Raw genomic sequence first — 115343 nt, 5'->3', positions numbered from 1 at the left:
GGAACGATTGACAGTGAACTTTTTGGACATGAAAAAGGCGCTTTTACTGGAGCAACAGGAACTCGTGAAGGTTATTTTGAAGTGGCTGACGGCGGAACAATTTTTCTGGATGAAGTTGGTGAATTACCTCTTACCACTCAAGTTCGCTTATTACGTGTTCTTGAAAATGGCGAATTTATAAAAGTAGGTTCTTCACAGGTTCAAAAAACTGACGTCCGAATTGTGGCTGCTACCAATGTGAATTTATTTGATGCGATCGAAAAAGGGAAATTTCGTGAGGATTTGTATTATCGTTTAAGTACCGTGGATATTACTTTGCCGCCTTTGCGCGATCGAAAAGACGACATTCATTTATTGTTCCGGAAATTCGTTGCTGATTTTGCGCATAAATATAAAATGCCTCCTTTGAAACTAGATGATAATGCTGTACAATTATTACAGAAATTTCGTTGGAGCGGAAACATTAGACAATTGCGAAATGTTGCGGAACAAATCTCAGTTTTAGAAACTAATCGGGATATATCTGCTGTGACATTACAATCTTATTTACCAGTTCAGGGAAGCAATTTACCTTCTGTTATAAAAGACAAAAAAAGCGAAAGTGATTTCAGTACTGAAAGGGAAATTTTATACAAAGTACTTTTTGACATGAAAAGTGATTTGAATGATTTGAAAAAATTAACACTGGAACTGATTCAAAGCGGAAGTTCAAAAGTGCAGGAGACGAATCAGAATTTGATAAAAAAAATATACGGTTCAAAAGAAAATGACAGTGAAATAGATTTTGAAGAAGAACCTAGAGCATCATTAATAGCGGCTCAAAACAATGAGGATTTATACCAGGAACATGATGATAATTATCTTTTTGCAGAAACCGTTGAGGAAGAAGAAACTTTACGTTTAGAACAAAAAGAAATTGAAATGATTAAAAAATCATTAGAAAAAAATAAAGGAAAACGAAAAGCAGCCGCAGACGAATTAGGAATTTCTGAACGGACTTTATATAGAAAAATCAAGCAATTTGATTTGTAGTTTTTCTTTCGAGACCTAGATGTCTTTGATTGAAAATGAATATATTTGAACCAGACTTTAGCAAATTAGCGAGGCAATTTTTAAAATAAAAAATGAAACACATTAAACTTATTCTTTTTTCAATACTTATATTGAGCATCAATAGTTGCTCGGTTTATAACTTTACAGGAACCGGTAAAATTGACGCCGAAACATTTCAAGTGGGCTTTTTTCAGAATAATGCGGAGTTAATCGAACCCGGAATTGATCGTACATTTACATTAGAACTTCAAGATTTGATTCAGAACCAAACCAATTTGAACTTGGTTAAAAACGGTGCTGATTTGTCATACGAAGGAGAAATTGTAGATTACAGAATAAGCCCAATGACAGCTACCGCAGATCAGCGAGCAGCTCAAAACCGTCTGACGATTCGGGTGAATGTTCGTTTTACCAATAAGAAAAAAGAAGTGGATGATTTTGAAAAACCATTCACCTTTTTCTATGATTATCCTGCAGAACAACAATTGACAGGTGCAACCTTGAATAGTGCTTTGAAAGATATTTTTGAAAGAATAACACAAGATATTTTCAACGAGTCATTAGCTAAATGGTAAATGAAGTGTTGATTCGGAAATTTGATGATTCGGTTAATCGGAGAACAAATAAACGAATTACCAAATAAATGAATAACCTTTATGAACGTAACCGATTATACTTACTTGATTAACAAACCCGATGCTATCCATGAAAAGCAAACGGAAGCTTTGGAAAAAGTATTGGAAGAATTTCAATATTTTCAAAGTGCCAGAGCGATTCAATTAAAAGGACTTTACAATCAAAATAGTTTTAAATACAATGCTGCTTTAAAGATAACGGCAGCCTATTCAACGGACAGATCGGTTTTATTTGATTTCATTACATCAGACACGTTTACTTCTATTCATAAAAGTCTGTACGATAGAAAAGCACTCGAAATTTTAGACATACAAGTAATCGATAGTGAGATTATTATTGCTGAACAAAAGTCTGAACTTAAAATAACCACATTAGAACAATCGATTCTGACTTCTATAAAAGAAGCCTCTCCAATTGAAAAAGAAGGTACTTCAATTACCGTTGAAGAAAAACTAGCTATTGGAACACCGTTGGATTTCTCTAAAAAAGAACAACATTCCTTCCGAGAATGGCTACAGCTTTCGCGTACCGAACCTATCAAAAGAGAAAATGAGCAACCTAGAAATGAGCCTACTCCGATTATAGATGCCGACAAAAGAAAAAAAATAGAACTTATTGATAAATTTATTGAAACGAGTCCGAAGATTTCTCCAGTAAAACATGGCGTACCTTCTACCGTTAGTTTCGACCTAAATGCAGCGGACAATTCTTCGTTGATGACAGAGACTTTAGCCCGCGTTTATTTGGAACAAAAAAAATATCAAAAAGCGATTCAAGCTTATGAAATATTAATTTTGAAATATCCAGAAAAAAGTAGTTTCTTTGCAGACCGCATATCGGATATTAAGATTTTACAACATAATAATAATTAAACAATGAGCACATTTTCAATTTTTTTAGTTTTAATAACTATAGTTTGTTTTCTATTAATCGTAGTAATCATGGTTCAAAACCCTAAAGGTGGTGGATTATCATCTACAATAGGTGGTTCTCAAATGCTGGGTGGCGTACAAAAAACAACTGATTTTTTAGACAAAAGCACTTGGACATTAGCAACTATACTAATTGCACTTATTTTACTTTCTAGCTTAAGCTTTACAGGAACATTAAGTGATACCGATTCAAAAATTATTGAAAACACAGGAAGTACAGCGCCAGCAGCAAACACTCCAGTTGCTCCTGCTCAAAACACACCTGCTGCAACAAATCCAGCACAATAAATTATTACAACATATTCTAAATGCCAGCCTGTCAAAGCTGGCATTTTTTATAAGAAATTATGTCAGTTTGATTAGGATGGCATAATTTCTGAAATCTTTATAGACGTTAAAATAAATAATCTAAAAATATAAAATCATGGCTTTAAACATTAAACCACTTTCAGACAGAGTTCTTATCGAACCCGTTGCAGCTGAAACAAAAACTGCTTCAGGGATTTTTATTCCAGATACAGCAAAAGAAAAACCACAAAAAGGAACTGTTGTTGCTGTTGGTAACGGAACAAAAGAACATACAATGACTGTGAAAATTGGCGATTCTGTTCTTTACGGAAAATACGCTGGAACTGAATTAAAACTAGAAGGAAAAGATTATTTGATCATGCGTGAAGACGATATTTTAGCAATTATCTAAATAGTATTAAGTCCTAAGAATTAAGTATCAAGACAACTTGAAACTTTAAACAAATTAAACTAATAATGAGGATGCGATTGCTTCGTACCTCGCAATGACAACAAAAATGGCAAAAGATATAAAATTTGATATTGAAGCACGTGACGGATTAAAACGTGGTGTTGATGCATTGGCAAATGCAGTAAAAGTGACTCTTGGACCAAAAGGTCGTAACGTAATTATTGGAAAAGCTTTTGGTGGACCAAACGTTACTAAAGATGGTGTTACCGTTGCAAAAGAAATTGAATTGAAAGATCCATTGGAAAACATGGGCGCTCAAATGGTAAAAGAAGTAGCGTCAAAAACTAATGATCTAGCTGGAGACGGAACTACAACTGCAACTGTTTTGGCACAAGCAATTGTAAAAGAAGGTTTGAAAAACGTTGCTGCAGGAGCTAATCCTATGGATTTGAAACGCGGAATTGACAAAGCGGTTGAAGCAATTGTAGCTGATTTAGCAAAACAAGCAAAAGTAGTAGGAAGCGATTCTGAAAAAATCAAACAAATTGCTTCGATTTCTGCTAACAATGACGAAGTAATTGGTGAGTTAATCGCTACTGCTTTCGCAAAAGTTGGAAAAGAAGGCGTTATCACTGTTGAAGAAGCTAAAGGAACTGATACTTATGTTGATGTTGTAGAAGGAATGCAATTTGACAGAGGATATCTTTCTCCATATTTTGTGACTAATTCAGAAAAAATGGAAGTAGAATTGGAAAATCCTTACATCCTTTTGTATGATAAAAAAGTTTCTTCATTAAAAGAATTATTACCAGTTTTAGAACCAGTTGCTCAATCTGGAAAACCATTATTGATTATTGCTGAAGATGTTGATGGCGAAGCGTTATCTACATTGGTTGTAAATAAATTACGTGGAGCCTTGAAAATCGCTGCTGTAAAAGCTCCTGGTTTTGGAGACAGAAGAAAAGCTATGTTAGAAGATATCGCTATCTTAACTGGTGGAACTGTAATTTCTGAAGAAAGAGGATACACTTTAGAAAACACAACTATCGAAATGTTAGGAACTGCTAAAAAAGTGACTATCGATAAAGACAATACAACTATTGTAAGTGGTGCTGGCGACGCAGATATCATCAAAAATCGTGTCAACCAAATAAAAGGTCAAATGGAAGCTACAACTTCTGATTATGATAAAGAAAAGTTGCAAGAACGTTTGGCTAAATTAGCTGGTGGAGTTGCTGTACTTTATGTTGGTGCTGCTTCTGAAGTGGAAATGAAAGAGAAAAAAGACAGAGTTGACGATGCACTTCATGCAACTCGCGCTGCTGTTGAAGAAGGAATTGTTGCTGGTGGTGGTGTTGCTTTATTGAGAGCTAAAAATGCACTTAGCACAATTAAAGCTGATAATGCTGACGAAGCTACAGGAATCCAAATTGTATCTCGTGCCGTAGAATCTCCATTAAGAACTATTGTTGAAAACGCAGGCCTTGAAGGTTCAGTTGTTGTAGCAAAAGTTGCTGAAGGTTCAGGTGATTTTGGATACAATGCAAAAACCGACGAGTATGTTGACATGCTTAAAGCAGGTATCATTGATCCTAAAAAAGTAACGCGTGTAGCATTAGAAAACGCAGCTTCGGTTGCCGGAATGATATTGACTACTGAATGTGCTTTGATCGATATCAAAGAGGATAATGGAGGCGGAAACCCAATGGGTGGTGGTATGCCAGGAATGATGTAATAGCATCTCCCTTAAACTAAAAAACCGTCTCGATATTAATCGAGACGGTTTTTTTATGAGTTATAATTTTTGTTTATTCTTGAACTTTTGATTTTTTACTGAACTTGTAAATTACGGGTAAGACCGTTATTCCAACTAAAATCAAAACAATTAATTCAATGTGTTCCTTTAAATCTATTTGATAATTTTCAAGCAAGAAACCATATAAATAATGTCCGGCAAAAATTAATGTAAACGACCAGATAAATGAACTCAATACATTATAGAACATAAATTTTTGTTTATCCATAGACACAATTCCAGCTACAATAGGCGCAAAGGTTCTAAATATTGGAAGAAAACGGGCAAAGATGATTGCTTTTCCACCATATTTTTCAAAAAAATCTTTGGATTGAACCAAGTATTTTTTCTTAAACCAAAAACTATCTTCCTTGTTGTACAAATAGTATCCACTTTTTGACCCAAACCAGTATCCTACCACATTTCCTAAAATTCCTGATAATGCTACAAGAGTTGACAAAAGAACAACATTTATAAAATCGTTATCAATAAATAAAATATTCTCTATTAATTCCCGGCTATAAATTCCCGCCAAAAACAACAAACTATCTCCTGGTAAAAAGAAACCAGCAAAAAGGCCTGTTTCAGCAAATACAATAAATAAAACTATGTAAATACCCAATTTAATTCCATTAACATCAAAATGAATATAAAAAAGTGGGTCAATTAAATTCTTCCAATCAAAATCGTTCATTCTTAGGTTTTTTATGCTAAAATTATTCGTGCGTGAAAGTACGGATAATATATCTTAACAACAATTTATTGCTTTATTTTAAAGTTTTATTAACGGTTCATTATCTCACTTCATTTTGAATATAAATTAGATACCAAAGTTTCTAAAAAATGACACAAGAATTACCTCATTTTCTCACCGACTTAATCGCAGTACTAATGTGGAATTTCAATAAAAAAAGGCCTACAACTCAAATTCTTGACCCATCAAAGGAACTTTACAATCAAAACCATATTTTTCATGTACTTTTATACGGAGTTCATCGAGCGGCTCATTTTCACCATGAACTAAAAAAACTCTGGTTGGTTTATTTTCTAATTCTGACAACCAATTGAGTAAATCGTTTTGATCTCCATGCGCTGATAAACCTTGTATTTCTAAAATATTTGCTTTTACCGGATAATACTGCCCATGAATTTTAATTTCTTTGGCCCCTTCCAGCAATTTTCTTCCACGCGTTCCTTCTGCCTGATATCCTACAATAATCAAAGTAGTTTCCGGAAGACCAATATAATGTTCGAGATAACTCAACACCCTTCCTCCAGTTACCATTCCGCTGGCTGCTATCACCACTTTAGGTTGTTCATCAAAAATCGCCTCCATGGTTTCCTGATAATCTGAAACTAATGAAAACATTTCACTCATTTCGGCACATTCTTCTAAGGACAACTTATGCCATTTTTGGTTATTAGAAAAAATATTTAGCGCATTAATTCCCATTGGAGTATCAATGATATAAGGGATATTAGGAATTTTATCTTCTTTTCTGAGTTGCCACAATAAATACATGATGGTTTGGGCACGCTCTACGGCAAAACTCGGAATAATTATCGTTCCTCCTTTATTGACGGTATTATTGATGTACATTTCTAGTTCTAATTTGGTATCCGTTTTAGGATGAATACGATTTCCGTAGGTACTTTCCAGAAAAACATAATCGGCTTTTTTAGGTTTAGTTGGCGGATACATCAACACATCGTCATCCCGACCAATATCTCCCGAGAAAACTAAGGTCTTATTTTCAAGGGTTAAAGCAATACTGCAAGCGCCCAGAATATGTCCTGCATTGGTATAAACAGCTTCGATTTGAGCATCTAAGGCAACAGCCTCATTAGTTTCGATTACTCTAAATAGCGGAAAAACTTTCTCGGCTTGTTCTACAGTGTAAAGAGGTTCAGCAATTTCATGTTTGGAATATTTCCCTTCATTCGCATTTTTAGCCTCTTCTTCCTGAATTTTAGCACTATCTAAAAGAATTAGTTTGGTAATATCTTTTGTAGGCCTTGTACAATATATTTTCCCTGAAAAACCTTGATTGACTAATCTTGGCAACCAGCCACAATGATCTAAATGTCCATGAGTCAGCAAAACAAAGTCTATTGTGGATGCCAAAACAGGCAGAGGCTCCCAGTTAAGTTCGCGCAACGGCTTTAATCCTTGAAACAATCCACAATCAATCAAAATCCGAATTCCGTTACTTTCAATTAGCGTTTTAGAACCGGTTACAGTTCCCGCACCACCTATAAATCTTACTTTCATGGGATTTGATTTTTAAAATTAAACTGACAGTTCAAACTTACTACTTAAAAATACCTACATAATTCTGATGCCTCTTTCAGCACATTTTTCATTCGATTTTCACTTAATCCAATCCTATTGAGACAATCCGAATTGTTAATTATTTCCTTTACTAAAATGACATCTAGAATTAGCAACTTATCTTTTTCAGCGAGAGACAAAGTTGTCAAACAGGTAACTGGATAAAGATAATTATTATCATTTTTGGTTTTCAAATTATTGTCCGCTGGATAGTTCCAGCTCAGCAAACTCAATTCGGAACATTTAGAAAATGTAATTGCATCTGCAGTGAAACGGTTATTAGTAACAATCCAACATTTAGAAACCATGTCTTTTTGGTCAAAAATAGGATGCTTCCTTTCTTTTAAATCATTAAAACGTGACAAAATATACATTGGGACTTTCACATCAGAAGCAACATCTCTGCCCGCATGATACTTACATTCAACCATAGCTATAGTTTCATTTTTTTTGACCAAAACATCTATTTCATGCGAAACACATTTTCCTTGCAAAGTCAAATTGGTAATCGTTTTGTAGTTTTCCGCAACAAAAAGACGGGCTATATATTTCTCGAAAAAGAAACCTGCAGGACCTAAAAGCCGGATTGCTTCTCTTAAATTATAACGTGCTGCATGAGAATTAGCACTTTTTTTCAACAGCGAAAAAGCCATTTTATAGATTTCTTTCGTAGAAATACCTTCATACATCTGCTTTTTTATAGCATTCAGTATGGTATCAACCACAACAGTACTTGCACCCGATTTTAAAAGAGATTTTTTGAGTTTATCTGAGTTAAATTCGACAATATCTCCAGAATGTTTGATGATTTTCATATTCGTAATGTTTTGATAAACAAACCCTTAAATCACCACTAAAGATACGGAAAAAAGACTACTTATTTTGTTTTTGATAATAAAATCCCGGAACAAATAACAACACAAAAATAGGTTGGATTAAAAACCTGCGGACATAAAATAGAATCCAATTACTATTTTCATTTGCGTAGTAAACAATGTAGAAAAAAGCAGCCATTAAAATCATGAAGGAAAAATAATACAGTGCAAAAGCAAATTTCACCATTGTCACATCTTTGAAGAGGACATAGATAATACCCAATGAAATAGCTGTATTTAATGTATAACGAAAAAATAATCCTAAAAACAATTGGGTCGAATTAAAACTTGGCAATCGTAGCTTGGCAAAATCTTTTTTAAAAAAATCCAAAAAAGGATCATAGAATAACTCATTTTCAAAAGCACGAACCAGCACTAACAATGCCACCAAAAAAAGGAATTGCAGAACTCGAATTTTGTTATTTAGTATCTTTTGAAGCATATCTAGAAAAATTACGTACCCAAATTAACCACAACATAAAAACTACACCATAAATATACAAAGGAAAAAGGACTCCGTGTAGAAATGGTTCTTGTTTTGGAAAATAAAAAATCAGCGAACTTAATGCTGCAATTCTCAAAACATTCAACACATAAATAAGTAGGCTTCCGCCAAAGATAAATAACAATGTGGTTTTTAGTTTCCCTGAAAAAGCGACCACAAATGAAACAAACAAAATAATTACGCTGATTGCATTGCAGCCTTCCACAATTCGGGCAACATATTTACCATCATAAAACAACTTCATATAAGGATGTGTTGCACTTTCTTCAATGTAGGATTGGTTATTAAATAATTGCATAACCCATTGTGTATTATCACTCACCATTCTGGTAATAGAATCCATTTCATTTTCTTGAAAACCATTAAGATATTGCTGATACAAAAAAGTTAGTACTATATATGTCAAAAAAAAAGTGCCCAGAAAAAGCAAAAATGGTTTGTAGAGAATAAAATATTTTTTCAAAATCAATTTTTTAACAAATTTATGTAATTTTTGAAACAGGCTTTAAATACTTTTGCATAAATAAAAATTAAAAACATGACATTTCAAGAATTACAACCAAAAGTAACCGAAATCACATTAAATACAACGCTTTCAAGAGACGAAAAACTTTTATCTATTTGTCAATTGCTTAGCGACTCCATTTCCTATTACAATTGGGTTGGATTTTATTTTGCAAATCATGAATCTAAAACATTGCACTTAGGACCTTATGTAGGAGCAGAGACAGACCATACTGTAATCCCTTTCGGAAAAGGAATTTGCGGACAAGTAGCAGTTTCTAACGAAAACTTTGTAGTTCCAGACGTTTCGGCGCAAGACAATTACATCGCTTGTAGTTTTACCGTAAAATCAGAAATCGTGGTGCCGCTTTTTGTAAACGGAGAAAACATAGGTCAAATTGATATTGACAGCCATGTAATAGATCCTTTTACTGAAGAGGATGAAAAATTCTTAGAGTTTGTTAATCAAGAAATTGCGAAGTTATATTAAGATTTAAAACAATGCATCACTGGCAATTCATAAATGCTTCGCCAATTCACAAATAAAGAAAGGTTTATTTTGTTCTTGTCATAATTATTTTTACTTTTGCACCCGTCATATAATAGATATATGACATACATAAAAATCATTAAACAAATATTGGAATGTATTTAACTAAAGAGATTAAAGAAGAAATCTTCGCTCAACACGGAGAAAAAACAAACACAGGAAAAGCTGAAGCGCAGATTGCTTTATTCACTTTCAGAATTAGCCACTTGACTGAGCACTTGAAAAAAAATCGTCATGATTATAATACAGAGCGTTCATTAGTATTGCTTGTAGGTAAAAGAAGATCTTTGTTGGATTACTTGAAGAAAACAGAAATCAACAGATACCGTGAAATTATCAAAGTATTGAATATCAGAAAATAATCAATATAAAAGAGGTGCGAAAGTGCCTCTTTTTTTATTTTACAATTTAAAGTCTAAAGGTTCTATTTTGGTCCTGACACAAAAGGGATTAGAATCAAGACTACACCATAAAGTCTGTACTAAATTAGTACGGATGAATAAAAAAAGTTTGGTTTTTCATTGGGTTTTAGGCATTAACTACGCAAAACAACAACTACAACACAACTAGAACCCATGTTTAACTAATAAATTAAATTTATGATTCCACAATTATTTGTAGAAAGTATCGATTTAGGTGATGGCAGAAACATCACAATCGAGACAGGTCGTTTAGCCAAACAAGCTGATGGATCTGTAGTAGTAAGAATAGGAAAAACTGTTATTTTAGGAACAGTAGTATCTTCAAGAAAAGCAAGTCCAGGTATCGACTTTTTACCACTTACGGTAGATTATCGTGAAAAATTTGCTGCAGCAGGACGTTTTCCTGGTGGTTTCTTCAAAAGAGAAGCGCGTCCAAGTGATAACGAAGTGTTAACAATGCGTTTAGTAGACCGTGTTTTGCGTCCACTTTTCCCAGATGATTACCACGCAGAAGTACAAGTGATGATTCAATTAATGTCTTATGACGAAGATGTAATGCCAGATGCATTAGCTGGTTTAGCCGCTTCAGCAGCATTAGCTTTATCTGACATTCCTTTCGAAACTTTAATTTCTGAAGCTAGAGTTGGAAGAATTGATGGTAAATTCATCATCAATCCAAGTCGCGCTCAATTAGCATTATCTGACATTGATATGATGATTGGAGCTTCAATGGATTCTATCGCAATGGTAGAAGGTGAAATGAAAGAAATTTCAGAAGCAGAAATGTTAGAAGCAATTAAATTTGCACACGAACACATCAAAAATCAAATTGCTGCTCAACTACGTTTGCAAGCTGCTTTTGGGAAAAAAGAAGTTCGTACCTATGAAGGAGAAAGAGAAGATGAGACTATTTATGCAAAAGTAAAAGACGCATCTTACGATAAAATTTATGCTATTGCAAGCAAAGGTTCTTCAAAACAAGAACGTACAGCTTCATTTGCAGAAGTAAAAGAAGAAGTAAAAGCATTATTTACAGAAGAAGAATTAGCCGCAAATGGCGATTTAGTTTCTAAATATTTTTACAAAACAAACAAAGAAGCAGTTCGTAACGTAACCCTAGATTTAGGAACACGTTTAGACGGAAGAAAAACTACCGAAATCAGATCAATCTGGAGTGAAGTAGATTACTTACCATCTGTTCACGGATCAGCTTTATTTACCCGTGGAGAAACACAAGCATTGGCAACAGCAACTTTAGGAACCTCTAGAGAAGCAAACCAAATTGACTCTCCATCAGAACAAGGTGAAGAAAAATTCTACTTACATTATAACTTCCCCCCTTTCTCAACTGGTGAAGCTCGTCCTTTAAGAGGAACTTCAAGAAGAGAAGTAGGTCACGGAAACTTAGCTCAAAGAGCATTAAAAAACATGATTCCTGCTGATTGTCCTTATACAATTCGTGTAGTATCTGAAGTTTTAGAATCTAACGGTTCATCTTCTATGGCAACAGTTTGTGCTGGAACTTTAGCACTTATGGATGCTGGTATTCAAATGATTCGTCCAGTTTCTGGAATTGCGATGGGATTAATTACTGATGGAGAACGTTTTGCTGTATTATCTGACATTCTTGGTGATGAAGATCACTTAGGAGATATGGACTTTAAAGTAACTGGAACTTCTGTAGGAATTACAGCTTGTCAAATGGACATCAAGATTGACGGATTGAAATACGAGATTATGGAAGCAGCATTGGCGCAAGCTCGTGACGGTCGTTTGCATATTCTTGGAAAATTAATCGAAACTTTAGCTGAGCCAAAAGCAGATGTTAAAGCTTACGCTCCAAAAATCATTACAAGAAGAATTCCTAATGCGTTTATCGGAGCATTGATAGGACCTGGTGGAAAAGTAATTCAAGAATTACAAAAAACTACAGGAACTACAATTGTTATCAATGAAGATCCAACTACTGAAGAAGGAGTTATTGAAATTTTAGGAACAGATCCTGCTGGAATAGAAGCGGTATTAGCTAAAATTAAATCAATCACTTTCAAGCCTCAAATGAATGAGTCTTATGAAGTAAAAGTAATCAAAATGCTAGATTTTGGTGCAGTTGTAGAATATACAGCAGCTCCAGGAAACGAAGTTTTATTACACGTATCTGAATTGGCTTGGGAACGCACAGAAAATGTTTCTGATCTAGTAAAAATGGGTGATGTATTCGAAGTAAAATACTTAGGATTAGATCCAAAAACCAGAAAAGAAAAAGTGTCAAGAAAAGCACTTATGCCAAGACCTCCACGTGAGGAAAGAAAAGAGTAATCAGATCTTAAGTTTACTAAAGGTTTATTTATAGGAAATCCCGTTTCATGAATTTGAAACGGGATTTTTGTTTTTATTTAATTTATTTTAAAAACTATTGTAACTTTTCTGAAACTCCATACGTATAATCATTTGTACACTTAAAAATTGAGGAGACAAAAACATGAGACAACTTAAAATCACCAAGCAGGTAACAAATCGTGAAACTGCATCATTAGACAAGTATTTACAAGAAATTGGAAAAGTTGACCTTATTACCGCTGACGAAGAAGTAGAATTAGCACAAAAGATTAAAGCTGGTGACCAGAAAGCATTAGAGAAATTGACAAAAGCCAATTTACGTTTCGTGGTTTCGGTGGCAAAACAATACCAAAATCAAGGGTTAACGCTTCCCGATTTGATTAACGAAGGAAATTTAGGATTGATAAAAGCAGCACAACGTTTTGATGAAACACGTGGTTTCAAATTCATCTCGTATGCAGTTTGGTGGATTCGTCAATCTATATTACAAGCATTGGCAGAACAATCTCGTATCGTTCGTTTGCCTTTGAACAAAATTGGTTCTATCAATAAAATCAACAAAATGTACGCTTTATTAGAGCAATCTAACGAGCGTCCACCATCTGCTGAGGAAATTGCAAAAGAACTTGATATGACCGTAAATGACGTAAAAGAGAGTATGAAAAACTCTGGTCGACACTTATCAATGGATGCACCTCTTGTAGAAGGAGAAGATTCTAACCTTTACGATGTATTGCGTTCTGGTGAGTCACCAAATCCAGACAGAGAATTAATCCACGAATCATTGCGTACCGAAATCGAGCGTTCCTTAGAAACATTGACTCCAAGAGAAGCTGATGTAGTTCGTTTGTACTTTGGTCTTGGCGATCAACACCCAATGACATTAGAGGAAATCGGAGAAACTTTCGACCTAACTCGTGAGCGTGTGCGTCAAATCAAGGAAAAAGCAATCCGCAGATTAAAACACACTTCAAGAAGTAAAATATTAAAAACCTATTTAGGATAATACAGTCAAATGCTATAAAGTCAAAAATCATATCGTCCAACAACAGTATGATTTTTGACTTTCGGCTTTCGACTAATAAGTAACGACGGTCTGATTAACTGTTCGTTTTTTGATTGATGATTGAAACTCCGGCTGATTACCGGAGTTTTATTTTTTAATCTGAATTCATTTCAGATTCCCTTAAACCTTTCCCGTTTATAATGATTTGGACGTAACCCTCCGTAAAAACTTCGGGTCAGGCTTTCGGCTTTATCTCTCCGTTACACTTCGAGGATACCGCCTCTATCCTTTACGCAAATTGCTAAACAATTCACGAATTGAATCTATAAAAAACTTTCTCCAATTGCTGCAAAAAAACTACTTTTGCACAAACAACACAATCTGTAAAGATGCACTTCAGTGCGTCTCTACGTAACAACTACACAATGAAGAATACACTTATTGCACCATCTGTGCTTGCTGCCGATTTTGGTAATCTGCAACGCGACATCGAAATGATTAACAACAGCGAAGCCGATTGGTTTCATATCGACATCATGGATGGCGTTTTTGTTCCAAACATTTCTTATGGAATGCCAGTTTTGGAAGCCATTAACCGCCATGCCAAAAAAACAATTGACGTTCACTTGATGATTATCGATCCAGACCGTTACATTAAAACTTTTGCTGAATTAGGAGCAAATATTCTAAGCGTACACTATGAAGCTTGTACACACCTTCACAGAACGCTACAAGCCATCAAAGCAGAAGGAATGAAAGCTGGAGTTGCCATTAATCCACATACTAATATTGATTTGTTAGAGGACGTAATTAACGATATTGATTTAGTTTGTATCATGAGTGTGAATCCAGGTTTTGGAGGACAATCTTTTATTGAAAACACTTATGCAAAAGTTAAAAAGTTAAAAGATTTAATCAATAGAAAAGGGGCGACAACACTTATTGAAGTTGATGGCGGAGTAACCAATAAAAATGCAAAACAATTAGTGGAAGCCGGAGCCGATGTTCTGGTGGCCGGAAGCTTTGTTTTCAAAGCAGAAAATCCAACGCAAACGATACAAGATTTAAAGAAACTCACAAACTTCTAATAAAAAATGGCGCTTTAAGCGCCATTTTTTATTCAATTATTCGTCTTTGAAATTAATCATGGCCGCTACGTGGGCATACAATTCAGGATGCAAACTTTTAAAAACATGAGGCGTCTCAAAGAAATGCTCCAGAATTAGCGATAAAAATTCGAATTGATTTTCATACGCATACAATCTAAAATAATCTGTTCGAGTTAACTCCTTATTCAAAACTGGATCGCTATAATATTTTATAACTTCATTAAACGCATCAAAAAATACAGTGGCGCTTGGATCATTACTTTTTAAACAATGAAAATGCAACACATGAGAGAACTCATGTAAACCCAAATTTATATTATCGTTTGAAGTTGAATGTCCGATGATAAAATCTTCCCATGAAAACACCACAGCTTTCATTCTGGGATTAAATTCTCCTTTGTGATGCGCTTGATTTACGATAGAAAAATAATTGAAAGGATAAATAATTATTTTATCGAACAAATTCACAAGATAATTTCTCATCCCAAAGGTTAACATTACATAGGTTCCTGCAATCAATATTTGCATTTGCTCCGTAACATTAATGTCTTTACCAATGAACTGATATTTAGCTACAAACTCAATAATCCGATGTTCAAAATACATTTTCTTCTTAGCAGAAAGCCTGTTATAAAACGGAAAATCATTTATTAAAATTTGTCGTTGACTTAATTTCAATTTCTTGGAAAAAGGATACCAATGAATATATAGTGGCTTATTAAATATCAATACATAAGTTGGCTCAACAACTCTAAAAATTAAAAGCAGGAGAAATAATGTCCCAAAAAGTATTGAAATAAAAAGCTGTAGTGACATGTATTATAACTGCTTTAAAAGAAAAAAAATGCTTCAAAAGAATTCAAGCCAACTTGATTTTTCGAAGCATTTTTATATGTGTTTGTGGCCGCGACAGGGTTCGAACCTGCAACCCTCAGAGTCGAAATCTGATATTCTATCCAGTTGAACTACGCAGCCATTTGATTTAAGATTGCTGATTAACGATTTTAGATTTATGATCTAAAATCGTTAATCTTGAATCCAAAAAGTTATGTCAATAGTTTTTTCACAATTGTAGAAATAGTTTTTCCTTCGGCTGTTCCACCTAATTTTGCAGCTGCTAATCCCATTACTTTTCCCATTGATGCAATTCCTGAAGCTCCAGTTTCTGCAATGATTTTTGCTATCACTACTTCGACTTCTGCTTCGCTTAATTGTGCCGGTAAGAATTTTTCGATTACAGCAATTTGAGCTAATTCTGGTTCAGCTAAATCCAAACGATTTTGCTCCGTAAAAATCCTAGCACTTTCTTTACGAGTCTTCACTAGTCTTTGTAGCAATTTAACCTCGTCATCTTGCGTTATTTCTTCTTTTGATCCTGATGCTGTCTGAGCTAAAAGAATTTCGGATTTAATAGCTCTTAAAGCTTCTAATGCAACTGTATCTTTAGCTCTCATGGCGGTTTTCATTTCGTCCATGATTAGTACTGATAAACTCATAATCTATATTGTTAATTACGTTAATCCATTATTTGATTAACCGATTTATTGAAATGCTACTTTAAAAAAAAACGATTTTTGCCCTGATGACAGTAAAAATCAGTCCATATTTAAGGCAAGACTTGAAACGACTGCTCTTTTAAGGCTTGACAAACTTAAAGAATTTTACTCGGATTTACAACAACAGATTGTCTCCTGTAAGAGATAAGTCTTGTAACTTCTTATGGTGGAAAAAAGTAGCCCGAAAATTAAAAATAATTTTCGGGCTACTCATTTTTGTTTTGCTTTTATTAATCTACGTTATCGTGCAAATAAGAATTATTTGAACGCAACTGTAAATCATTATTACTGTCTGTTCCTACAGATATTCTTGAATTTGTATTATTCGCTTGATTGTTTGATATGTCTATTCCCAATCTTTTGTAAGCTGGTTCTTTTTCATACTCATCAATTTTAGAAACATTGTTGTGGAACTTGTAATTGAATTCCTTTAATTTTTTTCTTCTTTCATCTGCTCTCATTCGCAATGATTCTTCAATAGTCATTTCGGTAGCAGCAATATCTTCAAAATCAACTGGATTAATCACAGTTCTTTCCACTTGTTTCATAGTGATATTTAACTCCTCCGGAATAACAACTTCTGGAGTTTTTGCAACTGGCTTAGGCATGAAATCAGGCTCCGCTTCCATATATTCTTCTAGAGAATATTTGATAATTCCATTATCCGTTAATTCAGTAACTGGTACAAACTGAACTGCTTCATTTACTTTAATGTCACGTGTTTCATTCGTTAGCTCATACATAACTTTACTTTCTTCAACTTGAGCTACTGGCTCCGCTTTAAAAAGTGGTAGATCAAAAGAGAAAGTAGTTTGTTCTTGTCTTTCGATTGCTTTTGGCTGCACCGCTTTTACTTCAGCAACAGGAGAGGAAATTGTGAAATCAATATCTGTAATTGGAGAAACAATTTCGAAAGTCACATCTAAATTTTTAATAAATTCAGACATCACCATCAACTCTTCTTTATTGATTGTTGGCGAGGTAACCACTGGCTCAGGCACAACAACTGTATCTTCCACTAAATCAAAAACAATTCTTTCGTTAGAGTTTGTAACCGGTGATGACTCCGTGTTCAAATCAAATCCAGCAACAGTTTTATTACTTAAATTGTGTACACTTCTTTGTTCGTCCTCTAGTGTGTGAATTATTTTTTTAGGTTCCGTGTTTACGATTCCATTTTGTTGTTCAATATCAAAACCAGTAGCGATTATGGTTACAGCGATTGAATCTCCAAGTGATTCGTCTTCACCAACTCCCATGATAATATTAGCATTATGACCCGCTTCGATTTGAATATGATCATTAATTTCTCCTATTTCATCAATTGTAATTTCATTAGTTCCAGAAACGATAAGCAACAATACGTTTTTGGCACCAGTAATTTTGTTATCATTCAACAAAGGAGAATCTAAAGCAGCGATAATTGCTTCCTTAGCTCTGTTTTCACCAGAAGAAATAGAAGATCCCATAATAGCAGTTCCGCTGTTATACAAAACTGTTTTAGCATCTCTTAAATCGATATTTTGAGTGTAATGATGCGTTATTACTTCAGCAATTCCTCTTGAGGCAGTTGCTAAAACTTCATCCGCTTTTGAAAACCCAGCTTTGAAACCAAGATTACCGTAAACTTCTCTTAATTTATTATTGTTGATAACAATTAATGAGTCAACCTGTTTACGTAATTTTTCAATACCGATTAACGCTTGTTCCTGACGCACTTTCCCTTCAAACAAGAAAGGTAAAGTCACAATTCCTACCGTAAGAATATCTCTTTCTTTGGCCAATTGTGCGATAACTGGCGCAGCACCTGTTCCTGTACCACCACCCATTCCGGCAGTGATGAAGACCATTTTAGTATTGCGATCCAACATTTTTTCGATCTCAGAAATACTCTCGATAGCGGATTGTTGTCCCACATCAGGATTTGCTCCGGCACCAAGTCCTTCTGTCAAATGCACTCCCAACTGGATTTTATTAGGTACAGAACTACTCTGTAAAGCTTGAGAATCCGTATTACATACGATAAAATCTACGCCTTTGATCCCTTGCTTAAACATGTGATTTATGGCGTTACTTCCGCCTCCACCTACACCTATAACTTTTATCACATTTGATTGATTCTTTGGTAAATCAAATGAAATACTTCCAAATTCTGAGTCGCTCATCATTTTATTTGGTTTTTGAAATTGTTATATTATTAATTCTTATATTTTTATAGGGCTCTACCCTTATTCTGCGTTGTCCAAAAAGTCTTTAATCTTATCTACATAACGATCAAAGAAATTTCTTTGTATTCTGTTTACCGTAGAATTCTGCTTTTCATTCGCATTTTGATCTTCCGCCTCTTCTACCTTTTCAGGAGCCTCATAAACTGGTGTTTGAACCACTGTCGGTCTGTAAACAGGCGCCTTAGGTTGTTCTACAGCATCAATTCGCACAGCGCTTTGTGTTTTATTCTCAATGCTTTTCATTACTAATCCAACTGCAGTTGCATACAAGGGACTTGAAATCTCCTCATCTGAATTTCCAGCTAAATGTTCGTTTGGATATCCAATTCTAGTATCCATTCCCGTAATATATTCCACTAACTGTTTGATGTGTTTCAATTGAGCACCACCACCAGTAAGTACAATTCCTGCAATTAGTTTTTTTCTAGGATCTTCATGACCGTACGCTTTTACTTCTGTAAAAACCTGATCTACGATCTCAACAACACGAGCATGAATTATTTTAGAAAGATTTTTTAACGAAATCTCTTTAGGCTCTCTACCTCTCAATCCCGGAATAGAAACAATTTCATTGTCTTTATTTTCCCCTGGCCAAGCAGATCCAAATTTAACTTTCAATAACTCGGCTTGCTTTTCAATTATAGAGCATCCTTCTTTTATATCATCTGTAATCACGTTTCCTCCAAAAGGAATTACAGCCGTATGACGAATAATTCCATCTTTGAAAATTGCCAAATCAGTTGTACCACCACCGATATCGATAAGCGCAACTCCAGCTTCCTTTTCTTCCTGACTTAAAACAGCATCAGCAGAAGCCAACGGTTCTAATGTCAGACCTGACAATTCAATTCCAGAACTTTGAATACATCTTCCAACATTACGGATTGAAGAAGCCTGTCCTACTACAACGTGAAAACTAGATTCCAATCTTCCGCCGTACATTCCTATAGGTTCTTTAATCTCAGATTGCCCGTCAATTTTGAATTCTTGAGGCAAAACATGAATTATTTCTTCGCCTGGTAACATTGCTAATTTATTGACTTGATCAATCAAAAGCTGAATATCATTCCCGCCGATAACCTCTTCGGGATTATGTCTGCTGATGTAATCTGTATGTTGGATACTACGGATGTGCTGTCCTGCAATTCCAACTACTACGTCTTTTATTTTATAGCCTGAATTAATTTCGGCTTCTTGTATTGCTTGTTGTATTGATTGTATGGTTTGAGTAATGTTGTTCACAACGCCTCTTGCCACACCTAAGCTTTTAGACTTTCCAACACCTAAAATTTCTAGTTTGCCATATTCATTCTTCTTGCCTATCATGGCAACTATTTTAGTTGTCCCAATATCTAGACCTACTGCAATATTCTCTTTTTCCATTATCTATTATTTAGTGCAAACTACTTGATCCGTAAATCGGAGGTCAATTTTTTTATATTTATACAACGAACTATCTAAAACTGCTTTTTGAAAAAAAGCTTTATAATTTTTAAATTTACGCTCCACATTAATCAAAATACCAAAATCTATTTGATAATCAAAATTTCTGTTGTGCATTTTTAAGCTTCCGTTAGGCATAATTTCAATTCCAATGATGTTTTTTTTCAAAAATGCATCGTTATAAATTATGCGAAATAAGTCTGCTAAATTTTCGTTATTATCTTTATTAATTCCCCCTGAAACAAGTGGAACTCGGGCTGTAAAATTTGTTGACAAAGGCATTCTATTCCCTTCGTAATCAATATAAAAAGAACCTCCTCCGTCAAAAACTCTAGCAATAGGGGTTTTTTGTTTTACCACTGCTTTTAACACACCATCAATACTCACAAAAACATCTGATTTTTCAATCATTTCTTGTGAATCGAGATTTGTTTCCAGCTTATTCAAATCTAAATTAACTTTTTGAATGCTCGATGCCTCTCTATTATTTTCTATTAACAATTTATTAACCGTTTCTTGCTTTACAAAAGGAGCGTCATCTCCTACAAAAATAACGACAGATTTAGTCAATTTTCTATTTTCATTTCGTTTTGACGTGAAAGAAAAAAGAAAAACAACCAATCCAAACATCAGTAATAATCGAATATTTGTCCAATTAAAGAGTTTCATTTATCGCTTTTTTTATAGATGGCACTAATTCTCCAATATCTCCTGCACCAATTGTGACAATTACAGTTGCTGTACTCTCTAAAATTGTTACAACCAAATTATTTTTAGCCACAATTTTCTTATTATTATTTGTCATTTTATCCATCAGCCATTGTGAATTTACGCCGTCAATGGGTTGTTCACGAGCCGGATAAATATCTAATAAAATAATCTCATCAAATGCAGATAAACTTTTGGCAAAATCATCAGCAAAATCTCTTGTCCTGCTAAACAAATGCGGTTGAAAAGCAGCTAAAACCTTTTGGTTTGGATACAATTCCCTAACGGCTTGATGCACTGCATTTATTTCGGTAGGATGATGTGCGTAATCATCTATGTAAACTTTAGCTTCAGTTTTTATTTGATACGAAAATCTTCTTTTTATTCCTTTAAATGATGCTACGGCTTTTGCAATGGCATCGGTTGGGGTGCCGAATAAATTTGCCATTGCAATAGCCATCAATGCATTCATTAAATTATGTCTTCCCGGTAATCCAAAATGCAAATCTCTGATTATCTCGGTAGGTGTTTGCACATCAAAAATGTAACTCCCATCTCCTATTCTAATATTGAACGCTTTATAAGTTGCATCTTCATTAACCGCACAAATAACTCCTTCTATTGGTAATTCTTTGGTAATAAAAAGCTTGCTCTTGTCTTCAACTTTCGAAGCAAATTCTATAAAAGATTCTTCTATAGCCTCACTAGTTCCATAAATATCCAAGTGATCTGCGTCCATAGATGTAATACATGCAATATTGGGATGCAAGTGCAGAAATGAACGGTCAAATTCATCGGCTTCAACAACGGTAATCGTTTTTCCACTTCCTATTAAATTTGAATTATAATTTTCTACTATACCACCAATAAAGGCAGTGACATCTGCGCCACTTTCGTGCAAAATATGTCCTAATATCCCTGAAGTGGTCGTTTTTCCATGCGTACCGGCTACAGCAAAGCAAAAGGTATCTTTTGTGATTAATCCTAAAACTTCGGCTCTCTTTTTTATTTCAAAGTCTCTTTCTAAAAAATAATTCCATTCTGAATGCGAAACTGGAACTGCCGGAGTAATAATTACCAAAGTGTTTTCGATATAAAAATCCTTTGGAATCAAATCAATATTATCTTCAAAATGAATTGAAATGCCACTTTCTGCTAATTCATTCGTCAGCGTAGAAGGAGTTTTATCATAACCAGAAACTTGCTTTCCCAAGTTCTTGAAATAGCGGGCTAGATTACTCATCCCGATTCCTCCGATTCCTATAAAATAGACGTTATGTATTTGATTCAGGTTCATTTTCGTTTTCTTTTTTGTCTATTATCTTAATTCTTTCTATCTGATTAACTTCACAATTTCATCTACAATTTGTTTTGTAGCTTCTGGCAGAGCCAACTGTTTAATGTTTTTACCCAGCTGCTTTTGCTTTTCTGGATCTTTCACCAAGGATTCAAATACCACGCTGAATTGCGAATCGAGTTCAGATTCTTTTAATAACAAAGCTCCTTTTTTATCTACTATCGCTTGTGCATTTTTAGTTTGATGATCCTCTGCTACATTAGGAGATGGAATGAAAATCACGGGCTTACCTACGATACATAATTCCGAAACTGAGGAAGCTCCTGCACGCGAAATCACAATATCCGCAGCGGCGTAAACTAAATCCATTCGGTCAATAAAGGAATGAATCTGAATATTTTCATTCTCTTCAACACGTTTATATTCATCAAAATATAACTTCCCACATTGCCAAATCACTTGTATATTATGAGCAGCGAACGTTAAGATTTCTTTAGCTATTAACTGATTCACTCTTCTTGCTCCCAGACTGCCACCTAAAACCAAAAGAGTTTTTTTAGTAGGATCTAAATTAAAATACTGTAATGCTTCTTCTCTCTTACTGTCAATATCTATCAAATCCTGACGCACTGGATTTCCAGTCAAAATCATTTTATGCTTTGGAAAAAAGCGCTCTAGATTCTCGTAAGCAACACAAATTTTATTTGCATTCTTGCTCAACAATTTATTTGTAATTCCAGGGTATGAATTTTGTTCCTGAATAACGGTAGGAATACCGGCAAACTCGGCTACTTGTAACAAGGGCCCACTTGCAAATCCTCCGGTTCCAATAACCACATCTGGTTTAAAATTCCGAATTATTGTTCTGGATTGCAATAAACTTGAAAGAAGTTTTACAGGGAAAAGTGCATTATCAAATGTTAGTCTTCGTTGCAATCCTGCAATCCAAAGTCCAATGATTTTGTAACCCGCCTGTGGTACTTTTTGCATTTCCATTTTATCTTTGGCACCTACAAAAAGAAATTCAGCATCTGGAAAACGAGATTTTAATTCATTTGCAATAGCAATTGCAGGATAGATATGTCCACCTGTTCCACCACCACTTAATATGAATTTATACTGTTTCATTGTTCCTGATTTCTAATTTTCTAAAACGACTTACTTATTTAAAACTGCATGCATTGGGTTCTTCGCTTTATCTTCAATTGAATATGCTTCTGCTACAGCACCATCTTCCTCTAATTCTCTATCAATCAATTTTTGAAGTGCTTCTTCTCTTTTGGCTGCATCTTTCATTTCCTGTGCAATTTCTTCTTCCTTTTTGGTTACACTTATAATAATTCCAAGTGCAAAACAAGTCATCCAGATAGAGCTTCCCCCACTACTTATAAGCGGCAATGTTTGTCCCGTAACTGGCAATAATTCTACTGCTACGGCCATGTTTACCATCGCCTGAAATATCATGGGAAAACCCAAACCGACCACTACTAATTTTCCAAATAGCGAATTGGCTTTATGCGAAGCAATAACAAATCGAAACAACAATAATAAATACAACGACAGCACACCCAAACCTCCTATTAGTCCATATTCTTCAACGATTATGGCAAAAATAAAATCGGAAGAGGATTGCGGCAAAAAGTTCTTTTGTATACTTTTCCCTGGACCTAAACCATATATTTTTCCGGAAGCAATTGCAATTTTAGCTTTTTCTATTTGATAATCATCCTCGCCTGGTTTGTCACTTGTAAAATTGTCAACACGATTGATCCACGTATCAACCCTGTTTGGGAATGCATCTGGAAATGCTTTAGCGATAAGTATAAAAAAAGCCAGAAATACGATTCCTGAACCCACAACAATTCCGATGTAGCGCACTGGATATTTACCAATAAAAACCAACATTAATACCATCGAAAAAATTAATGCCGTTGTCGAGAAGTTAGCTGGCAAAATAAATAACAATGTAACAAAAACAGGAATCCAAAGCTCCAGCACTGAAGACTTAAAATCAATAGGCACTTCTCTTGCCTTAGATAAATACCGAGCAACAAAAATAAACAAAACCATTGAGGCTAATGTTGATGTTTGAAACGTAACACCTATGAACGGCACCTGTATCCATCGACTGGCATTGGCACCTGCAATTACTGTTCCTTTTATTAGAGTGTAGGCCAATAAAACCCAAACAATATACAGCGACCCTTTAGAAATAGCCTTAAAATAGTGATAAGGCACTTTATGCACCATAAAAATAATGGTAAAACCAATACCAATATGCATGATATGCTTCACTAAGTAACCTAAAGTATTTCCGTTTCCCTGACCAATGTAAGCCAAATTACTACTCGCACTAAAAACAGGCATAAACGAAAACAAGGCCAATAAGGCCACAAATGACCAAATTCCTTTATCTCCCTTTAAATTGTTTATTAGTTGTTTCATTTTAAGTTTGGTTTAAAGTTTCATTTGGTTTAAAGTTTAAAGTTGCTCAACCTTATACTTTAAAACTTAAACTTTTTTATAAATTTTTAACAGCTTGTTTGAACTGATTTCCTCTGTCTTCATAATTTTCAAATAAATCAAAACTAGCACAAGCAGGCGATAATAAAACCGTATCCCCTTTTTCTGATAATCGTTGTGCCATTCTTACTGCATCATCCATGTTAGAAACTTCAATCATCATATCAACAACATTACCAAAAACATCAATGATTTTCTTGTTATCTAATCCTAAGCAAATAATGGCTTTTACTTTTTCACGAACTAATGACATCAATTCGTTGTAATCATTTCCCTTATCAACACCACCAACAATCCAAACAGTAGGTGTATTCATGCTGTCTAAAGCAAAAAAAGTAGCGTTAACATTCGTTGCTTTTGAATCATTAATATATTGAACGTTCTGGATTTTCAAAACTTTCTCAAGACGGTGTTCTACTCCCTGAAAATTAGAAAGACTCTCACGAATTGTCGCCTTTCTTATTTGCATTAATTTTGCCACAGAGGTTGCTGCCATTGCGTTTTTCATATTATGTTTTCCTTCTAAAGCAATGTGTTCTGTGTCCATTGTAAATTCTTCTTGATTGATCTTTATTTCCATTTTGTTATTTTTTATATAAGCCCCTTCGCTGAAAATTTTAGTCAATGAAAAAGGAATTAATTTTGCTTTTGTTGTGTGCGTTTTGAACCATTCATTAATAGCTTCATCATCTGCATCGTATATGAGGTAATCTTCCTCCGTTTGATTCATCGTTATTCTGAACTTTGCATCAATATAATTTTCATACTTGTAATCGTAGCGATCTAAATGATCTGGACTGATATTCGTAATAATGGCAATATGCGGTTTAAAACCTACAATCCCATCGAGTTGAAAACTACTCAATTCCAGCACATAGGAATCGTATTTATTATCAGCAATTTGCCACGCAAAACTTTTCCCGATATTTCCTCCCAATCCTACATTTAACCCTGCTGACTTCAGCAAATGATGGGTTAACATTGTTGTAGTCGTCTTTCCATTACTTCCGGTAATCCCAATAATCGTAGCATCTGTAAAAGGTGCCGCAAACTCAATTTCTGAAATAACATGAATTCCTTTTTCCAAAAGCTTTTTTACTATTGGAGATTTATCAGGGATTCCAGGGCTTTTCATCACCACATCTGCATTCAAGATTAAATCTTCGGTATGTTTTTCCTCTTCCCAAGCTATTCCATTGATGATAAGAATCTCTTTGTAATTGCCTTTTATCTTTCCAAAATCAGATACAAAAACTTCATATCCTTTTTGCTTACCCAGAATAGCGGTTCCAACTCCACTTTCGCCTCCACCTAAGATTACTAGCCTCATACTATTTTAATTAAAAATTGAGAATTAAAAATTAAAAATTTTGCATGATGATTAACTGAATTTGAGTAGTTCTAATTACTCATTTTCAATTTTTTGTTTCGCAATTTTTAATTTTATATTTTTTCTACATTTTCCCTTTTAAGGTTATTATAATTTTTGCTAATATTTTACAAATTTCTTCAGCTTCAGCGTAAATACCTTCAAATTCACTAATTGAAATATAATCTGTTTCTTTTAGTAATTTTAACCAATAAATCGTTTCTCTAGCTTCCTTATATGAAATCTCCAGTTTAAATAAAAACTCTTTATCAGATCGCCCACCTATTGATTCTTCTATATTTGCTCCAATTGATGTCCCACTTCTTAAAATTTGTTTACTCAAAACAAATTCCTTTTTTTTAATGGTTAAATATTTATATAAATTAATTATCCTAACGGCAAAAAGAAATGATTTTTGTTGAATAATATTTTCTTTCATTCGAGAATTTTTAATTTTTAATTTTTAATTTCTGATTTTTAATTGAAACTTATCTTAATTTTAAGGTAACAATTGATAATATGGCCAGCATTATAGCAACAATCCAAAAACGGGTAACAATTTTACTTTCGTGATATCCTTTTTTCTGATAATGATGATGCAAAGGCGACATCAGAAATATTCTTCGGCCTTCGCCAAAGCGTTTCTTGGTATATTTAAAATAACTTACCTGAAGTACTACAGAGAAATTTTCGACTAAGAAAATTCCACATAATAACGGAATCAGCATTTCTTTGCGGACGGCTATTGCCAAAACCGCTATAATTCCACCTATCGTCAAACTTCCTGTATCTCCCATAAAAACCGAAGCCGGATACGAGTTATACCAAAGAAATCCAATCAATGACCCCACAAATGCCGCTATAAATACCGTCATTTCCCCTGAATTCGGGATATACATAATATTCAGATAATTAGAGAAAATAATATTTCCCGAAACAAACGTGAATATTCCTAGCGCAAGCACTGAAATTGCCGAAGTCCCTGCTGCCAGTCCGTCAATTCCATCCGTTAAATTAGCTCCGTTAGAAACGGCAGTAATAATAAAAATCACCACTGGAATAAAAATCAACCAAGCCCATTTTTCATATCCCTCACCCGTCCAAGCCAGTAATTCAGCGTAATCAAATTCATTATTTTTAAAAAAAGGAATTGTTGTCGCTGTAGATTTCTCCTCAACTGGCGCAGGCAGAATCACGGTTTCTGTTGGTGCTTTAAAAATATCTGAGCTAGAAGTATCAGTACGAACTGTTACACCAGCATGAAAATAAAGAACAATCCCTACAATTAAACCCAAACCTACTTGCCCTACAACTTTGAATATTCCTTTTAAACCTTCTTTATCTTTTTTGAAGATTTTAATATAGTCATCAATAAAACCAATTGTACCCATCCAAAGTGTGGTTACAATCAACAAAACAATGTAAATATTATGGAGTTTTGCAAAAAGAATTACTGGAACCAGCGTAGCAAAAATGATAATTAATCCACCCATCGTTGGTGTACCCGCTTTTTCGTTTTGACCTGCCAGTCCAAGCTCTCGAACAGTTTCTCCTACTTGCTGTCTTTGCAAAAAACGAATTATCATTTTTCCGTAAATTGTTGACAAAAGCAACGATAGCATTAAAGCTAATGCAGATCTAAAAGTAATGTACTGGAAAACCCCTGTTCCCGGGACATCTAGTGTTTTGTCTAAATATTCAAATAAATAATACAGCATATATTTTTGTTTATTTGGTTAATCGTTGATTCCTTATTCGTTAATTCCTAATCACATCTTTATTTGCGCAAACAAATAATTCAAACTCCCGACTAACTCTTATTTTCCTAATTGAGCTAATATCTCCTTAACTATTTTCATGTCGTCAAAATCATGACGGACGCCATTTATTTCCTGATATGTTTCATGCCCTTTTCCAGCAATTAAAATAATATCATTCGGCTGAGCCAATTGACATGCGGTTTTAATCGCTTGTTTTCTATCGGTTATGGTCAATGTTTTTTTATAATTCTGAGGGGCAACACCTACTTCCATTTCAGCAATAATAACTTCTGGATCTTCGTTTCTTGGATTATCCGAAGTAAAAATTGCTTTATCACTTAAATCAGATGCAATACCAGCCATGATTGGTCTCTTGGTTTTATCTCTATTACCGCCACAACCTACAACCGTAATTAGTTGTTCGTTTTTGGTACGAATATCATTAATAGTTTTCAGTACATTTTCTAATGCATCCGGTGTATGCGCATAATCCACAATTGCCGTAATATTTGAAGCAGAAACAATAAATTGGAAGCGCCCAGAAACACTTACTAAATCTGACAGTAAACGAAGTACTTCCAAACTTTCCATTCCAAGTTCAATAGCAGTTCCATATATAGCCAATAAATTATAGGCATTAAATGTTCCAATTAATTTTACCCAAACTTCATTTCCGTTTATTTTCAACAACAAACCTGACAATTGATTTTCCAGGATTTGTGCTTTATAATCGGCATACGATTTTAAGGCATAAGTCAATTTTTTTGCCACAGTATTCTGCAACATCACTTGCCCATTTTTATCATCAATATTGGATAATGCAAATGCCGTTTTTGGCAAATTATCGAAAAACGATTTTTTTACATCTCTGTATTCTGCAAAAGTTGGATGATAATCCAGATGGTCATGAGACAAATTGGTAAAAATTCCACCTACAAAATGCAAGGCTTCCGTTCTTTTTTGATGAATTCCATGCGAACTCACCTCCATAAAACAGTATTCGACCTCATTTTCGACCATCTCTTTTAGAAAATGATTTATCGTAATTGAATCCGGAGTTGTGTGAGTCGCTTTATATTCTACTTCGTCAACCATTATTTTAACGGTAGAAAGCAATCCAACTTTAAAACCTGCTTTTTTAAATAATTGATACAATAAAGAAGCTATGGTAGTTTTACCATTTGTACCTGTAATCCCAACTAATTTCAAGCTCTGAGAAGGATCACCAAAATAATTCGCAGCCATAAATGCTAGGGCCGAATTAGTATCTTTTACCTGAACATAGGTAATTCCTTTACCGATATTTTCTGGAAATGTATCGCATATAACTGCCACCGCACCTTGCAGAATTGCTTTTTCTATAAAATCATGACCATCAGAAATGGAACCACGAATCGCTACAAAAACATCATTGGCCTCGATTTTTCTAGAATCGAAATCAATTTTGCTGATAGTAATATCCGTCGAACCTTTTACCGCTTCGATAGCTACTTTGTACAATATGTCTTTTAGTATACTCATGATAATTCCAATAGTATAGTTGTGTTTTTTACTAAATTCTGCCCTGCTTCTAGAGATTGTTTTTTAACTTTTCCAACTCCTATTACCTTCACTTTCATACCCAAATTCCCTAATAAAGCAACGGCATCCATCCCTGACATCCCCTTTAAATTTGGAATTATTTGCTGTTTCTTTTGTGATTTAACAAAATAGGAATCATAATTATTTTCTTGTTTCGGAATTTTCCTGTCCAAATTTTTAATCTCATTTGTTGAGGGCGCATCGGTAAAAATCTTTTGTGCAATTCTTTTAAAAACTGGACCTGCCACATCCGCACCATAATAATTATTCAGTGCTGTACTTGGTTTGTGTACAACAACTATACATGAATATTTAGGTTCATCCGCTGGGAAGTAACCCACAAAAGACGAAGCATAATATTTCCCAACTCCTCCAGCTTTTCCGTAATTCACCGCCGCTGTTCCTGTTTTTCCTGCCATCGAAAAATCCTTAGAATATAATTTAGAGGCCGTTCCTTTTTTTACAACATTTGCCAGAACTGCTCTTAATTTCGAAATAGTTTGTGGTGAGCAAATTCTTGGATTCAAAACTTCTTTTTCATATTTTTTGATGGTCCTGTTCCATTCTTTAATTTCAGAAACAAACTGAGGCTTTACCATTTCACCATCATTTGCAACCGCATTATAAAAAGCTAATGTTTGCAATGGTGTAATATGAACTCCATATCCAAAAGCCATCCAAGGCAATGAAATATTCGACCAGTTTTTATCACTTGGTTGCGGAATATATGGTATTCCTTCCCCTTTGATGGAAAGTCCCAAAGTTTTATTTAATCCAAAATTATTAAGATGATTCACAAATCTTGAAGGCTCATCTTTATACGCATTATAAACTGCCTGCACCAGAACTGTATTAGACGAAAGTTCAAAACCCCTTCCTAATGAAATTTTCCCATAGCCACCTTCATGAGAATCGCGTACTTTTTTTCCTGAATATACTACTACTCCACCTTTACTGTCATAAACAGTACTGGTATCCGCTTTTTTATCTTCAAAAAGCGCCATCAAATCAGCTAATTTATAAGTCGAACCTGGCTCGTGCGATTCAGCTACTGCATAATTTGTGGTCTCATAATAGGTTCCGTCATTCGCTCTTCCTAGATTTGAAATTGCTTTTACATGACCCGTTTTTGTTTCCATAACCACCACACAACCATGATCCGCCTGATACAATTCCAACTGTTTTAGCAATGCGTGATGCGCTATATCCTGAACATAAACATCAATTGTGGATATTACATCATACCCATCCTGAGGATCTACTTCATTAATATCCCTTATCGGTTTCCACTGTCCTTTTGCAATTTTTTGTTTTAAAATTTTACCGTCTTTCCCATTTAGATATTTCCTGAAAGCCCACTCGATTCCTTTTCCATCCAATGATTCTCCATTAGAAGTTCGCTCGTAACCAACGGTACGTTCCGCAATTTTCCCTATCGGATGTTCTCTTACGGTTTCTTGTTCAATTATAATTCCCCCTTTATAAGCACCCAGATTAAATAATGGAAATCCTTTTATTTTAAAATATTGTGTGTAACTCAAATTTCGGGCTATCAAATAATATCTGTTTTTGTTTGCTCTGGCTTTCCGAAGTTCATTTTCGAAAAAGCTTGCAGGCTTGCCTAAAACTGTCGCTAATGAATCTGACAATGACTTCACGTTTTTTTCGAAAGATTCAACTTTTGGCGCTAAAGCATCAAAACGTATTTCATAGTTCGGAATTGATGTAGCCAAAAGACTTCCGTCAGCAGAATAAATATTCCCTTTATTAGCAGGAATTACAAAATTTCTAACTGTTCTCTCTTTAGCTAACTTCCTATAATAATCACCTTCAACCCACTGAATATTTGTCAATTTTACAGCAATTGCAATGGCCATCAAAAAAATGACAAAAGCTACCAGATAAATTCTGTAGGATATGTATTTATCTTCTACTGCCATATTTTTTCTAAAAAGTTTTTCTCTTTTTCTTTTTTAACTTTAATTTTAATTGGAGGAACTGTTGACGGAAAAATTTCTTTCTCAATCATTTTTTCAGAAACCGTAGACTCCATTTTCAATTTCATCAACTCAGAACGTCTGTCTACAAACTCAGAACGCAACTCCTTCACTTTATTTGTTAGTTCAGCTATCATGAATACTTTCTGTTCAAATCGCTGTGTATTTGCAATCATGATAATAGCCAAAAGAATTATAAAAACGATGAAACGCCAGTTTTTCACAGCATCATCATTAATAAGAAATCTTGCTTTTAATAGGCTGTAAACTCCGTTTTTCATTTTTATGACTACTTATCTTTTCTCAGCTATCCTTAATTTGGCACTTCTGGCTCTATTATTTTCCTTTATTTCGGCAGCGTCCGGAACAATCAATTTTCCAACGGTTTTGAATGGAACCGAAAAATTCCCAAAAAAATCACGTTCTGGTTCGCCTTCGAACATACCATTTTTCACAAACCTTTTTACTAATCTATCTTCTAGTGAATGGTAGGATATCACACTTAATCTTCCTCCAGTATTCAAAATTTCTAAGGATTGCTCCAAGAACTCTTTCAAAACATCCATTTCTTGATTTACTTCAATTCGAATGGCCTGATAGATTTGTGCCAGTATTTTATTTCTGACCCTTTCCGGTAGGAATCTTGCCAAAACTTCTTTTAGTTCATCTGTCGTTTTGATTGGCTTTAGCTCTCTTGCTTCGATAATTGTTCTTGCTAAAACTGGTGCATTTTTCAATTCTCCATAATCCAAAAACACTCTTTTCAAATTCGCCTCGTCGTATTCATTAACAACTCGGTACGCATTCAAATCATTTTTTTGACTCATTCGCATGTCCAAACCAGCATCAAAACGAGTAGAAAAACCTCTTTCCGGAACATCAAATTGATGCGAAGACACACCTAAATCAGCTAAAATTCCATCCACACTTTTCACTCCGTAAAAACGTAAAAAACGTTTTATGAATCTGAAATTCTCGTTTATCAGCGTAAATCTTTCGTCTGGCAAAGCATTCGCTAAAGCATCTTCATCTTGATCAAAAGCAAACAACTTTCCATCAGGACCAAGTCTTTTCAAAATTTCTTTTGAATGACCGCCTCCACCAAAAGTTACATCTACATAAATGCCGTCAGGCTTAATATTTAAACCATCTACTGATGCGTGAAGCAAAACCGGATTATGATATTCCATTGTCGTCGTCATTTAAATTCCCCATTACTTCTTCGGCTAAATCTGCAAAATCCATGTCTTCGCCGCTTATTGATTTTTCGTATAAATCTTTGTCCCAAATCTCAACAATATTCACCGCTGAGGAGAACACCACTTCTTTTGAAATACTAGCGAAAACCACTAAATCTTTCGGAACTAATAATCGTCCTAAAGCATCAATTTCAACTACTTTGACACCAGCAGTAAAGCGGCGGATAAAGTCATTGTTTTTCTTTACAAATCGATTTAGTTTATTGATTTTTTGCATCATCAAGTCCCATTCTTTCATCGGATATAATTCCAGACAAGGCTGAAAAACGGAACGCTTCAAAACGAATCCGTCTTGAAGTGAAGCTGCCAACTGCTTTTTTAAGGGCGCTGGCATAAGCAGCCTTCCTTTAGCATCGACTTTACACTCATATGTTCCGACAATTGTATCCAAGAAAAAAATATTAAATGATGTAGAGCAAAAATATAAAAAATATTACCACAATTTACCACTATATACCACTTTGTTAATAAGTTTAACCACTTTTAGACAAAAACCCTTAATTTATGCACAGTCAGAACATTAGCGGTATTTTGTTTTATTTGTAAGAAACATAATGTTATAAAAAAAAGGGTTTGAAACACAAGGAAAAGTGAATATTAAATAGTAAGAATAAAAGTGAAAAAACCAGAAAAAGTGCCTTTATTTTTAAAAAAAACTACGCTATTCTTTAAGCAATGCGGATAATTTTACAATTAAAAATTGTTGTAAAAATTCATTTTTATATATTAAATCCTATATTTGTCAAAATTGAAATCCGGATTCAAAAAAAATGGAAAAACACTATAAAAAAGAAGGTAGATACAGCTATTATGAGGCTGGCGAAGGAACTCCAATTGTCATCTTGCACGGACTTATGGGAGGACTTAGCAACTTTGACGCTGTTGCTAGTTACTTTTCTACAAGAGGATATAAAATAATCATTCCAGACTTACCTATATATACTCAGAATATTTTGAAAACGAATGTAAAAAGTTTTGCAAAATATGTTAAGGATTTTATCACATTCAAAGGTTTAGAACGCGTTATACTTTTAGGAAATTCATTAGGCGGACACATTGCTTTATACCACACTAAAATGTATCCTGAAAAAGTTGCAGGCCTAGTTATCACAGGAAGCTCAGGACTTTATGAAAGTGCCATGGGTGACAGTTACCCTAAAAGAGGTGATTATGAGTACATCAAGAAAAAAGCCGAAGATGTATTTTATGACCCGAAAGTCGCCACTAAAGAACTTATTGATGAAGTATACGAATCCGTAAATGACCGAATAAAATTGATAAAAACACTGACAATTGCGAAAAGTGCGATTCGTCATAACATGGCAAAAGATTTGCCAAAAATGCATGTTCAAACGTGCATCATTTGGGGAAAAAATGACAAAGTTACTCCTCCAGATGTAGCAGAAGAATTCCATAAATTATTACCTAATTCTACATTATACTGGATTGACAAATGTGGCCATGCCGCGATGATGGAACATCCAGATGAGTTTAACCGTTTGTTAGAAGAGTGGTTAACACAAACTCATTTAGCAGTACATTAATCCTAAAAGTAGAATTTTATACCTCGAGAAAATGAAAATTAACACCGCCGAATTTGTTATAAGCAACTCTGATGTAAGCAAATGTCCAAAAGACTTTTTGCCGGAATATGCTTTTATAGGCAGATCAAATGTTGGGAAATCTTCCTTGATAAACATGCTGACCAATCATAAAAAGTTAGCTAAAACTTCCGGAAGACCAGGAAAAACACAATTGATAAATCATTTTCTGATTAATAACAATTGGTTCTTAGTGGATTTACCTGGATATGGATATGCCAAAGTTTCCAAAAAAACAAAATCTATTTTTCAGGAATTTATTACTGATTATTTCGAAACCAGAGAACAATTAGTTTGTGCATTTGTTTTGATTGACATTCGTCATGAAGCACAAACCATAGATATCGAATTCATGTCCTACATGGGCGAAAGTGAAATTCCTTTTTGTATCGTTTTCACTAAAGCAGATAAGATAAGTAAAGTAAAAATCGATTCGCATATTGCAGCGTACAAAAAGAAAATGTTTGCTAACAATTGGGCCGAAATGCCTCATTATTTTGTAACCTCAGCAACAGAATCAACCGGGAAAGAAGAATTACTTTCTTATATAGATGAAGTAAATCAAGAAGTTTTTAAGAATAACAGCCAGTTTTAAAACTTCATTATTAAAATATAAAAATCCCAAAACTTAAAAATTTAAGTTTTTGGGATTTTTTTTAGAACAAAATCTAATTTATTTTGTTAATTCTAATTTCTCCGCAAAATAATCACAGAAATCTTTCATGGTATCAGCCATTTTTTCGTCATCAGTAGCACGTTTGAATGTTTCTGACATAGCCACCAAAGTTTGGTGAAAGAAAATTTTCATTTCATCCACCGGCATATCTTTCGTCCATAAATCAATTCGCATACTTTCTTTGGCTTTGCTGTCCCAGATAGACAACATAATTGCTTTTGCCTCTTCCTGTTCTACTCCACCGTCTTTAGCAGACCACATTAATTTTTCCGGAACACGGTTTTCATCTAACTCAATTAGAAATTTAATTTCTGATGTATTTTTATTTGACATTACTTTTTGGGTTTGTATTTTGATTTCACAAATATTTCTTTTGCACTTGTTTTCAGCAAATCAGCTATAGGTACTTCATTATTTTTCATGTAGGAGCGAACCATTTGCCATCCAATCCAGGCTCCAACTTGCCCCGGGGATTCATTATCAATTTCCAAATAAAATTTAGAAAATGGAGCCGGATTTATAAATCGCGGAATTAACTTTTGGTCATTACTGTAGAGCATTTCTTTTTCAATAAAATAACGCCACATATAACTTTCATTTTCCTGACACCATACTATTTGTTCCGGTGTATATCCCATTTTTTCGGCGTCAGTATATTCAGGCAAAAGTAGGTCCTTTAAGTACAATTGCTTTCCGTAATAAATCATTTGACTCAGTAAATCTTTCTTTAAAACAGGAGGGATTTTACGAGCGGAAAAACTCGAAACCACATCGGGAGCAATTTGTCTTTGTTCAAAATTTTGCTTTAAATAATTGGGAAACTGATAAAACTTGTGCCCTTTTCCTAAATAAAGTTCCAACGAAACAATTACTAAACTATCCGCATAAATAGCTTTATTATTGTAATCCATTTCAGAGATTATGGTAATTACTTTTGGCGTTTTTGTTTGCGGAAAATAATATTTAATATGTTTAAAAAGTGTCTCCAATTCTAATTTGACAGGTTCAAAATCAGCATATTTTTTTTGAACTTCCGTGTATAATTCTCTCCACATCGGATCTTGCATTTTATTTAACCAAACGCTATTATCGTTTCCTGCAGGAAAAAAAAATGGGAATTCCTTTTTTACTTTTTCCAAATCCTTTGGAGGCGTTTCAAAAAATATTTTATCAAATCGCTCCACTTTTAATTCCAAAGGAATCGCTGTAACGGCACTTTCAACTTTAGTTTTCTTATCACAAGAAAAAATAACGAGACAAAAGACTACAAGAAACAGATATTTTTTCATATATATTAATTAAATTTGTTTCCAAAGAATCCTGGGAAACGAATGCATGATGAAATGATTTTGCAAATATACATTCCTGCTTTTTAAAACGTAAACTATTATGACTAAAAAAAGTGCAATCCAAGTTGAAAAAGTAAATACTCAAATTGTAAACTGGTTAAAAACATATGCTGAAAATGCAAAAGTAAATGGATTTGTAATAGGTATTTCCGGCGGAGTAGATTCGGCAGTTACCTCAACATTATGTGCACAAACAGGATTAAAGGTTTTATGTGTTGAAATGCCTATTCATCAAGCTCCAAGCCATGTAACCAGAGGACGCGAACATATTGAACAATTAAAACAAAGATTTCCTAATGTTTCCAGCACTGAAGCTGATTTGACTGGCGTTTTTGAAACGTTTAAAAAAGCAGTTCCCGATGATTCAGATACAGCAAAAGTTCACCTGGCGCTTGCAAATACAAGAGCACGATTAAGAATGACCACGCTCTATTACTTTGCAGGAATCCATGGTTTATTAGTTGCGGGAACAGGTAATAAAGTAGAAGATTTTGGAGTAGGTTTTTATACAAAATACGGTGATGGCGGAGTAGATTTAAGTCCAATTGCTGATTTGATGAAATCAGAAGTCTATCTATTAGGCAGTTATTTGAAAATTCCGGAGTCTATTTTAAAAGCTTCCCCAACAGATGGATTATTTGGTGACGACAGAACTGATGAAGATCAATTAGGAGCCAGTTATGATGAATTAGAATGGGCGATGCTTGAAAATGAGGCGGGAAAGTCAGCTGAAGACTTTTTAGGACGAGAAAAAATTGTTTTCGAGATTTATAAGCGATTAAACACTATTAATCAACATAAAATGCTAGCAATTCCAGTATGTTTTATCACAAAATGATAAAGAAGTAATATTTTATATTGATTTACAATTAATTACAGAATTTATTTATTAATTTTACATTTCCAATTACAAACAATTCTAAAAATTTAAAATTATGATTAAAGTATGTATAGCCGATAATTATCCTGTTGTGCATTTTGGAGTAAAATCTTACTTTAAAGATAATGCAGACATCTCAATAGTTGCCAATGTCGGCAATTTCTTGATGGTAAGGGATATTCTTCAAACTAAAGACATTGATGTATTAGTATTAGATTTGGAGCTGGAAGGTCTTTCCAGTATTTTTGAGGTCAAAGCGGTCTTGAAAAACTTTCCAAAAACAAAAATTATTATATTTAGTGGGCTTTCAGAACAGATTTATGCGCCAAATGCCATAAAAGCCGGTGTATCTGGCTTTGTGCATAAATCAGAAAAGTTAGAAACTTTAGGTATTTCGATTATCAAAGTCTCCCAAGGCAAGATAATCATGAATGAAACCGTGAAGAAAAACTTAGCCTTGATTGCTAAACAAAGTAAAAGCGAACGTTTATACCGCAAGCTTTCTAACCGTGAGGTAGAAGTTTTACGTTATTTAAGTGGAGGAAAAAAGAATCATGAAATTGCAGAAATTTTAAACCTCAACGAAAAAACGATTAGTACCTACAAATTGCGATTACTTACCAAACTGAACGTTACGAATCTGGTAGATTTAGTAGACAAAGCTAAAAAACTTGAGATTGTTTAGTAATATCTAGACATTACTCTTCCTAATTTTTTAGAAAAAGAATGGATTAATATATTGTAATCCATTACCAAAGATAAAGGCTCTGTATTGTCTGAATTCGGTTCAGATGATAGAGAGCTTTTTAATTCTTCAATTATTCTACCCACTAAGTACCAACGCAAAGTCAAAATAGTCTCCGATACTTCTTGGACTATTGTATCATTTTTTGATTTGGGAAAAATATTCTGTCCAACCCAGTCGTGCAAAACAACGCGTTCGTCCTCCATCAAAATATCCGTCACCTCTTGCGCAAAGTCAACCTGTAAATGCATTAAATACTGCTCTAAACTGAAATTTTCGTTATGATGGAAATAGTCAATTAAATCATTGAATATATCCCGAAACAAAGGATTTGCTAATTCAACTTCATCTTCTTGTAAACTCAGATAGATTCGTTGGAATACTTTATATTCTTTCTTCTCGGTTACCGTTTCAATTTCCCCTTCCTCGTTTGTTCTCAAAAATGTATCTTCGAACTCTTCCTCTTTATTTCCGTACAGCAAAAGAATCTCAATGATCTTACGTTCCAAACGATATAAAACATCTACTTTTTGAGCGTCTAGTGGATTTTCATTTTTTACAACTTCGAAAGCCTGTTGTTCCTGTTTTTGCTTTTTACCAACTTCAGAAACATCTTTCTGAACTAATTGCGCTAACGTACTTTGCAAAACCTGCTCAGAAATATCCATAATTCGGGAACATTCCTGAATGTAAATTTCGCGCTGAATCCTGTCTGGAATTTTTGAAATACTGACCACCATATCCCGAATCAAATCGGCTTTTTTGATTGGGTCATTCTTTGCTTCATTCATCAGAAGCGAGGCTTTGAACTGAATAAAATCTTTAGCGTTATCTTCCAGATATGAGACTAAATCATCATGCGATGTTTTTTTAGCAAAACTATCCGGGTCTTCCCCATCAGGAAAAGTGCATACTTTTACATTCATTCCTTCTTCAAGAATCAAATCGATTCCTCTAATGGAAGCGCGCAGTCCCGCCGCATCTCCATCAAAAAGAACGGTAATATTCTTTGTTAATCTATTAACTAATCGTATTTGATCTGGTGTCAAAGCAGTTCCTGAGGAAGAAACAACATTTTCAATACCGGATTGACTAAACTGAATTACATCCGTATAACCTTCAACTAAATAGCAATTATTTAATTTCGCGATTGATTGTTTAGCCTGAAAAATACCATATAACACTTTGCTTTTATGGTAAATTTCACTTTCAGGTGAATTCAGGTATTTAGCTGCTTTTTTATCATTGGTAAGAATACGCCCTCCAAAACCCAGCACTCGGCCAGACATGCTTTCTATAGGAAACATCACACGACCTTTGAACCTGTCGAATGGTCTGTCATCACGGGGAATTGTGAGTCCTGTACTTTCTAGAAACTCTAATTTATATCCCTTTCCTAAGGCTTCTTTAGTAAAAGCATCCCAAGCTTCAGGCGAATATCCTAAACTAAATTTCTTGATAGTCTCATTCGTAAATCCTCTTTCTTTAAAATAAGAATACCCAATTGCTTTTCCTTCTTCAGAGTTTAAAAGTGTATTGTGGAAATAGCTTTTTGCAAATTCAGAAACCAAATACATACTTTCCCGAACATCGGTTATGGCTTTTTCTTGATCTGTTTGCTCCGTTTCTTCAATTTCGATATTGTATTTCTTAGCTAAGTATCGAATAGCTTCCGGATACGTAAAATGAGAATGTTCCATTAAGAAAGCAACAGAATTTCCACCTTTTCCAGAACTAAAATCTTTCCAAATCCCTTTAGCAGGCGAAACCATAAACGATGGAGAACGCTCTTCAGAAAAAGGACTTAATCCTTTCCAGTTACTTCCGGCACGTTTTAATTGGACAAAATCACCAATAACCTCCTCTACTCGGGCGGTTTCGAAAACAGTATCAATAGTGGCTTTTGAAATCAAGTTGGATAAAATATTTAATAGTTGAAAAGTGTGCAAAAATACGCAAATCAAAGTTCATAATTCAATATCTAAAAACAAAAAAAGCACTTCTTTCGAAGTGCTTCTCAAAGTATAAAACTAACTAAAACAATTTCTAATTGAAATCAAAACGCAGTCCTAACGAAACATTGTTTTGTTTCACTGCATTATCTTTAAATAAAGGATTCAAATCATACTTCAAGTACAAACTAGTAGATTTATATCCTATGTACGTGCTCAATCCGTATATAAAACTATCAACATTAAAATCCCCTTTAGTAATCTGTCTAGACTTGTACCCATCAATATCATAATTGATATATTGCTTCGATTTTAGATTTGTACCAACGTACCCTCCTAATCCAAGACGAAAACTGTCATGTGTTTTAAAATAGGTTTTACCATCTCTTTCTTTAGATTTTGTGAAGTCAAATTCTAAATGCATAGGAAATACCAAATTTACATTCTTGAAACGGGAATCATCTTGCGCCACTGCATTCACTTCTAGATTTGTTTGATTTCCATTTACTGCAAAAAACCTATTATCTGTAGCTCGCAAATTATTGTAGATTACTGAAAGTCCGTACTTAGCATGCAATAAATTATCATTTTTGAAAATTCTGGTATTATAAGTTACTCCCCATTCATAAAAATGAGAACCCAAATATCTAAAATCAGATTTTTGTACAGAGCCGTCAGTCACTACATTATTCAATCCAGTAGCTAATACCAATTGTGAAGTAGTTCTTTTGGATTGGCGCTCTTCCTTATCTTCCTGACCATTATAAACTTTCATGGAAGTGATATTAATTTCGGTTTGAGAACCAATTGGATTTGGATTATTCCCTAGAATAATAGTTCGGCCTCCGCTTCTATGTTCCTTTTCATCAGCCACTTTTCCATCAACTTTATCTTGTACCAATTGATTTAACTTTGCTTGTTCAACACTCACTTTTGCCTCAATGGTTGCAGCATGAACTTTTGCTTTTTGCATTTTAAGCTCATTTGCTTGCTCCTTAGTGACAACACCTTTTTCTAAGTCCTTGTCAATTAATTCTACAGCTGCTTTTAGGGCATTTTTTTCATTATCTGTAATTGCTTTAATTTCGTTACTAATAGCTTTGGCTTTGGTTTCAAAGGAAATTACTTTATGGTCTCTACCTTTATTTTGTCCGGTTTCTTCAAGAGACTCGTCAACTATTTCTATTGTTAAATCCTTAAACCAAATTTGTCCTGTTTCATTTAATAAAACGCCATACGAAATATCTGTTGCCTCAGTTGGAACATATAAAACTACCTCATATTTAGTCCAATCCTTAGTTCCTTTGATGGGTCTTCTTTGCATATTATCAAAAGCTAACACAGCTGCAGTATAATAATCTACTCGCATCCACAACCCTGCCCATGATTTTACATTTTCACTTTTTACATAAGCAGACATTTTGACTGTTTTTCCTAAAAATTCATCCGGCTGTATGGTTTTCATCATAGTACCAAAACCATTCGTTTTGCTTTGAATTGATTTAATTTTGTAAACCGTTTGATTGTTTTTTTCAGCGCCTGCAACTGATCCCATTTCATAATTACCTGGCTTTGAACCTCTATAATGCCATTCAGAACTGTTTTTTATGGCAGCTACTCCTTGAGCGTTTACCTTACACAGTACAGAAAGGAACATAATTACTGTAAATAAAATAATTTTTTGCATGATTTTCGTTTTTTGATTGATGATTGATTTTGATTTATTCTTCGTAATTTCTATTGACTAAAACTGTTTTTATAGCATTAAAATTCTTGTTGAATTTATCCAATGCCGATTCTCGAAATGATTGATTTAGTTCTGTTTCAGCACTAGATAATAAACTATTTGGATTTACAGAAATAGCTTTTCTAGTTTTTTCAATTGATATATCAGTAGTTTTAGGTTCAAATTTAGTGTTACTAACTTCAGCTAATAATTTTTCTGCTGAAACGTATCTATTAGTACTGGTTGATTGGTAATTCTTATTTTCAGAAGGATTAAATACAGTCTCATTCTCTTTTGATTGATTGATGATTAAAGCTTCCTCCTCTTTGTTATTATGTTGTTTTGACTGCTTATTTACTTTATTATTTTCAGCGATAACTCTATATTCCCTAGTTATTGTTTTTTGAATCTGGCTAGGTACAACGTCTTTATGCAGTATTTCTGGCTTTTCTAAATTATTCTCATCTGGTTTCTCTTCTAAAACAATTGGAGCTATCGGATCTACTTTTACAATTTCATATCCATTAAAAAAAACAGTGCATACAAGTAGAAAACCTACAAAACTCGCAGCAATATAAATCCAATTAATATTGCGTTTGCTTTTTGTTTTTTCAGCTGAATCTAACATAGCTTCCAATCGATCCCAAGCTTGTGCAGAAGGCTGAATCATTCTATGCTCTAACTTCTGTTTTATTTCAAGATCTAATTTATTCGGTTCCATACTCGTAATTTTTTAAGGTATTAATCTGTGCTTGCAGCATTTTCCTGGCATGTGACAATTGCGATTTTGATGTTCCTTCCTTAATCCCTAACATATCAGCAATTTCATGATGCTTGAATCCTTCGATAGCATATAAATTGAAAACCATTTTGTACCCATCTGGCAAACTGTCTATCAAGAATTGAATGTCGGCTATTGCGAATTGGCTTTCAGTATTATTGAAACTTTCTTCAAAACAGGTTTCATCTTCAATATATTTTAGCTTTTTTTCAACTCGGATAAAAGAAATACATTCATTGACCATGATCCTTCTTATCCAACCTTCGAAACTTCCTTTGTGTTGAAAATTTTTCAGATTAGTAAACACTTTCATAAAAGCGGTAATCATAATATCTTCGGCCTGATGAATGTCTTTTATATATTGGCGGCAAACGCTTAACATTTTTGGAGAAAAATTAGTATAAATCTGCTGTTGTGCTTGCCGATTATTTTCGACAGCTAACTGAATTAATTCATTTTCCTCCTGATGTAAGTTGATTACTTTCAAAATTTTTATAAAGTGTTTCTATAAGTATAGACGATTGACGATGCAAAAAGGTTGCATCCTAAATATAAAAAATTTGATTTTACAAATTAAAAACCAAAAAAGTCAATAAAATCAATAGTTAACGAGAGAAAAATATTTTAAAAAAAATTATTTTTTTCTTTCAATCACGTAATTTACCATCAAAATTAGCGCATCTTTAAACTCAGAATCCGAATAATTATCTAAAAGCAAAAGGGCTTCTTGTTGAAATTCTACCATTTTTTGTTCTGCATAAAGCAAACCGTTATTGTTTTTTACAAAAGCAATAACTTCTTTGACACGTTTTTTATCTTTATTATGGTTTTTTATGGAATTGATAAGCCATGTTTTCTCTTTTGAAGTACAGGTATTCAAAACGTGAATAAGAGGCAAAGTCATTTTCTGTTCTTTTATGTCAATTCCAGTTGGTTTCCCAATAGCTTCATCGGTATAATCGAATAAATCATCTTTTATTTGGAAAGCCATTCCAATGAGCTCTCCAAATTTCCGCATGTTTTCTACCTGAACTTCATCTTCAATAACGGATTTTGCGCCAAGAGCACAACAAGCAGCAATAAGTGTCGCTGTCTTTTTTCGAATGATTTCATAGTAAATATCTTCTGTGATATCGAGTCTACGGGCTTTCTCTATTTGAAGTAATTCGCCTTCACTCATTTCGCGAACCGCGACAGAAATAATTCGGAGTAAGTCAAAATCTCCATTATCTATAGAAAGTAACAATCCTTTGGACAATAAATAATCACCCACAAGTACCGCAATTTTATTTTTCCAAAGTGCATTCAGCGAGAAAAAACCTCTTCTGCGATTACTATCATCTACCACATCATCATGAACCAAAGTCGCAGTATGAATCAATTCGATAACACACGCACCACGATACGTTCGTTCATTTACTATTCCGGCTGAAACCATTTTGGCAGTCAGAAAAACAAACATTGGACGCATTTGCTTGCCCTTTCTGTTGACAATATAATATGTTATTCTGTTCAACAAAGCCACTTGCGAATTCATCGATTCATAGAACTTTTTTTCAAAAAGTTCCATTTCATCAAAAATGGGCTGTTTTATTTGTGAAGTAATATTCATTAGAATTCAAAGATACAATTTTAGCCTGCAATCTTACAACTGCGGTCATTCTTTTGAATATTTTTCGAAAAGAAAATTCCTAGGCTTCTTTATTGGCAAGTTGTCCACAAGCGGCGTCAATATCTTTTCCGCGGCTACGACGAACTTTCACCACAATTCCACTTGCTTCAAGTGCTTTTATGTATGCATCTATAGATTCTTCCGAAGCTTGTTGAAATTCCCCGTCATCAATTGGATTGTATTCGATAAGATTTACTTTACAGGGAACGTATTTGCAAAACTTCACCAAAGCATCTATGGAAGCTTTATTGTCGTTGATATCTTTCCAAACGACATACTCGTAGGAGATTTTACTTTTGGTTTTTCGGTACCAATATTCTAATGATTCACGTAAATCTGACAAAGGAAAATTAGCACTAAACGGCATAATTCGAGATCGAATTTCATCAATTGCCGAGTGTAGTGAAACGGCAAGTTTAAATTTCACGTCATCATCAGCTAATTTCTTAATCATTTTAGGAACTCCCGAAGTAGAAACCATAATACGTTTAGGCGACATTCCTAAACCTTCCGGAGAAGTAATCATTTCGATTGCTTTCAACACATTATTATAGTTCATAAGCGGTTCGCCCATTCCCATGAAAACAATATTCGATAACGGATGATTGTAATACAAACGGCTTTCTTTATCAATGGCAATTACCTGATCATAGATTTCAGCCGGTTCTAGATTACGCATTCTTTTTAATCGCGCTGTAGCGCAAAAGTTGCAATCCAAACTACAGCCTACTTGACTCGAAACACAAGCTGTTGTTCTTGTATTTGTAGGAATCAAAACCGACTCGACCACCAAACCATCATGCAAACGAACCGCATTTTTCACAGTTCCGTCCTCACTGCGCTGCATCGTATCCACTTTGATATGATTGATAACAAAGTGCGTTTCCAGCATATTTCGTGTTCCCTTAGAAACATTGGTCATATCCTCAAAACTATGTGCGCCTTTACTCCACAACCATTCATAAACTTGATTTCCACGAAAGGCTTTATCGTCATTAGCAACGAAAAAATCACGCAATTGTTCTTTTGATAAGGCGCGTATGTCTTTTTTATCGATTTCCATGGTGCAAATTTAATGACAATTTGTTGATTTGTTGATTTGATAATTTGATAACTTTGCTCTCAATTGAAAAAAATTCAAATAATGCATTTCATTTCCCAAGAATTAGAAGATTATATCGAGCAACATTCTGAAAAAGAACCAGCATTACTGGCGGCTTTAAACAAGGAAACCTACCAGAAAATTTTGTTGCCGCGAATGTTGAGCGGACATTTCCAAGGTCGGGTTTTGAGTATGTTGTCAAAATTGATTCGACCTGTGAATATTCTAGAAATCGGAACGTATACCGGCTATTCTGCGCTGTGTTTGTGCGAAGGCATTCAGGAGAACGGACAATTGCACACGATTGACATCAAAGAAGAATTAGTTAATTTTCAGCGCAAGCATTTTGACAAATCCCCTTGGGGAAAACAAATTTTCCAACATTTAGGAGAAGCAGTTGCCATTATTCCAACACTGGACATAAAATTTGATTTGGTTTTTATAGATGCCGACAAAGAAAATTACCTCAACTACTTTGAATTGATTGTTCCAAAGATGAGTAAAGGCGGAATAATATTGTCCGACAATGTTTTGTGGAGCGGTAAAGTATTAGAACCACTGAATCCTAAAGATTTGAGTACAAAAATATTATTGGAATATAATCAATTGCTGACAAATGATCCTAGGGTAGAAACTGTTTTATTACCTATTCGCGATGGTTTGACGGTGAGTAGAGTCTTGTAAATTCAACTATTCCTTTTCAAGACAACTGCCTAGCCCTGATGGGAGCGGCATCCTTTTTCTTGTTATTCTGACCCAAGGAAGAATCATAAGAAAAAGATACAGCGTAGAGCAGGAAATGGCTCCTAGTCCCTTATCCGTAACGGAAAATACTTTTGTTGGGCCATTTTGTATACTTTATACATCAAAAAACCCGAGGTAAATCCAAATAAATAACCTGATAAAATGTCTAATGGATAATGCAATCCGAGATAAATTCTACTATACGCAAAGATAAATGGCCATAAAAACAAGAGCCAAAAATATTTGAAATACTGTCTTAAAGTAAAATATAATAATGTTGCAACAGCCATTGAATTCGACGCGTGACCAGAGAAAAAGCTAAAAGAACCCCTGAATTGAACGATGCGTATGAAGGATTTTATTTCAGGATTATTACACGGTCGCAAGCGTTGAAATCCGTTTTTGAATACATTGGTCATTTGATCTGTAAACGTCACTAATACCGCTACAAACAGCAGTAAATAGAGCGTTTGTTTTGCTCCAAGTTTTTTGAATATCACATATAGCAAAAGTAAAAAAAGAGGAATCCAGTTGCTTTGTTTAGTAATGAATGACCATAAACCATCATAGTTTTCTGACCCCAAACTATTTAAAAACACAAACAATTCCGTATCTAAAGAAAGTAATTTTTCTAACATTACACCTGACGTTTTATTGGACCTGTAATGTCTTCTATTACTTCTTTAGTAGTTTCAATAGGAGCGGTTGTATCTGCCAACAATCTGTCTTTGGCTTTATTAATTTCAGAAGTAATGTTGCCGGTTATATCAGTAAATTGAGATGTATCGCCTAACAAATTATCCTTTGCTTTATTGATTTCAGAGGTAATATTCCCCCTAAAATCGGTCAATGTTTTCGCATCGAATCCATTTGCCTCAGCTCCTTTTTGAATTTCACTTTTAATGTCATTCGTTGCATTTTTCAATTGTGCCATTGCTTTACCCATGGTACGGGCTATTTCAGGAACTTTATCGGAACCAAAAAGCATAAGCACTATAAACATGATAAAAATTAATTCGCCTCCACCTATACCAAACATATTTTTTGTTTTTGATTGTTACAAAGATATCAAATTTTGAATCTTTGACTTTTAATTTTTTCATAAAAAAAAGACTCTTTTCAGAGTCTTTTTTAGAAATTTTATTTTTATTTAATCAAATTTAGATTTTACTTCTTCTTTCGGCCAAGTATTATTGGTCACATCAATATCGGCAGTTTCTAATTTTGGATCCACTTGGATTTTTTTGATTGCTTTTTCAGTTCCATATACTTTCTTAGCGGTATCATTATTTTTTCTCCAAATTTGAGCTGGATATTTGAATGACTCTTTCGAATCATCTTCGTAAGTTAACTCAACGATAAGTGGCATTAACATTCCTCCAGGTTTATTGAACTCTACTTCGTAAAAATATTTTGGAGATTTTAATTTTGTTTTTTCATCTGCTGTAAAATTTTTATTAACATAATCCGATAATAAATTTACATCCGCAATTGCTAATGCTTTCTTTTCTTTTGCAGATAATTCTTCGCTAGTTCCAGGAACTAAATATACGAAAGGTCCTTTTTCCTGTCCAAAACGCCCTCTTCTTACGGTTGCATCTTTTAGCTCTTTAGTAACAGTTTCAGAAACGTAATATTGTTTTACTTCTTTCACACCGATATCTACAAAATCAGTGGAGTAAAACCATCCTCTAAAAAACCAGTCTAAATCTACTGCCGAAGCATCTTCCATCGTTCTAAAAAAGTCTTCCGGAGTAGGATGCTTGAATTTCCATCTGTTCGCATATACTTTAAACGCATGGTCAAACAATTCTCTTCCCATGATCGTTTCTCTAAGAATATTCAAACCTGTTGCCGGCTTACCATAAGCGTTTGCACCAAACTGAACTATTGTTTCAGAGTTAGACATAATAGGTTCCAAGAATTTTTGATCACCGCTCATGTAAGGAACAATTTTACTTGCAGGACCACGACTTGAAGGGAAGTTTGTTCCCATTTCCTGCTCAGCCATGTATTGCATGAAAGTATTCAAACCTTCATCCATCCACGACCACTGACGCTCATCAGAGTTTACAATCATAGGAAAGAAATTGTGTCCTACTTCATGCACCACTACTCCAATCATACCATTTTTAATACGCTCACTAGTCACTCCTTTTTCGTCAGGACGACCGTAGTTCCAACAAATCATTGGATATTCCATACCCTGATCTTCCGCAGATACTGAAACTGCTTTTGGATAAGGATAATCAAACGTATGTGCAGAATAACTTTTTAAAGTATGCGCTACAGTTCTTGTCGAAGTTTCTCCCCATAAAGGATTACTTTCTTTAGGATAAACCGAAATTGCCATTACCGTTTTCTCACTTAATTTAACTGCCATTGCATCATAAATGAATTTTCGTGAAGTAGCAATACCAAAATCTCTAACGTTTTTAGCACTGAATTTCCATGTTTTCTTCTTATCAGAAAATCCTTTTTCATTTGCTTCTGCTTCCGCTTGCGTCACGATAACAACTGGATTGTCGTATGATTTCAAAGCTAATTCATATCTTTTCACTTGCTCCGGAGTAAACACTTCGCTTCTGTTCATCAGCTCGCCTGTTGCTTCCATAACGTGATCCGCAGGCACGGTGATATTTACATCAAAGTTCCCAAAAGGCAATGTAAATTCTCCTGTTCCCCAAAACTGCATATTTTGCCATCCTTCAACATCATTATAAACCGCCATTCTAGGATAGAATTGAGCAATTACATATAATTTATTTCCGTCTTTTTCAAATAATTCATATCCTGAACGACCGCCTTCTGCTCTATAGTTGTTAATATTATAAGCCCATTTGATTGCAAAAGAAAATTTTTCTCCCGGTTTCATTGGAGTTGCCAAATTGATACGCATCATGGTTTGATTGATGGTATAAGACAATGAATTTCCTTTGGCATCTTTAACAAACTCAATATTGAATCCGCGCTCTAATTCTTGTTTCAAAAATTTATTAGCAAAACCTCCCGCTGGAAAAACCTGTTCCATTCTTTGGCTTTCCGCCAAAGGAGTTTGTGAGTTTTTAGCAGCTTGATTTTGGTCTAACTGCACCCATAAATACTCTAAAGTATCAGGGGAATTATTATAATAGGTAATGGTTTCTGAACCACTTAATCTGGAATTCTTGTCGTCAAGCTCAATACTAATTTTGTAATCCGCTTGTTGTTGGTAGTAAGCCGGGCCTGGAGCTCCTGAAGCCGTACGAAACATGTTAGGCGTAGCTAACAAATCATACATTTGACTAAACTTATTCGTGTCGTACTTTCCGGTTTGTTTAGGTGTGACCGGCGCTGTTTTTTCCTGTGCAAATAACAATGCTGGAAAAAACAATAATAAAGATAATTTTTTCATAGAGTGGAAATCTGGTTATTTCAATGCGTGAAAATAATAATTTTAAGTAGATGTATCTAAATTAATTAATATTTTAACATTCCCTTGGATGTGGATTCTGTAAAAAGCAATGTGTTTTTGACTCCAGAAACATTAAAATGCATGATATTTTGTTGTTCTGAATTGCCTTCAATTATAATTGAATTAAAGATTTCCAGAGAATTAACTTTTGGGATTTCTCTCATATTGAAGTAACAGATAAGTACGTCGCCTTCCATCTCTTTACTTAAAAAATGTAGGGGTTTAGTTTGACCATTTACCCGTAGGTAAAATTTTTCACTGAAGTATTTTTTCAGAAGATTCACATCTTCAATAGTTTCATTTTCGGAACCTAAATTGATTTTTTTACTGTACTTTTTTCCAACTGCAGTATTCAAATCATCTACGAATATCCGGGCTGTGATTTGAAGCATTTTCTTTTCGGGAGCGTAATTCACCTGATACAACGCCACATAAAATTTATGTACACTAAAAGATGTTAGCGTTAAAAATAGTAACCCAAAAAAAGTAATTAAGATTGTTTTTTTCATTCGAAGATTCTATTTGTTTTTTACGGGAAAATGGTATCGCCATTCTTCAATCTTATTTGTATTCTGGAATCATGGCGATTTCATTTTTCAAAAGTAGTAATTCTTTTAAACTCTTCATTCTTGGTGATTAAAAAATCAATAAGTAAAAATTCGTCTTCTTCTTTCAAAAGATTTTTTGATTTCGGATCACTTTCGCAATAATCCAGAAAAAGACTAATTTCTTCCGATTTCAATTTCAAGGTATTGGTGAAAAAATAGCGATCCAACCCTTTAGAAACGGTATCAGAAAAATCTGCTTGCGCATTCAATCTTGCTTTTTCATCCGAATCTTTTTTAAATACTTTGGAAACCATTTTAAATATTCTAACAAAATCCATTCCGTTTTCTATGGTTCCGTCCGAAGGCATCGTTCTATTTATAGGCGAAGATTTTGCATCATCTGTAAATTGCGTGTCTACGATTGACTGAGAATTACCGATAGCAGGCTTTATGTCCATTTTACCTTTTACAATTACTTCTTTCAAAAGTGTAGTTTGCGCCTCTAAATTGATTACAAACAACGTTTTTAAAAAATCCTTTTCCTGAAGTACGATTTTTTTGGACTTGAAAGAGGGACTTGAAACCAGCAACGTATCTTTGGCTTTGGCCAAAATATCAAAAAAACCTTGATTGCTAATAAAAGTTCTCGTTTTTGAATTCAAATTAAAAACATAGCCATTGTCCACCAAAACGGTTTCATTTACAAATTGCCCGTGGAGTGACTTTCGGGTTTCATTTTGCCCAAAAGAAAGTTGGCAAAAGAAAAGAAAGCACAATATTTTTATTTTAGTTTTCATCATTATTTTTTTTAAACATTGTTGTTTTTAAACTACTCTCAATTTCCATGATTTAGTGCATTTTTGTATTCTTGTGACAAAGCTACCATAAATAAAATGGTCTTTTGATTATTTTTAGATTCTAAAACTTGTAAAAAATTTTCATTTTCCACTAAATAATACTTAAAACCATTTACATAGTCAGGTGCTATTCCTAATTTGGTGGTAAAAAAATCATCATCATACCATTCAGAAATTAATTGGACATATTTTTCTTTTTTCTCCAAAATGACTAATTTCTTGAGTCGTTTTGTACTTCCATTAATCTTATTTAATAGCGGATCCAGTGGCATTGATCCACCTATCAAGTTCAATAAGTGTATCGGTTTAAAATCTCCAGCTGTTTTCAAGCGTCTTTCCGCCGGACTATATTTCAAAGGATTTTTAGTAACAATCCCCAATGAAAGCGCATTAATTTGACTTTCATGAATAATTACTTCCTTGAGTTCTGTAGTTTTTGGCTCCAGATTAATCAGCAGCAACTCACTTTCTAAATCACTTGAACTTACCGTTTTCCTGTAGGTTTTTAGATGGACTGCAGTGAAGACCAATACATCATTGGCTTTCGCCAAAATAAAAAATTCTCCAGCACTATTTGTTTGTGTTTTTGTTCCGTTTTTTAAATTTAAGACATTTATTCCGTTTATACCAACAGAATCGACTTTGATTTTTCCACGAAGCAGCTTTTCATCGAGAGTTTGTCCAAAAGAGATTTGGCATATTATAAAGAACATTCCCCATAAAATGCTATTTATTTTCAAGGGCTATAATTTCATTATAATTCTCAGCAAGTTTCACGATTAAATACATAATCAATGTTTTATTCTTTGCTCGCAACGCATTTGCAAAGGCAACATCATCAACACAATAATACTGAAATCCCTTGATATAGTCCAATGGAATCCTTAATGTTTCCGTGTAATATTTATCTTCAAAAAGCACATCAATTCTAGCCAAAAGCTGTTCTTTCTTTTCTATAATAATCTCCTTTTTCAACATGGCTTTTCTACCGGATATTGTATTCAAAAGCCCGTCAATTCCTCCACCGGAAGTTGCTGTATATAATTTCCTTTCTGAAGGTGTGTAATTCTTTTGACCGTAAGGAATAATTCGTAAACTCTCAGCAGTAATAGAAGATTCATTTACAACAACTTCATTCAAAATAATACTTTTTGGGAGCATTATCACCGTTAGAACTTCCTCTATCAAATCCTCTTTAGTAATTTTCCGGCGAAGACCTTCTAAATTAACGGCTGTAAATACCAAAACATCACCTTCTTTTACGGGTATTGTAAAAAAACCTTTCGCATCAGAAACCGTTGCTTTTTCTGTTGTTATATTCACAATATTAATGCGATCAACTGCAACAGAATCTGCGGTTATTTTCCCTCGAATTTCCTTAGTATTATTGGTCTGCCCAAAGGCAACTTGAACCAACAAAAGGATTATAAACTGTAGCGTATTTTTAATTTTCACCGGCAATTATTTCTTTATATTTCGTAGCTAATTCTCCTATCAAAAAAGTAGTCATTGTTACATTTTTAGATTTCAGAACCGTCACAAATCGTTCATTTTCGATACTGTAATATTCAAATCCTTTGACATATTCAGCAGGAATTTTCAATTTACTTACAAAATAATCCGCGGTAAACATATTCTCTAACTGTCGTAAATAAGATTCTTTCTTTTCAATCTCCACTTCTTTTTTCAACATCTTAGTTCTTCCCGAAATCCAATTTAACAATGGATCCGCCGAAACTGATCCTCCCATCATGCTACCCGCATTTGCTGAAGCATTAAGATCACTGGCTGTATATAATTTGCGTTCTGCCGGAGTATAAATTTTCTGACCTCTAGGAATAATCCCCAGAGAAGTTGCGTTAATCCCATTTCGAACAATCACTTCCCGCAGTTGATTCACGATTGGCGCAAGTTTCACATAAAGAATTCCCTGAGCAAAATGATCTTGCGTCAAAAACAATGCTGTCTCTTTGAACTGCGTCGCTGTAAATAGTAATGTGTCTCCAACAGCTGCTTGAATAGAAAAATTACCGTCACGATCCGTAATTGAAGACTTTTCAGTTTTTTTATTTATAACATAAATACCTTCTAAAACCGAAACATCAGCAGTCACTTTTCCGTTCAACTGCATTCGGGACGCTTCTTGTGACCAAACATTTGTTGCAGCAAAAGCCAAAAATAAGTACACAATTCTAATCATCTCTTTGAAAGCCATTATTGACACCTCGTAAAAGTATCTTAATGCATTCCAAATTAAGTACTAAAGACTTGGTAAAAAAATGTTAATTAAAAATTTGAAATAAAAAAGACTGATTTAATATCTTTAGCACAAATTATGCACCAAAAATGAAAAACATACTAATCGCAAGCACTTCAACACTTGCAAACGAGAATTATCTGGAGTATTTATTACCGGAATTGCAATTGCATTTTCAAAACTGCAATACGATTCTTTTTGTTCCTTACGCCAGACCTGGTGGGATTTCGCATCAGGAATACACTGCAATGGTTAGCTTGGCTTTCGCCAAAATAAATAAGAAAGTGATTGGAATTCATCAGTTCGAAGATGCTGCATTAGCTGTAAAAAATGCAGAAGGAATTTTCACAGGAGGCGGAAATACTTTTGTTCTCGTATCCCAATTATATAAGAATAATGTTATGGAAATCCTTTCAGAAGTTGTGAAAAATGGAACCCCGTATTTAGGAACAAGCGCAGGAAGCAACATTTGCGGACTTACGATGCAAACCACAAACGACATGCCGATAGTTTATCCGCCAAGTTTTAAAACCCTTGGATTAATTCCTTTCAATTTGAATCCGCATTATTTAGATCCTGACACTTCTTCCAAACATATGGGCGAAACACGAGAAACACGAATTAAGGAATATCATGCATTTAATACTGTTCCGGTTTTAGGATTGAGAGAAGGCAGTTGGCTAGACGTAAAAGGAGAATCAATTACTTTGAAAGGCAATTTGACCGCGCGATTGTTTCGACAAAATCAAATTCCTGAAGAATTAGAAACTGGAACTGATTTGAACTTTATAAAATGATTCTGAAACGAGTAAAGATTAAATAAAAAAAGCCGAAACAATTAAGTTTCGGCTTTGAAGAGCGAAAGACGAGGCTTCCCGTATCTCTTCGTTCACGGGATATCCCGAAACTTCGGGACTCGCACAACCTTAAAATAAAAAACCTCAAACAGAAGTTTGAGGTTTTTGGAGCGAAAGACGAGGCTCGAACTCGCGACAACCAGCTTGGAAGGCTGGAGCTCTACCAACTGAGCTACTTTCGCATTATAACAGTAAATAAGATTTCAAAGTAAATTTGAAACTTAGAGCGAAAGACGAGGCTCGAACTCGCGACAACCAGCTTGGAAGGCTGGAGCTCTACCAACTGAGCTACTTTCGCATTAACAACGGTGCAAATATAATTAATAAGTTTGCTTTAATGCAAGTTTTTTTCTTAAAAACTCTCAATCTTACCGCCTGAACCTTTTTTAAAAAAGAGGATTCAAATCATAAAGAATTTAATATGAAAATATTATACCTTTATAGGACACAAAAAAATCTTTAAAAAAATAATGCAAAACATCAAATAAATAATCGCTTTGGATGCATTTTCGGTACGACTTCCTGCACTTCGGATGGAAGAATTGTTAGAAAGTTGTCGTCTTGACGGCCATATTTTAGCAACAACTGTTCATTTTGTCTGATATAACTCTGAAAATCTCTTGGAAGTAGTTCCCATATTTGAAGAAAAGAAAATGTATTCACCCATGAAAAAGAGTGCAGCAACAACAAACCAAATCTAATTTGGTTCAACTTCAGAAAAGGAAGGTTTTCTTTTTTATAGAAAAAAGGAAACTCAATCAATAAGAATCGAAGAATAAAGTGTAATTTTTAAAGATATAAATGATGAATATTTCATTTCTGATCGTGTTGCTGTTTACCTTCATTAGTTGTAAAAAAGAAGAACTAAAAAGCGAGGTAATCTTGAAAGAAGAGATTGCAAAACCTCGTGTGCAACCGGAAGGAAAACCAACCAACATTGATTCCACTTTAGTACTTTCATTCCACAACAAAGTGCTTACAGATTTTTACACGTCTACGAATTACAGGACAGTTTGGCAATCCGAAGAAAAGAGAAAAATAATTTTAAGAGAACTTCTCAAATCAGATGAAGAGGGATTAATTCCCGAGGATTACAACGTAAAAACGTTATTTGATTTCGAAAAAAAAGCTGCCTCCCTGGATTCTGCGGATTTGGCAAAATATGATATTTTACTAACTTCCAGTTTGCAAAAATACATCTCACATCTCACCAACGGAAGACTAAATCCCCGAAAATTATATAAAAACTGGGATTTGAAACCAAATGAAATCGACCTAAATACAACAGTCGCCCAATTACTTCAAACAGATTCTTTAGTTTATAAAATAGAACAATTGAAACCCAATCATATTGTTTACCGAAGATTAAAAAAAGCACTTCAGCAAATTAATTCTTTTCCAAAAGACAACTTTAAATCCATAAAATTCACAAAAATAATAACACCGAATGATACCAATCCTTCTTTAATCGACATCAAGAAACGATTAATTTATTGGAAAGAATTGCAACCTAAAGATAGTCTTACTACTATTTATGACGAAGAAACGGTTCGTGCCTTAAAAAAATTCCAAAGTCGACACGGTTTAGCCGCCGACGCAAAAATTGGAGCCGGAACCATTGCGTCCCTTAATTTTTCTAAAACCCAACGCACACAACAAATTATAGCTAATCTGGAACGCTGGAAATGGTATCCAAAACAAATGGGAAAGGAATATATTATCATCAATATTCCAGATTATAAGTTGTCACTGGTAAACAATAATGATACGCTGAGAACGCACAGAGTAATTGTGGGAAGAGCTAAAAGAAAAACACCAGTGCTTAGTTCTAAATTAACACAAGTTGTTTTTAATCCAACCTGGACAGTTCCGCCAACCATATTGAGAGAAGACGTAATTCCTGCAATTTTAAAAAGCAGAAGCTATTTGACAAATTCAAACATTAAAGTTTATGATAGTAATGGAAGAATTGTAAGTCCGTACGAGTGGCAATTATCTCAGGCCAAAACGTATCGATATGTACAAAGTCCGGGCACTTTCAATTCGTTAGGCATGGTAAAAATCATTTTCCCCAACCGTTTTTCCGTTTATTTACACGATACAAATCACAGAGATTACTTTGACAAAATTGATCGTTCATTAAGTTCCGGCTGCGTCAGAGTAGACAATCCGTTAGAATTAACAGAATATATTTTGAACGACGAAGTCAATTGGAATCTGGAAAAAATCACAGAAACTTTACAGAATGAGAGAACGAAATTTGTAAAAATCAAAAAAGAAATAGCCTTCCATCTACTATATTGGACCGCTTGGAGCGAGAACAACAAATTGATTTTCAGGGACGATATTTACAACCTTGACGCTGATTTGTACAATAAATTACGAAATTGATTTAGCTCCAAATTTAGGAGCTCTGGAAGGATGATAAATAAAGAAACATGATTTACCCTTTATAGTACTGATGATTTCCTTAGATAATTCCGCAGGAACAGCAGGACAGCCTTGACTTCTTCCTAATCTGTGATTGTTTTTTATAAATGAATTAGAAACATAATCAGCCGCGTGCATTACTACACCTCTTGCTCTTGCGTTATCATTTACTCCTTTTTCTAAACCGTCTAAACGAAGTGACATTCCGTGTTTGCCATTATAAATTTCACCTGTGGAATAAAATCCAAGGCTACTTTTATACGATTCGGCTGCATTTGAGAAATTAGATGCATATTCTTCACCAGTATTTCTTCCGTGGGCAACAAGAGAATGATACAATACATCTCCAGTGATTAAGTCAATTACCCAAAGTCTTTTAGTGTTAGAAGATAAACTAAAGTCGATTAACGTTAAAATGTCTTTTTTGATTAATCCTTTTTCTTTCAACGAATAATATCCTTTTAAGGCAACTGCAAAACTTTCCAATTTTGGTAAAGCAAATTTGTCAGAATGTAAATTATTGTATGCCATTTCGATTTTAGTCTCATCACTAATTGCTACCGTTTTGGCATAAACTACTGGTTTAATAATCTTTGACTCAGGAAAAGATGTTTTACTTGAAGAGAAGGATGCAAGCATAAATAAAACAGTAGGAAGTATCGTATAAATCATTGGTAGTGTTTAAGTTATAAGTTAATTCGGGTTGCAAACGTAAGCATTAAAGGACCTCGAAAACAAAAATTATGAAAACTTTAATTATAATATAACAAAATATTTTAGAAAAAATTGTCTATCGGTGCGAAAATAAAAATACATTATGTACTATTTTTGCTATTTTTGTTCACATACATTAGTAATTCATGGCAAAACATATTTATTTATCATTACTTTTTTTAATTGTCTGCAGTATTAACACCTTTGGTCAAAAAAAGACACTCCAAGCAAAATCCATCACAGAAAACATAACAATCGACGGAAAGATCAACGAACAAATCTGGGAATCGGCTCCGATTGCTTCGGACTTTATCATGTTTGAACCTGATAATGGAAAACCTATAAGCAATGATAAAAAAACAGAAGTAAAAGTGCTGTATGATAACGATGCTATTTATATATCAGCAATGTTGTATGACAACGAACCCAATAAAATTCAAAAAGAAATAACAAATAGAGATGTTTTTGGGGTTTCCGACCATTTCTCCGTTTATATCAATGGCTTCAATGATGGTCAGCAAGATTTCAGGTTTTTTGTAAGTGCAGCCGGAGTTCAAATGGATTGTTTGGCAACCGAGGATTATGAAGATTTTACGTGGGACGCCATTTGGGACAGTGAAGTGACAATTACTGAATTTGGCTGGGTTGTAGAAATGAAAATTCCTTATGCCGCTTTGCGCTTTTCTAAAGCCGATAAACAAACTTGGGGCTTGAACTTCATGCGTGAAATAAAGCGTGATGTGCAAAAATATACCTGGAACAGGATTGACACTAAAATAGGTGCTGTTATTCCACAAGCAGGAATTCTTCAAGGAATAGAAAACATTCAAACTCCTACCCGACTTTTCCTGATTCCATATACATCCGCCTACTATCAGCAAAGTGACATTGGCTCTGACAGAACTTTCAAAGCTGGATTGGATATCAAATACGGCATCAACGACTCTTTTACATTAGATGCGATTTTAGTGCCCGATTTTGGACAGACAAAATTTGACAACGCAATTTTAAACCTATTGCCTTTTGAACAAAGATTTGAAGAAAACAGACCTTTTTTTACAGAAGGAACGGATTTGTTTAACAAAGGAGGTTTGTTTTATTCGCGGAGAATTGGCGGTGCTCCAAGTACCGAACCAGCAACCGCAGCAAATGAAGAAATTACGGATTATCCTAGTACAGTCAATTTACTAAATGCAATAAAAATATCTGGTCGAACTCAAAAAGGTTTAGGAATTGGATTCTTGAACGCTGTTACAGAAAAAACTAAAGCTACCATTTTAAATAATGATACAGGAGAGATAAGAAAAGAAGTAATTGAACCTTTGACAAATTACAATATGTTTGTAGTGGACCAACGGTTTAATCAAAACTCTTCGGTAACTTTTGTCAATGCAAATACTACCAGAAACGGGGATTTTAGAGATGCAAATGTTGCGGCAGTATTGTTTGATTTAAACACAAAATCAAATACCTATAATCTATACGGTGACTTTAAATACAGCTCCATCAATACCATTGAAGACTATGATGGATTTAAAACAGAAATTGGATTTGAAAAAACAAGCGGAAAATATAGGTACGGGTTTTCTGGAAAATATCTTTCAGAAAACTACGACGTGAATGATTTAGGAATCAATTTTTATTCTAATTATCACAATGCTTACGGACATGCAAGCTATAGAATAGTGAATCCTACCAAAATTTTTAATACTTTCAGAGTAAATGAATATATAAATTTTGAAGTGGACAATACTTCTAAAAAATTACAAACTGGTGCTTTTGGGACAGAAATAAGGGCGACAACATTAGGGAATGATTCTTTAGAGCTTTTATTCGAATTAACACCCGTCAAAACATTCGATTTTTACGAGCCACGTGAATATGGACGATATGTATTTCTTCCAGAAAAAATGATTACCATTCTAAATTTCACCTCAAATGACAACAATCCTTTTACACTGATTATCCAACCTACATTTACAAAATACAATGAGAGTGGTCGAAATAATTATGGCTTTTATTTAGGTCCAAAATACCGATTCAATGACAAATTTTCTTTAGCCTTCGCATCTGAATACACTAAAATGATTAATGATCGTGGATGGGTTGCCTTTGATGATACAGGAATTGTATTTGCAGAACGCAATCGAGAAATTCTTCAAAATGATCTTACTGGAAAATATTCCTTAAACAATAAAATGACCATTAACTTAACGGCTCGCTATTATTGGTCGTATTCTAAAAATCATGAATTCTTTACCTTGCAAAACAGCGGTTATTTAACTCCAAATACTAGCTACGCACAAAACAAGGACCGGAATTTTAATTCCTGGAACTTTGATTTATCCTATTCATGGTGGTTTGCGCCGGGAAGCGAAATCTCAGTTTTGTACAGAAATTATGGTCTGCAGAGATCTGACATTGTTGAAAAAAGAGTATCCAAAAACCTTGACAACATCTTCAAAAGTGATCTTACGAACGTGCTTTCTGTAAGCATTCGTTATTTTATTGATTACAATTCGGTAAAAAATAAATTTTAATTTTTTCAAAACAAACTGTAACATTCAATTAAAAAAGGAGTCTATTAACCCAAACTACTGTGTGGATTGGTGATTTGTCCCTTTGAAACTATTTTGGTTTTTCTAATTTTGCATCAATCAATCAACAGTTTCATGAAAAATCATTTATTGCTTTGTTTCCTCTTTATAAGTGTCTTTGGCTACAGCCAAAAAAAAACATTACAAACAAAATTCATTTCCGAAAAAATTGAAATTGATGGAAACTTAGATGAATCCATTTGGCAATCTGCTGCAGTAGCAACCGATTTCATCATGTTTGAACCTGATAATGGTAAGGCAATTCCTGAAAACAAAAGAACGGAAGTAAGAGTGCTATACGACAATGACGCCGTATATATTGCGGCCATGATGTATGATGACAATCCAGATAAAATTTTAAGAGAAATCACTCAAAGAGATAATTTTGGTACTTCTGACATTTTTGGAGTTTTTATTAATGGTTTTAATGACGGGCAGCAAGATTTTCAATTTTTTGTAAATGCTGCTGACGGTCAGGCCGATTGTATCACAACTGACACCAATGGCGAGGATTATTCCTGGGACGCCGTTTGGAAAAGCAAAGCCGTAATTACAGCTAAAGGTTGGATTGTCGAAATGCGAATTCCATACGCAGCACTCCGTTTTTCTGGTGAAAACAAACAAACTTGGGGACTTAATTTTTTTAGAGAGATAAGACGAGACCGACAAAAATTTACTTGGAACTTTATCGATTCAAAACTTGGAACATTTACCCAACAAACCGGAGTTTTAGAAGGAATTGAAAACATAAAACCTCCTACCCGACTTTTTCTTTTACCGTACTCTTCTTTTTATGTTAATGCTGATTCGAGACAAAAAACATACGGAACACTTAAAGGCGGATTGGATTTAAAATATGGAATAAACGATGCTTTCACACTGGATATGATTCTTGTTCCTGATTTCGGACAAACAAAATACGATGATCAAATTTTGAATTTAGGACCATTCGAACAACAGTTCAATGAAAACAGACCTTTTTTCACGGAAGGAACGGATTTGTTCAGCAAAGGAAATTTAGTTTATTCGAGACGAATTGGAGGAAATCCAATCAATTATCCTACCGCAGCTGCAAACGAAGAAATAATTGATAATCCCGCTAGTGTAAACCTTATCAATGCTTTAAAAGTTTCTGGAAGAACCAAAAATGGACTGGGAGTTGGAATCTTAAATGCTGTTACCGAAAAAACAACTGCAACCATAAGAAATAACGTCACACAAGAAGTCCGAAAAGAAATAGTTGAACCACTGGCAAATTATAATGTTTTAGTTTTAGACCAGCGCTTTCGCAAAAATTCCTCCGTTGCGTTTGTTAATACAAATGTGACCCGAAACGGAAGTTTTCGAGATGGAAATGTGACCGCATTAGTTTGGGATTTGAATACCAAGAAAAACACCTACAACCTTGCCGGTGATTTCAAGTACAGTTACATCAATGGTGTTGAGGATAAAAAAGGTATTAATTCCCAATTGAATTTCTCTGAAACCAGCGGTAAGTTTCGTTATGGAGTTGGGGCTGATATCACCACAAAAGATTTTGATAATAATGATTTAGGAATCAATTTTGAGACTAATTATTACAGTCTATATGGTAACACCAGTTATAGAATCCTGAATCCTACGAAGTATTTTAACACTTTCAATGCAAGAATAAACGCTTATTCACAATTTCAAAAAGAAACAGGCAAATTACAAACGGGCAATATTAACTTTCAGATTAATTCGAATACCAAAAAAAATCATTACTTCGGAATAGGTTTCGATGCAAATCCGGTAGAAACCTATGATTATTATGAACCAAGAGTTGCTGATAGATACGTTATAAGACCTAGTAAACTTGGAGGATTTATTTATATTTCAACCAATTACAATCATAGTTTCGCCATTGATTTTAATCCATCTTACGCAGTTTTTGACGAGGCAGGAAGAAATTCTTATGGTTTTTCTCTTGGTCCGAGATACCGTTTTAGCGATAAATTATCGTTGAATTATAATTTCAATTTTTTCAGGCAAAACAATAACAAAGGCTACATTGACAGTATTAATGAAGACCTAAATTTGGCTACGCCAAATACAATACTTTTCGCGAATAGAAATGTCATTACCTATTCGAATACGCTTTCGGGAAAATATTCTCTAAACAGCCAAATGACTTTTAATATTTCTTTACGCCATTATTGGTCCTATGCCGAGAATAAAAATACTTTATCATTAGAACAAAACGGCAGACTTATGGATTTTGCAGGATACGCAGACAACAAAAACTCAAGTTTTTATTCCTGGAATGCTGATTTATCTTATACTTGGTGGTTTGCCCCCGGAAGTCAGGTTTCTGTTTTGTATCGAAACAATGCTGGCGCTTTTGAAAGAAACATCAATAAAGAATTTAGAGAGAACTTCACCAATTTATTGAATAATGATGCATTGAGTCATGTTTTCTCGATCAGTGTGCGCTATTTTATAGATTATAATGAAGTTAAGAATAAATTCTAAATGCATAAACCTTAAAAAAGGCAACATTCCACAACAAAATAATCATTATTTGTTATGCTTAGCCTCTGAATCTATAATAGTGATTTTGATTCACTTGAAGATTTTTAGAAATACTTTATCTTTGCTTAAAATAAATTTGCAATGAATAAAAAAGTAATTCTTATGATTTTGGACGGTTGGGGAAAATCTCCTGACCCAAAAGTTTCTGCTATCGATAATGCCAATGTTCCATTTATTAATAGTCTTTATAGAAATTATCCAAGTGCTCAACTTAGAACTGACGGATTAAATGTTGGACTTCCTGAAGGGCAAATGGGAAACAGTGAAGTAGGTCACATGAATCTTGGCGCAGGCAGAATTGTATATCAGGATTTAGCCAAAATAAACCTTGCCGTTGCGCACGACACTTTAGCTAAGGAGCAAGTTTTAGTTGATGCCTTCACGTATGCTAAAATACACAATAAAAAAGTACACTTTTTAGGTTTAGTTTCAGATGGTGGTGTACACTCTCATACATCTCATTTACGTGGCTTGATTGATGCAACACAACAACACGGATTGCAAAAAGTTTTTGTTCACGCCTTTACTGACGGTCGTGATGTAGACCCAAAATCCGGAAAGCATTACATTCAGGATTTACAGGATTATATTGCCAATACTACTGTAAAACTAGCTTCAGTTGTAGGACGTTATTATGCAATGGACCGCGACAGACGTTGGGAAAGAGTAAAACTTGCTTACGATTTATTGGTAAACGGAATTGGAACACATTCAACAAATGCAGTAGCTTCCATCGAGGATAGTTATGAAGTCAATGTAACTGATGAATTTATTCATCCAACGGTTATTGTGGACGAAAATGACCAACCTCTAGCGACAATTGAAGAAGATGATGTGGTTATTTTCTTTAATTTCAGAACAGACCGAGGACGAGAATTAACCGAAGTTTTGACGCAAATGGATTGTCATGAACAAAACATGCACAAACTTAATTTGTATTATGTTACGCTGACTAATTATGACGAAACGTACAAAAACGTAAAAGTCGTTTACAACAAAGATAATATTACGGAAACTCTTGGAGAAGTTTTAGAAAAAGCACACAAAAAGCAAATTCGTATTGCTGAAACGGAGAAATATCCTCATGTGACTTTCTTCTTTTCCGGCGGAAGAGAACAGCCATTTATTGGCGAAAGCCGAATCTTGAAAAACTCTCCAAAGGTTGCTACTTATGATTTGCAACCGGAAATGAGTGCATTTGAGTTGACTGATGCGTTAATTCCTGAACTTTACAAAGGCGAGGTAGATTTTGTTTGCCTTAATTTTGCCAATGGCGACATGGTTGGACATACCGGAATCATGAGCGCAGCCATCAAAGCCTGTGAAGCAGTGGATAAATGCGTAGAAAAAGTAATCACAGCAGCTTTAGAAAATGACTACACTACAATTGTTATTGCAGATCACGGAAATTGTGAAACGATGATTAATCCTGATGGAAGTCCAAATACGGCTCATACTACAAATCCAGTTCCAATTATTTTAGTGGACAAAGATTTAAGAGTGATTCATGATGGAGTTCTTGGCGATATTGCTCCTACCATCTTAGAATTAATGGGAGTCGAAAAACCAGAGGTAATGACTTGTCATTCTTTACTTTAAACAAATTAAAAATTAATATTTAACTAAAAGCTGCTTTTCTTAAAAGTAGCTTTTAGTTAAATAAAAGTTAAAATCTCAATATTGATAGTAATACTATTATATTTGCATAAAATATTATCGGTTATGAACATTATACTATCTAATTTAAAAATCCAAGTCAACGAAAAAATATACGTGAAGGATCCCGAAACGTCGCCTTTGGGTAAAAAAATTGTGGAACAAAGTATCCTCTTGATAGACGAAATTGGTTTTGACAATTTTACGTTCAAAAAGTTAGGAGAAAAAATTGGTTCTAATGAAAGCTCGATTTATCGTTACTTTGAGAACAAGCATAAATTGCTCGTATATTTATCTTCTTGGTACTGGAGTTGGATGGAATATAAGCTGGTTTTTGCAACTACAAATATTTTGGATCCATCCGAAAAACTGGACAAAGCAATAACAATTGTAACTGAAAAAGTTACTGATGACATTAATACAGAACATATCAATGAATCTATTTTGAATAAAATTATCATTGCAGAATTTACAAAAACATTACAGACAAAAGAAGTAGATCAAGAAAATAAAGAAGGTTTTTTTCTGATTTATAAAAGGTTAATAAACCGAATTGTAGGCTTTATAAACGAAGTCAATCCGGAATATCCTTTTTCTAAATCGTTAGCATCAACAATCGTAGTTGGAAGCTTGCACCAACATTTTCTGACGGAACATTTGAAAACTATTACAGATTGTAATGAATACGTGAGTACTACTCAATTTTATTTAAATCTTACCAAAAATGTCCTACGATAAACAAAAAAAATCACCATGACGCCATTAAAACGTTTTTACAATTTACTTGAATTAGATAAAAAAGATGTGTATCAAATATTTTTTTATGCCATTTTTGCAGGATTAATCAGTTTGTCTTTACCTCTGGGCATTCAGGCTATCATCAACTTTATACAATCCGGAAGAGTAAGCGCCTCTTGGATTGTTTTAATCATTTTAGTGATTTTTGGTGTCGCATTAGTTGGAATTTTATCGTTGATGCAATTGCGAATCACTGAAAATTTACAACAGAAAATATTTGTTCGCGCTTCATTTGAATTTGCAGCCCGTTTGCCAAAGATAAAAATGGATCAATTGTACAATTCCTATCCGCCGGAATTAGCCAATCGATTTTTTGACACAATGACCATCCAAAAAGGAACTTCGAAACTGTTAATCGATTTCTCTGCGGCACTGTTACAAATTGCTTTCGGAGTAATTTTACTGTCTTTGTACCATCCGTACTTTATAATATTTGGAGTCCTACTATTTTTTCTTTTGTATTTTATTTTCCGATTCTCTTTTAAATCGGGTTTGGAAACAAGTTTGAAAGAATCTAAATTCAAATATAAAGTAGCAGGCTGGTTACAAGAATTAGCTCGGAATAATTACAGTTTCAAAAATGACCTTCACTACAATTTTGGACTCCAAAAAAACAACAATATAGCAGCTGCTTACTTGAATTATCGTGAAAAACATTTCAATGTTATCCAAAGACAATTTACCCAATTAATCATTTTTAAAATTCTAATAACTGGTGGATTATTATCTATTGGAGGTTTTTTGGTACTTTCAGAACAAATGAATATTGGCCAATTCGTAGCGGCAGAAATCATTATTTTATTAGTTATAACTTCTGTCGAAAAAATTATCATTGGACTGGAAACATTCTACGATGTACTGACCTCAATTGAAAAAATTGGTCAAGTGACTGACATGGAATTAGAAGAAGATACCGCATTTAGCAGTGATACTTGCTATGCTAATATTTCATTGGAAATAGAAAATCTTACTTTCAAATTTCCGGACTCCAAGAAGGAAATATTAAGTGATTTATCTCTTAAAATAGAACAGGGAGAAAAAATAGCGATTGAAGGACCTAATGGTTCAGGGAAAACAACCCTAATTCGCATATTGTCCGGTTTATTGCAACCTACATCTGGTACTTTTTACATTAATGACGATACATATAGAAAAATCAACCTGAAACAATATCGTTCGCAAATTGGCGGTATTATTCACGGTGAAACGCCATTTGAAGGAACGCTGTTAGAAAACATTACGTTCAATGACAACTCAATAACTACTGAAAATCTAAAATGGGCTATTGAGGGCGTCCAACTTTCCAGTTTTGTAAAAACGCTGCCGAAGGGTCTCGAAACACACATTTTTCCTGAAGGCAAGCAATTATCATCTTCCGATGCTGAAAAAGTATTATTGGCTAGAAGTATCATACACAAACCAAAAATCCTTTTTTACGAAGATCCTACGGATATGATGGATATTAAAATTGCTAATGAAATTATCGATTTCCTTACGTCAGAGAAGTACAACTGGACAATAATAGTTTCCTCAAAAAATCCATATTGGAAAACCAAATGCAGTCGTATCATCACTATGGAAAATGGAACTATTCAACTTGATTTAAAAAATAAATAGTCATGCTAAACATATCTGACAATAAAACAAAACTGCCGCCATTAGATCGTTTTAGTACGGTAAAAAACCTAGTCAACAGACCTCACTATAAAATTTTAAATAAAATTATTGTAGGAGTTTCAATTATAGGGGTAATAGCACTCTTTTTGCCTTGGACACAAAACATTTCAGGTAGCGGAAGCGTTACCACATTAAGACCTGACCAAAGACCACAATCCATTCAGAGTGTGATTTCTGGTCGACTTGAAAAATGGTATGTTCAGGAAGGTGACTTTGTAAAGAAAGGCGATACAATTTTATTCATTTCAGAAATAAAAGAGGATTATATGGATCCAAATTTAGTTCAAAACACTAGAAATCAAATAGACGCAAAAAAACAATCTTTGCAATCGTATGGTTCAAAAGTAAGCACGCTTTCCGACCAGATACAAGCCATTGAAAGAGAAAAAGTTTTGAAACTGGAACAAGCGCAAAATAAAATCAAACAATCAGTTTTGAAAATAAAGAGTGATAGTATCGATTTAGTTGCCGTAAGAACCCAGTTAAAGATAGCCAATACGCAATACAATCGTTCGGTTCAGCTGAATAAGGAAGGACTGAAACCGCTTACTGATATTGAAGAAAAAAGACTGAAATTACAAGAAGTAGAAGCGAAAATTATCACTCAGGAAAACAAATACTTGACCAGCAAAAACGAGTTTATTAATGCTAAAGTTGAGATAAACAGAATAAGCGCGGAGTATGCAGAGAAAGTTTCGAAAGCCAATAGTGACAAATTCACAGCGCTTAGCAGTCAGTACGACACTGATGCGCAAGTAAATAAACTTGAAAATCAGTATGCAAATTACAGCATTAGAAATGGAATGTATTACATCAAAGCTTCGCAAAACGGCTACATCAACAGGGCTTTGCAATCCGGAATAGGAGAAACCATCAAAGAAGGAACGCCAATTGCAACCATAATGCCATCAAAATATGATATTGCCGTAGAAACTTTTGTAAACCCAATTGATCTTCCGCTGTTACGCAAAGGAGAAAAAGTCAGAGTTTGGTTTGATGGCTGGCCTACAATTGTATTCTCTGGATGGCCAAACATGTCTTACGGAACCTTTGGAGGTGAAATTGTAGCCATTGAAAATTTCATTAGCGTCAATGGAAAATATCGAGTATTAATTTCACCTGATAATAGTGATGATAAATGGCCTGAGCAACTGAGTATAGGAGCTGGAGCGCAAACTATTGCCCTACTAGAAAATGTGCCAGTATGGTTTGAATTGTGGAGAACCTTAAACGGATTCCCTCCTAATTATTACAAACCCGCCGTAAAACCAACAACAGAGAAAAAATAATGAAACAACTATTTTTAGCATTTTTATTTTTGGGTTTTGCTGCAACAGCCCAAGATATCACCTCAAAAGAATTCACTTATATGGAGTTCTTAGGGTATGTAAAAAAATACCATCCGCTGGTCAAGAATGCCAACTTGGAAATCAGTAAAGCGCAAGCTAATTTGATGATGGCTCGCGGTGGTTTTGACCCAAAAATTGAAGTCGATTTCAGCGAAAAACAATTCAAAGACAAAGAGTATTATTCAATTTTGAACAGCAGCTTCAAAATCCCAACATGGTACGGAATCGAGATTAAAGCGGGTTTTGACAATAGTGACGGCGTATACTTGAATCCGCAAAACACACTTCCCAATCAAGGATTAACTTCCTTAGGAGTGACCGTTCCACTTGGACAAGGGCTGTTTATCAATCAAAGAATGGCTGATGTCCGAAAGGCAAAAATGCAAATACAATTGAGTCAGGCAGAACGAAAACTTCAGGCAATTGCGGTTTTGTATGATGCTTCACTGGCGTATTTTAATTGGAAAAAAAACTTCAATGAAGTGCAATTGTATGAAGAATATAATGAAAATGCACAAATTAGATTTAAAGGAATTCAATCTTTAATCAATCAAGGAGACAAACCCGCAATTGATAGTGTTGAGGCAGGAATTATTGTGAAAAACAGGAAACTGAGCTTAGAAGATTCGAATCTGAAATTGGCTAAAGCCAAATTAGAACTCGCTACTTTTCTTTGGTTAGAAAACAATATTCCGCTGGAATTATCCGACGAATTGATTCCTGAAACCCAATTGGAATTCACGATTCAGGAAAGTTTAAAAACGAATGATTTACTAAACACCGATTTCTCCATCACCAATCATCCAAAAATTAATGCGCTGCAAAGCAAAATTGACATGCTCAATGTGGAACGAAAACTGAAAGCCAACATGCTTTTACCAAAAATAGACGTGGGTTACTCCTATATTTCAGAACCCTCCTATATTGATAATTATCAGTTTGAGGATTATAAAATTGGATTGGATTTTTACTTCCCTTTATTTCTTCGAAAAGAACGCGGAAGTTTGAAACTGGCGAAGTTCAAAGTTCAGGAAACTGAATTTACATTAGATCTTGAAAAAGTACAATTGACCAATAAAATCAATGCCCAAAAAATGGAAATTGAATCATTACTGAGACAAAAAGAACTTATAAAAGGTTTGGTTCAGGACAATCTCACGATGTTAAACTCAGAGGAAAGATTATTTTCTTTTGGCGAAAGTTCCTTATTTCTAATCAATACCCGAGAGAATAATTTAGTTAGCGCACAACTTTCGAAGATTGCTCTAGAGAATCGTTTTTATGTTTCAAATTCAGAGCTTTTTAAAATAATGGCCAATCCGGATTAAATAATTTATAAAATTGTACTTTTGCAAACTGAAAATCCGAAATTATGATTATTGTAAAATCACGTGAAGAAATAGAATTAATGCGCGAAAGTGCCTTGATCGTATCAAAAACATTAGGAATGATTGCTTCTGAAATCAAAGAAGGAGTCACCACTTTATACCTCGATAAATTAGCCGAAACATTCATTCGTGACCATGGTGCAGAACCGAGTTTCCTTGGATTATATGGCTTCCCAAATTCACTTTGTATGAGTCCGAACTCGCAAGTGGTGCATGGAATTCCCAATAATAAACCATTGGAAAGCGGCGATGTAATCTCTGTGGATTGTGGTGCTTTCAAAAACGGATACCATGGTGACCATGCTTATTCTTTTGAAATAGGCGAAGTTGCTCCTGAAACTAAAAAATTATTGCAAATTACCAAAGAATCATTGTACGTAGGAATCCGCGAATTAAGATTAGGAAACCGTGTAGAAGACGTAGGAAATGCAATTCAAAAATATACCGAATCACATGGCTATGGTGTAGTTCGTGAATTAGTAGGTCATGGCGTAGGTCAAAAAATGCACGAAGATCCTGAAATGCCTAATTATGGCAAAAAAGGAAGAGGAAAACTTTTTGTCGAAGGAATGGTTGTTGCCATTGAACCGATGATTAACATGGGAACCAGAAACATCAAACAACACAAAGACGGCTGGACAATAACAACTGCCGACGGAAAACCAAGTGCCCATTTTGAGCACGACGTAGCCATTATTGATGGGAAACCGGAGATATTATCGACTTTTGGATACATCTACAAAGCGTTAGGAATCGTGAGTAATGAGGAAGATGAGTTTAGACAAACACCTTTAGTGCTCTAATGAAGAAACTATTTAAATTAATACTCAATACCATTCCTCGTCCTTTATTAATCAGGCTGAGTTATGTGGCACGTCCTCTTATCGCTTATTCATTAAAAGGAACTAATTTCACCGATCCAATCGACGGAAAAAGCTTCAAATCGATGTTGCCTTATGGGTATGAAACACAACGCAACAATGTGCTTTCGCCAAGTACACTTTCCTTGGAAAGACATCGCTTATTATGGTTGTATTTAAATGAAGAAACCGATTTTTTTACATCAACAGCAAAGAAGAAGGTATTGCATTTTGCACCTGAGCAAGCTTTTTATAAATTATTTCGAAACCAAAAAAATCTGGACTACACCACAACCGATTTATTTTCACCTCTTGCGGATGTGAAAGCAGACATTTGTAACTTGCCTTTTGAAGACAATCAATATGATGTTATTCTTTGCAATCATGTTCTAGAACACATTCCGGATGATACGAAAGCCATGCAGGAATTGTATCGAGTTTTGAAACCGGGTGGAATGGCCATTTTACAAATTCCACAGGATTTATCCAGAGCAACAACTTTTGCCGATGACTCCATTACGGATCAAAAAGAACGCGCTAAAATCTTTGGTCAATACGATCATGTCCGTATTTATGGCCGCGATTATTTTGATAAATTACGAAGTATCGGTTTTAAAGTAATTGAAGAAGATTACACCAATAAAATTGCACCTGAATTAGTAGAAAAATATTGTTTAGCCAAAGGAGAAATTATTCCGGTTTGTTTTAAATAATTCAAACCATAAATTCACATCATAAAAAAACCTGCTAAAGTTAATTTTAGCAGGTTTTTAGTTTAAAGACGAGTCGGTTTATTTCTTTTCCGGCATCAACATTCCAATAACTTTATCTTTGGTAAGGTATTTTTTAGCAATATTCTGAATATCTTTTGCTGTCACTGCATTTACAGCTTCTTCAAATTTCAATACATCCTCGGTACTGTTCCCATAAATATAAGATCTCGTAAAATTAGACAACCAATATCTGTTTTCTTTACTGTCTTTTCTAAAATCAGCTAATTCTCCTTCTTTGAATTTAGCTACATCTTTTTCATCCGGTCCGTTATCAATAATATTTTGAAGTTCTTTTAAAGCTGAAGCTGTCAATTTTTCAGCATTATCCGGTCCACATGGAAAACCAATATTGAAACTGTACATTCCATTTGGAATTTTACTCAAACTTCCTCTTGCAGAAACACCATAAACACCACTTTCGTTTTCACGCAATTGCTCGATTAATTTTATTGTTAATACTTCGCCCAGTGCCTGCATGGTCATCGCATCTTTAGCGGAATAAGTTGCATCGCCATAATACATGATGGTCACATTACTTTTTGGATCTGTTCCTTTGTTAACGACTTTTTTCAAATCTCCTTTTAACATTCGGTAGCCTAAATCAACTGCTTTCTCTTTTTTATTGGTAGCTGGCAAAGATGCTAAATATTTAACGGCATATTCTTCCATGGTTTTATCATCGATGTTTCCCACAAAATAAAACTCAAAATCAGCTGCATTCGCAAAACGCTCTTTGTATTTATTGTACGCTAACTTGTAATCAGTTTCGGCCCAAGATTTATCCGTTGGCAAAACTCCGTTGAATCTTGGATTTTCTTTATTCAAATACGTATAAAACTCCTGTTGAAAATAGTTTTGCGGTTGCGAAGCCATATTCTTAAAGAAACTTGATTGCTTTTGTTTAAAGCCTTCAAAAGCTTCAGCATCATAGTTCAAATCAGTGAAGTAAGCATACGTCATTTGGAAAAGATATTCTAAATCCTTAGGAGTAGCATTTCCGCGTAAACCTTCTGTAGTAGAACTAATATATGGATTCACTCTTGCTATTTTACCTGTCATGAATTTATTGATATCATTCAATTTAAGCCCTGAGAATCCGGCTTCCGCCAAAGCGCCATTGGCAAATTGAACTTTTTTCATCTCCTCGTTCGAGTATAAATTAGTTCCCCCAAAACTCACAGCTTCAAAAAGAACCTCATCATTCTTGAAATCGGTATTTTTGTAAATCACTTTCACACCATTGGATAAAACTAATGTTTTAGTACCAATTTTCGCATTGCTTTCACGACTAACAATTGTACCCGGTTTAACCTCTTTGCGCATTAAACTTGTAGCAACAGCAACATCTTCATAAGGTTTAAGATCGTCTGCGTTAACTTTTAATGCGTCTAGAACTTGTTGTTCCGTTACTTTTTTCAAACCTTCTTTTTCAGGTCCGGTCAGAATAATAACTCGGTTATCTTCTTTTACATAATCTTTAATCAAGCTATTCACATCCTTCAACTCAATTAAAGGCATCAATTGCTTCATCATTTGATACGTCCACTCGATTCCGGGAACCGGTTCTTTTTCTAAGAAATTAGCTTGGTATTCACCCACAAAATTCACTGAATTCGTTTTGTCTCTGTCATTATATGCTTTTTCAATAGATGCCAGAAATTCAGCTTTGGAACGATCTAATTCGCCTTGAGTGAATCCAAATTTCTTTGCTCTCTCATTTTCAGTCACCAAAACTTTCAAAGCATTCAACTGTTTGTCTTCCTGTGACATTGCTACGGATTGATAGGCTTTTTTATTTCGGGCAAAAGTACCTCCATAATACGAATATCCATACGTAAACGGAGGTGTTGCTGAGTTTGTCAGTTCATCCAATCGCGTGTTTAAAAGTGTAGAAAATAATCCTTCAACAAGAGAATTTTTAAAATCTCCAACATTTACCACTGGTTTTGGAGTTCCATAATCTTTGTACATTAATTGTACTTGAGCGCTTGAGGCTTCTTTATCACTTTCTACAGCTACAAAAGTTTCCTTATGATTAGGAACATCATAAACCTTTCTCAACTTTTCGTTTGCTGGGTTTTTATAGCTTGAAAAATGTGAAATAATTTTCTTCTCCATTTCAGCAACATCAATATCACCCACAACAATTATGCTCATCAAATTTGGACGATACCAATCTTTATAAAAATTAATCAAGGATTGGTGTTTGAATTTTTCTAAAACTTCCTTTTGTCCAATTGGCAATCGTTCCGCATAATGGGAATCGTGCATCATTTTAGAAATATAACGTCCCTGCATTCTTTTTCCGGCTCCTAAACCTAATCTATATTCTTCCAGAACAACTCCTCTTTCTTTATCAATTTCTTCCGGAGTCAAAACCGTATTGAAAGCCCAATCTTCAATAATTTGAAATCCTTTTTCCAATTTTTCAGGGCTGTCTGATGGAATTGGTAAAAAATAAACGGTTTCATCAAAACTAGTGTAAGCATTCAAATGCTGTCCAAACTTTACACCGATACTTTGTAAATAATCAACCAATTGGTTTTTTGGAAAACGCTTGGTTCCATTAAAACACATGTGCTCCATAAAATGGGCTAAACCTTGTTGATCATCCGTTTCTAAAATGGATCCCGCATTGACGACCAATCGAAGATCTACTTTGTTTTCCGGTTTGGCATTTTTCTTGATGTAATAGGTTAACCCATTTTCAAGTTTTCCGGTTTTCACGCTCGGATCAAAAGGAATGGCTTTTGAATAATCCATTTGCTGGGCAAAAACAGCTAATGGAAATAGCAAAACACCAAAGACTAAGTTGTTGATTTTTTTCATAAGGTTGGTTTATTTGTAGTAAAAATAATCAGTTACCATTTATAAACAGAACGAATTAAGAGAATATTAACAGATATTACTCACAAAAAAAATCATCGCCACAAAAACAAGATCAACCAAAAACAAAACGTAATCATTATATTTACAAAATCTTAAGTGCTACAAAATGAAAAACCCTTTTCTCAATATAACCTTTCTTATTCTCACGGTGTTTTGTTCCTATATTTCTTTGGCACAAGCAGAAAAAGAAATCGCCCCGCCATACAACATCAAAACGATTTCATTTGTACAAAATGACCAAAATATAATTCCAATTTTAAAACTAGGCGAAGGATTTCAATTGCAATTTGATGACCTTTTTGGCAATGAAGCCAATTATTACTACGAAATAATCCATTGCGACTATAACTGGAATCCTACGGCAATTCCGAAAAACGAGTATCTTGAAGGTTTTGATAACCAAAGAATTCAGGATTACAGCAATTCCTTCAATACATTACAAATCTATTCACATTACAAATTAGCGATACCAAATCAGTTTACGCTGCAGTTAAAAATCAGCGGAAATTATATGATTAAAGTTTTAGATGAAAATAAAGAAGTCGTATTTTCCAGAAAATTCATTTTATACGAAGATTTGGTTACGGTTCCTATCCAAGTAAAACGAGCCAGAACAGTTAACAACATCGAATCAAAGCAAAATTTAGATTTTACTATTCGATCCAATACTATTACTTTTCAAACGCCGTTGCGAAATGTCAAAGTTTTATTACTGCAAAACGGCCAAATGAATACTGGCATTAAAAATATAGTGCCGCAATACACTATTGGTAATGATTTGATTTACAAGTATGATTGGGAGACTCAGTTTTGGGCCGGAAATGAATTTTTATTTTTCGAAAACAAAGATATCAGAGCCGCAAACAATAATATAGCCCGAGTCGATTTTAGCTCGGCAGTTTACGGTTCATATTTATACACCAGCGCCGCCAGAGCTAATTTCCCGTATTCTTTTACCCAAGATGTGAATGGGAATTTTGTCGTCAACAATTTAAATACTGCTAACAACGAAATCGAAGCTGATTATGCCTGGGTTTATTTCAGCCTTTCGGCACCTACTTTCCGATTGAACAAAAATATTTATGTCACTGGAATGTTTAATAATTATACGATGTCTCCAGAATATAAAATGGAGTATAATCCCAAAAAAGCGATTTATGAAAAAGCAATTTTAATCAAACAGGGGTTTGCGAATTTTGAATACAAAGTCGCTGACGAAAAAGGAGTAATTGACTATGAAAATGCAATTGATGGTAATTTTTACCAAACAGAAAATGATTACACAATAGTGGTTTATTACAGAGAAAACATTGACCGATACGACAGAGTTGTGGGCAAAGGAATAGCTAATTCTATAAATATCATCAACTAAAAAACTTTTGATAAATTTGGTAAAACGACACCATTTTTTTGTAAATTTGTCAATAATAATCACATATTCATCCATTTAACATGGTTTCTCAAATAACAAGAGGCATAAAAATTTCGGTATTAACTAGTTTTGAGGGTACTTACTTCAAAAACTATAAGATTCACTTTGCCTTTAGTTACGTAATCACAATTGAAAACCACAGTAAGGATTCCGTTCAATTGATTTCGCGCCATTGGGAAATTTTTGATTCCCTAAATGATATCGAGATTGTTGATGGCGAAGGCGTAATTGGAAAAAAACCCGTTTTGAAACCTGGAGAATTTCACACCTACAGTTCAGGCTGTTTATTGTCGTCCCCTTATGGTGCGATGAAAGGCTATTTCAACATGATTAATTTCACCTCAACAAAGAACTTCAAAGTTATTGTACCTGCTTTTAGGTTGAGTGCTCCATTTGCTTTGAATTAAAATTTATCTCTTTTTTCGTAGCTCATCCAGCTATACATTTCAAGTTTTCTTTGCCTCCTTTATTTTTTTCTAAGCACAATAAGGAGCTTCTGAAGTCGCTCTTATTCTACAAGAAAAAATAGAACGAGACCACAAAAAGCTTTCCATTTCTATCTGGGCTATAATACGACTTCCACCCATATTGCTTTTAGTTTACACCAAAAAACATCTTTTTTCAAACAATCCTTCGTACTTTTGTGCATTATTTTGAAACACACTACAACAATTTCTAATTTTATAATTTTACAAATATGTTAAAAGGATTTTTTCATGTACCAAAAGCGGTAAACGAACCAGTAAAAGGATACGCACCAAATTCACCAGAAAAAGCAGCTGTACAAGCAGCTTACACAAAAATGTGGAATTCTAAAATCGATGTGCCTTTGTATATCGGAAGCGAAGAAATTAGAACTGGAAACACAAAAAACATGACCGCTCCACACGATCACAAACACATCGTAGGAACGTATCATTTAGCCGAAAAAACACATGTTGAGCAAGCAATTGCAAATGCACTTGAAGCTAAAACTGCTTGGGCAAATATGGCTTGGGAACAAAGAGCAGCTATCTTCCTAAAAGCAGCTGAATTAATCGCTGGTCCATACAGAGCAAGAATAAATGCAGCAACAATGATTGCGCAATCAAAAAACATACACCAAGCTGAAATTGATGCTTCTTGTGAATTCATCGATTTTTTACGTTTCAACGTAGAATTCATGACCCAAATTTACAACGATCAGCCTAAATCAAATTCGGATATGTGGAACCGTTTAGAGTACAGACCTCTTGAAGGTTTTGTGTACGCGATTACACCGTTCAACTTTACTGCTATTGCCGGAAATCTTCCTGCAAGTGCTGCTATGATGGGAAATGTTGTGATCTGGAAACCAAGCGACAGCCAAGTTTTCTCAGCACAAATAATTATTGAAGTATTCAAAGAAGCGGGAGTTCCTGATGGCGTTATCAACGTTGTTTTTGGAGATGCTTTGATGATTACGGATACTGTTTTGGCAAGCCGTGATTTCGCTGGAATTCACTTTACAGGTTCAACTCACGTATTTAAAGATATCTGGGCAAAAATTGGAACAAACATTCACCATTACAAAACCTACCCAAGAATTGTTGGTGAAACTGGAGGTAAAGATTTTATCATCGCACATCCAAGTTCAAATCCAAAACAAGTGGCAACAGGAATTGTTCGTGGTGCATTTGAATTTCAAGGTCAAAAATGTTCTGCTGCTTCAAGATCTTATGTTCCACAAAGTTTGTGGCCAGCTATAAAAGAGCAATTAATCACCGATACAAAATCGATGAAAATGGGTTCTCCAGAGGATTTTGGTAACTTTATTACTGCGGTAATTCACGAAGGTTCTTTCGATAAATTGGCTGGTTTTATTGACCAAGCTAAAAAAGATGCTGATGCCGAAATTATAGTTGGAGGAAATTATGACAAATCTGTTGGTTATTTTATTGAACCAACGATTATCGTAACAACAAATCCTCATTATTCAACCATGGAAATGGAATTGTTCGGACCTGTAATGACGATTTTCGTTTACGAAGACGACAAATGGGAAGAAACTTTAGAGTTGGTTGACACCACTTCAGAATATGCGTTAACAGGTGCAGTTTTCAGTCAAGATCGTTATGCAATTGAGCAAGCAACTACCAAATTGCAAAATGCGGCTGGTAATTTCTACATCAATGATAAACCAACGGGAGCTGTTGTAGGAATGCAACCTTTTGGTGGTGCAAGAGCATCAGGAACGAACGACAAAGCGGGTTCAGCATTGAACTTGTTGCGTTGGGCTTCGCCAAGAACCATCAAAGAAACTTTTATTACTCCGGTTGATTACAGATATCCGTTTTTAGGAGAATAAAGATTTAGAATCGCAGATTAACGATTTGTGATTTATAATTTAAACCCCACAAGAATTCAAATTATTTTGAATTCTTGTGGGGTTTGTTTTTGAATGTCATTGCGAGGTACGAGGCAATCGCATAACTAGAGCAACAACTGTGATTGCTTCGTCCCTCGCAATGACTTTATACTGTATACTTCAACGGCAAATGCACCACTTTCTTAGTTTCAAAGAATTCATCTTCAAAGAAATCAACTAGATTGTATTCCGTAGCTTTTGGGAAATCCTTCAATTCTTCAGTTAAATCTCCTCCTTTTAAATAAAGAATTCCGTTTTTCAATTCGTGTTTGTTGTTCTTTTTGATTTTGGTTTTTACCCAAGAAACAAAATCCGGCATATTTGTAACGGCACGACTCACGATAAAATCGAAATCTCCTTTTACATTTTCGGCACGCATTTGCTCGGCTTTTACATTTTTCAATTCTAACCCTTCGGCAACAGCCTGCACTACTTTTATTTTTTTGGCAATGATATCAATCAAATAAAAACGTGTTTCTGGAAAAAGAATCGCCAACGGAATACCAGGAAAACCGCCACCTGTACCAACATCCAGCACATAAGTACCCGGTTCAAAATTTATAATTTTGGCAATTCCCAACGAGTGCAATATATGTTTGGTGTACAAAGCATCTATATCTTTTCTCGAAATAACATTGATTTTTTCATTCCAATCATGGTATAAAAAATCCAGCTTTTCAAACTGTTCTTTCTGAATATCAGTTAAATTAGGAAAATACTTAAGAATCTCGTCCATCTATTATTTTTTTAACAAAAGTAATACTTTACAGTTAAAATATTTATCTCAATTTTGTATATCGAAAAATTTATAATAATTACCTTTGAACTTTATTGAAAATATATGAATAATAATGCGCCAACATTTGCTAAGCAAGATAGCCTAAAGTTTTTTAGAACACTTAACTCACGGGTTAACAATTACTTCAAAGAAAACAACATCCAAAAAACCGGTAATTGGAAACTATATTTAAAAACTATAATTCTCTTTTCAGTTTTTCTTGCGCCTTATTTTTTAATTCTGACACTTGGTATGCCATTTTGGGCACATCTTCTATTAACAATCGTTATGGGAATTGGAATGGCCGGAGTTGGAATGAATGTGATGCACGATGGAAATCATGGTTCGTATTCTAACAAAACCTGGGTTAACAAATTCATGGGCGGAACTATTTATGTTTTGGCAGGAAATGTATACAACTGGCAAGTGCAACACAATGTTTTACACCACACCTACACAAACATTCCTGGACATGATGAGGATTTAGATGCAGGACGTGTTATCCGTTTTACTAAAGAAGCAAAATGGTATAACTTTCACCGTTTTCAACAATATTATTCGGTATTCTTATACGGATTACTAACATTCAACTGGGCTATCACAACTGATTTCAAACAGATGAGAAGCTACTTGAAAAGAAAATTATCGTACGGAGAAGCGAAAAGCCCAAAAATACTTTGGACAACATTAATTATCACAAAAGTAATTTATGTTTCTATCTGGATTGTGTTACCTATCGTAATAGGAATCACGTGGTGGAAAGTATTAATCGGTTTCTTCGTGATGCATTACACAGCTGGTTTAATCCTAAGTGTTGTGTTCCAATTGGCACACGTTGTGGAAGAAACAACAAATCCATCACCAAATGAATTAGGAGAAATGGACAATACTTGGGCGATACACCAATTGTTTACCACTACTAATTTTGCTCCAAAAAACAAAATCGTAAACTGGTACACCGGCGGATTGAATCATCAAATCGAGCACCATATTTTTCCAAATATCAGCCACGTGCATTATGGTAAAATTGCTAGCATCGTAAAAGAAACGGCTCAAGAATGCAACTTGCCGTATTACGAATACAAAACAATGCGAAGTGCCGTTATTGCTCATTTCAAGCATTTGAAAGAGCTGGGAATGAAACCGGAACTTACATAGTCATATAACACCTAGAGATGCACTGCGATGCATCTCTACTAATTAATAAACTAACTACAACCTATTACAATGAATCCATTATCCGATAGAATTAACAATCTAGCAACATCACAAACACTAGCAATGGCTGCTTTGGCCAGAGAATTAAAAGCACAAGGAAAAGACATTATCAGTTTAAGTTTAGGCGAACCTGACTTTAATACACCTGACTTCATCAAAGAAGCAGCGAAAAAAGCGATTGATGAAAATTACAGTACTTATTCTCCAGTAGAAGGATATGCTGAATTAAAAGAAGCCATCTGCAGAAAATTCAAAAGAGACAATGATTTAGACTACAAACCATCTCAAATTGTAGTTTCAACAGGAGCAAAACAATCCTTATACAACATTGCGCAAGTAATGCTAAACGATGGTGACGAGGTAATTTTACCGGCACCTTATTGGGTTTCTTATTTCGAAATCGTAAAATTATCTGGTGGAGTTCCTGTAGAAGTTCCTACATCTGTAGATACTGATTTCAAAATCACACCAGAACAATTAGAAGCGGCAATCACACCTAAAACAAAAATGATGTGGTTCAGTTCTCCTTGTAATCCAAGCGGATCTGTTTATAACAGAGAAGAATTAACGGCATTAGCCAAAGTGTTAGAAAAATACCCACACGTATATATAGTTGCTGATGAAATCTATGAGCACATCAATTTCTCAGGGACTTTTTGCAGTATCGCATCTATCCCAGGAATGTTAGAAAGAACAATTACCGTAAATGGAGTTGCTAAAGCTTTCGCCATGACAGGATGGAGAATTGGTTATATTGGCGCACCAGAATTCATCGCTAAAGCATGTACAAAAATTCAAGGTCAAGTAACCTCAGGAGCAAATTCTATCGCACAACGCGCTACCATTACTGCTGTAGATGCTGATCCATCTGTATTAAAACACATGGTTGACGCTTTCCATAGCCGTAGAGATTTAGTGGTAGGATTATTAAAAGAGATTCCAGGAGTAAAAATCAACGTTCCAGAAGGAGCATTTTACGTATTCCCGGACATTTCTTCTTTCTTTGGAAAAACATTGAAAGGAACCGAAATCAAAAATGCAATGGATTTATCAATGTACCTTTTGGCCGAAGCTAACGTAGCAACGGTAACAGGTGACGCTTTTGGTAACCCAGACTGTATCCGTTTCTCTTACGCAACCAGCGACGAGATCTTGAAAGAAGCATTAAAAAGAATCAAAGATGCTTTGGCACTATAGTCAAATCTCATAAAATCGAAAGTTAGAAACTCAAAAATCCAACTTACAATACCATCAAAGCCTCAAGATATTCTTGGGGTTTTGTTGTTTTTGGGCGTGACCACAAGGGTCGGGCTTTCCGCTTCAATCTTTATATTTTTAAAGAAAAACATAAAGGATTTCCGCTGCTATCCCTCACGCAAACCCTGCCAAAATCCTAATTATGCTAATCCAGTAAGGAATGTTCGCCAGCTGTCACTCTATTAACAAACCACTCAAGAACAATCGATATTTGTAAGAAAAAATTAATATATTTGGAAAGAAAGTAAAATAATTAGAAAATGACATTAAAAGAAGCCGTATTAAAAAGTTTAGAAGATATTAATAACATTACCAATTACTTAGCGGTTCTCAATCATATTGTTGACAAAAATTATTATGACTTTGGTGGTGCAAAAACTCCTAGCTCAACAATTTCAGCAATTCTTGGCGACTTTATACGTAATGGTGACACCAGAGTAAAACGAATTAAGCAAAATGGAGGGACATATTCGTACTATTTGACAAAAAACGAACAAAATATTGGGATTGAAATTTTAAGTGGTGATACCGATAATCAAAGTGCAAAACCCATCAAGATTAATAAGTCAAAAACTTATGACGAAAGAGATCTGCATAAACTTTTAAGTAGTTATTTAAAAAATACAGACACTTACTCTAAGACCATTTTTCATGAACAATCAAATGGAAAAGACAACAATCAAATTTGGACACATCCTGATATGGTTGGAATCAAATTTTTAAATTTACAGACAAAAGCAAGTCAAAATTTTCTAAAATCCATAAATCGTATTGATACTTTTAAACTAAGTTCATACGAGTTAAAGAGAGAAATCAATAGTGACAGCGAACTAAAAAAAGCTTTTTTTCAAGCCGTTTCAAATTCAAGTTGGGCTAACTATGGATATTTAGTAGCATTTGAATTTAGTGATAGTTTAAATGAAGAAATGGCAAGATTAAATCAATCATTTGGAATTGGAATAATTCAGCTGAATGCAAATCCATATCAAAGCAAAGTCCTTTACCCCTCAATTTTTCGTGACTTAGACTTTAAGACTATTGATAAACTTTGCAAAATGAACAAAGAGTTTGAAAGATTTATTGAACAAACAGAAAAATTAATGACCGCAAACGAAAAATACGTCACTGGCGTTGAAAAAGAGCTTGACGAATTTTGCGATAATTATTTTGTAAACGACACAGAAGTAGAAAATTATTGCATAGAAAAATACATACCAGTAAACGAAGTATAGTGCAAATGGCTTCAACAGTATTCTAGTTCACTTAATTTCATTCAAATCAAGATAACAATTTACTCAAATTTTTTGTATAAGATTGGCAGCAACTCTTTCCGCGTCCATAAAAAATAACCAAATTAATATCAATAATCTAAACCCAAACCATCATGCTCACTGCCATCAACCCAAAGTTACCTATGCGTAACAAAGCAATCACAAGGGATTTCTATATCAACCAATTGGGTTTTCAAGAATGGGGTAATGCCGACTTTGACGGATATTTGATGGTGCAAAAAGACAGCATTGAAATTCATTTTTTTGAATTTGCAACCATTAATGCTGTTGAAAATTACTCAGGAGTTTACATTCGGGTTCAGGATATTGAAACTGTTTACAGCAACTTCTTGAACAACGGCGTTGCCATTCATCCCAATGGTCCTCTGGAAATTAAACCTTGGGGGCAAAAAGAATTTTCGATATTGGATCCGGATCATAATCTATTGACTTTCGGGCAAAGTTTATAGCGAATGGGCAGTCATAAAAAAGCAATTTAGTATTTTTACATTCTAATTAAGACTTCAAAAAAATGAAAATACTATTGCTAGGCTCAGGCGAATTAGGAAAAGAATTTACAATCGCGGCACAACGTATCGGACAAACCGTAATCGCGGTGGACAGTTACGAAAATGCTCCGGCAATGCAAGTTGCCCATGATTTTGAAGTCATCAATATGCTGGACGGAGATGCTTTAGACAAAATCGTAGCCAAACACCAACCTGATTTCATCGTTCCTGAAATCGAAGCCATCAGAACCGAGCGTTTTTATGATTACGAGAAGCAAGGAATCACCGTAGTTCCTTCTGCGAAAGCGGCAAACTTCACGATGAATAGGAAAGCAATTCGGGATTTAGCATCCAAAGAATTAGGTTTAAAAACCGCCAAGTATCGCTACGCCACCACTGCCGAGGAATTGCAAAAAGGAGTTGAAGCCGTTGGAATGCCCTGCGTGGTAAAACCTTTAATGTCTTCGTCCGGAAAAGGACAATCAACCATAAAAATCCAAGCGGATATCGAAAAAGCATGGAGTTATGCCGTGGAAGGTTCCCGTGGCGATGTGGTAGAAGTAATTGTAGAAGCATTTGTCAAGTTCAATTCAGAGATTACTTTATTAACCGTGGTTCAAAATAATAATCCAACACTTTTCTGTGCGCCTATTGGTCACCGTCAAGAACGTGGCGATTATCAGGAAAGCTGGCAACCCGCCAGAATATCCGACAAGGATTTATACGAAGCGCAAGACATGGCCGAAAAAGTAACCGAATCTTTGGGTGGCGCTGGACTTTTTGGAGTCGAATTTTTCCTGGCTGATGATGGCGTTTATTTCTCGGAATTATCGCCTCGTCCACATGATACCGGAATGGTAACTTTGGCTGGAACGCAAAACTTCAACGAATTCGAATTGCATTTAAGAGCGATTTTGAGTCTGCCTATTTTCGAAATTACATTAGAAAAATCGGGAGCGAGCGCTGTAATTTTAGCTTCGGAAAACTCAGAAAATCCAAGTTTTACAGGAATAGAAAAAATTGCTTCCTTACCAAAAACGGATTTCAGAATCTTTGGTAAACCAACTTCAAGACCGTATAGAAGAATGGCTGTGGCTTTAGTCAATGATACTTTAGAAACTCCAATTGAAGAAGTGGTAGAAAAAGCGAAAAAAGCAGCCAGTTTGGTTACCGTGCATTCGTAATTTACTATCGATAGTATTGTCAAGTCGAGCGCAGTCGAGACTAAGCGTTGAGTCTCGACTGCGCTCGACTTGACAAACGTCTTAAGGAAACGAGATTGATCCCCCCATTACTTTTTAGAAATACGAAAATCTGTCGGAGTCATTCCCGTATGTTTCTTGAACAATCGGGTGAAATACGAATAATCATCAAAGCCTAATTCCGTTGCAATTTCATTGACAGTAAACTTTTTATCCATCAGCATGCGTTTCGCTTCAAGGATAATTCTAGCTGTAATCACTTCAGTTGTGGTTCTTTGCAACATTTCATTGCAAATCCTGTTCAAGTGTTTCAAAGTAATATTGAGTTGTGAAGCGTAGAAAAAAGGCGCCTTTTCTGTTTTAAAATTTTGCTCTAAAAGCACTTCAAAATTTTTAATTTTCACATTATACGAATGTGCTTCGTGCAAATGTATTTCACTATATTTTCTGGCAATTTCAATGTGAATAATATCCAACAAATTCATTATTTTATCTTGCTTTAAAAGCTGATTCGATTGTGTTTCTACAATCAGACTTTCAAAATAAGGCAGAATCGCTTTTAATTCGGATACATCAAAAACCATTTCCGGTTTATTGTCCACCGAAGAATAGAATGAATAGTCGGCGATTGTTTTTTGTCCAAAATAAAGATTATACATTTCCTGCGAATAAAAAATTACGAATCCTTCCACATCATCGGATAAATTCCAGTGGTGCATTTGTCCGGGTTGCAAAAAAAACATACTTCCAGGATGAATCGTAAATACATCAAAATCGATTTCATGTATCCCCGAACCTTTGGTAAAAAAAACCAACACATACGAATTATGTCGGTGCGGTTCTTCAACAAAACTATGGTCGATTAGGTGATTTTTAAATGTATTAATATACAAATCACTATTCACTGAATGACAGTTAAACCGCTGAATGTTATAAATAGGATATTTTTTCATTTTACTATCAATGTCTTTATTGTGCTATAATTAGCGAATATAGAAAACATCCATGACATGAATAAGAAATACCTTTGACAAAAATAATTACGATGTCAAATTCTATAGTACACATCTTGAATAATGATTGCCCTCATTGTCTTAAAGGCAAAGTTTTCAATGAAAAAAGTATATTTCTCAATTTTGGGTTCCCTAAAATGAATGAATATTGTTCTCATTGCAACTATAAATTCGAAAAAGAACCTGGTTACTTTTTTGGAGCCATGTATGTAAATTATGGTTTAACAGTTGCGCAAGGAATTGCAACCTATGTTATTGCCCAATTCTTCTTTAAAGAAACTTTCGATTTACGAATCATTCCAATCATTGCCGTTGTGATTATTGCAATGGCTTCCATCAATATTCGTCTTTCTAGATTATTGTGGATTTACATGTTTAAAAATTATTCGATGTAAAAAACCTGTATCTTAGCTAAAGTAAAATTTAATCATTTATGAAAAAGATACTATACTTAGCTATTTTGTTCTCTGCAACACTTGCAAGCGCTCAGGATAAAAAAGAAGAACCAAAACCTCAAATTGTTGAAGCTTCATGCGGACAATGTCAGTTTGGGATGGAAGGTCACGGTTGTGAGTTAGCCGTTCGCATTGACGGTAAATCTTATTTTGTTGATGGAAGTTCCATCGACTCCCATGGTGATGCGCATGCCAGTGATGGTTTTTGCTCAGCAATAAGAAAAGCGGAAGTGGTTGGTAAAGTGGTTGACAATAAATTCAAAGTCACCTCATTCAAATTACTGCCAAATAAATAAAAATAGGGCTTAAAGAAAATTCTTTAAGCCCTTTGTCATTAATTCGATTTCATACTCAATTTGAGATTACTATTCTCAAAACTCGAGATATCAATCACTTCTTCCAAGTCTACATCAAAAGAAATTGTGACACTATCACCCACCATTGTCACCGGCAATTGATTAGATATTTGGGATGAACCCACAAAAATATTAGGATAATCTTTGACTTTAAAATAATAGAAGCTATTCCCGTTTTTTACATCATTTTGAATTCGGGTTACCACTGATTTCAGCGATTTTTTATTGGAAACACTATTCGGATTTATTTTATTATCCGCCATATTATAGACGTTTTTAAACGAAGTCAAGGTTTCTCGCATCGTATTACCCACTCCCACAATCGTATAATCTGAAATGGCAACCATCGCAAACATTTTAACCAAGCCGCCGTCATCTTTCAGCGTCATCACATAGGTGGGGATATTATTAATATTGTACGGAATAGGCAATGAAGCCTTGTATCCTTTTTCCTGAACTTTCCCTTGTGCAGAGCTTTGAGCCGCAAATTCTGTTGCGCCTCCTTGTTTATAAAAGGTTGTTTCTTTGGTTCTGGTATCCACCAAAACAAAACCTACGGCAGACTCTTCTTTCCCCACGGAAGTCAATCCGGTATACCAATACGATTTATTATCTTTTCCGTAAACCAATGTCATTCCTTCGGTAATTTGAAGTTTATCCTGATTAGAAAAATTCCAATATCCATGAACGTATTCTCCCCAATCATTTAACTGATCCTCTATGAAATCCAAAGGCTGAATTCGGTCCACCCATTTTGGCGTTTTAGCAATTGAATATTCATTTATAACACCAGATTGCGCATCAACCACAATAACTCCTGTCGCTTCTTTTCCGGAGAAACCAATTTTTTTACCATATTTTGTAACAATCCAAAACGGATTTCCAGCATCATCAATCTCAAAACTAAAATCAGCCAGACCAACCGTAGCATTTCCGTTAAAATAAACGTGTCTGTGAATATCGCTTTGAAAATAGGCGCCTTGCTGGTACTTAATTTTAATATCCTTCCCTCCTACATTCTGAACTAATTTTACATCGCGTTCGTTGGTTGCAGAAACCATAACATATCCAGCAGTTCCTTCTTGGTTGTTAAACCATTTTAAAAAACCCGAATGCAATAAAGGCGCAACCCAGTACAAGTTGTTATTCACTTTTTGGATGCAAAAATTACCTAATTCTACTTGACTTCCCAAGGCTGGTTGTGAACCTAAAATTTTCTCTCCCAAAAGATGCGCTAGTTCCTCATCGACCACACGGATTTTATCAATTGAAATTGGCGCAATGTGATTGGTGATTTTTTGACCGTTTTTAACCTCGCCAATTAATTTTTGATACGAATCGCTTCGGAACATTTTTAGGCTGGTTAAAAAAGGAAGCGCGATACAATACACCAAAAGCACTCCTGCCAAAACAAATAAAATCTTGTTAGGTTTTGAGACAATCTTGACCTGTTTTGTTTGCTGCGAGACTGTCAATCCAAGAGAAAACACAATGGCTAGAATCACTAAAACCAACAAAATAAAGGCAAAACCCGTAAAACCATAATTGATTACCGGAAGGTTGCCATAAAACAATAAAAACCCAAAAAGGAACAAGAAAACAATGGAGAATATCTTTTTCATAACGCTGTTTTATATACTTCATTAGTAAACATAAAACGAAAAATGTTACAGAAAAAAGTCGTAATAAATTAATATTGAAGACCAAAAGATTGTTCTGATTTTGATCAAAAAAGCTAAAAATAAAACTTTCAACTATTTATAAGGTTTTGTTAATATTGGTTTAGCGTTGGTTTTTTCGAAAAAAAATAAAAGTTTAATCATTAGATTTGTGAAAATCATAATGTTAATGAAGTTATTAATAGTTGAAGACGAGCCTAATCTTTCGTCAATTATCCGCAAAGGATTTTCAGAAAAAAATCACGAAGTAAGTGTTGCACTTGATGGTACAACAGCATTAGATTTACTTTCGAATCATAATTTTGATGTGGTGGTATTAGATGTGATGTTGCCTGATATTAATGGAATTGAAATTTGCAGACGTTTACGAGCAGCGAAAAACTTTGTGCCCATTTTGCTGTTAACCGCTTTGGGAAGTACTGAAAATATAATCAACGGATTGAATTCCGGAGCCGATGATTATCTATTAAAACCCTTTAAATTTCTGGAACTTGACGCAAGGGTCAACGCACTTTCCAGACGAGCAGGTCAAATACAAAAACCGAATGAAATTATCACTATTGCTGATCTTCAAATTAATTCGAAAACAAAATCCGTATCCAGAAATGGAGACACCATTGTACTGACGGCCAAAGAATTTAAACTTTTATATTATCTGGCCATTAACTCTGAGACAATTTTATCCCGTGAGCAACTATTAGACAATGTTTGGGATATTAATTTTGAGATGAACACCAATGTGATTGATGTTTACATTAACTATTTGAGAAAAAAAATTGACAAACCATACGAAACTAAACTAATTCATACCATGAAAGGTTTAGGCTATGTATTGAAACTATAAAAATGCAGATTAAGAAAAAAATTACCTTTACCTACATTGCGCTTTCTACCCTCAGCACACTTTTACTAAGTTTGGTGGTTTTTTTCTTGTTCAAACAAAATAACCAATATCATTTTTTGAAAAGATTACAAGATCGGGCTAAAATTGTAGCGTCGATTCATTATCAAAATGACCCTGTAAAAACCCGTTATTTCAAAGAATTTAAAGCCAATGGACTCGAAGAACTGATTGATGAAAACAATTATGTGCTAAAAGTCAGTGGAAAAAACACCTTTGAATATAACACCGATCTTGATTTACCAGCTGATTTTTATTCGAAAGTAATGGCCAATGGTTCTAATTGGATAGAAAACAGCAACCGCTATTTTTATGCCCAAACTTTTACAGAATCCAATCAAAAATATATTGTAATCATTACTGCAATAGACCGCAGAGGAAATGTCAGCAGCATTTATATCATACAAATTCTGTTTTTTGGAGGGCTGGCTTTTATATTATTGGCGTATTTTCTTGGTAGATTTTTGGCCAGAAGAGTGATCAATCCAGTAGCGAGAATTACGGATGAAGTTAAAATAATTAGCGCATCAAATCTTCACAACCGACTTCCTGAGACTAAAAGTTCGGATGAAATTGGCGATTTGACAAAGACTTTTAACAATATGCTGGACCGACTAGAAACCTCCTTCGAAATTCAGGCAAATTTTATCAATAATGCTTCTCACGAACTAAAAACTCCCGTGACAACCATCATTGCTGAAGCAGAAATCATGCTTTTGAAAGAAAGAAATGTTGCGGATTACATTGCATCTTTAGAAAACATTCACAGTCAGGCATCCCGACTTGGCGATCTTACAGAAAGTCTTCTGAAACTGACACAAACCGGTTATGACGGCAAAAAACAATTATTAGATATTGTCCGGATTGATGAACTTCTAATGGATGTAAAATCAGATATTGACAAAATTTATCCCAATAACAGAGTAACGATTAAGATCCAGAAAATTCCAAGTGACCCAAGCTTGCTTGAAATCCCATGTAACAAATCTTTATTGGAACTTTCGTTGAATAATATCATTGCTAATGGAGTCAAATATTCTGATAATGAAACGGTCTTTGTTACTTTGTCCGTAAACAATTCGACAATAAAAATATCAATTACTGATATTGGAATTGGTATTCCAGCAGAAGATATTCCGCATCTTTATGAGCCTTTCTTTCGAGGCAAAAAAGCATCAAAATACAATGGTTATGGTTTGGGACTTCCGCTAGCCATGAAAATAATTAGGATGCACAACGGAGAACTTCAAATACAATCTGAACCTGACAAAGGGACAATCGTAAATATTACTTTCAACACGGTCAACATTAAAAATTCTAATGTTAATTCTTAGAATATTCTAATTTTAATTTAAGGTTTTTCTAAACTGGGAACTGTTATTTTGTATGTATAAAGAAATCAAATCTGCTACATATGAAAAATATTCTTATCCCATCGACATTACAAAACGACACAATCAATGCTGTAAAAACAGCTATAAATTCTGCAAATGGCAACCAGTGTCAGATCACATTAATGTTACTTGCAGATATTCCTGACACGTTTTCCTCTGCCAGTTTATTGCGAAATATCAATACAGGCTTAAACTCAACCCAAGAAAATGTTTTGGATGTGTGTCGCCAAATCATCTCTGAAAGTAAAAATTGCAACTTAAAAATCCACCATCAATACGGAATTTCTTCACCGGTTTTTAAAAATTTAGTAAGCCATTTCAACATTGGTTTAACCATTATAACTCCTTCTTTTAAATCTTCAAAAAAGAAAATCAATTCTTTTTGCATCCAAATTATTTCTAACAGCAAATGTCCGATTCTGCACACCAGCGCAAACTTTGACCAAGACATATTCAGCCAAGCTTTATACCTTAAAAATTCAGATTCACACCTTCATGCAGAAGATTTGCAAGCTTATGTGAATACACTTTTTTCTTTGAAAATTGTGAGTGAAAGCGAAACGAACGAAAGCCAACCTTTTTTGAGCGATACAATATCTAAAAACAACATCAACATATTGATTGAAACCAGAAAACCAAAAAAATTAAAACTATTAAAGAAAGAAAAAGCAGCACTCAACGAGTTACTGGGATTACCAGTTCTTTCATTATACGAAGAGATTTACTAGGAAAATCAAATGATTGTTTAAAATTTTAATCCAAAGTATATGTTATTAAATAAAAAAATTCCAATGAAATATGTGTTGGGTAAAATAAAAACCGAATTGACATTAGTCATTGTGTTTTGTATTTCCTTTCAAATGTTTCATTATTTCTTCGAGACTATAGCAATCAATATTCCTATTGCGATTCCTACTATTATTGGAACCATTATTTCACTACTACTGGCATTCAAATCGAACCAAGCGTATGACCGCTGGTGGGAAGCAAGAATAATTTGGGGTTCTATTGTCAACGATTCCAGAACGCTATTGCGCCAGATCATTATTTTTTATGATGATCCAGATTTTTCTGTTCAGGCAAACGATTTTAAAGAAAAATTTGCCAAAAGACAAGCAGCTTGGTGCTACAGTCTTGGACAATCACTCCGAGAAAAAGATCCTTTAAAACCAATAAAAGGTTTACTGGATGAAGATGAATTGCGTTTTGTAAAAAAACACAAACATGTTCCCAATGCCATTTTATTATTGCATGCCAAAGATTTAAAAAAAGCACTTAATACCAATAAAATTAACGTTTACCAACAGGTAGAAATCGACAATACAATATCGCGATTGTGTGATGCTATGGGTAAATGTGAGCGTATAAAAAACACCATTTTCCCAACAACTTACAGCATGTATATTAGGTTTGCGCTTTGTTTGTTTATAATTCTACTGCCTTTTGGCTTGATAAATAACATTGGCTGGCTTCAAATCCCACTGGTAACAACCATTGCTGCCGCTTTTTTCCTAATCGAAAAAATGGCTATTCATTTGCAGGACCCGTTTGAAAACAGACCTACAGACACTCCTGTAAGCGCTATTTCGAATACAATTGAAAAAAACCTTATGCAAATGGTCAACGAATATAGAGATGAGTTTGAAGAAGAATATTATTCATATCAAACAGCAAATCAACCGATTCAACCGTTAAAGAACACGTATTTCGTTCTTTAGTATTTTGATTTCAGTGCCAATCCACTCCATTAATTGGGGTGGATTTTTTTTATATTAAATGTTTGTTTAAAAACCGAACGTTCATTTTGGATAGCAAAACGACTTAAAGCGATAGTTTCAAATACCGTAAAAAATAGTATTTTTGCATCCCGATTGAAATTCATTTTTCAATCTATACATTTTTTCAATCTTTAAATTAGACACATGAAAGCATACGTATTTCCAGGTCAAGGCGCACAATTCACAGGAATGGGTAAAGACTTATATGAAAATTCTGCTCTTGCAAAAGAATTATTCGAAAAAGCCAATGAAATTTTAGGTTTCCGCATCACAGACATCATGTTTGAAGGAACTGCCGAAGAATTGAAAGAAACTAAAGTAACGCAACCGGCCGTTTTCTTGCATTCGGTGATTTTAGCAAAAACATTAGGTGAAGATTTCAAACCAGAAATGGTAGCAGGACATTCATTAGGTGAATTCTCATCTTTAGTCGCGAACGGAGCTTTATCCTTTGAAGACGGATTAAAATTAGTTTCACAAAGAGCTTTGGCAATGCAAAAAGCCTGCGAAATAAAACCATCGACTATGGCAGCCGTTTTAGGATTGGCTGACAACATTGTTGAAGAAGTTTGCGCTTCTATTGACGGAATTGTTGTAGCTGCAAATTACAACTGCCCCGGACAATTAGTGATTTCTGGAGAAACATCAGCAGTAGAAAAAGCGTGTGAAGCAATGAAAGCTGCAGGTGCAAAACGTGCTTTATTATTACCTGTTGGTGGTGCTTTTCACTCTCCAATGATGGAGCCGGCACGTGAAGAACTAGCTGCAGCTATTGAAGCAACGACGTTCACAACTCCTATATGTCCAGTATACCAAAATGTAACGGCTAGTGCAGTTTCTGACCCAGCTGAAATCAAGAAAAACTTAATCATTCAATTGACTGCTCCGGTAAAATGGACACAATCGGTACAACAAATGATCAAAGACGGAGCCACTTTATTTACTGAAGTAGGTCCTGGAAAAGTATTAGCCGGATTGATTGGAAAAATTGATAAAGAAGCGGTGACTGCAAATGCGTAATTAATAATTAGTCAAAGTTTTAAAATAGAATCCTCATAAACTTATGTTTGTGGGGATTTTTACTTTAAAAATCATAGTTCGATCGCCTCTTCACAATGATTATTTATGATTCCGGTTACTATAATTACGAAATCCTGTCTTTCAAAAAAAATGTACCTAGTAGTTCGATTATTCGCTTTGTAGAAAATGTAATATTAACCTAAATAGCGGAGCTTTTGTAGAGTTGGTTTATGCGGTAAACTATTTATTTCCAAGATAATAAAACCTACAATTTTGTCAACATAACGTTTTGCATTTTCTTCGTAACTAAAATATTCTTTTTTGTACAAAAGACGAACTAAGTCATCCAAAAAATCAATTACGTGTGGCGTGAAAACAATTTTTATTTTCCTCACCATCCTCTAATCCTTCTAATAGATTCAGCTTTAGCTTCTTCCGGAGTATACCCTTTTTTTACTTCTTCATCAAAATTAAAAGTGGCTCTATCAATCCCTTTGAAATTAATTTTTGAAGTTTCGTAATCTACCGAAGGCTCTTCGGCTTTAGTATTTTCAGATTTCTTTTTTTCAGCATCCATGATTCATTTCTTTATCTAACGAATTTACAACTAATTACTTAAACGAAAAAATCCCGAATTATCATTGTGATAATTCGGAATTCTATTTTTACAATGAACTAAAAGCTAATTACTAACTCCTGATTTTCTGTTCCCATTTCCAAGCGCTTGCCATGGCTTGTTCGAGCGTAGATTGCGCTTTCCATCCTAAAACATCGTTCGCTTTATCTGTATTTGCGTAAGCCGAAGTTATATCGCCTTCTCTGCGTCCTACAATTTTATAAGGCAATTTTTTACCACTTACTTTTTCGAAAGTATGGATGACTTCCAAAACAGAACTTCCGGTTCCGGTTCCCAAATTAAAGGTTTCTACTTTTTCCGTATTTTTTTTGTTCAATAAGCGTTGCAAAGCAATTACATGGGCTTTCGCCAAATCTACTACGTGAATATAATCGCGAACTGCCGTTCCATCTGGAGTTGGATAATCGTCTCCATAAACCGAAAGTTCTTTACGCAATCCAAAACCAGTTTGTGTAATAAACGGCACTAAATTCTGAGGAACTCCAATAGGTAATTCTCCAATTTCAGTGGAAGCATGCGCCCCAATTGGATTAAAATAACGCAATAAAATAGAATTGATATTAGTAACTTTGGCAGTATCAGTGATGATTTCTTCTCCTATTTGTTTTGTGTTTCCATAAGGAGACATCGCAGTTTTAATCGAAGCATTTTCAGTTATCGGCATGGTTTCGGCTTGACCATAAACCGTACAAGAAGAACTAAAAATAAAGTTAGCCTCAGGTTTTTGCTGTAATTCCTGCAAAACATAAACTAAGGCATTTATATTATTTTCATAATATAACAACGGATTTTCAACACTTTCGCCCACTGCTTTCGAAGCAGCAAAATGAATAACACCTGAAATATCATGATGCCTTTTGAAAAAATCCTGTACTTTGTCTTTTTCGCGCAAATCTAATTTTTCAAAAGCTGGAACTTTACCCGTAATATTCTGAATTCCGTCCAAAACACTCAAGGAAGTATTTGATAAATTATCTACAACGATAACTTCATAACCTTCGTTTTGTAATTCTACTACGGTATGAGATCCTATGAAACCCAAACCTCCTGTGACTAATATTTTCATGATTTCTTTTTTGTGTAAAAACGCGACTTATTGCGTCTTATCGTTTATAAAAAAGACGCGATACATCGCGTCTCTACTTAAATTATCCTAAATATTCTAAAACAGAATCTGTTATAAACTTAATTTGCTCGTCATCTAATTCGGTGTGCATTGGCAATGAAAGTACTTCCGTCACTAACTGATTGGTTACTGGAAAATCTTCTTCTTTGTAACGAGAATCAGCGTATGCTTTTTGCGAATGCAACGGAATTGGGTAATAAATAGCACAAGGAATTCCTTTGTCTAATAAATGCTGCATCAAACCGTTCCTGTCAGCATCAATGATTCGCAACGTATATTGATGAAAAACGTGACAGTCGCAAATATCACAAATACTTGGCGCAACGATATTTTTATGCCCTTCAAAAGCTGCTGAATATTTTCTTGCTGCATCTTGTCTGGCTCTTCCATATTCATCTAATAAAGGTAACTTAGCGTTCAAAACCGCTGCTTGAATACTGTCTAATCGGGAATTTACACCTACAACATCATGGTGGTATCGCTCGTACATCCCGTGATTTACAATTCCGCGAAGTTTGTGCGCCAATGCATCATCATTCGTAAAAATTGCTCCTCCATCTCCATAACAGCCAAGATTTTTAGAAGGAAAAAACGAAGTCGCTCCTACATGTCCAATCGTTCCCGCTTTCTTTTTAGTCCCATCCGAAAATTTACAGTTGGCACCAATCGCTTGCGCATTATCTTCAATTACATATAAGTTATATTCTTTGGCGATAGCCATAATTGCTTCCATATTAGCGGCACGACCAAACAAATGTACAGGAACAATTGCTTTTGTTTTTGGCGTAATCGCTTTTTTGATTCCTTCAATAGAAATATTCATGTTGAACAAATCCACATCTACTAAAACGGGTGTCAGTTGCAATAAAGCAATCACCTCCACTGTCGCAGCAAAAGTAAAATCGGCAGTGATTACCTCATCGCCGGGTTTTAAATCAAGTCCCATCATCGCAATTTGCAACGCATCAGTTCCATTTGCACAAGGAATTACGTGTTTTACGTCAAGATATTCTTCTAATGATTTTTGAAATTGATGAACTTGAGGTCCATTAATATAGGTATTAGTGTCTAAAACTTCCTGAATGGAAATATTAACGGTATCTTTTATTTTTTCATATTGACTTTTTAAGTCAACCATTTGGATTTTTTTCATTGCAATTTTTGTTTAATGTTCGAAAGAATACCGTTTTTTAATACAGTAAATACTTTCTTAAAACGAAGAACAAAAATAGTTATTTATGAATTGAAACCAATGCAACCAAGAGGAAAAAAGATAATATTAAAATGAAATAAAAAGAGAGATCCCCAAACCAAAATTTAAATATTACTGTGGAAGAAATTAAAATAAAGAAAACGTATTTTAGCCCAAAAATTTAAATGATGCTTTCATTATATAACTTAATCGTTCATTTTGCTGGTTTTTTATTAAAAATCATGGCGCTTTTCAGTCCAAAAATGAAACTTTTTGTGGATGGCAGGAAAGTAGTTTTTCCTGTTTTGGAACAAAAAATAAAAGCTACTGACAAAACCATTTGGTTTCATGCCGCTTCTTTGGGCGAATACGAGCAAGGTTTACCGGTGATTGAAAAGATAAAGGATAAATTTCCTTCGCACAAAATCGTGGTTACTTTTTTCTCTCCTTCGGGTTATGAGGTTCGTAAAAACAATACTGTTGCTGATGTTACGGTTTATTTACCTTTGGATACCAAGAAAAATGCACAACAATTTCTACAACTTGTTCATCCGGATTTGGTGTTTTTTATTAAATACGAATACTGGCCCAATTATTTAGCCGAGCTCAAAAAATCAAATACCAAAACCTATTTAATTTCTGGGATTCTTAGACCAAATCAACTGTTTTTCAAATGGTACGGTGGTTTTTACAGAAACGCGCTGGATGCGTTCACGTACTTTTTTGTTCAAAATGAAACTTCTAAAAAGCTACTGCAGCAATTAGGGAAAACTAATGTTGCCGTTTCTGGTGACACCCGTTTTGACCGAGTGGCCACAATTTTAGAAAAAGACAATTCACTGGATTTTATTTTTGATTTTAAAGACAATAAACTCACTATTGTCGTGGGAAGTTCATGGCCAAAAGATGAAGATTTAGTAGTGAATTTTATTAATTCGAATACTTTTGATGTCAAGTTTATAATTGCGCCACATAATATTAAGGACGAACAAATTCAACAATTAAAAAACAGCATCACCAAGAAAACTATTTTATTCTCTCAAAAAGAAGGAAAGCAATTGGCTGATTTCAATGTTTTCATTATTGACACTATTGGAATTTTGACAAAAATATATAGTTATGCAGATATTGCTTATGTGGGCGGCGGTTTCGGGAATCCCGGAGTTCACAATGTATTAGAACCGGCAACTTTTGGCGTTCCAATCCTTATTGGACCCAACTATTCGCATTTTGCAGAAGCAATTGCGCTGGTCAATATGGAAGCCTGTGTTTCAGTTAACAATCAAAAAGAATTGAACGAAGCTCTAGAAAACCTAATACAAAATGACGACATCCGAAATGAAAAAGGACACATGTGCAGCACTTTCGTACAAATGAATAAAGGCGCCACTGCCATCATTTTAAAACATATTTTGAATGATTGAATTTAAAATCCTAACACTTTCCGATATAGAAACCGTCGTCTCCATGATGGAGGAATTTTATGCCATCGATAATTATCCCATTTCAATTGATGTTTCTAAAGCCTTGTTTCAAGAATTTATTTCCAATGAAAATCTGGGAAAAGCTTGGCTCATTTTTTCTGATAATGAAATTGTTGGCTATATTATTTTGACATTCGTTTTTAGTTTTGAATACCAGGGAAAAATTGCTTTTTTAGATGAATTGTACGTAACCGAAAAAGCTCGTGGAAAAGGAATTGGCAACGAAGCCATTACATTTATTAAAACCGAAAGTCATAAGCTATCTTTAAAACTGATTTATCTGGAAGTAGAACCGCACAATAAAAAAGCACAAAAATTGTATCTTGCAAACGGTTTTGAATCGCACAAAAGGCAATTGATGCAATACAAAATCAAATAAAATTACACTCTAAATTTAATACCATGAAATTTTTAAAATTATTCTTATTATTATTTGTCATTCAGACGCAAGCTCAGCAAGGCGGCATGTGGATTCCTTCGCTGCTGAAAGGAATGAATGAAACCGAAATGAAAAACCTTGGCATGAAAATGTCCGTACAAGACATTTATGACGTGAATCAGTCGAGCATGAAAGATGCGGTTCCACATTTTAACGGAGGTTGTACCTCAGAAGTTATTTCTCCAAAGGGACTGATCCTGACCAATCATCATTGTGGATTTTCACAAATTCAATCGCATTCAACAGTTGATCATGATTACCTGACGGATGGTTTTTGGGCCTACAAAATGGAAGATGAATTACCAAACGAAGGTTTGACAGTTACTTTTATGGTAAAAATTGAAGATGTAACAACAGCTGTTCTGGAAGGTACTGCAACTCTTACCAGCGAAGCCGCAAAACAAAAGAAAATTCAAGAGAACATTACGGCATTGTCTAAATCGTTGCCAAAGGAAAATTGGCAGGAAAATAAAATCCGTACTTTTTTCGAAGGCAATCAATACATCCTTTTTGTAACGGAAACCTTTACAGATGTTCGTTTAGTTGGAGCTCCGCCTTCCTCAATCGGGAAATTTGGTTCTGATACTGACAACTGGGTTTGGCCACGTCATACTGGAGATTTTTCATTGTTCAGAATCTATGCTGACAAAAATAATCGCCCGGCTGCCTATTCAAAAGACAACGTGCCTTATACACCTAAACATTTCTTGCCTATTTCATTGGATGGCGTAGCCGAAGATGACTTCACATTGGTTTTTGGTTACCCAGGAAAAACAAACGAATATTTACCTTCTGTTGCGATTGAGCAAATTGTAAACGAACTGAATCCTGCAAAAATCGAAATCAGAGACAAAGCTTTGAAAGTTGCCGATGGTTTTATGCGAAAAGACAACGCCATCAAAATTCAGTACGCTTCAAAATATGCAAGTATTGCCAATTATTGGAAAAAATGGATTGGAGAAACGCAAGGATTAAAAAAATCAAATGCGGTTGCCGTAAAAAAAGAATCTGAAAAAGAGTTCCAGCAAAAAATTGTAAAAGCAGGCAAAGAAAAAGAATACGGAACACTCTTGGCTGACTTTGACAAAAACTACACGGAAATTGCACCTTACGCTGTAGCAAGAGATTATTTTACGGAAATTGTTCTGCGTAATACTGAATTACTAAGTACGGGTTATAAATTATACCAATTGGAAGAAGTTTACAAAAGTAAAGGAGAACAGTCTTTCAATGATCGAAAAAATAATTTAATAGCAGGACTGGCTGATTTTTACAAGAATTTCAATGCAACTGTTGACGAAAAAGTTTTTGAGCAGTTAATTGAATTATACGCGACGAAATCTCCAAAACAATTTTTACCAAAAGGCTTGGTGAATGTGAATGCTAAAAATCTGGCTTCGGAAGTTTATACTAAATCTCAACTGAAAAATTACGCCGGTTTGAAACAATTATTATCCGGTGATGCCCGTACTGTTTTGGCAAATTTAAATAATGATCCCGGCTTCTTACTTGTAAAAGAATTAGCCGACAAATATTCTAAAGAAGTTGCACCAAAATACGACGAACTGAACTTAACGATTACTGCGTTGCAACGCACGTACATGAAAGCGCAATTAGAATTAAATACGGAAAGCCGCATTTTTCCAGATGCTAACAGCACTTTACGTGTAACATACGGAAAAGTAAAAGGATATGAGCCTAAAGATGCTACTGTGTACTCACCAGTGACGTATTTAGACGGTGTGATGGAAAAATACATTCCGGGAGACTATGAATTTGATGTTCCTGCTAAATTGATCGATTTATACAAAACAAAGGATTACGGTCCTTACGGCGAAAATGGAAAAATGCCCGTATGTTTTATTGGTACAAATCACACTACAGGAGGTAATTCAGGAAGTCCGGCAATTGACGCTAACGGGAACTTAATAGGACTGAATTTTGACAGAGTTTGGGAAGGAACTATGAGTGATATTTATTACGATCCAAGTATTTGCAGAAATATCATGGTAGATATCCGCTACGTATTGTTCATTATGGATAAATATGCAGGTGCAAAAAACTTAATCAGTGAATTAAAACTAGTGCATCCAAAGAAAAGTAAACCGCTGAAAAAGAAAAAATAAAAACAAAAATAGCCAGAAAACAAGACTAATCAAATGTTATTAAACATTTCTTAATCAATTGCTTAAACTGGCATAATAATTGTAACTTGTTCCAGCGTTGACAAAAAATAATATTTTTTAAAAAAAAAATAAAAAAATATTTTACATATTAAAAAATTTATATCTTTGCCACGAATTAATAATTAACCTTTTATATTAAATTAAGATGAAAAAAGTATTTTTAAGTTTAGCTGCTGTTGCTGTATTAACTGTTGTATCATGTAAAAAAGCTGACGCTCCTGCTGAGGATTCTGCAACTGCTGTTGATTCTGCTGCTATGGTAGTTGATTCTGCTGCTATGGTAGTTGATTCTGCTGCACAAGTTGTTGATTCTGCTGCTGCTGCTGCTACTGATGCTGCTGAAGTTGCTACTGACGCTGCTGCAGAAGTAAAAAAATAATTAGAACTCAAATTCTAAAAATTTTAAAGCCATCCGCTCTGCGAGATGGCTTTTTTAATTTGTAAAAGTTTCTTCAATAAGAAACGGCCTTATAAAAGCAAAAAAAAGAAGAGCGCCTTGGTAATTACCAAGACGCTCTTCTTTTTTTTGAATTCGATCGAAAAAACTCAATCGATGAAAACAAAATCATTGACTGAGAAATCTAATATTTCAGATACAGAACCATATCGCACAATTTCGTCTATTCCCTTCTGCAAACGCAAGGAAGTAGTGTACTTTCTACTTGTTGCAAAATGATTATCCCCAAGCATCAATTTGAAATAAAACTTCCCACTAGAAGATTTAAATTTCAAAAAATTAGCTGACTGAATATTCGTTTTAAACCTTTCGATATCTTCTTCGCATTCAAACTTGAGTTCATAACTCAGACTCGTAAAAACAACTTTCCCCTTCCTGGATGTAAATACAAATTTATATTCGTCGTTATATCTTTTACTAATTACAAAAGCTCCCATTAAATTTTAGATTGTAGATTTCAGATTCCAAACATCGAACTTAGAATTCATTGCTGAAAAATCATTTTATTTTGAGTTACAAATTCCTATAAATAAAAAAAGCTCCAAACATAGTTTGAAGCTTTTTTAGTACTCAGAGCGGGACTTGAACCCGCACGAACATTGCTGTTCACTGGATTTTAAGTCCAGCGTGTCTACCAATTTCACCATCCGAGCATTATGTGGTGTTGGAGCGAAAAACGGGGCTCGAACCCGCGACCTCGACCTTGGCAAGGTCGCGCTCTACCAACTGAGCTATTTTCGCATTATCAATTCTTAAAAGAACTGCAATACTTGTTCTGTATTGCGGATGCAAATTTAAGACATTTATTGAATTACACAAGCCTTTTATATAAAAAAATCATGTGCAAAAGTTAATCTTCTGATAACCTAAAGATTAAAATAAATAAAATTATTTTCTGGTCAACATTCTTTTAATTTCATTGAGTTTCATCAGCGCTTCCATAGGCGTAATGGTATTGATGTCCAGATTTAAGATCTCTTCTTTGATTTCCTCCAACAAAGGATCATCCAGATTAAAGAAACTCATTTGCATCTCGTCCTTAGCGGCTTTAATTCCGTTCAGCGCATCGCTCGAATGATTCTTTTCTAATTTTTTCAAAAGCTTCTGTGCTTTCAAAATTACGATTTGAGGCATTCCGGCCATTTTTGCCACATGTATTCCAAAACTATGCGCACTTCCTCCTTTTACCAATTTTCGAATAAAAAGTACGGTATCTTTCAATTCTTTGACAGCCACATTATAATTTTGAATTCTAGGCAATGATTCGCTCATTTCATTCAACTCGTGATAATGCGTTGCAAACAAGGTCTTAGGTTGTGAAGGATGCTCGTGTAAAAATTCTGCAATTGCCCATGCGATTGAAATCCCGTCATAGGTGCTCGTTCCTCTTCCAATTTCGTCTAAAAGCACTAAACTCCTGTCAGAAATGTTATTCAAGATAGAAGCCGTTTCATTCATTTCGACCATAAAAGTAGACTCACCCATCGAAATATTATCACTCGCTCCTACTCTGGTAAATATCTTATCTACAATTCCCATTCTCACGCTATCCGCAGGCACGAAACTTCCCATTTGGCACAAAAGCACAATCAAAGCTGTTTGACGTAAAATAGCTGATTTTCCGGACATATTCGGACCCGTAATCATAATCAGCTGCTGGGTTTCTCTATCCAAGAAAACATCATTGGCAATATAAGGCATCCCAACCTGCAATTGCTTTTCGATAACAGGATGTCTTCCGTTTTTGATTTCCAATTCGTATGTTTCGTCTAGCTCCGGACACACATATTTATTCTCGATAGCTAATTGCGTGAAAGAACACAAACAATCCAGTTGCGCCACAAGATTAGCATTCATTTGAACCGGTTTTATATACGTAGCAATCCAGCTCACCAATTGTTCAAATAATTCTACTTCTATTTTGTGAATTTTTTCTTCGGCACCAAGTATTTTTGTTTCATATTCTTTTAATTCCTCCGTAATATATCGTTCTGCGTTAACTAAAGTCTGCTTTCGAATCCATTCAGTTGGAACTTTATCCTTGTGCATATTTCTTACTTCAATATAATATCCAAAAACGTTATTAAAAGAAATTTTCAACGAAGAAATTCCCGTTAATTGTGATTCCCGTTTTTCAATTCCTTCCAAAAATTCTTTTCCAGAAGTAGATATTGCCCGTAACTCATCTAATTCAGCATTAATTCCTTTGGCAATCGCATTTCCTTTGGCAATAGCCACAGGCGCATCTTGATTTAAAACCGTTTTGATTTTTTCACGCAACAATTCACAACTGTGCAAACTGTCACCAATTACTTTTACAGCTTCTTGCGGACTTTCTAACGCCAGAGTTTTTATTGGAATAATCGCATCTAATGATTCCTTCAAATAAACCACCTCGCGAGGCGATACTTTTCCGGCAGCTATTTTCGAAATCAAACGCTCCAAATCAGAAATTTGCTTGATTTGATTTTGTATATTTTTTAGAACACTTTGGTTTTCTTTTAAATAAGAAACCACTTGGTGCCGACCTTGAATTTTATGACTGTCTTTCAACGGCAATGCCAACCAACGTTTCAGTAAACGACCACCCATTGGCGAAAGCGTTTTATCAATAACATCCAGCAGCGTGACCGCATTTGGATTATAACTGTGGTACAATTCCAGATTACGAATCGTAAAACGGTCCATCCAGACATAAGCATCCTCGGCAATACGTTGAATTGCTGTTATATGCTGCACCTTATTGTGTTGTGTTTCGGACAAATAATACAAAATGGCTCCCGAAGCGATGATTCCTTCTTTCAATTCTTCGATTCCAAAACCTTTCAAAGAAATTGTCTGAAAATGCTTAGTCAGTGTTTCAAATGCGTAATCTTCTTTATAAATCCAATCCTCCAAATAAAAACTGTGATAATCATCTCCGAAAATTTCCCGGAAATCATTTTTATTGTTTTTTGGAATCAGAACCTCACTTGGATTAAAATTCTGCAAAAGTTTGTCAATATATTCGGCGTTTCCTTGAGCCGTCAAAAACTCTCCGGTGGAAACATCCAGAAAGGAAATTCCTATAGATTTATTTGTAAAATAAATGGAAGCCAAAAAATTATTTGTTTTGGACTGCAACACTTCGTCATTCATTGAAACTCCTGGAGTTACAAGTTCAGTAACACCGCGTTTCACGATAGTTTTAGTCATTTTAGGATCTTCAAGCTGATCACAAATGGCTACACGAAGTCCTGCTTTTACTAATTTTGGCAAATAAGTATTCAAAGAATGATGCGGAAAACCGGCAAGCGCCGTTTCTGTCTCAGAACCCGCTCCACGCTTGGTTAACACGATTCCTAAAATTTTAGAAGCACGCACAGCATCTTCACCAAATGTCTCATAAAAATCGCCCACACGAAACAACAAACACGCATCAGGATATTTCCTTTTTATCTCGTTGTATTGTTTCATTAACGGTGTTTCCTTAACTACTTTATCTTTAGATGCCAATGGTTTTGTGTTTGAAAAATTAAAAAATATTTAGGCGAATTTATAGATTTTTAAACAAAAATGCGGTCTCTTCAAAAAATTAAACTATTTTTTTAAGAAAAAATTAAGGCGTAAATTCTAATTTTTATATAGATTTGTAGATATTTTTAAAATTAAAGACACATGAAAAAAATAATTGCTTTAGCTATGCTAGTTGTATTAGGAGTTACTACTTCTAACGCACAAGAAACATCAAAAAAATTAAAAGCAACAAATACTAAAGTTGCTAATGCAAAAGTAAATGGAGCTGGAATGGTTTTCGTAACTGAAACTATTGATTACGGTACTGTAGCGTACAACTCTGATGGTCGTCGTGAATTTGTTTTCACTAATAACGGTAACAAACCATTGATCATTACTAATGCACAAGGTTCTTGTGGTTGTACTGTACCAACGTATCCAAAAGAGCCAATTGCTCCAGGTGCAAAAGGAGTTATTGGAGTAAAATATGATACGTCAAGAGCCGGTCAAGCATTTACAAAAACAGTTACTTTGACAACTAATGCAGTTGTACCAAGTAAAACACTTACAATAAAAGGAAATGTTTTAGCTGCTCCTGCTGCAAAAAGCTAAATTTTAACTCAATAGACAAAAAAGCTTCCATTAACTTCGGAAGCTTTTTTTTTGAATAATTTATAAAATATGAGAAAGCTTGAAAACAGTGAACTGGAACGAAAATCCATCGAGGCTTTTAAAAAATCTGAAAAAACACCACTTATTTTAGTATTGGATGACATTCGAAGCCTACACAATATTGGCTCCGTTTTTAGAACCGCAGATGCATTTCTAATTGAAAAAATATACTTATGCGGAATCACTGCCACACCTCCTAACAAGGAAATTCATAAAACCGCACTTGGAGCTACTGAAACTGTTGCTTGGGAACATCAAGAGAATGTTCTTGAAGTTATCGAAAAATTAAAAAAAGAAAACGTGATGACACTTGCCATAGAACAAGTGGAAAGCGCAATTTTTCTGCAAAATTTTGAGGTTAAAAAGGGAGAAAAATATGCTTTAGTTTTTGGAAACGAAGTCTATGGTGTTTCACAAGAAGCAGTTGCCTTGTGTGATGGCTCTATCGAAATTCCACAACTAGGCACCAAACATTCTTTGAATATTTCCGTAAGTGCCGGAATTGTAGTTTGGGATTTATTTCAAAAAATGAACTGGCCAAAATAGAAATTTAAAAAAACAGGAACAGCAATACCGTATCGTATGAGAATTAATACTTTCTTAAAAATAACAATAACTCTTTTATTATTTGTACCAATGGCAAACTATTCAGCCATTCCCATTTACACCCTAAAAAAAGACAGCGCTGTTATTCCTAGAAAAGCAATAAAATCATCTATTACAGCTGTTGCCCCCAGAATTACAGCGACAGGTAATCAAATTTACTGTACAGGAACTTCGGTAAAAATAGTGACCGATGTAAATATAACCGGCTCTGATGCAACTGACATTGGGACTGACGCGGTTTACATACAAATTTCTACAGGATATGTAAACGGACAGGATATAATCCAATTATCCAATCCAGCACTACACCCAAATATCGTCACCGAATGGAGTCCTCTTGAAGGAAAATTAAAATTATCCAGTGCTACTCCACCTGCACAAGTACTTTATTCAGACTTTATAAATGCAATCAAAGATGTTGTTTTTAACAATTCCTCTACAACTCCGTCTGGAAGCAGAACCTTTTCGATTACTCTTGGAGCAGCCAATTATTTACCTAGAAATGGTCACTATTATGAATATTTCCCAAACATAGGCATTAGCTGGACGGCCGCAAAAGCAGCCGCAGAACAGAAAAATTATTTTGGCCTTCAAGGATACTTAGCGACAATCACCGCTGCTGACGAAGCAAAAATAGCCGGAGAGCAAGCGTTAGGAAATGGTTGGATTGGCGGTAGTGATGTGGAAACGGAAGGCATTTGGAAATGGATGACAGGTCCAGAAAACGGAACTGTTTTTTGGAATGGCGGAATCAATGGCTCAGCGCCACCAAACCAATTTGCTTTTTGGAATAATGGCGAACCAAATAATAGTAATGGAAATGAGCATTATGTACACGTCAAAGCGCTTGATGTTCCAGGAACTCCTGGATCGTGGAACGATTTACAATTAAATGGAGACACTAGCGGAAATTACCAATCAAAGGGATATATTGTAGAATACGGGGGCATGCCTAATGACCCAATACTTGAAATTTCAGCCAGTACCACGATAATAATTCCTCAAATTACGGCTACTACTCCCGCTTCAAATTGCGGACCAGGAGATGTAACATTACAAGCAACGGCATCTGGCGGAACGATTAATTGGTATGATGCGGCAAGCTTTGGGAATTTAGTACACACAGGTAATAAGTACACTACCCCATTTTTAAATACAACAACAACTTATTATGTAGACGCAGGATGTTCCAATAACAGAACAGCTATTACCGCAACAATACATACTATTCCTAGCATAACATCTACCAATACCCCAGTTTCAAGATGTGGAGCAGGAGCTGTAACTCTTCAAGCAACTACCACTATTGGAACAGTTAATTGGTATTCGAGCTTAACTAGCTCCGCTATCATAGAAACTGGAACAAGTCTGACTGTACCCAATATTACACAAAACACAACATATTATGCCGAAGCCGTAAATAACGGATGTACAAACGGAAATCGGATTGCTGTTGACATCATAATTTACGATCCTCCGATAGTTACGGACGAAGAAATAATACTTTGTGAATCCGGCAGTTTAATCCTTGATGCAGCAATCCCTGATATGACGTATTCATGGTCTACCGGCGAAACCACGAAGACAATTCAGGTTACTGCACCAGGCATTTATAACGTAACGGTAACAAATAGCGCCAACTGTAGCAGCACCAAAAAAATCACTGTAATTGAACATGATACACCAAAAATCGACAGGATTGACGTCAATGAAACCACTGTTGTAATTTATTTAAAAAAACCAAAAGACTATTTTGAATATTCTGTTGACGGGATTAATTATCAAAGTTCGAATGTATTTTTCAATGTGGCAAGCGGCTTGCAAACAGCCTATGTGAGAGAAATAAATTCATGTGGAATTGACAGTGAAGCTTTTATAGTATTGATTGCTCCAAAATTTTTCACCCCAAACAATGATTCCTACAATGACGTATGGGAAATAAAAGGATTGGTCAATTATCCTGAGGCTGAAGTGAATATCTTTGATCGGCATGGTAAACTTATCACGAGATTGAATGCGGCTAAACCGTCATGGGATGGAACTTTCAATAAAAACCTACTTCCTGCTACCGATTATTGGTATGTCTTAAAAATTGATAGAAATAGTCATGAAAAAAGAGGTCATTTTTCCCTAAAAAGATAATTTACAAATCTTCTAATTCTAAACCTTTATCTTCTTTTGAATTTCACCTAAAATATACAGGTAATCTTCTTGATTTTTCACAAAATCACGATCCGAAACATCAATAATCAGAACATTCAAATCGGTTTGAGATTTGATATAATCAAGATAACCGCTATTGATTTTATCCAAATATTCAGCTGGAATTTTTTGTTCATAGCTTCTGCCGCGTTTCTTAATGTTTTGCAAAAGCCTTTCTGAATTTTGATACAAATAAATATACAAATCCGGTTTTGGCATTTCTCTGTAAATGATATCGAAAAGATTTCGGTACAAACGATATTCGTCTTCCGCCAAAGTTATTTTGGCAAAAATCAAGGATTTAAAAATATGATAATCGGCAACCAGAAAATCTTTAAACAAATCAAATTGCGCTAAATCATCCGATAATTGTTGGTATCTGTCCGCTAAAAAAGACATTTCAAGCGGAAACGCGTACCGGTTTTGATCTTTATAAAATTTAGGCAAAAATGGATTATCGGCAAAACGTTCCAAAACTGTTTTCGCATTAAAATCCTCTGAAATTTTTGTAGCCAACGTTGTTTTTCCCGCCCCAATATTTCCTTCAAAAGCAACGTAATTAAATTGTTCCAGCGGAATATTTTGCAACGGACTAATTAATTCTTGAACTACTATACAAACACTTTCATCCGGTGACAAAGCCAATAATTCCGAAATGTTTTTTTGAAGAATTGGATGTTTCCAATCTAAATTCAAATCCTGAATGGGCAACAAAACAAAATTCCTATTTTGCATCAAAGGATGTGGAATTTGGAGTTTTTCCGTCGCAATAATTTCTGAATCGAATGCAATTAAGTCAATATCAATGATGCGCGATTGATATTCTTGGGTTTTATTTCGCAAGCGACCCAAACGCTTTTCGATTTTTAACACTTGAGCCAAAATTTTATGAGCGGAGGAAAAAGTATGCAAAACCAAAGCACAATTATAAAAAGCATCACTTTCAAAACCCCAAGCTGGAGTTTCGTATAATTTGGAAACTTTGAGAACCGTACCAATTTCCTGGTGTATCAATTCCAAGCAATGCTCAATATTTTCTAAACGATTGCCTTGATTGCTTCCTATCGATAAAATGACCTGATGTTGTGATTTCATAATTAGGTGCAAATTAACTAAAAGAATTTTAGAATAAGCAATATATTTGTATCCTCTGTTGATATTTAAACCTAGAAATTCTAAACCATTGTTTGTAACATTTCTATGTTTTATGCGACTTATTAAAAAAATATAATTATGAAATTTTTAGGAAATGTATTGGCTACCATTATAGGTATTTTTGTTTTTTTCATGTTGTTCTTTTTTGGAATTATCCTTATTGGAGCCATTTTTGGTGGTGAATCTGAAGGTGTTGTGGTAAAAAATAATTCGGTAATCGAATTGAATTTAGAAGACATCCGAAATGATTATGCCGGAAAATATAAAGATCCTTGGATGACTATTTTTTCAGAAAACAAAAAAGTAGGTTTATCAGACATTATTAATGCTATCGAAGAGGCAAAATCAGATAATGACATCAAAGGAATCTCTATTTTAAATAACGTTTCTTCACTGGGAATGGCACAAAGTAAAGCCTTGAGAGATGCTCTGGAAAGCTTTAAAAAATCAGGAAAATTCGTTATGGCTTATGCCAATTCGTATTCACAAAAAGAATATTATCTAAATTCTATTGCAAGCCCAATTTACATCAATCCGGTTGGAGATATGGATTTCAAAGGATTGTCCTCTGAAATTATGTTCTTTAAGGATTTTCAGGAGAAATCAGGGTTAAAAATGGAAGTCATCCGTCATGGAAAATATAAAAGTGCTGTTGAACCATTTTTAGAAAATAAAATGAGTGATGCCAACAGAGAGCAAACTACCGCATTATTAAATTCAGTTTGGAATTCAATTACTGCTGACATCGCAAAAAGCCGAAATATATCAGTAGCAAAATTGAATGAAATCGCTAACGGACTTCTTGCCCGAACTCCGGAAATGGCAAAATCTCAAAAATTAGTTGACATTATTGCTTATGAAGATGTATATCATAACGCGATAAAAAAAGCACTTAAAGTAGCCAATGACGAAGACTATAACAAAGTATCTGTTGTAGATTATGCTCAAAAAGTAGCTACTACATCACAAACTTTTGACAGTAAAGATGAAATCGCTATTATTTATGCGCAAGGAGAAATTCTAGGTGGCGAAGGCGATGTGAACGTTATTGGTGAAGGTTCGATGCGTCGCTCGTTACAAGAAGCTCGAAAAAACAAAAATGTAAAAGCAATTGTACTTCGCATCGACAGCCCTGGAGGAAGCGCTTTGACTTCAGATTTGATTTGGAGAGAAATTGAATTGACAAAGAAAGTTAAACCGATCGTGGTTTCTATGGGTAATTATGCAGCTTCTGGCGGATATTATATTGCTTGTAACGCAAATACCATTTTTGCTGAAGAAAACACAATTACTGGTTCTATAGGCGTTTTTGGAATATTACCAAACTTTACACCATTGGCCACTAAAATAGGAATTTACACAGAACAAGTGAAAACCCATGAAAATTCCGCTAATTATAGCCCTTTTGTTCCAATAGATGAAAAATTCAAAGCCGTTACCTTAGAAGGTGTAGAACATATCTACAAAACTTTTGTTGCTCATGTAGCACAAGGTCGAAAAATGACATTTGCGCAAGTGGACGCTATTGCACAAGGAAGAGTTTGGACAGGTTCTGAAGCTCTAAAAATTGGACTGGTAGACAAAATTGGAGGCTTAGATGATGCAATTGCAAAAGCAGCTTCTTTGGCAAAAACAAAAAGTTACCGTACCCAAAACTATCCGGAATATGAGAAAAATTTCGATGATCTTTTAGCTAATCTTCCTTTTGCAAAATCGAAAGCTGATTTCATAAAAGAAGAAATTGGAGAAGAAAATTATCGTATGATGCAGGAAATAAAAAAACTGCAAGCACGAAAAGGAATTCAAGCGATTATGCCGTTTGAAATCAAAATCAATTAATAGATAAAATACCCGATAAAAATCCGTTTAAATAATCATTTGAACGGATTTTTTTTTAAATCTAAAATGCAAACTATCCTGATGTATCCTGCTATTTGTGAAAGGAATGCATACTCCTAAATTATATTCCACTATTTTTGTGGTTAGAGGGCATCATTTTTGCTGAATTTATAAATCTAAAGAAAATCAAATTATGCTAAAAACAATTTTAAAAATTATTGGAGTCCTGATTATCCTATTCTTAGTCGCTTTATTTGCTATCCCATACTTTTTTGAAGATCAAATAAAAGCTAAAATTGCCGAAGCTATCAATGAAAAAGTAGACGCACGAGTTACTTTTTCGGATGTGGATTTAAGTTTAATCAAAAGTTTTCCAAATGCAAATGTTTCGCTGGAACAACTAGTGATTGTAAACAAAGCTCCTTTTGAGGGCGATACATTAGTTTCATTAGGCGAAATAGATTTGAAAATGTCCATCAAAGAATTATTCAAAGGAAAAGAGGAAGCCATAAAAATTGACGGAATTACTTCAAAAAACGGACTGATTAATATCATTTTCAATAAAGACGGAATCGGGAATTATGATATCGCCATAAAAAATAAAGAAACAGAAAAGGCTGGCAAAGGTGATCCTTTATCGCTGACGATCAAAAATTACTCTATTGAGAATTTCAAATTTCGCTACTTTGACGAAAAATCTAAAATCAAAATGGTAATTGACAGCATAAATCATGAAGGTGTTGGAGATTTTGCAGCACAAAAATTAGATTTAGTTACCAAGTCAACTGCAAAAATCACGTTGGACATGGACAAAGTAAATTATATGAAAGATGTGGCTTTGACTTTAGACGCTGTTTTAGGAATTGATTTAGAAAAAAGCCAATATACTTTCAAAGAAAACAAAGCATTAATCAATCAATTACCGCTGGAATTTGATGGATTTATTCAAATGGTGGAAGCGGGTCAACAGTACGATTTGAAATTTAAAACCCCAACTTCATCTTTCAAAAATTTCCTTGGAGTTATTCCCGCAGCATATGCTTCCAGTTTAAATAACGTAAAAACAACCGGCGACTTTACTGTTGTAGGTTTTGCAAAAGGACTTTATTCTGATACGAGCGTTCCAAAATTTAATATTGAAATCGCTTCCAATAACGCTTCGTTTAAGTATCCTAACTTACCTAAGACCGTTCAAAATATCATTATAGACACTAAAATTGTAAATGAAACTGGTATATTAAATGACACCTATGTCAATATTGATCAGCTTTCTTTCAAAATAGATCAGGATGTTTTTAATGCCAAAGCAAACATTAGAAACATTACTCAAAATGCGATTGTTGATGCCGCTTTAAAAGGAACTATCAATTTAGCCAATCTTTCGAAAGCCTATCCTATAAAGCTGGACAAGCCATTATCCGGGATTTTAAACGCTGATGTTACTACCAAATTCGACATGCAATCAGTTGAGAAAAGCCAGTATCAAAACATTAACAATGCCGGAACCATGAGTTTATCCGGTTTCAACTATGTGGATGAAAACGGCAAAACAATGAAGATTAGCAATGCGTTGGTTCAGTTTAATCCTAGCCAAGTCAATTTGAAACAACTGAACGCAACGACAGGAAAAAGCGATATTAGTGTAACGGGAGTTTTAGAGAATTTTTACGGATTTATATTTAGAAACCAAGAATTGAAAGGAAATTTCAACATGAATTCTAAACAATTGGCTGTTGATGATTTTATGACAACCGGTGAAACCACTAAAACCAGAACTAAAAAAGCAGAGGCAATGAAGATTCCTACTTTCTTAAATTGTACGCTTAACGCAAAAGCGACTACGGTTTTATATGATAATTTGACTCTGAAAGATGTTTCGGGAAAACTAATCGTGAAAGACGAAAAAGTGACTTTAGAAAATGTAAAAACCTCAATTTTTGGTGGAACAATTGGAGTAAATGGAGCTGTTTCCACAAAAGGAAAAACGCCAGTTTTCAATATGGATTTAAAATTAAATCAAGTTGATATTGCGCAGTCGTTCACCCAACTGGACATGTTGAAAAAAATTGCGCCAATTGCCGGAATCATCAATGGAAAATTAAATTCAAGTATCAAATTGAACGGGAATCTTGATGCTACCGAACTTACTCCTGACTTGAAAACGCTGACTGGTGATTTATTGGGACAATTGCTTTCTACGACTGTAAACTCCAGTAATTCGACTTTACTGACCGCTTTAGGTGCTAACTTGAAATTTATTGATGTGAGTAAAATAAATTTGAATGATTTGAAAGCAGCAATTACATTCAAAGATGGAAAAGTAAATGTAAAACCATTTGACATCAAGTACAAAGATATCAAAGCAACTATCGGAGGAACTCATGGTTTTGACCAAAGCATGAATTACAATTTAAAATTTGATGTTCCTGCTAAATATTTAGGCTCGGAGGCCAATGCATTAATAGCAAAATTATCTGCTGCTGATGCTGCTAAATTAGAAAGTTTCCCGATAAATGCCGTATTAGCCGGTAATTTTACGAATCCTAAAATCACCACGGATATTAATAGTGCGGTAACTAAATTGACGACTCAATTGGTTAACCAACAAAAAGACAGACTGGTAAAACAAGGAACTTCGGCTTTGACGGATTATATCAATAAAAACAAGAAACCCGGAGATACTACTAAAACAACCACTCCTGCTGTGCCAGCGACTAAGGAAGAAGTAAAAGCGAAAGCCTCTGAATTATTAAATGGATTGTTTAATAGAAAGAAAAAAGTAGACACTACAAAAGCGAACTAAGAACACTTTATGAAGCAAAAAAAAGAGGAATTTCACTACGTGACATTCCTCTTTTTTATTGAATTTTATACTTGAATCTAAACAACGAAACTATTTGCTTTTGAGATTTTACCATTAAGGAATTAAGAAAAATTAAGCTCTAAATCTTAATGAAACTTAATTTCTTAATGGTTAAAAAAACCTGTGTTTCTTATACTTTAATCGTTACCACATATCCTTCCGAACCACGAATATTAAAAACTGTTTCATTCTCAAAAAGTAAATATTGCCCTTTTATTCCGGTAAGTTTTCCTTGAAAATGAGGTGTTTTATACAAGCTCAAACTATTTACCTTACTTGGATACTGTAAAACGGGATAATGCATCTCGTACAAATCATTTTTCTGCGAATAAAAGTATTCCTGAACTTCCGTTGGAATCAAATTCTCAACCTTTAATCGTTCTGCAATTAAGTCAATTTGTTCGACATTATTCGTCAGCATTTTTCTCCAATTGGTTTTATCGGCATAATGATTTTTCAACGCCACCTCGGTAATTCCTGCTAAATAGCGATTCGGAACTTCCACAATTGAAATCGCTTGGGTTGCGCCTTGATCAATCCATCGGGTTGGCATTTGCGTTTTTCTGGTCACTCCTACTTTGACTTCGCTGGATAAGGCCAGATACACAATATGCGGCTGTAATTGCACTTTTTCTTCATACGCCAAATCACGATCCTGAATTCCAAGATGAGCGGTACTCAGCTCCGGTTTCATAATCCAATCACCAACAGCAGCACTGGAATAGAAACAATCGTAACAAAATCCCTGACGGAAAATTTTTTTCTTTTTCCCACAATTCAAACATTGGTATCCCACAAAATTGATCTCAATCTCTTTATTCAGCAACTGATTCACATTTAAAAATCCATTCTCAAAAACCAAATAATATTGAATTGGGTTTCCAAATTCGGTTTGCATTTTGGTAAGTACGCCTTCGTATGTCATTATGATTTTAGATTGTTGATTAACGATTTCTGATTTTAGATTTAGTACTTCCAATTATTAGAATCCCTGTCCTGAGTTAAAATCTTTACTATAATATAGAATTGTTTTTTATAAAAAAACACTATTTTTGATACTTTGACAAAGTTAGTATTTGTCAATCGATATTCAAATCTTATATTTCAGCATTTTCCCAATAGAAAAAAATCTGAAATATAAAATCGTTAATCAACAATCTTAAATCTATATGCCTCTAACCATAATCAATTCGTTTGCTTCTTGGGTTCTTAAACAAAGAATTCATCAGATCGAACTTTTCTTGAAATATCCAAATGAAGTTCAGGAAGAATTGCTTATGAATTTAATTCAGTCTTCTAAAAACACTGTTTTAGGCAAGCAATATGATTTTACTACAATAAAATCCTATGCGAATTTTGCAGAGCGAGTTCCCATTTCGACGTACGAAGAATTGCAGCCATTGATTGAAAGAACACGTAAAGGCGAACAAAATGTTTTTTGGGAAGAACCAATAAAATGGTTTGCCAAATCAAGCGGAACTACTAATGCAAAAAGTAAATTTATTCCGGTAAGCAATGAAGCGCTAGAAGATTGTCATTACAAAGGAAGTAAGGATTTGTTGTGTTTGTATTTGAATAACAACGAGGATTCCGAACTGTTTTTGGGGAAAAGTCTGCGTCTTGGCGGAAGTTCCCAAATCTATGAGGACAACAACACGTTTTTTGGCGATTTATCCGCAATTTTAATCGAAAACATGCCTATTTGGGCGGAGTTCAGCAGTACACCAAGCAACAAAATTTCCTTGATGAGCGAATGGGAAACTAAAATTGCAGCTATTATAAACGAAACGAAAAACGAAAATGTAACCAGTTTTGCCGGAGTTCCTTCTTGGATGTTAGTTCTGATGAATAAAATGCTGGAAGAAACCGGAAAAGGAAATCTATTCGAACTTTGGCCAAATTTGGAAGTGTACTTTCACGGAGGCGTAAATTTTGAACCGTACCGCGAACAATACCAAAAAATACTCCCTAAAAAAGAGTTTAAATATTACGAAATATACAATGCATCTGAAGGCTTTTTTGCCATTCAGGATTTAAATAATTCCAGTGATTTATTGTTAATGTTGGATTACGGAATTTTTTATGAGTTCATTCCAATGGATACTTTTGGGACACCGGATCAAAAAGTAATTCGATTAGCAGATGTAGAATTGTTCAAAAATTATGCTTTGGTAATCACAACGAATTCTGGCTTGTGGCGCTATTTGATTGGCGATACCGTTCGTTTTACATCATTGAATCCATATCGAATTCGGGTGACGGGAAGAACAAAGCATCACATTAATGTTTTTGGAGAAGAATTGATGGTCGAAAATACCGATCAGGCTATTGCCAAAGCGTGTAAACTAACCCAAACCGAAGTGGTTGATTACACCGTTGCGCCTATATTTATGGAAGGCAAAGAAAAAGGCGCACATGAATGGATGATTGAATTTAAAAACCCTCCTGCTGATGTATCACAATTCCAGAAAGCATTAGATGAATCTATACAATCCTTAAACTCGGATTACGAAGCGAAACGCTACAACAACATGACGTTAAATCCGTTAGTAATCAATGTAGCTCGAAAAAATTTGTTTTATGATTGGTTAAAAGACCGAGATAAATTGGGCGGACAACACAAAATTCCAAGATTATCCAACCAAAGGGATTATTTGGAACAACTGAAAAACATGCAGTTTCAAAGCGTATAAAAATAATTAAAAAGATGAAAAACACCTTCTACATCTTGATTGCACTTTTTGTATTGAGTTCCTGCGGACCGCACAGAATGAGTTGTGGTGCCAGAGGAATTTGTAAATCTCCTGAAAAACAAACAACAGAAAAACCTGAAAAAGCGTTTACCGTTAAAGCATAAAAAAGGCTGTACAAAAATGATGAACTGCCCCCAAAAAGTTAGACACTATTTGGGGGTATTTTTATGGAAAGAAAAGTCAAATACAATTATGAATTTAAACTTCGCTGTGTAGAAGAAGT

103 protein-coding genes and 5 tRNA genes (1 of these 108 running past the window's edge) are annotated in these 115343 nt (G+C 34.6%); 53 read left to right on the top strand and 55 right to left on the bottom strand.

From position 1 onward, the window contains the following. The 6 genes from DR980_RS08125 to groL all read left to right on the top strand — a co-directional run. Window positions 1–1032, top strand: the 3' portion of a protein-coding gene (locus DR980_RS08125; RefSeq protein ID WP_113635060.1) for a sigma-54 interaction domain-containing protein. It extends 225 nt beyond the left edge of the window; the window shows 1032 of its 1257 coding nt (coding positions 226–1257); its start codon lies beyond the left edge, outside the window; it ends in the stop codon at window positions 1030–1032. A gap of 92 nt (window positions 1033–1124) precedes the next feature. Next, complete coding sequence (locus DR980_RS08120) at window positions 1125–1628, top strand: LptE family protein (protein ID WP_113634859.1); 504 nt, start codon at window positions 1125–1127, stop codon at window positions 1626–1628. Between the two features lie 81 nt (window positions 1629–1709). After that, a complete protein-coding gene (locus DR980_RS08115; RefSeq protein ID WP_113634857.1) occupies window positions 1710–2561 on the top strand; it encodes a tetratricopeptide repeat protein in 852 nt (283 codons plus the stop codon). Between the two features lie 3 nt (window positions 2562–2564). After that, on the top strand, window positions 2565–2909 hold the full coding sequence (gene secG, locus DR980_RS08110; RefSeq protein ID WP_113634855.1) for a preprotein translocase subunit SecG: 345 nt from the start codon (window positions 2565–2567) through the stop codon (window positions 2907–2909). Between the two features lie 136 nt (window positions 2910–3045). Next, a complete protein-coding gene (locus tag DR980_RS08105; protein WP_007137725.1) occupies window positions 3046–3321 on the top strand; it encodes a co-chaperone GroES in 276 nt (91 codons plus the stop codon). 106 nt (window positions 3322–3427) lie between these two features. After that, window positions 3428–5056, top strand: coding sequence for a chaperonin GroEL (gene groL / locus DR980_RS08100; RefSeq protein ID WP_113635058.1), 1629 nt, complete (start codon window positions 3428–3430; stop codon window positions 5054–5056). Between the two features lie 73 nt (window positions 5057–5129). Here groL and DR980_RS08095 read toward each other — a convergent pair whose 3' ends face one another. From DR980_RS08095 to xrtF, 5 genes are all read right to left on the bottom strand, one after another. Next, on the bottom strand, window positions 5130–5810 hold the full coding sequence (locus DR980_RS08095; protein WP_113634852.1) for a DedA family protein: 681 nt from the start codon (window positions 5808–5810) through the stop codon (window positions 5130–5132). Window positions 5811–6032: 222 nt separating this feature from the next. Further along, window positions 6033–7388, bottom strand: coding sequence for an MBL fold metallo-hydrolase RNA specificity domain-containing protein (locus DR980_RS08090; protein ID WP_113634850.1), 1356 nt, complete (start codon window positions 7386–7388; stop codon window positions 6033–6035). A gap of 44 nt (window positions 7389–7432) precedes the next feature. Then, window positions 7433–8263, bottom strand: a complete 831-nt coding sequence (locus DR980_RS08085; RefSeq protein ID WP_113634848.1) for an ATP cone domain-containing protein — start codon at window positions 8261–8263, stop codon at window positions 7433–7435. 58 nt (window positions 8264–8321) lie between these two features. Next, on the bottom strand, window positions 8322–8765 hold the full coding sequence (locus DR980_RS08080) for an exosortase F system-associated membrane protein (RefSeq protein ID WP_113634846.1): 444 nt from the start codon (window positions 8763–8765) through the stop codon (window positions 8322–8324). Then, window positions 8743–9234, bottom strand: a complete 492-nt coding sequence (gene xrtF / locus DR980_RS08075) for an exosortase family protein XrtF (RefSeq protein WP_394335935.1) — start codon at window positions 9232–9234, stop codon at window positions 8743–8745. The genes DR980_RS08080 and xrtF overlap by 23 nt, the downstream gene beginning before the upstream one ends. A gap of 132 nt (window positions 9235–9366) precedes the next feature. On the opposite strand from xrtF, the gene DR980_RS08070 reads away from it, so the two are divergent. The 5 genes from DR980_RS08070 (at window position 9367) to rpe (ending at window position 14738) form a co-directional block, all read left to right on the top strand. Beyond that, complete coding sequence (locus DR980_RS08070; protein ID WP_113634843.1) at window positions 9367–9822, top strand: GAF domain-containing protein; 456 nt, start codon at window positions 9367–9369, stop codon at window positions 9820–9822. A gap of 155 nt (window positions 9823–9977) precedes the next feature. Continuing rightward, window positions 9978–10244, top strand: a complete 267-nt coding sequence (gene rpsO, locus DR980_RS08065) for a 30S ribosomal protein S15 (RefSeq protein ID WP_113634840.1) — start codon at window positions 9978–9980, stop codon at window positions 10242–10244. 237 nt (window positions 10245–10481) lie between these two features. Further along, on the top strand, window positions 10482–12623 hold the full coding sequence (locus DR980_RS08060) for a polyribonucleotide nucleotidyltransferase (RefSeq protein ID WP_113634837.1): 2142 nt from the start codon (window positions 10482–10484) through the stop codon (window positions 12621–12623). Between the two features lie 163 nt (window positions 12624–12786). Next, window positions 12787–13650, top strand: coding sequence for a sigma-70 family RNA polymerase sigma factor (locus DR980_RS08055; protein ID WP_007137700.1), 864 nt, complete (start codon window positions 12787–12789; stop codon window positions 13648–13650). A 425-nt stretch (window positions 13651–14075) separates the two neighbouring features. Then, window positions 14076–14738, top strand: coding sequence for a ribulose-phosphate 3-epimerase (rpe, locus tag DR980_RS08050; RefSeq protein WP_113635054.1), 663 nt, complete (start codon window positions 14076–14078; stop codon window positions 14736–14738). A gap of 36 nt (window positions 14739–14774) precedes the next feature. Here rpe and DR980_RS08045 read toward each other — a convergent pair whose 3' ends face one another. The 17 genes from DR980_RS08045 to mraZ form a co-directional block, all read right to left on the bottom strand. After that, complete coding sequence (locus DR980_RS08045; protein ID WP_113634835.1) at window positions 14775–15575, bottom strand: zinc-dependent peptidase; 801 nt, start codon at window positions 15573–15575, stop codon at window positions 14775–14777. A gap of 85 nt (window positions 15576–15660) precedes the next feature. After that, window positions 15661–15734 (bottom strand) — tRNA-Arg (locus DR980_RS08040). Window positions 15735–15805: 71 nt separating this feature from the next. After that, window positions 15806–16255, bottom strand: a complete 450-nt coding sequence (locus DR980_RS08035; RefSeq protein ID WP_113634832.1) for a GatB/YqeY domain-containing protein — start codon at window positions 16253–16255, stop codon at window positions 15806–15808. Between the two features lie 290 nt (window positions 16256–16545). Next, window positions 16546–18483 (bottom strand): cell division protein FtsZ, encoded by a 1938-nt coding sequence (gene ftsZ / locus DR980_RS08030; RefSeq protein ID WP_113634830.1) that lies wholly within the window; start codon window positions 18481–18483, stop codon window positions 16546–16548. A gap of 60 nt (window positions 18484–18543) precedes the next feature. Beyond that, the gene (ftsA, locus tag DR980_RS08025; protein ID WP_113634828.1) at window positions 18544–19926 is read right to left on the bottom strand and encodes a cell division protein FtsA; all 1383 of its coding nucleotides are present in this window, start codon (window positions 19924–19926) and stop codon (window positions 18544–18546) included. 6 nt (window positions 19927–19932) lie between these two features. After that, window positions 19933–20655 (bottom strand): cell division protein FtsQ/DivIB, encoded by a 723-nt coding sequence (locus DR980_RS08020; RefSeq protein ID WP_113634826.1) that lies wholly within the window; start codon window positions 20653–20655, stop codon window positions 19933–19935. Further along, complete coding sequence (gene murC, locus DR980_RS08015) at window positions 20642–21991, bottom strand: UDP-N-acetylmuramate--L-alanine ligase (protein WP_113634824.1); 1350 nt, start codon at window positions 21989–21991, stop codon at window positions 20642–20644. Before murC ends, DR980_RS08020 begins: the two co-directional genes overlap by 14 nt. Window positions 21992–22027: 36 nt before the next feature. Next, window positions 22028–23119, bottom strand: coding sequence for an undecaprenyldiphospho-muramoylpentapeptide beta-N-acetylglucosaminyltransferase (gene murG / locus DR980_RS08010; RefSeq protein ID WP_113634822.1), 1092 nt, complete (start codon window positions 23117–23119; stop codon window positions 22028–22030). 30 nt (window positions 23120–23149) lie between these two features. Next, entirely contained in the window at window positions 23150–24436 is a 1287-nt protein-coding gene (locus DR980_RS08005; protein ID WP_113634820.1) for an FtsW/RodA/SpoVE family cell cycle protein, read from the bottom strand. Window positions 24437–24512: 76 nt separating this feature from the next. Next, window positions 24513–25844 carry a UDP-N-acetylmuramoyl-L-alanine--D-glutamate ligase gene (murD, locus tag DR980_RS08000; RefSeq protein WP_113634810.1) on the bottom strand — a complete coding sequence of 444 codons (1332 nt, stop codon included), beginning with the start codon at window positions 25842–25844 and terminating at the stop codon, window positions 24513–24515. 124 nt (window positions 25845–25968) lie between these two features. Continuing rightward, window positions 25969–26322 (bottom strand): four helix bundle protein, encoded by a 354-nt coding sequence (locus tag DR980_RS07995; protein ID WP_113634807.1) that lies wholly within the window; start codon window positions 26320–26322, stop codon window positions 25969–25971. A gap of 49 nt (window positions 26323–26371) precedes the next feature. Next, a complete protein-coding gene (gene mraY, locus DR980_RS07990; protein WP_113634805.1) occupies window positions 26372–27601 on the bottom strand; it encodes a phospho-N-acetylmuramoyl-pentapeptide-transferase in 1230 nt (409 codons plus the stop codon). Between the two features lie 99 nt (window positions 27602–27700). After that, window positions 27701–29164: a UDP-N-acetylmuramoyl-L-alanyl-D-glutamate--2,6-diaminopimelate ligase gene (locus DR980_RS07985; protein WP_113634802.1), complete on the bottom strand. Its 1464-nt coding sequence runs from the start codon at window positions 29162–29164 to the stop codon at window positions 27701–27703. Further along, window positions 29161–31164: a penicillin-binding protein gene (locus DR980_RS07980; RefSeq protein ID WP_113634800.1), complete on the bottom strand. Its 2004-nt coding sequence runs from the start codon at window positions 31162–31164 to the stop codon at window positions 29161–29163. Before DR980_RS07980 ends, DR980_RS07985 begins: the two co-directional genes overlap by 4 nt. Beyond that, the gene (locus DR980_RS07975) at window positions 31155–31502 is read right to left on the bottom strand and encodes an FtsL-like putative cell division protein (protein WP_113634797.1); all 348 of its coding nucleotides are present in this window, start codon (window positions 31500–31502) and stop codon (window positions 31155–31157) included. The genes DR980_RS07980 and DR980_RS07975 overlap by 10 nt, the downstream gene beginning before the upstream one ends. A gap of 12 nt (window positions 31503–31514) precedes the next feature. Then, window positions 31515–32423 carry a 16S rRNA (cytosine(1402)-N(4))-methyltransferase RsmH gene (gene rsmH / locus DR980_RS07970; RefSeq protein WP_208630800.1) on the bottom strand — a complete coding sequence of 303 codons (909 nt, stop codon included), beginning with the start codon at window positions 32421–32423 and terminating at the stop codon, window positions 31515–31517. Next, a complete protein-coding gene (gene mraZ / locus DR980_RS07965) occupies window positions 32398–32871 on the bottom strand; it encodes a division/cell wall cluster transcriptional repressor MraZ (protein ID WP_113634792.1) in 474 nt (157 codons plus the stop codon). The genes rsmH and mraZ overlap by 26 nt, the downstream gene beginning before the upstream one ends. A gap of 379 nt (window positions 32872–33250) precedes the next feature. Here mraZ and DR980_RS07960 point away from each other — a divergent pair, with 379 nt between their 5' ends. Continuing rightward, window positions 33251–34024 (top strand): alpha/beta fold hydrolase, encoded by a 774-nt coding sequence (locus DR980_RS07960; RefSeq protein WP_113634790.1) that lies wholly within the window; start codon window positions 33251–33253, stop codon window positions 34022–34024. A 31-nt stretch (window positions 34025–34055) separates the two neighbouring features. Continuing rightward, window positions 34056–34676: a ribosome biogenesis GTP-binding protein YihA/YsxC gene (gene yihA / locus DR980_RS07955; RefSeq protein WP_113634788.1), complete on the top strand. Its 621-nt coding sequence runs from the start codon at window positions 34056–34058 to the stop codon at window positions 34674–34676. A 78-nt stretch (window positions 34677–34754) separates the two neighbouring features. Here the strand turns inward: yihA and gldC are convergent, their stop codons facing one another. Both gldC and gldB read right to left on the bottom strand, forming a co-directional pair. Beyond that, window positions 34755–35090, bottom strand: coding sequence for a gliding motility protein GldC (gene gldC / locus DR980_RS07950; protein ID WP_091165314.1), 336 nt, complete (start codon window positions 35088–35090; stop codon window positions 34755–34757). Further along, the gene (gene gldB / locus DR980_RS07945; RefSeq protein ID WP_113634786.1) at window positions 35090–36046 is read right to left on the bottom strand and encodes a gliding motility lipoprotein GldB; all 957 of its coding nucleotides are present in this window, start codon (window positions 36044–36046) and stop codon (window positions 35090–35092) included. Before gldB ends, gldC begins: the two co-directional genes overlap by 1 nt. Before the next feature lie 100 nt (window positions 36047–36146). Between gldB and nadE the strand changes: the two genes are divergently transcribed. Beyond that, the gene (gene nadE / locus DR980_RS07940; RefSeq protein ID WP_113634783.1) at window positions 36147–36944 is read left to right on the top strand and encodes an NAD(+) synthase; all 798 of its coding nucleotides are present in this window, start codon (window positions 36147–36149) and stop codon (window positions 36942–36944) included. Window positions 36945–37041: 97 nt separating this feature from the next. After that, the gene (locus DR980_RS07935) at window positions 37042–37671 is read left to right on the top strand and encodes a response regulator transcription factor (RefSeq protein WP_113634781.1); all 630 of its coding nucleotides are present in this window, start codon (window positions 37042–37044) and stop codon (window positions 37669–37671) included. On the opposite strand, the gene dnaG is transcribed toward DR980_RS07935, so the two are convergent. The 6 genes from dnaG to rlmN all read right to left on the bottom strand — a co-directional run bounded on the left by dnaG (window position 37668) and on the right by rlmN (window position 44925). Then, window positions 37668–39644 carry a DNA primase gene (gene dnaG, locus DR980_RS07930; RefSeq protein WP_113634778.1) on the bottom strand — a complete coding sequence of 659 codons (1977 nt, stop codon included), beginning with the start codon at window positions 39642–39644 and terminating at the stop codon, window positions 37668–37670. The genes DR980_RS07935 and dnaG overlap by 4 nt on opposite strands. Before the next feature lie 133 nt (window positions 39645–39777). Further along, the gene (locus DR980_RS07925; RefSeq protein ID WP_146779228.1) at window positions 39778–41370 is read right to left on the bottom strand and encodes an OmpH family outer membrane protein; all 1593 of its coding nucleotides are present in this window, start codon (window positions 41368–41370) and stop codon (window positions 39778–39780) included. A 34-nt stretch (window positions 41371–41404) separates the two neighbouring features. Then, on the bottom strand, window positions 41405–42130 hold the full coding sequence (locus tag DR980_RS07920) for a hypothetical protein (protein ID WP_113634773.1): 726 nt from the start codon (window positions 42128–42130) through the stop codon (window positions 41405–41407). Further along, window positions 42117–42677: an RNA polymerase sigma factor gene (locus DR980_RS07915; protein WP_113634771.1), complete on the bottom strand. Its 561-nt coding sequence runs from the start codon at window positions 42675–42677 to the stop codon at window positions 42117–42119. Before DR980_RS07915 ends, DR980_RS07920 begins: the two co-directional genes overlap by 14 nt. Window positions 42678–42824: 147 nt before the next feature. After that, entirely contained in the window at window positions 42825–43802 is a 978-nt protein-coding gene (locus DR980_RS07910) for a polyprenyl synthetase family protein (protein ID WP_113634768.1), read from the bottom strand. Between the two features lie 79 nt (window positions 43803–43881). Beyond that, complete coding sequence (gene rlmN / locus DR980_RS07905) at window positions 43882–44925, bottom strand: 23S rRNA (adenine(2503)-C(2))-methyltransferase RlmN (RefSeq protein ID WP_113634765.1); 1044 nt, start codon at window positions 44923–44925, stop codon at window positions 43882–43884. 81 nt (window positions 44926–45006) lie between these two features. Between rlmN and DR980_RS07900 the strand changes: the two genes are divergently transcribed. Then, window positions 45007–45648, top strand: a complete 642-nt coding sequence (locus tag DR980_RS07900; RefSeq protein WP_113634762.1) for an O-methyltransferase — start codon at window positions 45007–45009, stop codon at window positions 45646–45648. A 122-nt stretch (window positions 45649–45770) separates the two neighbouring features. Here the strand turns inward: DR980_RS07900 and DR980_RS07895 are convergent, their stop codons facing one another. The 8 genes from DR980_RS07895 to DR980_RS07860 all read right to left on the bottom strand — a co-directional run bounded on the left by DR980_RS07895 (window position 45771) and on the right by DR980_RS07860 (window position 52782). Then, window positions 45771–46346, bottom strand: a complete 576-nt coding sequence (locus DR980_RS07895) for a phosphatase PAP2 family protein (RefSeq protein WP_113634759.1) — start codon at window positions 46344–46346, stop codon at window positions 45771–45773. Beyond that, window positions 46346–46747 (bottom strand): twin-arginine translocase TatA/TatE family subunit, encoded by a 402-nt coding sequence (locus tag DR980_RS07890; RefSeq protein ID WP_113634757.1) that lies wholly within the window; start codon window positions 46745–46747, stop codon window positions 46346–46348. Before DR980_RS07890 ends, DR980_RS07895 begins: the two co-directional genes overlap by 1 nt. Window positions 46748–46858: 111 nt before the next feature. Continuing rightward, window positions 46859–49102: a M1 family metallopeptidase gene (locus DR980_RS07885; protein ID WP_113634755.1), complete on the bottom strand. Its 2244-nt coding sequence runs from the start codon at window positions 49100–49102 to the stop codon at window positions 46859–46861. A 65-nt stretch (window positions 49103–49167) separates the two neighbouring features. Beyond that, a complete protein-coding gene (locus DR980_RS07880; protein WP_113634753.1) occupies window positions 49168–49671 on the bottom strand; it encodes a DUF6702 family protein in 504 nt (167 codons plus the stop codon). Between the two features lie 80 nt (window positions 49672–49751). Next, on the bottom strand, window positions 49752–50507 hold the full coding sequence (locus DR980_RS07875; protein WP_244199280.1) for a hypothetical protein: 756 nt from the start codon (window positions 50505–50507) through the stop codon (window positions 49752–49754). A gap of 38 nt (window positions 50508–50545) precedes the next feature. Continuing rightward, window positions 50546–51307: a carboxypeptidase-like regulatory domain-containing protein gene (locus DR980_RS07870; protein ID WP_113634750.1), complete on the bottom strand. Its 762-nt coding sequence runs from the start codon at window positions 51305–51307 to the stop codon at window positions 50546–50548. Continuing rightward, on the bottom strand, window positions 51294–52022 hold the full coding sequence (locus DR980_RS07865; RefSeq protein ID WP_244199279.1) for a carboxypeptidase-like regulatory domain-containing protein: 729 nt from the start codon (window positions 52020–52022) through the stop codon (window positions 51294–51296). The genes DR980_RS07870 and DR980_RS07865 overlap by 14 nt, the downstream gene beginning before the upstream one ends. Beyond that, entirely contained in the window at window positions 52012–52782 is a 771-nt protein-coding gene (locus DR980_RS07860) for a hypothetical protein (protein WP_244199278.1), read from the bottom strand. Before DR980_RS07860 ends, DR980_RS07865 begins: the two co-directional genes overlap by 11 nt. 131 nt (window positions 52783–52913) lie before the next feature. Between DR980_RS07860 and pepE the strand changes: the two genes are divergently transcribed. After that, window positions 52914–53621 carry a dipeptidase PepE gene (pepE, locus tag DR980_RS07855; protein ID WP_113634747.1) on the top strand — a complete coding sequence of 236 codons (708 nt, stop codon included), beginning with the start codon at window positions 52914–52916 and terminating at the stop codon, window positions 53619–53621. A gap of 166 nt (window positions 53622–53787) precedes the next feature. Here pepE and DR980_RS07850 read toward each other — a convergent pair. Together DR980_RS07850 and DR980_RS07845 are read right to left on the bottom strand one after the other, a co-directional pair. Next, window positions 53788–53863 (bottom strand) — tRNA-Gly (locus tag DR980_RS07850). 43 nt (window positions 53864–53906) lie between these two features. Next, window positions 53907–53979, bottom strand: a tRNA-Gly gene (locus DR980_RS07845). Between the two features lie 503 nt (window positions 53980–54482). On the opposite strand from DR980_RS07845, the gene DR980_RS07835 reads away from it, so the two are divergent. Then, window positions 54483–56072 (top strand): L,D-transpeptidase family protein, encoded by a 1590-nt coding sequence (locus DR980_RS07835; RefSeq protein WP_113634741.1) that lies wholly within the window; start codon window positions 54483–54485, stop codon window positions 56070–56072. Here the strand turns inward: DR980_RS07835 and DR980_RS07830 are convergent. Further along, window positions 56061–56783: a murein L,D-transpeptidase catalytic domain family protein gene (locus tag DR980_RS07830; RefSeq protein ID WP_113634739.1), complete on the bottom strand. Its 723-nt coding sequence runs from the start codon at window positions 56781–56783 to the stop codon at window positions 56061–56063. The two genes, DR980_RS07835 and DR980_RS07830, sit on opposite strands and share 12 nt — an antisense overlap. 188 nt (window positions 56784–56971) lie before the next feature. Between DR980_RS07830 and DR980_RS07825 the strand changes: the two genes are divergently transcribed. The 9 genes from DR980_RS07825 to DR980_RS07785 all read left to right on the top strand — a co-directional run bounded on the left by DR980_RS07825 (window position 56972) and on the right by DR980_RS07785 (window position 70416). Continuing rightward, complete coding sequence (locus DR980_RS07825; protein ID WP_113634736.1) at window positions 56972–59365, top strand: DUF5916 domain-containing protein; 2394 nt, start codon at window positions 56972–56974, stop codon at window positions 59363–59365. A gap of 132 nt (window positions 59366–59497) precedes the next feature. Further along, complete coding sequence (locus DR980_RS07820) at window positions 59498–61915, top strand: DUF5916 domain-containing protein (protein ID WP_113634734.1); 2418 nt, start codon at window positions 59498–59500, stop codon at window positions 61913–61915. Between the two features lie 141 nt (window positions 61916–62056). Then, window positions 62057–63574 (top strand): 2,3-bisphosphoglycerate-independent phosphoglycerate mutase, encoded by a 1518-nt coding sequence (gene gpmI / locus DR980_RS07815; RefSeq protein WP_113634731.1) that lies wholly within the window; start codon window positions 62057–62059, stop codon window positions 63572–63574. A 123-nt stretch (window positions 63575–63697) separates the two neighbouring features. Further along, window positions 63698–64369, top strand: a complete 672-nt coding sequence (locus DR980_RS07810; protein ID WP_113634729.1) for a TetR/AcrR family transcriptional regulator — start codon at window positions 63698–63700, stop codon at window positions 64367–64369. 15 nt (window positions 64370–64384) lie between these two features. Next, entirely contained in the window at window positions 64385–66046 is a 1662-nt protein-coding gene (locus DR980_RS07805) for a peptidase domain-containing ABC transporter (protein ID WP_113634726.1), read from the top strand. Between the two features lie 2 nt (window positions 66047–66048). Continuing rightward, the gene (locus tag DR980_RS07800) at window positions 66049–67395 is read left to right on the top strand and encodes an HlyD family secretion protein (protein ID WP_113634723.1); all 1347 of its coding nucleotides are present in this window, start codon (window positions 66049–66051) and stop codon (window positions 67393–67395) included. Beyond that, window positions 67395–68783, top strand: a complete 1389-nt coding sequence (locus DR980_RS07795) for a TolC family protein (protein ID WP_113634721.1) — start codon at window positions 67395–67397, stop codon at window positions 68781–68783. The genes DR980_RS07800 and DR980_RS07795 overlap by 1 nt, the downstream gene beginning before the upstream one ends. Window positions 68784–68827: 44 nt before the next feature. After that, the gene (gene map / locus DR980_RS07790; RefSeq protein WP_113634719.1) at window positions 68828–69646 is read left to right on the top strand and encodes a type I methionyl aminopeptidase; all 819 of its coding nucleotides are present in this window, start codon (window positions 68828–68830) and stop codon (window positions 69644–69646) included. After that, window positions 69646–70416, top strand: a complete 771-nt coding sequence (locus DR980_RS07785) for a class I SAM-dependent methyltransferase (protein ID WP_113634717.1) — start codon at window positions 69646–69648, stop codon at window positions 70414–70416. The genes map and DR980_RS07785 overlap by 1 nt, the downstream gene beginning before the upstream one ends. Before the next feature lie 78 nt (window positions 70417–70494). Here the strand turns inward: DR980_RS07785 and DR980_RS07780 are convergent, their stop codons facing one another. After that, window positions 70495–73305 (bottom strand): M16 family metallopeptidase, encoded by a 2811-nt coding sequence (locus tag DR980_RS07780; protein ID WP_113634715.1) that lies wholly within the window; start codon window positions 73303–73305, stop codon window positions 70495–70497. A 166-nt stretch (window positions 73306–73471) separates the two neighbouring features. Between DR980_RS07780 and DR980_RS07775 the strand changes: the two genes are divergently transcribed. The 3 genes from DR980_RS07775 (at window position 73472) to pruA (ending at window position 77123) form a co-directional block, all read left to right on the top strand. Beyond that, window positions 73472–74737 (top strand): type IX secretion system plug protein, encoded by a 1266-nt coding sequence (locus DR980_RS07775; RefSeq protein WP_113634713.1) that lies wholly within the window; start codon window positions 73472–73474, stop codon window positions 74735–74737. Window positions 74738–74817: 80 nt separating this feature from the next. Next, window positions 74818–75204 (top strand): Co2+/Mg2+ efflux protein ApaG, encoded by a 387-nt coding sequence (gene apaG, locus DR980_RS07770; protein ID WP_113634711.1) that lies wholly within the window; start codon window positions 74818–74820, stop codon window positions 75202–75204. Between the two features lie 290 nt (window positions 75205–75494). Continuing rightward, complete coding sequence (pruA, locus tag DR980_RS07765) at window positions 75495–77123, top strand: L-glutamate gamma-semialdehyde dehydrogenase (RefSeq protein ID WP_113634709.1); 1629 nt, start codon at window positions 75495–75497, stop codon at window positions 77121–77123. Window positions 77124–77289: 166 nt separating this feature from the next. Here pruA and rsmG read toward each other — a convergent pair whose 3' ends face one another. Beyond that, a complete protein-coding gene (rsmG, locus tag DR980_RS07760) occupies window positions 77290–77919 on the bottom strand; it encodes a 16S rRNA (guanine(527)-N(7))-methyltransferase RsmG (protein ID WP_113634707.1) in 630 nt (209 codons plus the stop codon). A gap of 105 nt (window positions 77920–78024) precedes the next feature. On the opposite strand from rsmG, the gene DR980_RS07755 reads away from it, so the two are divergent. From DR980_RS07755 to purT, 5 genes are all read left to right on the top strand, one after another. Further along, on the top strand, window positions 78025–79119 hold the full coding sequence (locus DR980_RS07755) for a fatty acid desaturase family protein (protein WP_113634705.1): 1095 nt from the start codon (window positions 78025–78027) through the stop codon (window positions 79117–79119). A 69-nt stretch (window positions 79120–79188) separates the two neighbouring features. Further along, entirely contained in the window at window positions 79189–80376 is a 1188-nt protein-coding gene (locus tag DR980_RS07750) for a pyridoxal phosphate-dependent aminotransferase (protein ID WP_113634703.1), read from the top strand. A gap of 320 nt (window positions 80377–80696) precedes the next feature. Further along, window positions 80697–81668, top strand: a complete 972-nt coding sequence (locus tag DR980_RS07745; protein WP_091254448.1) for a hypothetical protein — start codon at window positions 80697–80699, stop codon at window positions 81666–81668. A 152-nt stretch (window positions 81669–81820) separates the two neighbouring features. Then, the gene (locus DR980_RS07740) at window positions 81821–82177 is read left to right on the top strand and encodes a bleomycin resistance protein (RefSeq protein WP_113634701.1); all 357 of its coding nucleotides are present in this window, start codon (window positions 81821–81823) and stop codon (window positions 82175–82177) included. 62 nt (window positions 82178–82239) lie between these two features. Continuing rightward, the gene (gene purT / locus DR980_RS07735; protein ID WP_113634699.1) at window positions 82240–83400 is read left to right on the top strand and encodes a formate-dependent phosphoribosylglycinamide formyltransferase; all 1161 of its coding nucleotides are present in this window, start codon (window positions 82240–82242) and stop codon (window positions 83398–83400) included. 107 nt (window positions 83401–83507) lie between these two features. Here the strand turns inward: purT and DR980_RS07730 are convergent, their stop codons facing one another. Next, the gene (locus tag DR980_RS07730; protein WP_113634697.1) at window positions 83508–84371 is read right to left on the bottom strand and encodes a helix-turn-helix domain-containing protein; all 864 of its coding nucleotides are present in this window, start codon (window positions 84369–84371) and stop codon (window positions 83508–83510) included. A gap of 92 nt (window positions 84372–84463) precedes the next feature. Between DR980_RS07730 and DR980_RS07725 the strand changes: the two genes are divergently transcribed. Together DR980_RS07725 and DR980_RS07720 are read left to right on the top strand one after the other, a co-directional pair. After that, window positions 84464–84826, top strand: coding sequence for a DUF983 domain-containing protein (locus DR980_RS07725; RefSeq protein ID WP_113634695.1), 363 nt, complete (start codon window positions 84464–84466; stop codon window positions 84824–84826). 38 nt (window positions 84827–84864) lie between these two features. Then, window positions 84865–85182, top strand: coding sequence for a DUF6370 family protein (locus DR980_RS07720; protein WP_113634693.1), 318 nt, complete (start codon window positions 84865–84867; stop codon window positions 85180–85182). Between the two features lie 38 nt (window positions 85183–85220). On the opposite strand, the gene DR980_RS07715 is transcribed toward DR980_RS07720, so the two are convergent. Next, window positions 85221–86864, bottom strand: a complete 1644-nt coding sequence (locus DR980_RS07715; RefSeq protein WP_113634691.1) for a hypothetical protein — start codon at window positions 86862–86864, stop codon at window positions 85221–85223. A gap of 226 nt (window positions 86865–87090) precedes the next feature. On the opposite strand from DR980_RS07715, the gene DR980_RS07710 reads away from it, so the two are divergent. The 5 genes from DR980_RS07710 (at window position 87091) to fabD (ending at window position 92014) form a co-directional block, all read left to right on the top strand. After that, a complete protein-coding gene (locus tag DR980_RS07710) occupies window positions 87091–87765 on the top strand; it encodes a response regulator transcription factor (RefSeq protein ID WP_113635045.1) in 675 nt (224 codons plus the stop codon). Between the two features lie 116 nt (window positions 87766–87881). After that, window positions 87882–89156, top strand: coding sequence for a HAMP domain-containing sensor histidine kinase (locus tag DR980_RS07705; RefSeq protein ID WP_244199277.1), 1275 nt, complete (start codon window positions 87882–87884; stop codon window positions 89154–89156). An 80-nt stretch (window positions 89157–89236) separates the two neighbouring features. Beyond that, on the top strand, window positions 89237–89944 hold the full coding sequence (locus DR980_RS07700; RefSeq protein WP_113634687.1) for a hypothetical protein: 708 nt from the start codon (window positions 89237–89239) through the stop codon (window positions 89942–89944). A 39-nt stretch (window positions 89945–89983) separates the two neighbouring features. After that, window positions 89984–90934 carry a bestrophin family protein gene (locus DR980_RS07695; RefSeq protein WP_113634684.1) on the top strand — a complete coding sequence of 317 codons (951 nt, stop codon included), beginning with the start codon at window positions 89984–89986 and terminating at the stop codon, window positions 90932–90934. Window positions 90935–91138: 204 nt separating this feature from the next. Next, window positions 91139–92014, top strand: coding sequence for an ACP S-malonyltransferase (gene fabD, locus DR980_RS07690; RefSeq protein WP_113634682.1), 876 nt, complete (start codon window positions 91139–91141; stop codon window positions 92012–92014). Between the two features lie 194 nt (window positions 92015–92208). On the opposite strand, the gene DR980_RS07685 is transcribed toward fabD, so the two are convergent. The 4 genes from DR980_RS07685 to DR980_RS07670 all read right to left on the bottom strand — a co-directional run bounded on the left by DR980_RS07685 (window position 92209) and on the right by DR980_RS07670 (window position 94930). Beyond that, entirely contained in the window at window positions 92209–92412 is a 204-nt protein-coding gene (locus tag DR980_RS07685) for a hypothetical protein (RefSeq protein WP_113634679.1), read from the bottom strand. After that, window positions 92406–92591, bottom strand: coding sequence for a hypothetical protein (locus DR980_RS07680; protein ID WP_113634677.1), 186 nt, complete (start codon window positions 92589–92591; stop codon window positions 92406–92408). Before DR980_RS07680 ends, DR980_RS07685 begins: the two co-directional genes overlap by 7 nt. A 112-nt stretch (window positions 92592–92703) precedes the next feature. Next, entirely contained in the window at window positions 92704–93717 is a 1014-nt protein-coding gene (gene galE / locus DR980_RS07675; protein ID WP_113634675.1) for a UDP-glucose 4-epimerase GalE, read from the bottom strand. A gap of 82 nt (window positions 93718–93799) precedes the next feature. Further along, entirely contained in the window at window positions 93800–94930 is a 1131-nt protein-coding gene (locus DR980_RS07670) for a DegT/DnrJ/EryC1/StrS family aminotransferase (RefSeq protein ID WP_113634673.1), read from the bottom strand. A 227-nt stretch (window positions 94931–95157) separates the two neighbouring features. On the opposite strand from DR980_RS07670, the gene DR980_RS07665 reads away from it, so the two are divergent. The 4 genes from DR980_RS07665 (at window position 95158) to DR980_RS07650 (ending at window position 99457) form a co-directional block, all read left to right on the top strand. After that, window positions 95158–96393, top strand: a complete 1236-nt coding sequence (locus tag DR980_RS07665) for a 3-deoxy-D-manno-octulosonic acid transferase (protein WP_113634670.1) — start codon at window positions 95158–95160, stop codon at window positions 96391–96393. Further along, complete coding sequence (locus DR980_RS07660) at window positions 96386–96832, top strand: GNAT family N-acetyltransferase (RefSeq protein WP_113634667.1); 447 nt, start codon at window positions 96386–96388, stop codon at window positions 96830–96832. Before DR980_RS07665 ends, DR980_RS07660 begins: the two co-directional genes overlap by 8 nt. A 23-nt stretch (window positions 96833–96855) precedes the next feature. Further along, complete coding sequence (locus tag DR980_RS07655) at window positions 96856–99018, top strand: S46 family peptidase (protein WP_113634665.1); 2163 nt, start codon at window positions 96856–96858, stop codon at window positions 99016–99018. A 205-nt stretch (window positions 99019–99223) separates the two neighbouring features. Then, the gene (locus DR980_RS07650) at window positions 99224–99457 is read left to right on the top strand and encodes a PG1828 family lipoprotein (protein WP_113634662.1); all 234 of its coding nucleotides are present in this window, start codon (window positions 99224–99226) and stop codon (window positions 99455–99457) included. A 167-nt stretch (window positions 99458–99624) separates the two neighbouring features. Here the strand turns inward: DR980_RS07650 and DR980_RS16505 are convergent, their stop codons facing one another. The 4 genes from DR980_RS16505 to mutS all read right to left on the bottom strand — a co-directional run bounded on the left by DR980_RS16505 (window position 99625) and on the right by mutS (window position 103030). Beyond that, window positions 99625–99972 carry a YegP family protein gene (locus DR980_RS16505; protein WP_113634660.1) on the bottom strand — a complete coding sequence of 116 codons (348 nt, stop codon included), beginning with the start codon at window positions 99970–99972 and terminating at the stop codon, window positions 99625–99627. A 130-nt stretch (window positions 99973–100102) separates the two neighbouring features. After that, window positions 100103–100188 (bottom strand) — tRNA-Leu (locus DR980_RS07640). A gap of 12 nt (window positions 100189–100200) precedes the next feature. After that, window positions 100201–100276 (bottom strand) — tRNA-Gly (locus DR980_RS07635). A 147-nt stretch (window positions 100277–100423) separates the two neighbouring features. Next, a complete protein-coding gene (gene mutS, locus DR980_RS07630) occupies window positions 100424–103030 on the bottom strand; it encodes a DNA mismatch repair protein MutS (RefSeq protein WP_167400547.1) in 2607 nt (868 codons plus the stop codon). Between the two features lie 162 nt (window positions 103031–103192). On the opposite strand from mutS, the gene DR980_RS07625 reads away from it, so the two are divergent. The 3 genes from DR980_RS07625 (at window position 103193) to DR980_RS07615 (ending at window position 106450) form a co-directional block, all read left to right on the top strand. Then, window positions 103193–103642, top strand: coding sequence for a DUF1573 domain-containing protein (locus tag DR980_RS07625; protein WP_113634658.1), 450 nt, complete (start codon window positions 103193–103195; stop codon window positions 103640–103642). Window positions 103643–103711: 69 nt separating this feature from the next. Then, complete coding sequence (locus tag DR980_RS07620; protein ID WP_113634656.1) at window positions 103712–104248, top strand: RNA methyltransferase; 537 nt, start codon at window positions 103712–103714, stop codon at window positions 104246–104248. Between the two features lie 90 nt (window positions 104249–104338). Then, window positions 104339–106450 (top strand): Ig-like domain-containing protein, encoded by a 2112-nt coding sequence (locus tag DR980_RS07615; RefSeq protein ID WP_244199276.1) that lies wholly within the window; start codon window positions 104339–104341, stop codon window positions 106448–106450. 18 nt (window positions 106451–106468) lie between these two features. Here the strand turns inward: DR980_RS07615 and folK are convergent, their stop codons facing one another. Continuing rightward, window positions 106469–107605, bottom strand: coding sequence for a 2-amino-4-hydroxy-6-hydroxymethyldihydropteridine diphosphokinase (gene folK, locus DR980_RS07610; protein ID WP_113634651.1), 1137 nt, complete (start codon window positions 107603–107605; stop codon window positions 106469–106471). Between the two features lie 138 nt (window positions 107606–107743). Here folK and sppA point away from each other — a divergent pair, with 138 nt between their 5' ends. Both sppA and DR980_RS07600 read left to right on the top strand, forming a co-directional pair. After that, window positions 107744–109504, top strand: a complete 1761-nt coding sequence (sppA, locus tag DR980_RS07605) for a signal peptide peptidase SppA (RefSeq protein ID WP_113634649.1) — start codon at window positions 107744–107746, stop codon at window positions 109502–109504. Between the two features lie 193 nt (window positions 109505–109697). Then, on the top strand, window positions 109698–112307 hold the full coding sequence (locus DR980_RS07600; RefSeq protein WP_113634647.1) for an AsmA-like C-terminal region-containing protein: 2610 nt from the start codon (window positions 109698–109700) through the stop codon (window positions 112305–112307). A 190-nt stretch (window positions 112308–112497) separates the two neighbouring features. On the opposite strand, the gene DR980_RS07595 is transcribed toward DR980_RS07600, so the two are convergent. After that, window positions 112498–113292: a DUF2797 domain-containing protein gene (locus tag DR980_RS07595; RefSeq protein ID WP_113635040.1), complete on the bottom strand. Its 795-nt coding sequence runs from the start codon at window positions 113290–113292 to the stop codon at window positions 112498–112500. Between the two features lie 244 nt (window positions 113293–113536). Here DR980_RS07595 and DR980_RS07590 point away from each other — a divergent pair, with 244 nt between their 5' ends. After that, window positions 113537–115060 (top strand): GH3 auxin-responsive promoter family protein, encoded by a 1524-nt coding sequence (locus DR980_RS07590; protein ID WP_113634644.1) that lies wholly within the window; start codon window positions 113537–113539, stop codon window positions 115058–115060. A 14-nt stretch (window positions 115061–115074) separates the two neighbouring features. Then, window positions 115075–115224 carry a hypothetical protein gene (locus DR980_RS16335; protein ID WP_167400546.1) on the top strand — a complete coding sequence of 50 codons (150 nt, stop codon included), beginning with the start codon at window positions 115075–115077 and terminating at the stop codon, window positions 115222–115224. Window positions 115225–115343 lie beyond the last annotated feature (119 nt).

It is taken from the genome of Flavobacterium psychrolimnae (assembly GCF_003312425.1).
In the GTDB taxonomy this organism is placed as follows: Bacteria; Bacteroidota; Bacteroidia; order Flavobacteriales; family Flavobacteriaceae; genus Flavobacterium; species Flavobacterium psychrolimnae.
The sequence above is the reverse complement of the archived record's forward strand: the minus strand, read 5'-3'. Positions and strand labels throughout refer to the sequence as shown.

Coding starts and splice junctions, on each gene's coding strand:
- DR980_RS08120 (WP_113634859.1), top strand. CDS start 1,125: ATGAAACACATTAAACTTATTCTTTTTTCAATACTTATATTGAGCATC.
- DR980_RS08115 (WP_113634857.1), top strand. CDS start 1,710: ATGAACGTAACCGATTATACTTACTTGATTAACAAACCCGATGCTATC.
- secG (WP_113634855.1), top strand. CDS start 2,565: ATGAGCACATTTTCAATTTTTTTAGTTTTAATAACTATAGTTTGTTTT.
- DR980_RS08105 (WP_007137725.1), top strand. CDS start 3,046: ATGGCTTTAAACATTAAACCACTTTCAGACAGAGTTCTTATCGAACCC.
- groL (WP_113635058.1), top strand. CDS start 3,428: ATGGCAAAAGATATAAAATTTGATATTGAAGCACGTGACGGATTAAAA.
- DR980_RS08095 (WP_113634852.1), bottom strand. CDS start 5,810: ATGAACGATTTTGATTGGAAGAATTTAATTGACCCACTTTTTTATATT.
- DR980_RS08090 (WP_113634850.1), bottom strand. CDS start 7,388: ATGAAAGTAAGATTTATAGGTGGTGCGGGAACTGTAACCGGTTCTAAA.
- DR980_RS08085 (WP_113634848.1), bottom strand. CDS start 8,263: ATGAAAATCATCAAACATTCTGGAGATATTGTCGAATTTAACTCAGAT.
- DR980_RS08080 (WP_113634846.1), bottom strand. CDS start 8,765: ATGCTTCAAAAGATACTAAATAACAAAATTCGAGTTCTGCAATTCCTT.
- DR980_RS08070 (WP_113634843.1), top strand. CDS start 9,367: ATGACATTTCAAGAATTACAACCAAAAGTAACCGAAATCACATTAAAT.
- rpsO (WP_113634840.1), top strand. CDS start 9,978: ATGTATTTAACTAAAGAGATTAAAGAAGAAATCTTCGCTCAACACGGA.
- DR980_RS08060 (WP_113634837.1), top strand. CDS start 10,482: ATGATTCCACAATTATTTGTAGAAAGTATCGATTTAGGTGATGGCAGA.
- DR980_RS08055 (WP_007137700.1), top strand. CDS start 12,787: ATGAGACAACTTAAAATCACCAAGCAGGTAACAAATCGTGAAACTGCA.
- rpe (WP_113635054.1), top strand. CDS start 14,076: ATGAAGAATACACTTATTGCACCATCTGTGCTTGCTGCCGATTTTGGT.
- DR980_RS08045 (WP_113634835.1), bottom strand. CDS start 15,575: ATGTCACTACAGCTTTTTATTTCAATACTTTTTGGGACATTATTTCTC.
- DR980_RS08035 (WP_113634832.1), bottom strand. CDS start 16,255: ATGAGTTTATCAGTACTAATCATGGACGAAATGAAAACCGCCATGAGA.
- ftsZ (WP_113634830.1), bottom strand. CDS start 18,483: ATGATGAGCGACTCAGAATTTGGAAGTATTTCATTTGATTTACCAAAG.
- ftsA (WP_113634828.1), bottom strand. CDS start 19,926: ATGGAAAAAGAGAATATTGCAGTAGGTCTAGATATTGGGACAACTAAA.
- DR980_RS08020 (WP_113634826.1), bottom strand. CDS start 20,655: ATGAAACTCTTTAATTGGACAAATATTCGATTATTACTGATGTTTGGA.
- murC (WP_113634824.1), bottom strand. CDS start 21,991: ATGAACCTGAATCAAATACATAACGTCTATTTTATAGGAATCGGAGGA.
- murG (WP_113634822.1), bottom strand. CDS start 23,119: ATGAAACAGTATAAATTCATATTAAGTGGTGGTGGAACAGGTGGACAT.
- DR980_RS08005 (WP_113634820.1), bottom strand. CDS start 24,436: ATGAAACAACTAATAAACAATTTAAAGGGAGATAAAGGAATTTGGTCA.
- murD (WP_113634810.1), bottom strand. CDS start 25,844: ATGAGGCTAGTAATCTTAGGTGGAGGCGAAAGTGGAGTTGGAACCGCT.
- DR980_RS07995 (WP_113634807.1), bottom strand. CDS start 26,322: ATGAAAGAAAATATTATTCAACAAAAATCATTTCTTTTTGCCGTTAGG.
- mraY (WP_113634805.1), bottom strand. CDS start 27,601: ATGCTGTATTATTTATTTGAATATTTAGACAAAACACTAGATGTCCCG.
- DR980_RS07985 (WP_113634802.1), bottom strand. CDS start 29,164: ATGAGTATACTAAAAGACATATTGTACAAAGTAGCTATCGAAGCGGTA.
- DR980_RS07980 (WP_113634800.1), bottom strand. CDS start 31,164: ATGGCAGTAGAAGATAAATACATATCCTACAGAATTTATCTGGTAGCT.
- DR980_RS07975 (WP_113634797.1), bottom strand. CDS start 31,502: ATGAAAAACGGAGTTTACAGCCTATTAAAAGCAAGATTTCTTATTAAT.
- rsmH (WP_208630800.1), bottom strand. CDS start 32,423: ATGACGACGACAATGGAATATCATAATCCGGTTTTGCTTCACGCATCA.
- DR980_RS07960 (WP_113634790.1), top strand. CDS start 33,251: ATGGAAAAACACTATAAAAAAGAAGGTAGATACAGCTATTATGAGGCT.
- yihA (WP_113634788.1), top strand. CDS start 34,056: ATGAAAATTAACACCGCCGAATTTGTTATAAGCAACTCTGATGTAAGC.
- gldC (WP_091165314.1), bottom strand. CDS start 35,090: ATGTCAAATAAAAATACATCAGAAATTAAATTTCTAATTGAGTTAGAT.
- gldB (WP_113634786.1), bottom strand. CDS start 36,046: ATGAAAAAATATCTGTTTCTTGTAGTCTTTTGTCTCGTTATTTTTTCT.
- nadE (WP_113634783.1), top strand. CDS start 36,147: ATGACTAAAAAAAGTGCAATCCAAGTTGAAAAAGTAAATACTCAAATT.
- DR980_RS07935 (WP_113634781.1), top strand. CDS start 37,042: ATGATTAAAGTATGTATAGCCGATAATTATCCTGTTGTGCATTTTGGA.
- DR980_RS07925 (WP_146779228.1), bottom strand. CDS start 41,370: ATGCAAAAAATTATTTTATTTACAGTAATTATGTTCCTTTCTGTACTG.
- DR980_RS07920 (WP_113634773.1), bottom strand. CDS start 42,130: ATGGAACCGAATAAATTAGATCTTGAAATAAAACAGAAGTTAGAGCAT.
- DR980_RS07910 (WP_113634768.1), bottom strand. CDS start 43,802: ATGAATATTACTTCACAAATAAAACAGCCCATTTTTGATGAAATGGAA.
- rlmN (WP_113634765.1), bottom strand. CDS start 44,925: ATGGAAATCGATAAAAAAGACATACGCGCCTTATCAAAAGAACAATTG.
- DR980_RS07900 (WP_113634762.1), top strand. CDS start 45,007: ATGCATTTCATTTCCCAAGAATTAGAAGATTATATCGAGCAACATTCT.
- DR980_RS07895 (WP_113634759.1), bottom strand. CDS start 46,346: ATGTTAGAAAAATTACTTTCTTTAGATACGGAATTGTTTGTGTTTTTA.
- DR980_RS07890 (WP_113634757.1), bottom strand. CDS start 46,747: ATGTTTGGTATAGGTGGAGGCGAATTAATTTTTATCATGTTTATAGTG.
- DR980_RS07885 (WP_113634755.1), bottom strand. CDS start 49,102: ATGAAAAAATTATCTTTATTATTGTTTTTTCCAGCATTGTTATTTGCA.
- DR980_RS07880 (WP_113634753.1), bottom strand. CDS start 49,671: ATGAAAAAAACAATCTTAATTACTTTTTTTGGGTTACTATTTTTAACG.
- DR980_RS07875 (WP_244199280.1), bottom strand. CDS start 50,507: ATGAAAACTAAAATAAAAATATTGTGCTTTCTTTTCTTTTGCCAACTT.
- DR980_RS07860 (WP_244199278.1), bottom strand. CDS start 52,782: ATGGCTTTCAAAGAGATGATTAGAATTGTGTACTTATTTTTGGCTTTT.
- pepE (WP_113634747.1), top strand. CDS start 52,914: ATGAAAAACATACTAATCGCAAGCACTTCAACACTTGCAAACGAGAAT.
- DR980_RS07835 (WP_113634741.1), top strand. CDS start 54,483: ATGATGAATATTTCATTTCTGATCGTGTTGCTGTTTACCTTCATTAGT.
- DR980_RS07830 (WP_113634739.1), bottom strand. CDS start 56,783: ATGATTTATACGATACTTCCTACTGTTTTATTTATGCTTGCATCCTTC.
- DR980_RS07825 (WP_113634736.1), top strand. CDS start 56,972: ATGGCAAAACATATTTATTTATCATTACTTTTTTTAATTGTCTGCAGT.
- DR980_RS07820 (WP_113634734.1), top strand. CDS start 59,498: ATGAAAAATCATTTATTGCTTTGTTTCCTCTTTATAAGTGTCTTTGGC.
- gpmI (WP_113634731.1), top strand. CDS start 62,057: ATGAATAAAAAAGTAATTCTTATGATTTTGGACGGTTGGGGAAAATCT.
- DR980_RS07810 (WP_113634729.1), top strand. CDS start 63,698: ATGAACATTATACTATCTAATTTAAAAATCCAAGTCAACGAAAAAATA.
- DR980_RS07805 (WP_113634726.1), top strand. CDS start 64,385: ATGACGCCATTAAAACGTTTTTACAATTTACTTGAATTAGATAAAAAA.
- DR980_RS07800 (WP_113634723.1), top strand. CDS start 66,049: ATGCTAAACATATCTGACAATAAAACAAAACTGCCGCCATTAGATCGT.
- DR980_RS07795 (WP_113634721.1), top strand. CDS start 67,395: ATGAAACAACTATTTTTAGCATTTTTATTTTTGGGTTTTGCTGCAACA.
- map (WP_113634719.1), top strand. CDS start 68,828: ATGATTATTGTAAAATCACGTGAAGAAATAGAATTAATGCGCGAAAGT.
- DR980_RS07785 (WP_113634717.1), top strand. CDS start 69,646: ATGAAGAAACTATTTAAATTAATACTCAATACCATTCCTCGTCCTTTA.
- DR980_RS07780 (WP_113634715.1), bottom strand. CDS start 73,305: ATGAAAAAAATCAACAACTTAGTCTTTGGTGTTTTGCTATTTCCATTA.
- DR980_RS07775 (WP_113634713.1), top strand. CDS start 73,472: ATGAAAAACCCTTTTCTCAATATAACCTTTCTTATTCTCACGGTGTTT.
- apaG (WP_113634711.1), top strand. CDS start 74,818: ATGGTTTCTCAAATAACAAGAGGCATAAAAATTTCGGTATTAACTAGT.
- pruA (WP_113634709.1), top strand. CDS start 75,495: ATGTTAAAAGGATTTTTTCATGTACCAAAAGCGGTAAACGAACCAGTA.
- rsmG (WP_113634707.1), bottom strand. CDS start 77,919: ATGGACGAGATTCTTAAGTATTTTCCTAATTTAACTGATATTCAGAAA.
- DR980_RS07755 (WP_113634705.1), top strand. CDS start 78,025: ATGAATAATAATGCGCCAACATTTGCTAAGCAAGATAGCCTAAAGTTT.
- DR980_RS07750 (WP_113634703.1), top strand. CDS start 79,189: ATGAATCCATTATCCGATAGAATTAACAATCTAGCAACATCACAAACA.
- DR980_RS07745 (WP_091254448.1), top strand. CDS start 80,697: ATGACATTAAAAGAAGCCGTATTAAAAAGTTTAGAAGATATTAATAAC.
- DR980_RS07740 (WP_113634701.1), top strand. CDS start 81,821: ATGCTCACTGCCATCAACCCAAAGTTACCTATGCGTAACAAAGCAATC.
- purT (WP_113634699.1), top strand. CDS start 82,240: ATGAAAATACTATTGCTAGGCTCAGGCGAATTAGGAAAAGAATTTACA.
- DR980_RS07730 (WP_113634697.1), bottom strand. CDS start 84,371: ATGAAAAAATATCCTATTTATAACATTCAGCGGTTTAACTGTCATTCA.
- DR980_RS07725 (WP_113634695.1), top strand. CDS start 84,464: ATGTCAAATTCTATAGTACACATCTTGAATAATGATTGCCCTCATTGT.
- DR980_RS07720 (WP_113634693.1), top strand. CDS start 84,865: ATGAAAAAGATACTATACTTAGCTATTTTGTTCTCTGCAACACTTGCA.
- DR980_RS07715 (WP_113634691.1), bottom strand. CDS start 86,864: ATGAAAAAGATATTCTCCATTGTTTTCTTGTTCCTTTTTGGGTTTTTA.
- DR980_RS07710 (WP_113635045.1), top strand. CDS start 87,091: ATGAAGTTATTAATAGTTGAAGACGAGCCTAATCTTTCGTCAATTATC.
- DR980_RS07700 (WP_113634687.1), top strand. CDS start 89,237: ATGAAAAATATTCTTATCCCATCGACATTACAAAACGACACAATCAAT.
- DR980_RS07695 (WP_113634684.1), top strand. CDS start 89,984: ATGTTATTAAATAAAAAAATTCCAATGAAATATGTGTTGGGTAAAATA.
- fabD (WP_113634682.1), top strand. CDS start 91,139: ATGAAAGCATACGTATTTCCAGGTCAAGGCGCACAATTCACAGGAATG.
- DR980_RS07685 (WP_113634679.1), bottom strand. CDS start 92,412: ATGGTGAGGAAAATAAAAATTGTTTTCACGCCACACGTAATTGATTTT.
- DR980_RS07680 (WP_113634677.1), bottom strand. CDS start 92,591: ATGGATGCTGAAAAAAAGAAATCTGAAAATACTAAAGCCGAAGAGCCT.
- galE (WP_113634675.1), bottom strand. CDS start 93,717: ATGAAAATATTAGTCACAGGAGGTTTGGGTTTCATAGGATCTCATACC.
- DR980_RS07670 (WP_113634673.1), bottom strand. CDS start 94,930: ATGAAAAAAATCCAAATGGTTGACTTAAAAAGTCAATATGAAAAAATA.
- DR980_RS07665 (WP_113634670.1), top strand. CDS start 95,158: ATGCTTTCATTATATAACTTAATCGTTCATTTTGCTGGTTTTTTATTA.
- DR980_RS07660 (WP_113634667.1), top strand. CDS start 96,386: ATGATTGAATTTAAAATCCTAACACTTTCCGATATAGAAACCGTCGTC.
- DR980_RS07655 (WP_113634665.1), top strand. CDS start 96,856: ATGAAATTTTTAAAATTATTCTTATTATTATTTGTCATTCAGACGCAA.
- DR980_RS07650 (WP_113634662.1), top strand. CDS start 99,224: ATGAAAAAAGTATTTTTAAGTTTAGCTGCTGTTGCTGTATTAACTGTT.
- DR980_RS16505 (WP_113634660.1), bottom strand. CDS start 99,972: ATGGGAGCTTTTGTAATTAGTAAAAGATATAACGACGAATATAAATTT.
- DR980_RS07625 (WP_113634658.1), top strand. CDS start 103,193: ATGAAAAAAATAATTGCTTTAGCTATGCTAGTTGTATTAGGAGTTACT.
- DR980_RS07620 (WP_113634656.1), top strand. CDS start 103,712: ATGAGAAAGCTTGAAAACAGTGAACTGGAACGAAAATCCATCGAGGCT.
- DR980_RS07615 (WP_244199276.1), top strand. CDS start 104,339: ATGGCAAACTATTCAGCCATTCCCATTTACACCCTAAAAAAAGACAGC.
- folK (WP_113634651.1), bottom strand. CDS start 107,605: ATGAAATCACAACATCAGGTCATTTTATCGATAGGAAGCAATCAAGGC.
- sppA (WP_113634649.1), top strand. CDS start 107,744: ATGAAATTTTTAGGAAATGTATTGGCTACCATTATAGGTATTTTTGTT.
- DR980_RS07600 (WP_113634647.1), top strand. CDS start 109,698: ATGCTAAAAACAATTTTAAAAATTATTGGAGTCCTGATTATCCTATTC.
- DR980_RS07595 (WP_113635040.1), bottom strand. CDS start 113,292: ATGACATACGAAGGCGTACTTACCAAAATGCAAACCGAATTTGGAAAC.
- DR980_RS07590 (WP_113634644.1), top strand. CDS start 113,537: ATGCCTCTAACCATAATCAATTCGTTTGCTTCTTGGGTTCTTAAACAA.
- DR980_RS16335 (WP_167400546.1), top strand. CDS start 115,075: ATGAAAAACACCTTCTACATCTTGATTGCACTTTTTGTATTGAGTTCC.